The organism is Chenggangzhangella methanolivorans, assembly GCF_042648545.1.
GTDB lineage: Bacteria > Pseudomonadota > Alphaproteobacteria > Rhizobiales > Methylopilaceae > Methylopila > Methylopila methanolivorans.
This window is the reverse complement of record NZ_JBHRXS010000006.1, coordinates 712,566-823,345: the sequence shown is the minus strand read 5'-3', so window position 1 is coordinate 823,345 and position 110,780 is coordinate 712,566. Positions and strand designations below refer to the sequence as shown.

106 protein-coding genes and 1 tRNA gene (2 of these 107 cut by a window edge) are annotated in these 110,780 nt (G+C 68.9%); 49 read left to right on the top strand and 58 right to left on the bottom strand.

Features of this window, described 5'->3' with window-relative positions:
- The 4 genes in view from fhcD to ACFOWB_RS15375 are tightly spaced (each overlapping or abutting the next) and all read right to left on the bottom strand, a layout consistent with a single transcriptional unit that may run on beyond the window.
- Window positions 1-395, bottom strand: partial view of a formylmethanofuran--tetrahydromethanopterin N-formyltransferase gene (gene fhcD / locus ACFOWB_RS15390; protein WP_261403073.1) — the 5' end (the start) only. Its footprint begins 502 nt before the window's first position; the window shows 395 of its 897 coding nt (coding positions 1-395); its start codon is at window positions 393-395; its stop codon lies beyond the left edge, outside the window.
- Window positions 392-2,050 carry a formylmethanofuran dehydrogenase subunit A gene (locus ACFOWB_RS15385; RefSeq protein WP_261403072.1) on the bottom strand — a complete coding sequence of 553 codons (1,659 nt, stop codon included), beginning with the start codon at window positions 2,048-2,050 and terminating at the stop codon, window positions 392-394. The genes fhcD and ACFOWB_RS15385 overlap by 4 nt, the downstream gene beginning before the upstream one ends.
- Entirely contained in the window at window positions 2,047-3,291 is a 1,245-nt protein-coding gene (locus tag ACFOWB_RS15380; RefSeq protein WP_261403071.1) for a hypothetical protein, read from the bottom strand. The genes ACFOWB_RS15385 and ACFOWB_RS15380 overlap by 4 nt, the downstream gene beginning before the upstream one ends.
- The gene (locus ACFOWB_RS15375) at window positions 3,284-3,664 is read right to left on the bottom strand and encodes a 4a-hydroxytetrahydrobiopterin dehydratase (protein WP_261403070.1); all 381 of its coding nucleotides are present in this window, start codon (window positions 3,662-3,664) and stop codon (window positions 3,284-3,286) included. Before ACFOWB_RS15375 ends, ACFOWB_RS15380 begins: the two co-directional genes overlap by 8 nt.
- A gap of 144 nt (window positions 3,665-3,808) precedes the next feature.
- Between ACFOWB_RS15375 and ACFOWB_RS15370 the strand changes: the two genes are divergently transcribed.
- From ACFOWB_RS15370 to ACFOWB_RS15345, 6 genes are all read left to right on the top strand, one after another.
- Window positions 3,809-4,867, top strand: a complete 1,059-nt coding sequence (locus ACFOWB_RS15370) for a beta-ribofuranosylaminobenzene 5'-phosphate synthase family protein (RefSeq protein ID WP_261403069.1) — start codon at window positions 3,809-3,811, stop codon at window positions 4,865-4,867.
- On the top strand, window positions 4,868-5,761 hold the full coding sequence (locus tag ACFOWB_RS15365) for an NAD(P)-dependent methylenetetrahydromethanopterin dehydrogenase (RefSeq protein ID WP_378148109.1): 894 nt from the start codon (window positions 4,868-4,870) through the stop codon (window positions 5,759-5,761).
- An 11-nt stretch (window positions 5,762-5,772) separates the two neighbouring features.
- Window positions 5,773-6,921 (top strand): ATP-grasp domain-containing protein, encoded by a 1,149-nt coding sequence (locus ACFOWB_RS15360; RefSeq protein WP_378148107.1) that lies wholly within the window; start codon window positions 5,773-5,775, stop codon window positions 6,919-6,921.
- Window positions 6,918-7,886 (top strand): methenyltetrahydromethanopterin cyclohydrolase, encoded by a 969-nt coding sequence (gene mch, locus ACFOWB_RS15355; RefSeq protein ID WP_261405838.1) that lies wholly within the window; start codon window positions 6,918-6,920, stop codon window positions 7,884-7,886. Before ACFOWB_RS15360 ends, mch begins: the two co-directional genes overlap by 4 nt.
- Window positions 7,887-8,133: 247 nt before the next feature.
- Entirely contained in the window at window positions 8,134-9,045 is a 912-nt protein-coding gene (locus ACFOWB_RS15350; protein WP_378148105.1) for an ATP-grasp domain-containing protein, read from the top strand.
- The gene (locus ACFOWB_RS15345; RefSeq protein WP_261403066.1) at window positions 9,035-9,877 is read left to right on the top strand and encodes a triphosphoribosyl-dephospho-CoA synthase; all 843 of its coding nucleotides are present in this window, start codon (window positions 9,035-9,037) and stop codon (window positions 9,875-9,877) included. Before ACFOWB_RS15350 ends, ACFOWB_RS15345 begins: the two co-directional genes overlap by 11 nt.
- Here ACFOWB_RS15345 and ACFOWB_RS15340 read toward each other — a convergent pair.
- Complete coding sequence (locus ACFOWB_RS15340; RefSeq protein ID WP_378148103.1) at window positions 9,834-10,541, bottom strand: HisA/HisF-related TIM barrel protein; 708 nt, start codon at window positions 10,539-10,541, stop codon at window positions 9,834-9,836. The two genes, ACFOWB_RS15345 and ACFOWB_RS15340, sit on opposite strands and share 44 nt — an antisense overlap.
- Window positions 10,542-10,766: 225 nt before the next feature.
- Here ACFOWB_RS15340 and ACFOWB_RS15335 point away from each other — a divergent pair, with 225 nt between their 5' ends.
- The 4 genes from ACFOWB_RS15335 to folK are packed head-to-tail and all read left to right on the top strand — an operon-like array spanning window position 10,767 to window position 13,678.
- On the top strand, window positions 10,767-11,714 hold the full coding sequence (locus ACFOWB_RS15335; protein ID WP_261403063.1) for an ATP-grasp domain-containing protein: 948 nt from the start codon (window positions 10,767-10,769) through the stop codon (window positions 11,712-11,714).
- Window positions 11,711-12,751 carry a hydantoinase/oxoprolinase family protein gene (locus ACFOWB_RS15330; protein WP_261403062.1) on the top strand — a complete coding sequence of 347 codons (1,041 nt, stop codon included), beginning with the start codon at window positions 11,711-11,713 and terminating at the stop codon, window positions 12,749-12,751. Before ACFOWB_RS15335 ends, ACFOWB_RS15330 begins: the two co-directional genes overlap by 4 nt.
- 46 nt (window positions 12,752-12,797) lie before the next feature.
- Complete coding sequence (gene folB / locus ACFOWB_RS15325; RefSeq protein WP_261403061.1) at window positions 12,798-13,169, top strand: dihydroneopterin aldolase; 372 nt, start codon at window positions 12,798-12,800, stop codon at window positions 13,167-13,169.
- A 5-nt stretch (window positions 13,170-13,174) separates the two neighbouring features.
- The gene (gene folK / locus ACFOWB_RS15320; protein ID WP_261403060.1) at window positions 13,175-13,678 is read left to right on the top strand and encodes a 2-amino-4-hydroxy-6-hydroxymethyldihydropteridine diphosphokinase; all 504 of its coding nucleotides are present in this window, start codon (window positions 13,175-13,177) and stop codon (window positions 13,676-13,678) included.
- A 3-nt stretch (window positions 13,679-13,681) separates the two neighbouring features.
- Here folK and ACFOWB_RS15315 read toward each other — a convergent pair whose 3' ends face one another.
- Together ACFOWB_RS15315 and ACFOWB_RS15310 are read right to left on the bottom strand one after the other, a co-directional pair.
- Window positions 13,682-14,038 (bottom strand): response regulator, encoded by a 357-nt coding sequence (locus tag ACFOWB_RS15315; RefSeq protein ID WP_261403059.1) that lies wholly within the window; start codon window positions 14,036-14,038, stop codon window positions 13,682-13,684.
- Window positions 14,039-14,118: 80 nt separating this feature from the next.
- A complete protein-coding gene (locus tag ACFOWB_RS15310) occupies window positions 14,119-15,060 on the bottom strand; it encodes a LysR family transcriptional regulator (protein ID WP_261403058.1) in 942 nt (313 codons plus the stop codon).
- Window positions 15,061-15,308: 248 nt separating this feature from the next.
- Between ACFOWB_RS15310 and ACFOWB_RS15305 the strand changes: the two genes are divergently transcribed.
- The 8 genes from ACFOWB_RS15305 (at window position 15,309) to ACFOWB_RS15270 (ending at window position 28,137) form a co-directional block, all read left to right on the top strand.
- Window positions 15,309-16,325 (top strand): class 1 fructose-bisphosphatase, encoded by a 1,017-nt coding sequence (locus ACFOWB_RS15305; protein ID WP_378148815.1) that lies wholly within the window; start codon window positions 15,309-15,311, stop codon window positions 16,323-16,325.
- A 17-nt stretch (window positions 16,326-16,342) separates the two neighbouring features.
- Window positions 16,343-17,224, top strand: a complete 882-nt coding sequence (locus tag ACFOWB_RS15300) for a phosphoribulokinase (RefSeq protein ID WP_378148098.1) — start codon at window positions 16,343-16,345, stop codon at window positions 17,222-17,224.
- A gap of 80 nt (window positions 17,225-17,304) precedes the next feature.
- A complete protein-coding gene (gene rpe / locus ACFOWB_RS15295) occupies window positions 17,305-17,988 on the top strand; it encodes a ribulose-phosphate 3-epimerase (RefSeq protein WP_261403056.1) in 684 nt (227 codons plus the stop codon).
- A complete protein-coding gene (locus tag ACFOWB_RS15290; protein ID WP_261403055.1) occupies window positions 17,988-18,734 on the top strand; it encodes an HAD-IA family hydrolase in 747 nt (248 codons plus the stop codon). The genes rpe and ACFOWB_RS15290 overlap by 1 nt, the downstream gene beginning before the upstream one ends.
- Window positions 18,735-18,887: 153 nt before the next feature.
- On the top strand, window positions 18,888-20,354 hold the full coding sequence (locus tag ACFOWB_RS15285) for an efflux transporter outer membrane subunit (RefSeq protein ID WP_378148095.1): 1,467 nt from the start codon (window positions 18,888-18,890) through the stop codon (window positions 20,352-20,354).
- On the top strand, window positions 20,354-21,619 hold the full coding sequence (locus ACFOWB_RS15280) for an efflux RND transporter periplasmic adaptor subunit (RefSeq protein WP_378148093.1): 1,266 nt from the start codon (window positions 20,354-20,356) through the stop codon (window positions 21,617-21,619). Before ACFOWB_RS15285 ends, ACFOWB_RS15280 begins: the two co-directional genes overlap by 1 nt.
- A gap of 148 nt (window positions 21,620-21,767) precedes the next feature.
- Window positions 21,768-24,917: an efflux RND transporter permease subunit gene (locus tag ACFOWB_RS15275; RefSeq protein WP_378148091.1), complete on the top strand. Its 3,150-nt coding sequence runs from the start codon at window positions 21,768-21,770 to the stop codon at window positions 24,915-24,917.
- Between the two features lie 151 nt (window positions 24,918-25,068).
- Complete coding sequence (locus tag ACFOWB_RS15270) at window positions 25,069-28,137, top strand: efflux RND transporter permease subunit (RefSeq protein WP_378148089.1); 3,069 nt, start codon at window positions 25,069-25,071, stop codon at window positions 28,135-28,137.
- 312 nt (window positions 28,138-28,449) lie between these two features.
- On the opposite strand, the gene gnd is transcribed toward ACFOWB_RS15270, so the two are convergent.
- Window positions 28,450-29,451 (bottom strand): phosphogluconate dehydrogenase (NAD(+)-dependent, decarboxylating), encoded by a 1,002-nt coding sequence (gnd, locus tag ACFOWB_RS15265; protein WP_261403050.1) that lies wholly within the window; start codon window positions 29,449-29,451, stop codon window positions 28,450-28,452.
- Window positions 29,452-29,748: 297 nt separating this feature from the next.
- Here gnd and ACFOWB_RS15260 point away from each other — a divergent pair, with 297 nt between their 5' ends.
- The 7 genes from ACFOWB_RS15260 to ACFOWB_RS15230 are packed head-to-tail and all read left to right on the top strand — an operon-like array spanning window position 29,749 to window position 36,139.
- Complete coding sequence (locus ACFOWB_RS15260; protein ID WP_261403049.1) at window positions 29,749-30,741, top strand: AAA family ATPase; 993 nt, start codon at window positions 29,749-29,751, stop codon at window positions 30,739-30,741.
- Window positions 30,742-30,778: 37 nt separating this feature from the next.
- The gene (locus tag ACFOWB_RS15255) at window positions 30,779-31,681 is read left to right on the top strand and encodes a DUF58 domain-containing protein (RefSeq protein WP_261403048.1); all 903 of its coding nucleotides are present in this window, start codon (window positions 30,779-30,781) and stop codon (window positions 31,679-31,681) included.
- Window positions 31,668-32,129 carry a DUF4381 domain-containing protein gene (locus ACFOWB_RS15250; protein WP_261403047.1) on the top strand — a complete coding sequence of 154 codons (462 nt, stop codon included), beginning with the start codon at window positions 31,668-31,670 and terminating at the stop codon, window positions 32,127-32,129. Before ACFOWB_RS15255 ends, ACFOWB_RS15250 begins: the two co-directional genes overlap by 14 nt.
- Window positions 32,130-32,134: 5 nt before the next feature.
- On the top strand, window positions 32,135-33,106 hold the full coding sequence (locus ACFOWB_RS15245; protein ID WP_261403046.1) for a VWA domain-containing protein: 972 nt from the start codon (window positions 32,135-32,137) through the stop codon (window positions 33,104-33,106).
- Entirely contained in the window at window positions 33,103-34,038 is a 936-nt protein-coding gene (locus tag ACFOWB_RS15240; protein WP_261403045.1) for a vWA domain-containing protein, read from the top strand. Before ACFOWB_RS15245 ends, ACFOWB_RS15240 begins: the two co-directional genes overlap by 4 nt.
- A 2-nt stretch (window positions 34,039-34,040) precedes the next feature.
- Entirely contained in the window at window positions 34,041-34,871 is an 831-nt protein-coding gene (locus ACFOWB_RS15235) for a tetratricopeptide repeat protein (RefSeq protein ID WP_261403044.1), read from the top strand.
- Window positions 34,865-36,139: a hypothetical protein gene (locus ACFOWB_RS15230; protein WP_261403043.1), complete on the top strand. Its 1,275-nt coding sequence runs from the start codon at window positions 34,865-34,867 to the stop codon at window positions 36,137-36,139. Before ACFOWB_RS15235 ends, ACFOWB_RS15230 begins: the two co-directional genes overlap by 7 nt.
- 7 nt (window positions 36,140-36,146) lie before the next feature.
- On the opposite strand, the gene ACFOWB_RS15225 is transcribed toward ACFOWB_RS15230, so the two are convergent.
- From ACFOWB_RS15225 to ACFOWB_RS15185, 9 genes are all read right to left on the bottom strand, one after another.
- On the bottom strand, window positions 36,147-36,542 hold the full coding sequence (locus tag ACFOWB_RS15225) for a DoxX family protein (protein ID WP_261403042.1): 396 nt from the start codon (window positions 36,540-36,542) through the stop codon (window positions 36,147-36,149).
- Window positions 36,543-36,688: 146 nt separating this feature from the next.
- Complete coding sequence (locus ACFOWB_RS15220) at window positions 36,689-37,705, bottom strand: 2-dehydropantoate 2-reductase (RefSeq protein ID WP_261403041.1); 1,017 nt, start codon at window positions 37,703-37,705, stop codon at window positions 36,689-36,691.
- A 78-nt stretch (window positions 37,706-37,783) separates the two neighbouring features.
- Complete coding sequence (gene sucD, locus ACFOWB_RS15215; RefSeq protein WP_261403040.1) at window positions 37,784-38,665, bottom strand: succinate--CoA ligase subunit alpha; 882 nt, start codon at window positions 38,663-38,665, stop codon at window positions 37,784-37,786.
- Entirely contained in the window at window positions 38,665-39,837 is a 1,173-nt protein-coding gene (locus ACFOWB_RS15210) for a succinate--CoA ligase subunit beta (protein ID WP_261403039.1), read from the bottom strand. Before ACFOWB_RS15210 ends, sucD begins: the two co-directional genes overlap by 1 nt.
- A 132-nt stretch (window positions 39,838-39,969) precedes the next feature.
- Window positions 39,970-40,683, bottom strand: a complete 714-nt coding sequence (locus ACFOWB_RS15205) for a GntR family transcriptional regulator (protein WP_261403038.1) — start codon at window positions 40,681-40,683, stop codon at window positions 39,970-39,972.
- Window positions 40,684-41,087: 404 nt separating this feature from the next.
- Window positions 41,088-42,863: an acetate--CoA ligase family protein gene (locus tag ACFOWB_RS15200; RefSeq protein WP_261403037.1), complete on the bottom strand. Its 1,776-nt coding sequence runs from the start codon at window positions 42,861-42,863 to the stop codon at window positions 41,088-41,090.
- Between the two features lie 358 nt (window positions 42,864-43,221).
- Window positions 43,222-43,746 carry a tripartite tricarboxylate transporter TctB family protein gene (locus tag ACFOWB_RS15195; protein ID WP_261403036.1) on the bottom strand — a complete coding sequence of 175 codons (525 nt, stop codon included), beginning with the start codon at window positions 43,744-43,746 and terminating at the stop codon, window positions 43,222-43,224.
- A gap of 59 nt (window positions 43,747-43,805) precedes the next feature.
- The gene (locus ACFOWB_RS15190) at window positions 43,806-44,825 is read right to left on the bottom strand and encodes a tripartite tricarboxylate transporter substrate binding protein (protein ID WP_261403035.1); all 1,020 of its coding nucleotides are present in this window, start codon (window positions 44,823-44,825) and stop codon (window positions 43,806-43,808) included.
- A gap of 95 nt (window positions 44,826-44,920) precedes the next feature.
- Window positions 44,921-46,432, bottom strand: coding sequence for a tripartite tricarboxylate transporter permease (locus ACFOWB_RS15185; RefSeq protein WP_378148081.1), 1,512 nt, complete (start codon window positions 46,430-46,432; stop codon window positions 44,921-44,923).
- Window positions 46,433-46,676: 244 nt separating this feature from the next.
- Between ACFOWB_RS15185 and ACFOWB_RS15180 the strand changes: the two genes are divergently transcribed.
- The 4 genes from ACFOWB_RS15180 to ACFOWB_RS15165 all read left to right on the top strand — a co-directional run bounded on the left by ACFOWB_RS15180 (window position 46,677) and on the right by ACFOWB_RS15165 (window position 51,772).
- The gene (locus tag ACFOWB_RS15180) at window positions 46,677-47,363 is read left to right on the top strand and encodes a GntR family transcriptional regulator (RefSeq protein WP_378148079.1); all 687 of its coding nucleotides are present in this window, start codon (window positions 46,677-46,679) and stop codon (window positions 47,361-47,363) included.
- Window positions 47,364-47,411: 48 nt separating this feature from the next.
- Complete coding sequence (gene oxc, locus ACFOWB_RS15175; protein ID WP_378148077.1) at window positions 47,412-49,157, top strand: oxalyl-CoA decarboxylase; 1,746 nt, start codon at window positions 47,412-47,414, stop codon at window positions 49,155-49,157.
- Window positions 49,158-49,328: 171 nt separating this feature from the next.
- Window positions 49,329-50,606 carry a formyl-CoA transferase gene (frc, locus tag ACFOWB_RS15170; RefSeq protein WP_378148075.1) on the top strand — a complete coding sequence of 426 codons (1,278 nt, stop codon included), beginning with the start codon at window positions 49,329-49,331 and terminating at the stop codon, window positions 50,604-50,606.
- Window positions 50,607-50,839: 233 nt separating this feature from the next.
- Window positions 50,840-51,772 carry a methionyl-tRNA formyltransferase gene (locus tag ACFOWB_RS15165; RefSeq protein WP_378148073.1) on the top strand — a complete coding sequence of 311 codons (933 nt, stop codon included), beginning with the start codon at window positions 50,840-50,842 and terminating at the stop codon, window positions 51,770-51,772.
- A gap of 164 nt (window positions 51,773-51,936) precedes the next feature.
- Here the strand turns inward: ACFOWB_RS15165 and ACFOWB_RS15160 are convergent, their stop codons facing one another.
- Genes ACFOWB_RS15160 through ACFOWB_RS15135 form a run of 6 tightly spaced genes read right to left on the bottom strand, consistent with a single transcriptional unit; the run spans window position 51,937 to window position 55,206 of the window.
- Window positions 51,937-52,206: a hypothetical protein gene (locus tag ACFOWB_RS15160; protein ID WP_378148071.1), complete on the bottom strand. Its 270-nt coding sequence runs from the start codon at window positions 52,204-52,206 to the stop codon at window positions 51,937-51,939.
- Window positions 52,187-52,867, bottom strand: coding sequence for a hypothetical protein (locus ACFOWB_RS15155; protein WP_378148069.1), 681 nt, complete (start codon window positions 52,865-52,867; stop codon window positions 52,187-52,189). Before ACFOWB_RS15155 ends, ACFOWB_RS15160 begins: the two co-directional genes overlap by 20 nt.
- 5 nt (window positions 52,868-52,872) lie before the next feature.
- On the bottom strand, window positions 52,873-54,297 hold the full coding sequence (locus tag ACFOWB_RS15150) for an APC family permease (protein WP_378148067.1): 1,425 nt from the start codon (window positions 54,295-54,297) through the stop codon (window positions 52,873-52,875).
- Window positions 54,297-54,467: a hypothetical protein gene (locus ACFOWB_RS15145; protein WP_261403030.1), complete on the bottom strand. Its 171-nt coding sequence runs from the start codon at window positions 54,465-54,467 to the stop codon at window positions 54,297-54,299. The genes ACFOWB_RS15150 and ACFOWB_RS15145 overlap by 1 nt, the downstream gene beginning before the upstream one ends.
- Before the next feature lie 20 nt (window positions 54,468-54,487).
- On the bottom strand, window positions 54,488-54,913 hold the full coding sequence (locus ACFOWB_RS15140) for a hypothetical protein (RefSeq protein ID WP_261403029.1): 426 nt from the start codon (window positions 54,911-54,913) through the stop codon (window positions 54,488-54,490).
- Window positions 54,910-55,206 carry a hypothetical protein gene (locus ACFOWB_RS15135; protein ID WP_261403028.1) on the bottom strand — a complete coding sequence of 99 codons (297 nt, stop codon included), beginning with the start codon at window positions 55,204-55,206 and terminating at the stop codon, window positions 54,910-54,912. The genes ACFOWB_RS15140 and ACFOWB_RS15135 overlap by 4 nt, the downstream gene beginning before the upstream one ends.
- A gap of 392 nt (window positions 55,207-55,598) precedes the next feature.
- Here ACFOWB_RS15135 and ACFOWB_RS15130 point away from each other — a divergent pair, with 392 nt between their 5' ends.
- Both ACFOWB_RS15130 and ACFOWB_RS15125 read left to right on the top strand, forming a co-directional pair.
- A complete protein-coding gene (locus tag ACFOWB_RS15130) occupies window positions 55,599-56,534 on the top strand; it encodes a DUF1236 domain-containing protein (RefSeq protein WP_261403027.1) in 936 nt (311 codons plus the stop codon).
- Window positions 56,535-56,653: 119 nt separating this feature from the next.
- Window positions 56,654-57,070: a DoxX family protein gene (locus ACFOWB_RS15125; RefSeq protein ID WP_261403026.1), complete on the top strand. Its 417-nt coding sequence runs from the start codon at window positions 56,654-56,656 to the stop codon at window positions 57,068-57,070.
- Window positions 57,071-57,080: 10 nt separating this feature from the next.
- On the opposite strand, the gene ACFOWB_RS15120 is transcribed toward ACFOWB_RS15125, so the two are convergent.
- Both ACFOWB_RS15120 and ACFOWB_RS15115 read right to left on the bottom strand, forming a co-directional pair.
- Window positions 57,081-57,863, bottom strand: a complete 783-nt coding sequence (locus ACFOWB_RS15120; RefSeq protein WP_378148064.1) for a hypothetical protein — start codon at window positions 57,861-57,863, stop codon at window positions 57,081-57,083.
- A gap of 43 nt (window positions 57,864-57,906) precedes the next feature.
- Window positions 57,907-58,998, bottom strand: a complete 1,092-nt coding sequence (locus tag ACFOWB_RS15115; protein ID WP_261403024.1) for a GSCFA domain-containing protein — start codon at window positions 58,996-58,998, stop codon at window positions 57,907-57,909.
- 209 nt (window positions 58,999-59,207) lie between these two features.
- Here ACFOWB_RS15115 and ACFOWB_RS15110 point away from each other — a divergent pair, with 209 nt between their 5' ends.
- Window positions 59,208-59,708 (top strand): invasion associated locus B family protein, encoded by a 501-nt coding sequence (locus ACFOWB_RS15110; RefSeq protein WP_261403023.1) that lies wholly within the window; start codon window positions 59,208-59,210, stop codon window positions 59,706-59,708.
- A gap of 113 nt (window positions 59,709-59,821) precedes the next feature.
- On the opposite strand, the gene oxlT is transcribed toward ACFOWB_RS15110, so the two are convergent.
- The 12 genes from oxlT to ACFOWB_RS15050 all read right to left on the bottom strand — a co-directional run bounded on the left by oxlT (window position 59,822) and on the right by ACFOWB_RS15050 (window position 72,750).
- The gene (gene oxlT / locus ACFOWB_RS15105) at window positions 59,822-61,138 is read right to left on the bottom strand and encodes an oxalate/formate MFS antiporter (RefSeq protein ID WP_261403022.1); all 1,317 of its coding nucleotides are present in this window, start codon (window positions 61,136-61,138) and stop codon (window positions 59,822-59,824) included.
- 322 nt (window positions 61,139-61,460) lie between these two features.
- Window positions 61,461-62,138, bottom strand: a complete 678-nt coding sequence (locus tag ACFOWB_RS15100; protein WP_261403021.1) for an alpha/beta hydrolase — start codon at window positions 62,136-62,138, stop codon at window positions 61,461-61,463.
- On the bottom strand, window positions 62,135-63,295 hold the full coding sequence (locus ACFOWB_RS15095) for an HPP family protein (RefSeq protein ID WP_261405837.1): 1,161 nt from the start codon (window positions 63,293-63,295) through the stop codon (window positions 62,135-62,137). The genes ACFOWB_RS15100 and ACFOWB_RS15095 overlap by 4 nt, the downstream gene beginning before the upstream one ends.
- A 118-nt stretch (window positions 63,296-63,413) precedes the next feature.
- Complete coding sequence (gene frc / locus ACFOWB_RS15090; RefSeq protein WP_261403020.1) at window positions 63,414-64,664, bottom strand: formyl-CoA transferase; 1,251 nt, start codon at window positions 64,662-64,664, stop codon at window positions 63,414-63,416.
- A gap of 85 nt (window positions 64,665-64,749) precedes the next feature.
- Window positions 64,750-65,211 carry a PAS domain-containing protein gene (locus tag ACFOWB_RS15085; protein ID WP_261403019.1) on the bottom strand — a complete coding sequence of 154 codons (462 nt, stop codon included), beginning with the start codon at window positions 65,209-65,211 and terminating at the stop codon, window positions 64,750-64,752.
- Window positions 65,212-65,529: 318 nt separating this feature from the next.
- Window positions 65,530-65,799, bottom strand: a complete 270-nt coding sequence (locus ACFOWB_RS15080) for a hypothetical protein (RefSeq protein ID WP_261403018.1) — start codon at window positions 65,797-65,799, stop codon at window positions 65,530-65,532.
- A gap of 125 nt (window positions 65,800-65,924) precedes the next feature.
- A tRNA-Glu gene (locus ACFOWB_RS15075) sits at window positions 65,925-65,999 on the bottom strand.
- A 62-nt stretch (window positions 66,000-66,061) separates the two neighbouring features.
- A complete protein-coding gene (locus ACFOWB_RS15070; RefSeq protein ID WP_378148059.1) occupies window positions 66,062-66,838 on the bottom strand; it encodes an exopolysaccharide biosynthesis protein in 777 nt (258 codons plus the stop codon).
- 152 nt (window positions 66,839-66,990) lie between these two features.
- Entirely contained in the window at window positions 66,991-68,820 is a 1,830-nt protein-coding gene (gene recJ, locus ACFOWB_RS15065) for a single-stranded-DNA-specific exonuclease RecJ (protein WP_378148814.1), read from the bottom strand.
- 198 nt (window positions 68,821-69,018) lie between these two features.
- Entirely contained in the window at window positions 69,019-70,023 is a 1,005-nt protein-coding gene (glpX, locus tag ACFOWB_RS15060) for a class II fructose-bisphosphatase (RefSeq protein WP_261405836.1), read from the bottom strand.
- Between the two features lie 110 nt (window positions 70,024-70,133).
- A complete protein-coding gene (locus ACFOWB_RS15055; RefSeq protein WP_378148057.1) occupies window positions 70,134-71,444 on the bottom strand; it encodes a homoserine dehydrogenase in 1,311 nt (436 codons plus the stop codon).
- A gap of 88 nt (window positions 71,445-71,532) precedes the next feature.
- On the bottom strand, window positions 71,533-72,750 hold the full coding sequence (locus ACFOWB_RS15050; RefSeq protein ID WP_261403016.1) for an LL-diaminopimelate aminotransferase: 1,218 nt from the start codon (window positions 72,748-72,750) through the stop codon (window positions 71,533-71,535).
- A gap of 259 nt (window positions 72,751-73,009) precedes the next feature.
- Between ACFOWB_RS15050 and ACFOWB_RS15045 the strand changes: the two genes are divergently transcribed.
- On the top strand, window positions 73,010-74,230 hold the full coding sequence (locus tag ACFOWB_RS15045) for a calcium-binding protein (RefSeq protein WP_261403015.1): 1,221 nt from the start codon (window positions 73,010-73,012) through the stop codon (window positions 74,228-74,230).
- 18 nt (window positions 74,231-74,248) lie between these two features.
- On the opposite strand, the gene ACFOWB_RS15040 is transcribed toward ACFOWB_RS15045, so the two are convergent.
- Window positions 74,249-74,485, bottom strand: a complete 237-nt coding sequence (locus ACFOWB_RS15040) for a hypothetical protein (RefSeq protein ID WP_261403014.1) — start codon at window positions 74,483-74,485, stop codon at window positions 74,249-74,251.
- Window positions 74,486-75,201: 716 nt separating this feature from the next.
- On the opposite strand from ACFOWB_RS15040, the gene phaC reads away from it, so the two are divergent.
- Window positions 75,202-76,941 carry a class I poly(R)-hydroxyalkanoic acid synthase gene (gene phaC, locus ACFOWB_RS15035; RefSeq protein WP_378148813.1) on the top strand — a complete coding sequence of 580 codons (1,740 nt, stop codon included), beginning with the start codon at window positions 75,202-75,204 and terminating at the stop codon, window positions 76,939-76,941.
- A 22-nt stretch (window positions 76,942-76,963) separates the two neighbouring features.
- Here phaC and ACFOWB_RS15030 read toward each other — a convergent pair whose 3' ends face one another.
- From ACFOWB_RS15030 to ACFOWB_RS15005, 6 genes are all read right to left on the bottom strand, one after another.
- The gene (locus ACFOWB_RS15030) at window positions 76,964-77,389 is read right to left on the bottom strand and encodes a type II toxin-antitoxin system HicB family antitoxin (protein WP_261403013.1); all 426 of its coding nucleotides are present in this window, start codon (window positions 77,387-77,389) and stop codon (window positions 76,964-76,966) included.
- Window positions 77,390-77,405: 16 nt separating this feature from the next.
- Window positions 77,406-77,597 (bottom strand): type II toxin-antitoxin system HicA family toxin, encoded by a 192-nt coding sequence (locus ACFOWB_RS15025; RefSeq protein WP_261403012.1) that lies wholly within the window; start codon window positions 77,595-77,597, stop codon window positions 77,406-77,408.
- A 61-nt stretch (window positions 77,598-77,658) separates the two neighbouring features.
- Window positions 77,659-78,711: an N-acetyl-gamma-glutamyl-phosphate reductase gene (argC, locus tag ACFOWB_RS15020; RefSeq protein WP_261403011.1), complete on the bottom strand. Its 1,053-nt coding sequence runs from the start codon at window positions 78,709-78,711 to the stop codon at window positions 77,659-77,661.
- A 144-nt stretch (window positions 78,712-78,855) separates the two neighbouring features.
- A complete protein-coding gene (gene acuI, locus ACFOWB_RS15015; protein ID WP_261403010.1) occupies window positions 78,856-79,839 on the bottom strand; it encodes an acrylyl-CoA reductase (NADPH) in 984 nt (327 codons plus the stop codon).
- A gap of 235 nt (window positions 79,840-80,074) precedes the next feature.
- Window positions 80,075-81,301 (bottom strand): MFS transporter, encoded by a 1,227-nt coding sequence (locus ACFOWB_RS15010; RefSeq protein ID WP_261403009.1) that lies wholly within the window; start codon window positions 81,299-81,301, stop codon window positions 80,075-80,077.
- A gap of 146 nt (window positions 81,302-81,447) precedes the next feature.
- Entirely contained in the window at window positions 81,448-81,954 is a 507-nt protein-coding gene (locus ACFOWB_RS15005; protein WP_261403008.1) for a hypothetical protein, read from the bottom strand.
- A 255-nt stretch (window positions 81,955-82,209) separates the two neighbouring features.
- Here ACFOWB_RS15005 and nadA point away from each other — a divergent pair, with 255 nt between their 5' ends.
- From nadA to nadC, 3 genes are all read left to right on the top strand, one after another.
- Window positions 82,210-83,286: a quinolinate synthase NadA gene (gene nadA, locus ACFOWB_RS15000; RefSeq protein WP_261403007.1), complete on the top strand. Its 1,077-nt coding sequence runs from the start codon at window positions 82,210-82,212 to the stop codon at window positions 83,284-83,286.
- Window positions 83,287-83,487: 201 nt separating this feature from the next.
- Window positions 83,488-85,104 carry an L-aspartate oxidase gene (locus ACFOWB_RS14995; protein WP_378148052.1) on the top strand — a complete coding sequence of 539 codons (1,617 nt, stop codon included), beginning with the start codon at window positions 83,488-83,490 and terminating at the stop codon, window positions 85,102-85,104.
- Window positions 85,101-85,958, top strand: coding sequence for a carboxylating nicotinate-nucleotide diphosphorylase (gene nadC, locus ACFOWB_RS14990; protein WP_261403006.1), 858 nt, complete (start codon window positions 85,101-85,103; stop codon window positions 85,956-85,958). Before ACFOWB_RS14995 ends, nadC begins: the two co-directional genes overlap by 4 nt.
- Here the strand turns inward: nadC and ACFOWB_RS14985 are convergent.
- The 6 genes from ACFOWB_RS14985 to ACFOWB_RS14960 all read right to left on the bottom strand — a co-directional run bounded on the left by ACFOWB_RS14985 (window position 85,938) and on the right by ACFOWB_RS14960 (window position 90,019).
- Window positions 85,938-86,243, bottom strand: coding sequence for a hypothetical protein (locus ACFOWB_RS14985; protein WP_261403005.1), 306 nt, complete (start codon window positions 86,241-86,243; stop codon window positions 85,938-85,940). The genes nadC and ACFOWB_RS14985 overlap by 21 nt on opposite strands.
- A 195-nt stretch (window positions 86,244-86,438) precedes the next feature.
- Complete coding sequence (locus ACFOWB_RS14980; RefSeq protein WP_261403004.1) at window positions 86,439-86,858, bottom strand: hypothetical protein; 420 nt, start codon at window positions 86,856-86,858, stop codon at window positions 86,439-86,441.
- Window positions 86,855-87,847: an agmatinase gene (gene speB, locus ACFOWB_RS14975; protein ID WP_261403003.1), complete on the bottom strand. Its 993-nt coding sequence runs from the start codon at window positions 87,845-87,847 to the stop codon at window positions 86,855-86,857. The genes ACFOWB_RS14980 and speB overlap by 4 nt, the downstream gene beginning before the upstream one ends.
- A 517-nt stretch (window positions 87,848-88,364) precedes the next feature.
- Window positions 88,365-88,841, bottom strand: coding sequence for a 30S ribosomal protein S9 (rpsI, locus tag ACFOWB_RS14970; protein ID WP_261403002.1), 477 nt, complete (start codon window positions 88,839-88,841; stop codon window positions 88,365-88,367).
- Between the two features lie 2 nt (window positions 88,842-88,843).
- Complete coding sequence (gene rplM / locus ACFOWB_RS14965; protein WP_261403001.1) at window positions 88,844-89,323, bottom strand: 50S ribosomal protein L13; 480 nt, start codon at window positions 89,321-89,323, stop codon at window positions 88,844-88,846.
- A 237-nt stretch (window positions 89,324-89,560) separates the two neighbouring features.
- Window positions 89,561-90,019 carry a PaaI family thioesterase gene (locus ACFOWB_RS14960; RefSeq protein ID WP_261403000.1) on the bottom strand — a complete coding sequence of 153 codons (459 nt, stop codon included), beginning with the start codon at window positions 90,017-90,019 and terminating at the stop codon, window positions 89,561-89,563.
- Between the two features lie 138 nt (window positions 90,020-90,157).
- Between ACFOWB_RS14960 and ACFOWB_RS14955 the strand changes: the two genes are divergently transcribed.
- Window positions 90,158-90,862: a hypothetical protein gene (locus ACFOWB_RS14955; protein WP_261402999.1), complete on the top strand. Its 705-nt coding sequence runs from the start codon at window positions 90,158-90,160 to the stop codon at window positions 90,860-90,862.
- A 10-nt stretch (window positions 90,863-90,872) separates the two neighbouring features.
- Entirely contained in the window at window positions 90,873-91,289 is a 417-nt protein-coding gene (locus ACFOWB_RS14950) for a CoA-binding protein (protein ID WP_261402998.1), read from the top strand.
- A 59-nt stretch (window positions 91,290-91,348) separates the two neighbouring features.
- Here ACFOWB_RS14950 and ACFOWB_RS14945 read toward each other — a convergent pair whose 3' ends face one another.
- Entirely contained in the window at window positions 91,349-91,651 is a 303-nt protein-coding gene (locus ACFOWB_RS14945; RefSeq protein WP_261402997.1) for a hypothetical protein, read from the bottom strand.
- A 146-nt stretch (window positions 91,652-91,797) separates the two neighbouring features.
- Window positions 91,798-92,904 carry a COX15/CtaA family protein gene (locus ACFOWB_RS14940; RefSeq protein ID WP_261402996.1) on the bottom strand — a complete coding sequence of 369 codons (1,107 nt, stop codon included), beginning with the start codon at window positions 92,902-92,904 and terminating at the stop codon, window positions 91,798-91,800.
- 107 nt (window positions 92,905-93,011) lie between these two features.
- Between ACFOWB_RS14940 and ACFOWB_RS14935 the strand changes: the two genes are divergently transcribed.
- Window positions 93,012-93,224 carry a DUF2842 domain-containing protein gene (locus ACFOWB_RS14935; RefSeq protein ID WP_261402995.1) on the top strand — a complete coding sequence of 71 codons (213 nt, stop codon included), beginning with the start codon at window positions 93,012-93,014 and terminating at the stop codon, window positions 93,222-93,224.
- Between the two features lie 4 nt (window positions 93,225-93,228).
- Here the strand turns inward: ACFOWB_RS14935 and ACFOWB_RS14930 are convergent, their stop codons facing one another.
- Entirely contained in the window at window positions 93,229-94,284 is a 1,056-nt protein-coding gene (locus ACFOWB_RS14930; RefSeq protein WP_261402994.1) for a polysaccharide deacetylase family protein, read from the bottom strand.
- A gap of 205 nt (window positions 94,285-94,489) precedes the next feature.
- Between ACFOWB_RS14930 and ACFOWB_RS14925 the strand changes: the two genes are divergently transcribed.
- The 4 genes from ACFOWB_RS14925 to ACFOWB_RS14910 are packed head-to-tail and all read left to right on the top strand — an operon-like array spanning window position 94,490 to window position 98,422.
- Complete coding sequence (locus tag ACFOWB_RS14925; protein WP_261402993.1) at window positions 94,490-95,062, top strand: TadE/TadG family type IV pilus assembly protein; 573 nt, start codon at window positions 94,490-94,492, stop codon at window positions 95,060-95,062.
- Window positions 95,062-95,631 carry a TadE/TadG family type IV pilus assembly protein gene (locus ACFOWB_RS14920; protein ID WP_261402992.1) on the top strand — a complete coding sequence of 190 codons (570 nt, stop codon included), beginning with the start codon at window positions 95,062-95,064 and terminating at the stop codon, window positions 95,629-95,631. Before ACFOWB_RS14925 ends, ACFOWB_RS14920 begins: the two co-directional genes overlap by 1 nt.
- Window positions 95,625-97,106, top strand: a complete 1,482-nt coding sequence (locus ACFOWB_RS14915; RefSeq protein ID WP_261402991.1) for a pilus assembly protein — start codon at window positions 95,625-95,627, stop codon at window positions 97,104-97,106. The genes ACFOWB_RS14920 and ACFOWB_RS14915 overlap by 7 nt, the downstream gene beginning before the upstream one ends.
- Window positions 97,103-98,422, top strand: a complete 1,320-nt coding sequence (locus tag ACFOWB_RS14910) for a GNAT family N-acetyltransferase (RefSeq protein WP_261402990.1) — start codon at window positions 97,103-97,105, stop codon at window positions 98,420-98,422. The genes ACFOWB_RS14915 and ACFOWB_RS14910 overlap by 4 nt, the downstream gene beginning before the upstream one ends.
- A gap of 33 nt (window positions 98,423-98,455) precedes the next feature.
- On the opposite strand, the gene ACFOWB_RS14905 is transcribed toward ACFOWB_RS14910, so the two are convergent.
- Window positions 98,456-100,858 (bottom strand): exopolysaccharide transport family protein, encoded by a 2,403-nt coding sequence (locus ACFOWB_RS14905; RefSeq protein WP_261402989.1) that lies wholly within the window; start codon window positions 100,856-100,858, stop codon window positions 98,456-98,458.
- A 123-nt stretch (window positions 100,859-100,981) separates the two neighbouring features.
- Here ACFOWB_RS14905 and ACFOWB_RS14900 point away from each other — a divergent pair, with 123 nt between their 5' ends.
- The 5 genes from ACFOWB_RS14900 to ACFOWB_RS14880 all read left to right on the top strand — a co-directional run bounded on the left by ACFOWB_RS14900 (window position 100,982) and on the right by ACFOWB_RS14880 (window position 106,923).
- A complete protein-coding gene (locus ACFOWB_RS14900; protein ID WP_261402988.1) occupies window positions 100,982-101,542 on the top strand; it encodes a polysaccharide biosynthesis/export family protein in 561 nt (186 codons plus the stop codon).
- 150 nt (window positions 101,543-101,692) lie between these two features.
- Window positions 101,693-102,874 (top strand): glycosyltransferase family 4 protein, encoded by a 1,182-nt coding sequence (locus ACFOWB_RS14895; RefSeq protein WP_378148042.1) that lies wholly within the window; start codon window positions 101,693-101,695, stop codon window positions 102,872-102,874.
- Window positions 102,875-102,960: 86 nt separating this feature from the next.
- The gene (locus ACFOWB_RS14890; RefSeq protein ID WP_378148812.1) at window positions 102,961-104,469 is read left to right on the top strand and encodes an undecaprenyl-phosphate glucose phosphotransferase; all 1,509 of its coding nucleotides are present in this window, start codon (window positions 102,961-102,963) and stop codon (window positions 104,467-104,469) included.
- A 1-nt stretch (window position 104,470) separates the two neighbouring features.
- Window positions 104,471-105,718 carry an O-antigen ligase family protein gene (locus ACFOWB_RS14885; protein ID WP_378148040.1) on the top strand — a complete coding sequence of 416 codons (1,248 nt, stop codon included), beginning with the start codon at window positions 104,471-104,473 and terminating at the stop codon, window positions 105,716-105,718.
- Between the two features lie 149 nt (window positions 105,719-105,867).
- The gene (locus ACFOWB_RS14880; protein WP_261402983.1) at window positions 105,868-106,923 is read left to right on the top strand and encodes a hypothetical protein; all 1,056 of its coding nucleotides are present in this window, start codon (window positions 105,868-105,870) and stop codon (window positions 106,921-106,923) included.
- Window positions 106,924-106,950: 27 nt separating this feature from the next.
- Here the strand turns inward: ACFOWB_RS14880 and murJ are convergent, their stop codons facing one another.
- The 4 genes from murJ to ACFOWB_RS14860 all read right to left on the bottom strand — a co-directional run.
- Entirely contained in the window at window positions 106,951-108,483 is a 1,533-nt protein-coding gene (gene murJ, locus ACFOWB_RS14875; protein ID WP_261402982.1) for a murein biosynthesis integral membrane protein MurJ, read from the bottom strand.
- 102 nt (window positions 108,484-108,585) lie between these two features.
- Complete coding sequence (locus ACFOWB_RS14870) at window positions 108,586-109,518, bottom strand: sugar kinase (RefSeq protein ID WP_261402981.1); 933 nt, start codon at window positions 109,516-109,518, stop codon at window positions 108,586-108,588.
- Entirely contained in the window at window positions 109,515-110,495 is a 981-nt protein-coding gene (locus tag ACFOWB_RS14865; RefSeq protein WP_261402980.1) for an SPFH domain-containing protein, read from the bottom strand. Before ACFOWB_RS14865 ends, ACFOWB_RS14870 begins: the two co-directional genes overlap by 4 nt.
- A 119-nt stretch (window positions 110,496-110,614) precedes the next feature.
- A protein-coding gene (locus ACFOWB_RS14860; RefSeq protein ID WP_261402979.1) for a sulfate/molybdate ABC transporter ATP-binding protein crosses the window boundary here: on the bottom strand, window positions 110,615-110,780 show its 3' end. Its footprint extends 917 nt past the window's final position; 166 of the gene's 1,083 nt are visible here — the last part of the coding sequence; its start codon lies off the right edge, out of view; it ends in the stop codon at window positions 110,615-110,617.

Below are 110,780 nucleotides of genomic sequence, written 5' to 3'. Positions count from 1 at the left end.
TTCTTGGCGATCTGCCAGCCGTCGCCGAAATATTTGAGCGCCTTGCCGATCGAGATCGAGTCGCCGCCCTCGACGCCTGCGTAGCAGGCCGAGGTCGGCGAGGTCAGCACGCACTGGCCGATGCGGTTCGGCACGATCGACTTCAGGCCCTTGATGTCCATCGCGAAGATGAGCACCGCAACGCCTGGGCGACCGTCCGGCGTCTCTTCAGCCGGCACCTCGCGCTCGACGCCGGCCTCGCAGCCGCAGCCGATCACGGAAGTGGCGAAGCCCGTCATGGTCTTGGCCGCGATCATGGCCCATTTGGCCGTGTCGGCGGTGATGATCAGCCGCGTGCCGACCATCGGGAAGGCTTCCGCGAAACTGTCGCGGATCTCGACGCCGTTCAGGATCATGACGCCCTCACGGTCTGGTGGCGCACGGTCCCTCGCCCGCCGCGGATCTCGTCGTCGGAGAGCCTGAAGGTCTTCGCCTTGTAGCCCATCGCCTCGTCGAACCAGCGGTCCATCTTGGAGTCCATCGACTTGTCGTAGTCCGGCGCGACCTGATGCGTGCGGCCATAGACGAGATCGACGATCTCTCCGTCCTTCACGATGACGCGGCCGTCCTTCAGCACGTAGTCAGCCTTCTGGAACATGGCCTCGCGGTCCTTGTCCTCGCGGTAGACCACTACGTCGCCGACCGCGCCCGCGCCGAGGTGGCCGCGGTCGGTGAGGCCGAGGATCTTCGCCGGCGCCGCGCGGGTGACGATCGCGATCTCTTCGAGCGTGTATTCGCGCTTGATCTCGAGCAGGTTCGAGGCCTTGCGCGCCGCCTTGTTGAGCCGCGCGAACTGCTCCTCGCGAAAACTGCGGTCCATCAGCAGCTTGATGAGGTGCGGATAGGTGGTGAACGGGCCGCCGTTCGGATGGTCGGTCGTCAGGAACACGCGCCAAGGGTCTTCGATGAGCAGGAACAGCTCCAGCCCGATCGCCCATTGCAGCGCGTTGACGAAGTTCTTGTCTTTGTATTCGAAAGGCACGATCCCGCAGGCCGCGTCCATCTCCATGTCCATGCCGAGCCAGCGCTTCGGCGTGGCGATGCCGCGGTTGCGGTACTGGGACATAAGGTCGGCCGAGGCGGTCACCGTCTGGCCGAACATCACCTGCCCGACATCAACTGTGATGTTGGGGTTCTTGTTGACCGCTTCCGCGATCTTGGCCGCGCCGGAGGAGAACTTGCGGTCGCCCTCGGTCCCGTAGCTGTGGAACTGCACATGCGTCAGGTGCAGCGGCAGGCCCTCGGCGGCCGCGATCGTGTCGAGCGTCGTCTGCTCGTTGCCGGGAACGCCGAGATTGCAGCCGTGGAGGTGGATCGGATGGGCGAGCCCCAGCTCCTTCACCGCCTTCACCAGCGTCTGCAGAACCTTGCGGGGCGTGACGCCGTAGCGCTCGTTCTGCTCGTCGAGATCAAGCTTTCGCTGGTTGAACTTGAACGCGTTGATGCCGCCCGGATTGACGATCTTGATCGCCATGGTCTTGGTCGCGGCCAGCATCCAGGCCACGTAGTCGTTGACCTCCTGCTGGCTCGCGCCGGTGGCGATGAAGTCCAGCAGCTTGTCGTCGTTGCCGAGCACCAGATAGCCGCCGGTGTCGAGGAACGGGATGTCGGCCATCTCGGCGTGCATGTGGCGCGCGTTGGACGCGACCATCGCGGGCTCGAACACCGCCGTATAGCCCATCTCGGCGTAGCGGCAGCCGGTGGCGTGGGCGGTCATGGTCGAGAGCCCGCCGCCGCAGCCGCAGAACTCGCCCTTGGGTTCGCGGATCGCCCGCTGCTCCTCGGACATCAGCAGACGCGAGATGTTCGACTTGCCGCCGGCGATGTGGCTGTGGATGTCGATGGCGCCCGCCATGACGATCCCGCCCTTGGCGTCGATGGTCTCGGCGTTCGCGGGCGCGGCGTCGGCGGCGGCCACGCGGCCGTCCACCACGACGACGTCGCGCAGCGTCGCGGCCTCGCCGTTCGCCGGGTCCAGAACCTTGCCGTTGGTGATGCGCACCGCGCTCATGGCTGGGCCTCCGCGATGCCGGTCACGACCTCGGCGACGCTCTTCAGCCCCGCGTCGCGATACTTTTTGAGCGGCAGACCCACGACCGAATCCGCACGAAACACGAGGCCCGCATGGTCGAGGCCGGGCTGACCGACGGGAATGAAGACGTCCGGCTCGCGCTCGAACTCGGTTCCTGGATGCGCGATCGCGATGATCTGCGCGTCGGACGACGGCGGCTTTTCGGGGCGGAACGCAGACGTCCAGACAAGGATGTCGGCATCCTCGAGCGCGGCCTCAGTCGAATAGGCCGACTGGTCGTGCTCGGAAACGCCGTCGCGGAAGCCGAGGCGGAGCGGAAAGCCCGTCGTCCAGAGCGAGACGTGATAGGCGCCAGTGAGATTGTCCTTGCCCGACAGCGGCAGGCAGGCGGCGCGGGTCGAGACGTTGAGCGCGTCGACGACCGACACCGCGCGCTCGACCACGAGGTCGCCGTCGTCCCCGAGCGACGAGGCGCTCCAGGCGAGCACGGCGTACTTGGCCGACTTGAGCGCCTCCGCGAGCGGCGCGAGGTCCGGCGCGCCGGCGACCGGCGCCTGTCCGGCGACCAGCGCCTGCAGGCGCGACATGGCGTCGACGAGGCCGCTGTCGGGTACAGGGATCGTCTCGACTGTCGAACCGTCGAGCTGGGCCTTGGCCTCCGCAGTCGGCTCGCCGCCGACAAACACCACCTTGCGCGGCCCGGTGAGGAACCGACCGGTCTTCGGCGTCACGCGCGAATAGAGCTGGTGGAACGCCTTGGACGGGTCCGGCCCGACCACCACGAACAGGTCGCAGCGGTTGCGGACCTCCGCGAAGGTCGTGGCGATCCAGCCCTTGCGCTGCGAGGAGGCGAGATTTTTGTAGAGCCCCGGCGAGGCGTAATGATCGACGCTGCCGCCGGTCTTGGCCGCAAGCTTCAGGATCGCGCGCACGCCGTCGACATCCGCGCCAAGGCCTGCATAGGCCGGCGACCGCGCGCCGGCCAGCAGCTCGGCCGCGGCCGACACGGCGACGTCGAGCGGCACGTCGCGGCCGTTCACCCGCGCTGAGGGCGCTGGCTCCGGTCCGCGGCGGAACAGCGCCGCGGCGCGTCCGCACACGCCCTCGCCCGCCTCCACGGCCTCGCCCGAGACCTTCAACGTCGCGTCGTCGCAGCCGAGGCCGCAGAACGGGCAGACGACGTCCTCATGCGTCACGCCGCCGCTCGCCTGGTCAGTCATATTTCACGTAGGCGAAGCGCTGGTCGCCCTGCGGCGTGCCCTCGAGGCCCTGCCCTTCCGAGCCCGGCTGCCACTGCACCACATCCTCGATTTTCTTCGCGAGCGAGAAGTCCCGGTCCGTGATCCCCTTGGCGTCGTGGCTCATCAGGCGAACCTCGACCCAGGCGTAGGACGCGGTGATGTCGGGATGGTGCCAGGCGGCCTCGGCGAGGTGGCCGACGGTGTTGATCACCATCAGCGTGCCCTTCCAGCTGTTGGTCTTGTAGGTGCGGCGAATCCAGCCGTCCTCGAGCTTCCACTTGGGCAGCTCGCTCGCGAGGCGCTTTTCGACCTCATCGGCCGGAATGACCGTCGTGGCCTTGGCTTCAGCCATATCGGCGTCCCCCTTTTGGTGAATTGCGGCGAGGCTTACACAGGCGCCCGCGGCCGTGCAACGCGGCCCCGGTTAAGGACTTAGGCTTATAGGCGCGGTTGGCGTCACACCCCCTCCACGCCTAATGTGCGATCGAAGAAACCCATGAACAGCCAAGCCGAACACGAGCGGGGAAGCCGCCAGTCGCGCAGCCCCCGGGCGCTCAGCGTCACCGCGCCCGGACGGCTGCACATTGGCTTTCTCGACCTGAACGGCAGCCTCGGCCGCCGTTTCGGCAGCATCGGCGTGGCGGTGGAGCGGCCGGTGACGCGGCTCAGGATAGAGACCGCGGACGCGCTTTCGGCCGAGGGACCGGACGCCGCCCGCGTCGTTGCGACGATCGAAACGCTCGCCCGCGCCGTCCCGGAATTCGATCCGCGGCTGAAAGTCACGGTGGAGGAGGCGCTGCCCGCCCATGCCGGCCTCGGATCCGGCACGCAGCTCGCGCTGGCGGTCGGCGTCGGGGCGAGTCGCGTCGGCGGCGCGCCCATGACGCCCCACGAGGTCTCCCGCGCCATCGGCCGCGGCATGCGCTCGGCGATCGGGCTCGGGGCGTTCGAAGGCGGCGGCGTGCTGCTCGACGGCGGACAGCCGGTCGCGCCCGAGCCTGGCGACCACCGCCCGCCGCCGCTCATCTCGCGCGTCGCCGTCCCGGAAAACTGGCGCTTCATCCTGATCTTCGACGAAGGGATGAGCGGGCTCTCGGGCGGCGAGGAGACCCGCGCGATGGGTCGTTTGCCGGTGTTCCCGGAGGCGCTCGCAGATCGGCTCTGTCGCCTGACTCTCATGACGTTGATGCCCGCCGTCTCGCTCGGCGACGCGGTCGCCTTTGGACGCGCCGCGAGCGAGATTCAGCGCCGCCTCGGCGACCATTTTTCGCAGTTTCAGGGCGGACGTTTCACGTCTCCTGACGTCTCAGACGCGCTAAGCGTAAGCGAAGCTGAAGGGGCGACCGGCGTCGGACAGAGCTCGTGGGGGCCGACCGGCTTCGCCATCTTCGGCGATCCGGCGTCGGCCGAGGCCGCCGTCGCCCGCCTTCGCGCGCGTTTCGCCGACCGGACGAACCTCCGGTTCGACGTGGTGCGCGGCAACAATCACGGCGCCGTCCTGACCGAGCTTTCCGACGCGGAGGCCGGACAGGGCCGCAGCCTGCAGGAGACGTAAATGTCCGACGCCGTCCCGATCCTCCACATGATCACGCCGCTCCGGAACACGAGCCCGTTCGACGTGAACATGGCCGTCGACGCAGGCTTCTCCTCGATCGTCACCTATTCCGAGGTCGCGCTCGGCGACGTCGCTGGGCTGACGCAGGACGCGATGTTCTCGCGCTCGCCGGACGCCGCCAAGCGCACCGTGATGTTCATCGGCGGCAAGGACGCGAGCCTCGCGCTCGATCAGATGGCGGCGGCCGCCAAGGCGCTGTTTCCGCCCTTCGAGATCTCGCTCTTCGCCGACCCCTCCGGCGCCTTCACCACAGCGGCCGCCATGATCGCGCTCGTCGAGAAAAACCTCCGCGGCAAGCGCGAGGGCGGCCTGACGGGCGCCAAGGTGCAGGTCTACGGCGCGACCGGGATCATCGGCGGCATCGCGGCGGTGATCGCGGCGCAGGCCGGCGCCGACGTCACCATCGTGAGCCATCTCGTGATCGAGGACGTCGAGGCCAAGGCTGTCGACTTCAAGAAGCGCTTCGGCGTGAAGCTCAACTGCGCGGTCGCTAAGACCGACGAGGACAAAAAGGCGTTGGTCGCCGACACCGAGGTGATCCTCACCTGCGCTTCGGCCGGCATCGAGGTGATCTCGACGCCCGTTCTGGAGGCGGCCAAGAAGCTGATCGTCGCCGCCGACATCAACGCTGTGCCGCCGAACGGGATTTCCGGCGTCGGCTCGAACGAAGACGGGGTGAAGCTCGCAAACGGCGTCGGGATCGGCGCGCTCGTCATCGGGCAGGTGAAGTACCAGGTGCAGCACCAGATTCTGAAGCGCATCCGCGAGTCGGATGTGGCGTTGCAGGTGAGCTTCCCGGAGGCCTTCCAGCTCGCCCGCGAGCTTTCAGCCTGACGACGCCTACGTTGACCGACCAGCCGCCCTTCGACCTTGCGGTCATCGCGCTCTCGGCCCGGGCGCTCGCGCGCTCGGCCAGGCGCGCGGGCCTCAACGTGCTGGCGCTCGACCTGTTCGCCGACGACGACACGCGCGAGCACGCGGCGGAAGCGGTCCGCGTACCTATGCGCCGGAGCGTGGTGGCTTTTGATCGGCGGGCGTTGCTCGACGCGCTGGCGAGCCACGCTCCCGAAGGGTTGCCGGTCGTATTCGGCGCCGGCTTCGAGCACGCTCCGAACTTGATGCGGGCGATCGCGCGGCGAAATCCGGTGCTGGGCGCCTCGTCCGAGACGGTCGCGCTGCTCAAAAATCCGGAAGCTTTTGCGGGTCTGCTCGACGATCTCGGCGTCCGCCGCCCCGCCATGGCGCCCCATGGCGCCGCCGACCTGGATGCGGCCCGTTGGCTCTCGAAGCGCGCCGGAGCCTCGGGCGGATCGCATATCCGCACCGGAACCGCGGTCAGAGCCCGACGATACCTGCAGGAGCGCGTCGAGGGCCGCGCGGTCTCGGCGCTGTTTCTCGCCGACGGCGCGAAAGCGCATGTGCTCGGCTTCTCGGAACAATGGCCAGATCCCGCGCCCGCCGCGCCCTTCCGCTATGGCGGAGCGGTCGGGCCGGTCACCATCTCCGACGGGGTCGCCGCCAGCATCGACGCCGCGCTCGACCGCCTCGTCTCCGCGACGCGCCTCAAAGGCCTTGCCAGCGCCGACATGATCCTGCCGGACGACCAAAGCTTCGTCCTGCTCGAGATCAATCCCCGCCCCGGCGCGACGCTCGACGTGTTCGACCGCGGCGACATGCCGGCGCTCATAAACCTCCACATCGAGGCCTGCGCGGGCCGCCTGCCCGGCCCCCTGCCCCGGCTTGAGACCGCATTCGCCGCCGCCGTCGTCCACGCCCCAGCGACAACCCGCGCGGGCGCTGTCGCGCGTCCGCACTGGACGGCCGATTGGCCTTCATGCGACGAGACCGTCCCCGCAGGCGCGCCGTTCTGCACGGTGTTCGCCGCCGGCCAGGACCCTCTGGCCGCCCGCCGACTTCTCGAGGAGCGACGCGACGCGCTTCTCGCCCGCCTTCCATCCGCGCGTGTCCCCGCGCCCACGAACCAAAAATGGTGACGCACATGACAAAAAGACCAAGCGTGGGAACGCTCTCGGCCCCGCTCGTCGAGGCGCTCGTGCGCGACGCCGAGAGCCTTCGCCTCGGGATCGAGAAGACCTCGACCGGCGCGACGATCGTCGACGGCGGCATTTCGGTGCGGGGCGGCCTCGAGGCCGGCCGCCGCATCACCGAGATCTGCCTCGGCGGCCTCGGCCAGGCGAAGTTCGTCGCCGACAGCCGGTTCCCCGGCTGGACCACCGCGATCCAGATCACGACGCTCGACCCCGTCACCGCCTGCCTCGGCAGCCAGTACGCCGGCTGGAGCCTCTCGGAGGGCGACTTCTTCGCGCTCGGTTCCGGCCCCGCCCGCGCTCTCTGGGCCAAGGAAGAGCTTTTTGGCGAGCTCTGCTACAAGGACGAGGCGGCGACCGCCGCGCTCGTGCTCGAGACCGACAAGCGCCCGCCGGACTCGCTGATCTCCTTCATCGCCAAGGAGTGCGGCGTGTCCGAGGAGAAGCTGACGCTCATCCTCACGCCCACCACCAGCCTTGCGGGCTCGGTGCAGGTCGTCGGCCGCGTGCTCGAGGTCGCGCTGCACAAGGCGCACGCCATCCACTTCCCGCTCGAGCGCATCGTCGACGGCACGGGCGTCGCCCCGGTGCCCCCGCCGGCCGCCGATTTCCTCGGCGGCATGGGCCGCACCAACGACGCGGTGCTCTACGGCGGCGAGATCGCGCTCTATGTCGAGGGTCCCGAGGACGAGGCCGAGCAGCTCGCCAATGGCCTGCCCTCCTCCACCTCGAAGGACCACGGCCGCCCCTTCGGCGAGATCTTCGCGGGCTACAATTTCGACTTCTACGCCTGCGACGCCGGCCTGTTCTCGCCTGCGGTCGTGACGGTGACCGCGCTTTCGACCGGTAAGAGCTTCTCCGCCGGCGCGTTCGAGCCGGCGCTGGTCGAGAAGTCGTTTCGCGGCGCGTAAAGCCAGTAAGGGCGTCATCCCGGACGGCCCTCCCGGCCGATCCGGGATCGTCTTCCCACGAAGCCTCAAGAACCGCAGCGTAATCCCCCGGTTTATCCGGGGGATCCACGCCAGATCACAAAGCGCCGCGTATCGGAACAGTGGATGCCCCGGATGAACCGGGGCATGACGAGCGCTGTGGCTTCGAGCCTTTCCTGATTCCGCCTCTCCTCTTCGCTCCGGCCGGGATGACGTGCGACAAGACCCCATGATCCTCCCCGACACGGTCGTCATCTTCACCGAAAAGGCCGACTGGCACTCGAACGGTCTCGCCAAAGCCTGCGCGAACGCAGGCCTTTGCCCGATCATCCTCTCGATCGCCGACTGCGGCTTCGACGTCGCATCCGGGCGTCCCGGCCTCGTGCTGCCGGGCCTCGACGGCCGCCTGCCCGGGGCGATCTTCGTGCGGCTCGTGCCGGCCGGCACCACCGAGCAGATCACCGCGCGACTCGGCCTGCTGCACGCCGCGCGATCGGCGGGCGTGCGCGTGGTCAATGACGCCCGCGCCATCGAGGCCTGCGTCGACAAGTCGATGACCACATTCCTGCTCGCGCAGGCCGGCCTGCCGACGCCCAGAACCATCGTGACCGAGAAGCCGGAAGCCGCCGAAGCGGCGCGTAAAACGCTCGGCGGCGACGTCGTGCTGAAGCCGCTGTTCGGCGCGCAGGGCAAAGGGCTGGTCCGCCTTCGCGACGGCGACCCGCTGCCCCCGTCGGAAGACGTCGGCGGCCTCTATTACCTGCAGGAATTCGTCGCGAGCCGCGGCTCGCGCGCGGCCGGCGGCGCCCATGACTGGCGGGTGTTCGTGCTCGGCGGGAAACCGCTCGCGGCCATGATCCGGCGCTCGGACGGCTGGGTCACCAACATCTTTCAGGGCGCTGACGGCGAACCTGCAGATCCCACCGGCGCGCCCGCCGACTATGCGGTGCGGGCGGCGGCGGCGGTCGGCGCGGATTACGCCGGCGTCGACCTGATCGAAGACGAGGACGGTCGCTTCCTGGTGCTGGAAGTCAACTCCATGCCGGCCTGGAAGGGCCTTCAGACCGCGACCGGCGTCGACGTCGCGGCGGCGCTCGCCGGCGACCTCGCCCAGAAACTCGCTCGCCCCGATGCCGCCTAAGACCTTCGACCTTTCGGGCGTCGCCGAGGCGTTCGTGGCCGCGTGCCGGGCGGAGCTTTCAGCGCTCAAGCCCGGCAACGTCCACAAGTTTCGCGACGGACACGGCATGACGGTCGCGACCTTCGAACGCGCCGCGGAAGTCGCCGCCGTGCGGCTCGTGGCGGGGACCACGGTCGGCGAGCGCATCGAGGGCGCGACCCGCGCATCGCTTGGCGCTGTCGGCCTCAACGCCAATCTCGGCATCGTGCTCCTCTGCGCGCCGCTCGCCCATGCGGCGCTCAACGCCCACGGACGACCGCTCAAGTCCTCGCTCGACCATGTTCTGAAGCGCCTCACCGTCGAGGACGCCGAGGCCGCCTACCGGGCGATCGCGGCGGCCAATCCCGGCGGGCTCGGGCGCACGGACGAGCACGACGTCGCCGAGCCGCCAAGAATCACGCTGCTTGAGGCGATGGCGGCGGCGGCCGGCCGCGACCGGATCGCGCAGCAATATGTCTCCGGCTTCGAGGACGTCTTCGCGGCCGCGCGCGCCTATCGCGCGAAGGCGCCCGGCCGCGAGGCGGTGGAGGACCTTTATCTCGGCCTGCTGGCGCTGTTCCCGGACAGCCACGTGGCCCGGAAGTTCGGGGCCGAGACGGCCGAAGCGCTGCGGCGCGAGGCGGCGGCGTTCTCGGAGGGGCTGGACTTTCGCGCGGACCGCGAGCGCGCGCTCGACGCCTTCGACCTGCACCTGAAGGCGCGCGGCCTCAATCCGGGAACGACCGCCGACCTCACGGTCGCGGCGCTCTTCACCGCGGCGCTGCTTGAAGGGCCGAAAGCTCACGACCGCTGAGCCGTCCGTCATGCAGCGCGCTCGCCACCAGCGCGCCCGCGACGCCGATCCCTTGCAGCGCCCTCAGATCCTCGATCCCGCGCACCCCGCCCGCCGCATAGACGGCGCGGCCGTCAGCGCGCGACACGACGCTTTGCAGCCGCTCGAAGTCCGGCCCTGAATCGGCGCCGACCCGGCCGAGCGTCATGACGATGATTTTTTCCGGCCACAGGGACGGATCGTCATGGACGGCCGCCGGGCCGATCGGTCCCGAGGCGTCATGGTCGAGCGACAGCACGCCCTGTGAGGCCTTCAGCGCGTGGCCGAGCGTGCGGGCGTCCTCGAAGCTTTCGGACCCGATCACGGCCACGCCTTCCCCGGCTTCGCGGCGCTCGAAAAGATCCTCGACGTCGGCTGCGCCGCGATCGATCCAGAGTTCGAGGTCGGGATACGCCGCGGCGAGCGCCGCCACCGCGTGATCATGCCCCCGCCCGCCGCGGATGGCGTCGATGTCGGCGACGTAAAGCCGGCGGAACGGCGCGAGCTTCATCAGCGCGCCGGCGATCGCAAGCGGTCCCGAGCCATCGACAAGCCCTGAGCGGATCGGCTGATACGAGCCGCGCTCGCCGCGGCGGGCGTGCACGACCTCGCCGCCCATCAGGTCGATCACGGGAATGACGTCCATGGCGGCCTCCAGAAGCAGGCGAGCGCTTTAGCCTGAACTCCCGCTTGCGCGAAACCGCCGGGAGACGCAGGAAACGGATTGCGTGCTTCGAGACGCCCGCCAAGGCGGGCTCCTCAGCATGAGGAATGTTTGTGGCTTGCAGCGCTCAAACGATCCTCATGCTGAGGAGCCGTCCGGAGGACGGCGTCTCGAAGCACGCAGTTCATTTCGGCAGGGACCTTCCGTTTGCGCGTTCTCGTCTGCGAATTCGTCACCGGCGGCGGCATGCGGAGCGAGCATCTGCCGCCCTCGCTCGCCCGCGAGGGCGCGATGATGCGCGACGCGCTGCTGCGGGACCTGTCCGAGCTTGCCGGCGTCGAAGCCGTCGCCACCTCCGACGACCGGCTGGCGCCGCCGCCCTGCGGCGAGATCCACGACGTGCGCGAGCGCGACGACGTCTGGAAGGCCTGGGCTTCGCTCGCGCGCGGCTGCGACGTCGCCTGGCCGATCGCGCCGGAGACCGGCGGCGTGCTGTCCCGTCTCGCGAGACTGCTCGGCGAAACGGGCGTGGACGTCATCGGGCCGAGCGAAGAGGCGATCGCGATCGCGTCCTCGAAATTCCTGACCGCCCAGCGCCTTCGCGAACGCGGCGTCCCGACGCCGCCGGTCTGGCGCGTGAGCGCGGCGCCTGATCACACTAGCCCCGTGGTGGTGAAGCCCGACGACGGCGCAGGCTGCGACGCCACCCTGTTCCTCGAAGAACCGCCCGCGAGCATCCCCGCCGGCTCTATCGTACAGCCCTTCGTCGCCGGCGAGGCCGCGAGCCTCACCGTGCTGCGCGCCCATGGCGCGACGCGGCTGCTCTCGGCGAACCGGCAGCATGTGGCGATCGAGGACGGCGCCTTCCGGTTCCAGGGCCTCACCGTCGGCGCGATCGAAGATGCGGACGGCAGGCTCGCCGCGCTCGCGAGAGCCGTCGGCGACGCCCTCCCGGGCCTCGACGGGATTTTCGGAATCGACCTCGTGCTCGGCGCTGACGGACCGGTGGTGATCGAGATCAATCCGCGCCTCACCACCGCGTATTGCGGCCTGCGCGAGTCGCTTGGCCTGAACCCGGTTTCGCTGGTTCCGCCGTTCGACGTCGCGCCACTCGCGGCGTGGGCAGGCGCGCGTCCCGTCGAGGTGAGGCTGTGAGCGGCGAGGTCCTCGGCTGGGACGTCGGCGGCGCGCATCTGAAGCTGGCGCGCCTCGGCGGCGACGGCGCGCTTGAGGCGGTGCGCATCGTTCCCTGCCCCCTCTGGAAGGGCCTCGACGAGCTCGACCGCGCGCTGGACGCGCTCGGGGCCGACGCCCCGGCGGACGCTGTTTCGGCCGTGACCATGACGGGCGAGCTGGTCGATCTCTGGCCGGATCGCGCGACAGGGGTCGCGGCGCTTTCCGATCGGCTCTCTCAGCGACTGGGCCCGCAAACCCGCTTTTACGGCGGAGCGGACGGTTTCCTGACCGCCGGGGAAGCCGCCAAACGCTGGGCCTGCGTCGCTTCAGCCAATTGGCGCGCGACCGCCGAGGCGCTCGCGCTCGGAGGCGGCGACGGGCTGCTCATCGACATCGGCTCGACGACCGCGGACCTCATCCTGTTCAGCGGCGGCGACGTCACTGCGCTGGGCTCGACCGACGCCTCGCGGATGGCCGCTGAGGAGCTGGTCTATCTCGGCGTCGCCCGCACGCCCGTGATGGCCGTCGCGCCCCGTCTGCCCTTCGGCGGCGCCTGGATCACGCCGATGGCCGAGCACTTCGCCACCACCGCCGACGTCTTCCGCCTCACCGGCGACCTTCCCGACGACGCCGACCTCCATCCGGCGGCCGATGGCGGCGAGAAAACCCGCGAGGCCAGCGCCCGCCGTCTGCTGCGGATGGTCGGCGCGGACCTCGACGCCGAGACAGGCAGGCTGGTCGAGCCGCTGGCCCGCTGGATCGCCGAGGCCGTGCTGCGGCGGCTCTGCGACGCTGCGTCCTGCGTCCAGTCGCGGCGGGGAAGCCCTGTAACGCCGACGATCTACGGCGCGGGCGTCGGACAGTTTCTCACCGCGAGGCTGGCGCGACGGCTTGGGCTCCTGTATCGCGACGTCGGCGAACTGTGGACGGACGACGCGCGCCTCGCCGGAGCCGCCGCCGACTGCGCGCCGGCCGTCGCCGTCGCCCGCCTCTACGCCGCCGCCCTCAGCGCCTGACAGCGCGGCGGACACGCCCTCAAACGCCTGTCGAGACTTGGCTTAAATGAGCGACCGGATCTTCATACGCGGCATTCAGGTCCACGCGTATCATGGCGTTTTCGAAGAAGAACATCGGCTTGGCCAAAAGTTCTTTTTCGACGTCGACTACTGGGTGCAGGCGCAGCCTTACGCGCAGGCCGACGACTTCTCGGGCGCGGTCTCCTACACCGACGTTCATGACGCGGTGGTCGAGATCGCCAAGGGTCCGCGCATCAATCTGATCGAGGCGTTGGCCGAACAGATCGCCCAAAAGCTGCTGTCGTCCTTCCCGACGATCGAGCAGGTGCGCGTCGAGGTCCACAAGCCCGGCGCGCCGATCGCCGGCGTGTTTTCCGACGTCGGCGTCGAGATCCTCCGACGACGCGCCGGGACCTGAGCGAAATGACCGAGATCGGGCTCGGCCTCGGCAGCAATGTCGGGGACAAGATCGAGAACGTCCGGCGCGCGCTCGAACGTCTGTTCGCCGGGCCGGAATTTTCGTTCGTGGCCGCGTCCTCGATCTGGCGCACCGCCCCGTGGGGCTATCTTGACCAGGACTGGTTCGCCAACGCCTGCGCGGTCGGCCGCACGGAGCTTTCGGCCGACGAAGCGCTCGCCTTCACCCAGAGCGTCGAGGCGGAGCTCGGGCGCGAGACCACGTTCCGCTGGGGTCCGCGGCTGATCGACATCGACATCCTCTATCTCGGCGAGACGCAGGTGCGCTCCGAGCGGCTGATCATCCCCCACAAGGAAATGTTCAACCGCGCCTTCGTGCTGACGCCGCTGGCCGAGGTCCGGCCCGACCTCATCCTCGACGGCCGATCGATCCGCGACGCGGCGGCGGTCGGCGGCGACCAGGGGTTCTCGCGGCTCGCGCAGCCCTGGCGGCCGGACGGGACGGGCTGAGGCTCAGCTCTCGTCCTTGCGCGCCAGCGCGTCGAGCTCGCGGGCGATCGATTCCGGCCTGAACGGTTTTGGGACCCTGCGCTCGAGTTTGAGCTCGTCAGGGGCTTCGCCGCGGTCGGCCCCGGAGACGAACACGAACGGCACATGCTTGAGCCTGAGCTCGAGCGCGAGCGAATAGGTCTTCCCGTCCGTCACGTCGATGTCGAGAAATGCGAGGTCGAGAGGCGCGCCGTCTACGATCTTCAGCGCATCGCGGACGGAACAGGCGACCACGGTCTCGACGCTCGGCAGTCGGTCGAGCACGATCGCCTCGATTTCGAGGGCGATGACCGGCTCGTCCTCGACGATCAGGACGCGCATGCGCGGAGAACTCCACCCACAGTCGCGACGCCAGGACCGGCCGATCGCAAGACTGTCTGTCAAAGACGCGCGCGGGGCTTCTAAGGTTCCGCTTCGACGCGGACGATGCTGGGGAGAAACTCGGCGCCGCGCTCGGAAAGGAACGCGCTCATGGCGGCCGCCGGCGGAGTGAGGCGCTTGCCGGCGCGGCGCACCACATGCCATTGGCGCATGATCGGCAGGCCCTCGACGTCGAGCTGGGCGAGGCGCCCGTCGGCGATTTCGGCCGCGACGGTGTGCGCCGAAATGAAGGCGAGGCCGAGCCCCGCGATCACCGCCTGCTTGATCGTCTCGTTGGAGCCGATCTCCATGCCGCTCTTGGCCTCGACCTTGCGCTCGGCGAACAGCCGCTCCATCAGCGCGCGGGTGCCGGAGCCAGCCTCGCGCATCAGGAACACCTGGCCGGTGAGCTCATGCGGCTGCACCCGGCGACCGACCAGCGGATGGTCGATGGGCGCGACGACGATGTGCGGATGGTCGCCGATGACGGTGCGAATGGTCTCCATGTCCTCCGGCGGCCGCCCCATGATCGCGACGTCGACCTTGTCGCCGCGCAGCAGGTTCAGCACGTCGGCGCGGTTGCCGACCGCAAGGCTCAGCTCGACCTTCGGATGAGCGCGCGCGAAGGCGCCGAGCGCCATGGGCGCGAAATACTTCGCGGTCGAGACGATCGCGACCGAGACCCGGCCGCCCTCGAGACCCTTCATCGCCTCGAGCGCCGCGACGCAGTCGCGGATCGCGGACTCGATCCGGCCGACCGCCTCGACGACCTCGCGGCCGGCGTCCGTCGGGCGGAACTTGTCGCCGGAACGGTCGAGCAGCGGCAGCTCGGTCGCAGCCTCCAGTAGCTGGACCTGCATGGTCACGGCCGGCGGCGTGACGCCCAGTCGGCGCGCGGCCGCGCTCACCGCGCCCGTCTCCGCCACGGCGGCGAGCGCGCGTAGTTGTTTCACTGTCAGCGAGCGGATCAGGTCTTCAGACATACTGAAACAGCGCTTTAGGGGATTTGGCTTAGCTGAGCAATCCGTATATGAGGCTTGCAGGGCGCGGGGCGGCTTTTCGCATGCCCGTCCCTGAACCTTTATCGTGATCGACGCTTTTTCAGGCTCGCCTCCAAGGCCTTTACGACAAACTGCTGCGTTGTCGCGCAGCGGATCCGCAGGGCTAGGTGGCGCCGAGACTGGAAGGGTGCGGCGCAGGCGCGCTCAGGAGACCTTACGTGGCTGACACCATGACGCTTGAGGCCTATCTCGCCGGCTGGGCGGGCGACGACGCGGGACGCGGCGACGTCGCAAAGACGGTGCTCGCGATGTGCGAGGCCGGCCGCAGGATCGCTCTGGTCGTCGGCCGCGGCGCGCTCGAGGGCGACATGGCCGCGGCGATCGGCGGCAACGCCGGCGGCGACACCCAGAAGGCGCTCGACGTCCGAACCCACGAGATGACCCTCGAAGTCCTCAAGGACACGCCCGTCGCGCGCGTCGGCTCCGAGGAGGCCGAAGACGTCGTCGTGTTCGACGAGGGCCGCCCGCTCGCCGTCGCCATGGACCCGCTCGACGGCTCCTCCAACATCGAGACCAACGTGTCGATCGGCACCCTGTTCGGCGTGCTGCCGAACATCGGCGAGGACACCTTCCTCCAGCCGGGCTCGCGCCAGCTCGCCGCAGGCTTCATCGTCTACGGGCCCGCGACCGCGCTGGTGCTGACCGTGGGGGCCGGCACGCAGGTCTTCATGCTGGACCATGGCTCGAACGCGTTCCTGCAGACCCACAAGGACGTGAAGATCCCCGAGAAGACCAAGGAGTTCGCGATCAACGCCTCGAACCAGCGCCACTGGAACGAGCCGATGTCGGCCTATATCGCCGACTGCCTCGCCGGCGACACGGGCCCGCGCGAGAAGAACTTCAACATGCGCTGGGTCGGCTCGCTGGTCGCCGACGTCTTCCGCATCCTGGTGCGCGGCGGCGTCTATCTCTATCCGGGCGACGCGCGCGAGGGCTACGGCCAGGGCCGCCTGCGCCTCGTCTACGAGTGCAACCCGATCGCCTTCGTGTGCGAGCAGGCCGGGGGCGCGGCCACCGACGGGACGACGCGCGTTCTCGACCTCATCCCCGAGAAGCTGCACCAGCGCGCCGCGCTGATCGCGGGCTCGGCCGAGGAGGTCGAGCGGATCGCCCGTTATTACGAGCAGCCCGCGCGCTCCTCGTCGTCGTCGCCGCTCTTCGCCAAGCGCGGCCTCTTCCTGGCCTGACGGCCGGCGTCGCGCTCATGTCGGTCCGTTTTCCGATCATCTCCGTCACCGGCTCGTCGGGCTCCGGCACGACCTCGGTGCGGCAGACCTTCGAGCAGATCTTCCGGCGCGAGCACATCGCGGCGGCGTTCGTCGAGGGCGACGCCTTCCATCGCTACGACCGCGAGAGCATGCGCCGGCACGCGCTGGAGCAGGAGGCGGCGGGCAACCACCACTTCTCGCATTTCGGCCACGAGGCCAACCTGATGGCCGAGCTCGAGGAGCTGTTCCGCAGCTATTCCGAGACCGGGACAGGCCGCTCGCGCCATTATGTCCACGACCTAATCGCGGCCCAGCAGTTCGGCCAGCCGATGGGAACCTTCACCGACTGGACCGACCTGCCCGCGCCCACGGACGTGATGTTCTACGAGGGGCTCCACGGCGCGGCGATGGGCGACGGCATCGACATCGCGCAATACGCCGACCTCAAGGTCGGCGTCGTGCCGGTCATCAATCTCGAGTGGATCCAGAAGATCCACCGCGACAAGAACGACCGCGGCTACAGCGCCGAGGACGTGACCCACACGATTCTCAGGCGCATGCCCGACTACGTGAACTTCATCTGCCCGCAGTTCACCGCCACCGACGTCAACTTCCAGCGCATTCCGACCGTCGATACGTCGAACCCGTTCATCTCCCGCACGATCCCTTCAGCGGAAGAATCGATGGTGGTGATCCGCTTCCGCGATCCGCACGGCATCGATTTTCCGTATCTGCTCTCGATGATCTCCTGGAGCTTCATGTCCCGGGCGAATTCGATCGTGATCCCGGGCGGGAAGCTCGACCTCGCGATGCAGCTGATCCTGACGCCGATGATCCTGAACCTCGTCGAGAAGAAGCGGCGGGCGGAGATCGGCTGAGCGGGACTGCGCGCTTCACCTCGGCCGTCATTCGGTCTAACAGCATGTTGCGCCGCAATAGCCTGACCTGAGCGACCCGAATGTCCGATATCGTCATCGCCCCCTCGATCCTCTCGGCCGATTTCTCGAAGCTCGGCGAGGAGACCGCCGCCGTGGTCGCCGCCGGCGCCGACTGGGTGCATCTCGACGTGATGGACGGGCATTTCGTGCCGAACATCACCTTCGGGCCGGAGGTCGTGAAGAAGCTGCGCCGCTGGACCGACGCCTTCTTCGACTGCCATCTGATGATCTCGCCCGCCGACCCCTATCTCGAGGCCTTCGCCAAGGCCGGCTGCGACCAGATCACGGTCCACGCCGAGGCCGGCCCCCATCTCGATCGGTCCCTCCAGTTCATCCGCTCGCTCGGCAAGAAGGCAGGCGTCGCCATCAACCCCTCGACGCCCGAGAGCGCGATCGAATATGTGCTCGACAGGATCGACATGGTCATCGTCATGACGGTCAATCCGGGCTTCGGCGGGCAGGCGTTCATCCCCGCGATGCTGCCCAAGATCGCGAGCATCCGAGAGATGATCGGCGACCGCCCGATCCGCGTCCAGGTGGACGGCGGCGTCAGCCCTGAAACCGCGCCGCTCTGCGCGGCGGCCGGCGCCGACACCTTCGTGGCCGGCAACGCCGTGTTCAAGGACGGGCCGGATCACTACGCCCGCCACATCGCCGCGATCAGGGCGGCGGCGGACGCGGCCTCCGAGACGCAAGCCGCCTGATGGCCCTCGAGGCGCTGATCTTCGACGTCGACGGCACGCTGGCCGAGACCGAGGAGACGCACCGCCGGGCGCTCAACGACACCTTCGCGTCCTTCGGCCTGCCCTGGGACTGGGACCGCGCGACCTATCGCCGGCTGCTCCGCATCATGGGCGGCAAGGAGCGGCTGCTGCACTTCATCGAGTTCGACGGCCCCGAGGGCGCCGACCGCGCCTTCGACCGCCTCGACGAGATCCACGCGGCGAAGAACGTCCGCTACGCCGAACTGGTGCGCGACGGCGCGGTGACGCTGCGCCCGGGCGTCGAGCGGCTGTTGCGGGAGGCGCGCGGCGAGGCTCTCAGGATCGGGATCGCCACCACCACCAGCCGCCGCAACGTCGAGGCGCTGCTTACCGCGACCATCGGCGACGACTGGCGAGACCTCTTCGACGCGATCGCGGCGGGCGACGAGGCTCCGGCCAAGAAGCCGGCGCCCGACGTCTATCTGCTTGCGCTCGAGCGCCTGCGCGTCCCGCCGTCCGCCGCCATCGCGTTCGAGGACACGAGCCACGGCCTGCGCTCGGCGCGCGCCGCCGGCGTTCGCTGTCTCGTCACGCCGAGCGAGTACAGCGACGACCAGAATTTCGCCGGCGCCGCCGCGGTGTTCGACCAGCTTGGCGAGCCGACCGCTCCCGCCCGCCACCTCGCGGGCGCAGGCGCCGGAAAGGCCATGGTCACGGTCCCGCTCCTGCGCGGTCTCGCGGATTGATGGCTCACGATCGGGAGAGCGGTCGCAGGACTGGTTCAAAACCCGCGTGACAGTCGGACATTCAGGAAACCTTCGGCCACGTTCCGCCTCGCCTGTGTCGCCTTCGCGCCATGGCGGCGCCGTCCGGGTCGTGCGATGAAACGCGCAGCGTGCATGCGTAACTGCGAGGCGACCAGTTTGCTGGGATTGAGGGGGCTCAGGCTCGCGACAGCCATCGCCGGCGCGCTCGGGCTCGCCGGCTGCGCCGATCAATGGAACCGACCGCCGCTCGGCGTCGACGCGCCGACCGGGTGGAAGGACGTGCGCGACCCCAAACCCGTCTGGCCGGCGGCCGCATGGTGGCGGGGCTTCGGATCGGCGGAGCTGACGAGCCTCGTCGAGGAGGCCGAGCGCTCCAACCAGGACATCGGCGCGGCGAAGGGTCGGATCGAGCAGGCCGACGCGCAGGTGCGCATTAACGGAGCGAGCCTCATTCCGCTCGTGAGCGGTTCGGGACAGGCCAGCATGCAGCCGGCCGCGACCGGCAACCGCGTCGTCCGCCAGTATCAGCTCGGCCTCGACGCCAGCTACGAACTCGATTTCTGGGGCCGGAACCGCGCGAGCGTACGGTCCGCGCAGGCGACCGCCGTCGCGGCGCGCTTCGACGCCGAGGTGGTGGCGCTCGGCGTCACGACGAGCGTCGCCAACACCTATTTCGCGCTGATGTCCGCGCAGGAGCGGCTCGCGATCGCGCGCGGCAACGTGAAATCCGCCCAGACCGTGCTCGACGCGATCCAGGGACGGCTCGACGTCGGAACGGCGACCGCGCTCGACCGCGCGCAGCAGCGCGCCATTCTCGACCAGCAGCGCGCCACCATCCCGCCGATCGAGGAGGAGGTGCGCACCAACGAGACCGCGATCGCGCTGCTGCTCGGCCGGCCTCCGGTGCGGGTCTCGATCAAGGGCGGCAGGCTCGCGGGACTGAAGGCGCCGGCGGTGCGGCCCGGCATGCCGTCCGACCTTCTCCTCCGCCGCCCGGACGTCCGCCAGGCCGAGGCGACGCTCGCGGCGAGCGACGCCGACATCACCGCCGCGCGCGCCGCCTTTCTGCCGTCGTTCACCCTGACGGGCCAGGGCGGGTTCGAAAGCACGGCGCTAAAGACGCTGATCTCGGGCTCCAACGTCGCCTACCAGCTCGCCGCCGGCGTGACCCAGCCGATCCTCGACCAGACGCTGCCCGGCAATCTTGATCTCGCCAAGGGCCAGTTCCGCGAGAACCTCTTCGCCTATCGCAAGGCGACGACGCAGTCGCTGGTCGACGTCGAGAACGCGCTGATCGCGGTGCGCAAGAGCGCCGAGCAGGTGCGACTGCAGGAGGCGGCGGTCAAAAGCGCGCGCGAAGCCTACGACATCGCTTCCGCGCAGTTGAAGGAAGGAGCCGTCGACATCGTGACGGTCGTGAACACCCAGCAGACGCTGTTCGACGCGCAGGACAATCTCGTCACCGCGCGGCTCGCCCGCTACCAGGCGCTCGTGTCGATGTTCGAGGCGCTCGGCGGCGGCTGGGCGGGCTCGGGTCAGCCCGCCGGCTCCGTCGGCGGTCCGCTGCCGGCCTTCACGGTCTCGGCGGTGTCACGCTGATGCGGAAGCTCGTCGTCCTCCTGTTGATCGTCGCGGCCGGCGTGGCGGCGTGGAAGCTCCTGCCGGAAAAATACTGGCCGACGGCGCTTCTCGCCTCGCGGGACAGCGGCGCGGGCGCCGAGCAGCCGCGCCGCGGCGGACGGCGCGGCGGGCTTGGCGACGAACCGACGCCGGTGATCGCGACGAAGGCCGCGCGTCGGGACGTGCCGGTCTTCCTCGAAGGCGTCGGCTCGTTCCAGGCGCCCAACACGGCGACTGTCCGAGCGCAGGTCGAGGGCGTGCTGGTCGAGGTCGCGTTTCGCGAGGGACAGGACGTGAAGGCCGGCGACGTGCTGGCCCGCATCGATCCGGCGACCTATCAGGCGCAGTACGACCAGGCGGTCGCCCAAAAGGCGCAATACGAGGCGCAGCTCGAAAACGCCCGGCGCGACTTCGAGCGTTATTCGCGGCTCGCCAAGAACGACTACGGCACCCAGCAGCAGGCCGACACGGCGAAATCCACCATCGCCCAGCTCGAGGCGCAGGTCCGCTACTACGGCGCCCTGATCGACCAGGCCAAGACGACGCTCGACCGCACGCAAGTCCGCGCGCCGATTTCCGGCCGCACCGGCGTGCGCGGCGTCGACCAGGGCAACTACGTCACGGCCGGCGACGCCACCGGCATCGTCACCATCACGCAGGTGCAGCCGATCGCGGCGCTGTTCACCCTGCCGCAGCAGAACATTCCGGCGATCACCCGTGCGCTGGCGCGCGGAAGCGTCGCGGTCGAGGCGCTGACCGGCGACGGACGCACGACGCTCGACCGCGGCCGGCTCGAGGTGATCGACAACCAGGTGGACCAGACCACCGGCACGGTGCGGCTGAAGGCGATCTTCGACAACAAGGAGCTCGCGCTCTGGCCCGGCCAGTTCACCACCATCCGGACCGCGGTCGACGTGCTGAAGGACGTCGTCACGACGCCCGGCCAGGCGGTGCAGCAGGGGCCGGACGGACCGTTCGTCTTCGTGGTGAAGCCCGACCAGACGGTCGAGCAGCGGCCCGTCGAGATCACGCGGCAGGACGCCGAGCTCGCGGTGATCGCCAAGGGGCTGGAGGCCGGCGAGACGATCGTCACCACCGGCTTCGCGCGGCTCAGGACCGGCGCGAAGGTCGCGGTCGGCGCCCCGGGCGCGACGCAGGAGCCGGAGACGGATGCGCCCGGAGCTTCGGGTAGCGCGCCGTCGAGCGAGAGCCCGCAGCGCCGCGCGGAAGGCGCCGGGCGGTGAGGCTGAGAAGCGCCGCACTTCTTGTCCCGGACTTGATCCGGGACCTAGAACCGATGCCGCCCGAGGAAAAGGCGGGCCAGTCCAGGCGTCGATTTGAACCGCTGTCGGTTCTGGGTCCCGAATCAAGTCCGGGACAAGGGCGCTGTCCATGAGCGTCTCCTCGCCCTTCATCGCACGCCCCGTCGCCACCACGCTGCTTGCGATCGCGGTGCTGCTGGTCGGCGTGCTCGGCTATCTGAAGCTGCCCGTCTCCTCGCTTCCGCAGGTCGACTTCCCGACCATCCAGGTGACGACGCGCCTGCCCGGCGCGAACCCCCAGACGATGGCCAAGCTCGTCACCGCGCCGCTCGAACGTCAGCTCGGCCAGATCCCCTCGCTCGCCACAATGACCTCGGCGAGCTCCTTCGGGTTCAGCCGCATCACGCTGCGCTTCGATCTCGACCGCGACATCGACGGCGCGGCGCAAGACGTGCAGGCGGCGATCAACGCCGCGAACTCCACGCTGCCGAGCGACCTGCCCTACCCGCCCGTCTTCGCCAAGGTGAACCCGGCCAACACCCCGGTGCTGACCGTCGCGCTCACCTCCGACACGATGCCGATCCGGGACGTCTCCGACCTCGCCGACACGCTGGTGGCGCAGCGGCTGGCGGAGGTCGTGGGCGTCGGCCGGGTTTCGGTCGGCGGCGGCGTGAAACCGGCCGTGCGCGTTCAGGCGGACGTGCGGCGGCTCGCGGCCTACGGGCTGACGCTCTCGCAGCTCCGCACTGCGGTCGCGGGCGCGAGCGTCGCGGGGCCGAAGGGTTCGATCGACGGCGACCGGCAGTCCTTCACCATTTCGGCCAACGACCAGATCGAGACCGCGAAGGCTTATCGCGAAGTCATCGTCACGACCAACAACGGCGTGCCGGTGCGCCTGCGCGACGTCGCCGACGTGATCGACGGCGTCGAGGACGAGAACGTCGCGGCGACCCATCAGGGCAAGCCCGCCATCGTCATCGACGTCCAGCGCCAGCCCGGCGCCAACACGGTCGAGACCGTGGAGACGCTGCGAAAGGCGCTGCCCGAGATCCAGCGCGCCATGCCGGCGGGCGTGAAGGTCGACGTGGTCGACGACCGCACCGACACGATCAAGGCCTCGATCCACGAGGTCGAGATCACGCTCGCGCTCTCGGTCGGCCTCGTGATCCTCGTGGTGCTGGTCTTCCTGAGGACGTTGCGCGCGACGCTCATCGCCGGCGTCGCGTTGCCGCTGTCGCTGATCGCGACCTTCGCGGTGATGTGGGGGTTCGGCTACAGCCTCGACAACCTGTCTCTGATGGCGCTCGTGGTCGGCGCGGGCTTCGTGGTCGACGACGCCATCGTCATGATCGAGAACATCCAGCGCCATATCGAGGACGGCGAGCATCCTCTCAAGGCGGCCTATGAGGGCGCGCGCGAGATCGGCTTCACGATCGTCTCGCTCACCGCGTCGCTCGTCGCGGTTTTCATCCCGCTGCTGTTCATGAGCGGGCTGATCGGCCGCGTGTTCCGGGAGTTCGCGGCGACGCTGACGATCGCCGTCGTGGTCTCGATGGTGATCTCGCTCACTCTCACGCCGATGATGTGCTCGCGACTCCTGAAGGCGCCGAAGCACGGCGAGACCTCGCGCCTCGGGAAGGCGGCGGAGGCCGCCACCACGCGATTCATCGAGCGCTACCGCCGGTCGCTGCTGATGGTGCTGCGCCATCAGGGACTCACCCTGCTGGTGACGCTCGCGACGCTTCTCGCGACCGGCTGGCTCTACGTCGTAGCCCCCAAGGGCTTTCTCCCCGCGCAGGATTCAGGGCTGATCTCGGCGACGCTGGAGGCGAGCCAGGACGTCTCCTTCTCGGAACTCAAGACCCGCTCGACGACGGCGGTCGCGGAGATCCGCGAGGACCCGGCGGTGCGCAGCGTCGTCTCGGTGCTTGGCGTCGGCGAGCAGACGCCGACCTCGAACGCCGGCCGCCTGACCATCGTCCTAAAGCCCCACGCCGAGCGCGACGCGAGCGCCGAAGAGGTCATCGCGCGGCTGAGCCGCAGGCTCTCCGCCTTGCCCGATCTCTCCATCGTGTTCCAGGCGACGCAGGACCTTCAGATCTCGACCCGCGTCAGCCGCGCCCGCTACCAGTACACGCTGACCGACAGCGATCCGCGCGAACTCGCCGAGAACGCCAACAAGCTGGTGGAGCGCCTGCGCGCCTCGCCGGCGCTGCGCAACGTCGGGTCGGACGCGCGCGCGGGCGGCCTTCAGGCCAAGGTCACGGTCGACCGGATCGCGGCGGGCCGTCTCGGCGTCACCGTGCAGTCGATCGCCGACGCGCTCTACGACGCCTTCGGCCAGCGGCAGATCTCGACCATCTACGGCCAGGCCAACCAGTACCGGGTGGTGCTGGAGGCCTCGAAGGACGACGCCCGCGACGTCTCGGCGATCGGTCGGCTCTACGTCACCCCGACGGCCGCGACCTCCGAGACGACGACCTCCGCCGCGACCTCGACCAACGACACGATCCGCGCGCCCGTGCCGCTCTCGGCGGTGGCGCGGGTCGATCTGGAGCCCGCCGACCTCGTCGTGACCAACGAGGAGCAGTTCCCGGCCAACACCATCTCGTTCGACCTCGCCGAGAACGCCTCGCTCTCCGACGCCGTGGCGGCGATCGAGGAGGCCGAGGCCGAAATCGACCTGCCCTCGACCGTGGTCGGACGCTTCGCGGGCGACGCGGCGGAGTTCGCCGAGTCGCTCGCCGGCCAGCCCGCGCTCGTGCTCGCCGCCGTCATCGCGATCTACATCGTGCTGGGGGTGCTCTACGAGAGCTTCATCCACCCGTTCACGATCCTCTCCACCCTGCCCTCCGCGGGGCTCGGGGCGCTGATCGCGCTCGAGCTCTTCGGGCTCGACCTCTCGATCATCGCGCTCATCGGCATCATCCTGCTGATGGGCATCGTGAAGAAGAACGCGATCATGATGATCGACTTCGCGCTCGACGCCGAACGCGAACGCGGGATGGCGCCGCAGGACTCGATCGTCGAAGCCGCTGTGCTGCGCTTCCGCCCGATCATGATGACGACGCTCGCGGCGCTGCTCGGCGCGCTGCCGCTCGCGATCGCCACCGGCCCCGGCGCGGAGCTGCGCGTGCCGCTCGGCGTCACGATCATCGGCGGGCTGCTGCTCAGCCAGTTGCTGACGCTCTACACGACCCCGGTGGTCTATCTCGCGATGGAGCGGCTGCGCGAACGTTGGTTCGGCGGCGCGAAGCCGGTCGCGGAGCCGGCGGAGTGAGGGGCGGCGGACAAGCGCGTCATCCCGGACGGCCGCAGGCCGATCCGGGATCGTCATCCGGAAAGGGCTCCCGTCGCGCGCCTCACACGGATGACGATCCGGGCTCTCCGCTGCGCTTCGGCCGGGATGACGTCCGGGGGGGCCTCGCCTGATGTCGCTCTCCTCGCCCTTCATCAACCGGCCGATCGGCACCACGCTGCTGGCGATCGCGCTCGTGCTGGTGGGGCTCACCGCCTATATGCGCCTGCCCGTCGCCTCGATGCCGAACGTCGAGTTCCCTGCGATCTTCGTGCAGGCGAGCCGCCCCGGCGCCTCGCCCGAGATCATGGCCTCGACGGTGGCGGCGCCGCTCGAGCGCGCGCTCGGGGCGATCTCGGGCGTCACCGAAATGAGCTCGGCCTCCTCGCTCGGCTCGACCCGGATCGCGATCCAGTTCGACCTTGGCCGCAACATCGACGACGCAGCCCGCGACGTGCAGGCGGCGCTCAACCAGGCGCAGGTGAACCTGCCCTCCGACATTCCCAACCTGCCGACCTTCCGCAAGATCAACCCGGCCGCGATCCCGGTGCTGACGCTCGCGCTCACCTCCGACACCACGCCGAAGACCGAGATCTACGACGCCGCCGACAGCATTCTGGTGCAGCGCCTCAGCCAGGTGGCGGGCGTCGGCGAGGTGCGGGTGCAGGGCGCCGAACAGCCCGCGGTGCGCGTCAATCTCGACGCCGACAAGATCGCCGCCATGGGGCTCGGCCTCGACGAGGTGCGCTTGGCGATCTCGACCGCCAACGTGCTCGCCCCCGTCGGCGCGATCGAGACCGACAACGCGCAGCTTACGATCGCGCTCGACGGCGAACTCGGCTCGCGGCCTGAAAAGTACAGGGACGTCGTCGTGCGCGTGGCGAGCGGCGCGACGGTGCGGCTCGGCGACGTCGCGGAGATTTCCGCAGGCGCCCGCGACACGCGCAACGCCGGCTGGTTCAACGGCAAGCCCGCGGTGCTGCTGTCGGTGACCAAGCAGCCAGCCGCCAATGTGCTCGAGACGGTCGACGGCGTGAAGGCGCTGCTGCCGGAGATCTCCCGCTGGATTCCCGCAGGCATCGACGTCACCGTGCTCGCGGACCGCACAACGACGATCCGCGCCAGCGTCCACGACATGCAGCTGACGCTCGGCGTCTCGATCGCGCTGGTGATGCTGGTGGTGTTCGCCTTCCTGCGCCGTCTCGCGCCGACCTTCGCGGCGGGCGTCACGGTGCCGCTCGCGCTCGCCGGCTCGTTCGCGGGCATGTGGGTCGCGGGCTTCTCGGTCAACAACCTCTCGCTGATGGCGCTCGCGATCGCGGTCGGCTTCGTGGTCGACGACGCGATCGTCATGATCGAGAACGCCTACCGCAATCTCGAGAAGGGCATGGAGCCGAAGGAAGCGGCGCTGAAGGGCGCGGAGGAGATCGCCTTCACGGTGGTGGCGATCTCGCTGTCTCTGGTCGCGGCCTTCATCCCGCTGCTCTTTTTGGGGGGGCTGGCCGGCCGCCTGTTCTTCGAGTTCTCGATGACGCTGGTGTTCGCGATCGCGGTGTCGACGATCGTCTCTTTGACAGTCACGCCAATGATCTGCGGCCAACTTCTCAAACGGGAGACGAGGGAAGAACGCGCCGGCGTCATGGCGCGGATTTCCGACGCCTACGCCCGATCGCTCGAAGTCGCGATGCGCGCCCCATGGCTGATGGCGGGGCTGATGGTCGCCGCCGCCGTCTGGGCCGTGCAGCTCTACATCGCGACGCCCAAGGGCTTCTTTCCGAGCGACGACGTCGGCCTCGTCAACGCCTTCGTCGAGGCGTCGCCGGACGTCTCCTTCGACGAGATCTCAGGGCTGGTGTCGCGCGCCGCCGACATCATCGCCGCCGATCCCGCGATCGCGTCGGTCGCGCCGGCGCTCGGGGGCGGACGCAACACCTCGAACGAGGGCCGCATCCAGATGACGCTGAAGCCGCTCGGAGAGCGGCCGCCCATCCGGCAGGTGATCGAACGGCTGAGAAAGCCGTTGTCCGAGATCCCCGGGCTCAGAGTGTTCATGTCGGCCCAGCAGGAGATCCGCGCCGGCGCCCGCGAGGGGCGCTCGCAATATCAGTTCACGCTCTGGTCGCGCGATCTGAAACCCTTGCAGGAGGCGGCGCCGCGCGTCGTCGAGCGGCTGCGCAAGATAGAGGGCGTGCGCGACGTCTCGACCGACCGCGAGGCCAACGGCATCGAGCTCGCGATCGACATCGACCGCGAGACCGCCTCACGACTCGGCGTCGAGATCGAGGCGATCGACGCAGCCCTCAACACGGCTTTCGCGCAGCGCCAGATCTCGGTGATCTACGGTCGGCGCAACCAGTACCGCGTGGTGATCGAGGTCGTGCCTGAAAGGGCGCGCGACTCGGCCGACGTGCTGAACGTCTACGTGCCGACCTCGAACGGCGGGCAGGCGCCTCTCTCGGCGGTGGCGACAATGACGCGCACCGTCGCGCCGCTGGTGGTGAACCATCAGGGCCAGTACCCGTCGATCACCATCACCTATGACGCCGCGCCCGGCGCCGCTCCGGGCGCGATCCAAGAGCAGATCACCCGCGCCGTCGCCGAACTGCGGCTCCCGGACGGGATCAACGCCGAATTCGCGGGAGACGCCGCCGAGCTAGCGCGGGCGGCCGGCAGCCAGTCGATGACCATCCTGGCCGCGCTTCTGGTGATCTATCTGGTGCTCGGCGTGCTCTACGAGAGCTACATTCACCCGCTCACGATTCTCTCGACGCTGCCGCCCGCGGGGCTTGGCGCGCTGCTGGCGCTGAACGCCGTCGGCGACGACCTGACGGTCATCGCGCTCATCGGCATCATCCTGCTGATCGGGCTCGTGAAAAAGAACGGCATCATTCTGGTCGACTTCGCGCTCGAGGCCGAGCGGAGTCGCGGCCTCTCCCCGCGCGAGGCGATCGTGGAGGCCGCGCGGGTGCGCTTCCGCCCGATCATGATGACGACATTCGCGGCGCTGCTCGGCGCGGTCCCGCTCGCCTTCGGCGAGGGTCCGGGCTCGGAGCTGAGGCGTCCGCTCGGCATCACGATCGTGGGCGGGCTCATCGTAAGCCAGGCTCTGACGCTCTACACGACCCCCGCGATCTACCTGCTGCTCGACCGGCTGCGGCGCAGACGGCGGACGGACGAGGAAGCGCTGCAACCGGCCGAGTGAAGCGCTCCCTTGTCCCGGACGTGATCCGGGACCCAGAACCGATTGCGCTGTCCGAATATCACTCTGACCGAGCCGTTTCTTCTGGCGACGACGTCGGTTCTGGGTCCCGGATCAAGTCCGGGACAAGGGACGCGCCGGAACCACCATCGTCATCCCCGGGCTCGTCCGGGGGATCCACGTCTCTGCGCGCCGCGGCCTATGACGATCGGTGGATGCCCCGGATTAATCGGGGCAAGACGACTGAGGTTCCGAGCGCCGTCTTCTTAAAGCGGTCCTGGCACGCCGCTCGTGCTCCGGCCAGGATGACGCCCCTTACGTCTTCACCTTCTGCTTCTCGCCGCCGGGCGCCTCGGCGTGGCCGCCGAACTGGAAGCGCATCGCCGACAGCAGCCGGTCCGCGAAGGTGTGGTCCTGCCGCGAGCGGAAGCGGGCGAACAGCGCGGTGGCGAGCACGTCGACCGGCACCGCCTCCTCGATCGCCGCCTCGATGGTCCAGCGGCCCTCGCCCGAATCGGCGACCCGGCCCTCGAACTCCGACAGCTCCTCGTCGCCGGCGAGCGCGGACGCCGTCAGGTCGAGCAGCCACGACGACACGACGCTTCCCCGCCGCCAGACTTCCGCGATGTCGGCCACGTCGAGATCGAAGCGCCGGTCCTCGGGCAGATTCGGCGACGCCTTAGTCTTCAGCACGTCGAAGCCTTCGGCGTAGGCCTGCATCAGCCCGTATTCGATGCCGTTGTGCACCATCTTCACGAAGTGCCCCGAGCCCGTCGGCCCGCAATGCATGTAGCCCTCGAGCACGCGCGGATCGCGGCTCTCGCGGTTCTTCGTCAGCGGGATGTCGCCGCGTCCCGGGGCCAGCGTCTTGAAAACGGGATCGAGCCGGTCGACCGCGTCCTTGTCGCCGCCGATCATCAGGCAATAGCCGCGCTCGCGGCCCCAGACGCCGCCGGACGTGCCGACGTCGACATAGTGGATCCCCTTCTCCTTCAGCGCCGCGCCGCGCGAAATGTCGTCTTTGTAGAAGGAGTTGCCGCCGTCGATGATGACGTCGTCGGCCGACATCGCCGCGCCCAGCGCCTCGACGGCGTCGGCGGTGATCTTGCCCTCGGGCAGCATCACCCAGACGGCGCGCGGGGCGGCGAGCCCCTCCACCATCTCCTCGATCGAGCCGGCCGGCGTCGCGCCTTCGCCCGCGAGCGTCGCCACCGCTTTCTCGCTGACGTCGTAGACGGTGCACTGATGGCCGTTGTCCATCAGGCGGCGAACGATGTTGCCGCCCATGCGGCCAAGTCCGATGACGCCGATATGCATGATCCCGTCCCGTGTTCGGGCGATGCCCGCCCTGTTCCGCTCGGCAGGGGGACATATGCCGCGCGATCGCCACGTCGACCCATGGCCGAGCCGGGCAGACCCGCGTCAATGCGCCGACGGCTTCGCCCCTGCGCAACGTGTTTCGGGATTGACGCGGGCGGCCATAAGGGTCTGATCTCCTCAAAAGGCCCTTAAAGAGGCCTCGGCTAAGAAACCCGGAGGAGACATGGCGTTCATCGCCGCCGCATCGGCCAGTCGCGCCGAGACCCGTGTTCCGGTCCGAGCGGCCGCCTCCCGATGAACGTCCAGGAGAGATCCGTGGCGGCCTCGAGCGAGGGGCTGCGCAAGAAGTTCGGCGCGTTGCGCGAAGGGTTGGAGGCCGGCCTCATCGGCGCCTCCGGGCTCGTCGAGCGGCTGCTGATCGGCCTGCTCACGGGCGGCCATGTGCTGGTCGAAGGCGCGCCCGGCCTCGCCAAGACGCGCGCGGTGAAGCGCCTGTCGGCTGGCCTCGACGCCTCCTTCGCGCGCATCCAGTGCACGCCGGACCTCATGCCCGCCGACCTCACCGGCACCACCGTGTGGCGACCCGACCAGGGACGGTTCGAGTTCCTGTCGGGCCCGATCTTCCACTCGCTGGTGCTGGTGGACGAGATCAACCGCGCGCCCCCGAAGGTGCAGTCGGCGCTGCTCGAAGCCATGGCCGAGCGGCAGGTGACGGCCGGCTCCAACACCTATCCGTTGCCCGACCCGTTCATGGTGGTGGCCACCCAGAACCCGATCGAGCACGAGGGCACGTTCCCGCTGCCCGAGGCGCAGCTCGACCGCTTCCTGCTGCATGTCGTGGTGGGGCTGCCGGACATGGAGTCCGAGCGCAAGATCCTCGACCTCGTCGAGCGCGAGACGTCGGGCGACAGCGAGGCGATGCCGCTTCGGCTCTCCGGAGAAGAAGTGCGGGCCGCGCGGCGCGAGGTCGCCGGCGTCCATCTCGCGCCGGCGCTCAAGGACTACATCGTGCGCATCGTCGCCGCGACGCGGGACGCCAACACGGTTCCGGACGTCAGGCGCGCGATCGAGTATCCGGTGAGCCCCCGCGGAACGCTCTCGCTCGCCGCCGCAGCCAAGGCGCGCGCCTATCTCCACGGCCGCGACCACGCCATCCCGGACGACGTCGCCGATCTCGCCGCCGACACGCTGGCCCATCGCCTCGTGCTCACCTGGCGCGCCGCAGCGGACGGCCGCACCGCGCGCGACCTCGTCGGCCCGCTGCTCGACGCGGTTCGGCCGGTGTGAGAGCGGGCGCGATGGCCGTGCAAAGCGTCGGCGTCTGATGGAGGCGGTCGCCGTTCCCGGCGTCGATCTCGACGCGCAGGCCCTGATCGGGCTGCGGCGCCTTACGGGCCGCGCGCCGAACCTCGCCACGCGCAAGCTCGCCGCGCGGCCGGGCGGCGTGGTCACGCGCCGCCGCGGACGCGGCAGCGAGACCGACGACGTCCGGCTCTGGATCGACGGCGACGACATCCGCCACATCGACAAGAACACGACCGCGCGCACCGGCGAGCTCCATGTCCGCACCTTTCGCGACGAGCGCGAACGCGCGGTGCTGCTCGTCGCCGACTTCCGGCCCGCGATGCTGTTCGGCACCCGCCGCGCCTTCCGCTCGGTCGCGGGCGCCGAGGCGCTCGCGATGGTCGGCTGGCGCGCGGCGGCCGAGGGCGGGCGCATCGGCCTGCTCGCGATCGGCGCCGGCGACCAGCCCGCCTTCCAGCGCCCCAAGGGCGGCGAGCGCGCGATGAGCGCGGTGATCGGCGTCATGGCCCGGGCGCATGCGGACGCGCTCGCCGACGTCGACCGCCCCGACCCGCCGCTCGACGCCGCGCTCGAGACCGCGGCCGGCGCTCTGCCGCGCGGCGGCCACCTGATCCTCGCCACCGGCCTCGACGAGCCCGGGGACCGCTTCGACGACGTGCTGAGGGCGGCCCGCTCGCGCATCTCCATCACGGTCCTGCTCGTGGCCGACGCCTTCGAGCGCGAGGCGCCGCGCGGCGCCTATGCGTTCGAGACCCGCGGCGGCCGCAGCGGCTGGTTGTCGGGCCGACGGCGCCCGAGCGACGGCGAAGATCCCCGGCGCGCGCGGCTCGTCGGCCTTGGCGTGCCGGCGATCACGATCGAGGCCTCGGCCGGCCCGGAACGCGTGGCGCCGTTGCTGGAGCGTCTCGATGGCCTCCGTTGATCCGCTGGACGGCCTGCGCGCCCTGCATCTGCCGGCAGAGACCACTTCGTGGCAGGCGGACCTCGGCTTCGCGGTCGCGGCGGGCCTCGCGCTCGCCCTCGTCGTTTCGCTCGCGCTGCGCCTGCTGGTTCGCCCGCGACGATCGCTGCGCGCCTCCGCCATGGAGGAGTTCGCCGCCGCCGAAGCCCTTCCGGGGCCGGACCGCCGCGCGGCGCAGGCCGCCGTGCTGAGGCGCGTCGTCCGCACGATCGAGGGCGACGAAGCCGCGCGAGCGACGGGACCGGCATGGGGCGAGACGCTCGACCGCGTGTTTCGCACGGAGCTGTTCGGCAAGGGCGCGGGCCGCGTCTTCGTCGACGGGCTCTACGCACGGCCCCCGGCCGCCAATGACGACGACCGAGCGCTCGACCGCGAGCTCGGCGCGCTGATCGCGACGCTGAGGCGCTAGCGGCGATGTGGCAGCTCTCCGCCTGGCAGCTTGCGGCGCCTTTCGTCCTGCTGCTGCTTCCCCTGCCCTTCCTCGCGGCGCGGCTGCTGCCGGCCGACGGGCGCGTCGGCGGCGCGCTGCGCGTGCCGGGCGCCATCGCAGCGAGCCACGGCGCGTCCGACGCCTCCTCGGTCGCGACCGGCGGCCGGCGCGTGGCCGCCTGGATCGCCTGGATCGCGCTGGTGATCGCGCTCGCCGGCCCCCGCGTCGTGCTCCCGGCGCAGGCGCTTCCGACCACCGGACGCGACCTGATGGTCACGCTCGACCTTTCGGGCTCGATGGAACGGACCGACTTCTTCCTCAATGGGGAGACCGCGCGCCGTCTCGACGCGATGAAGTCCGTCGCCGCCACCTTCATCCGCGCGCGCGCCGGCGACCGCGTCGGCCTCATCGCCTACGCCGACCAGACCTATGTGGTCTCGCCCCCGAGCTACGACGTCGAAGCCGTCGCCAAGGCGCTCGACGGCTTCGCGGTCGGCCTCGTCGGACGCTCGACCGCGATCGGCGACGGACTCGGCCTCGCGCTCCGCAGGCTCTCGGCCACCGACGCCAAGTCCCGCGTCGTCCTGCTGCTGTCCGACGGCGTCAACAACGCCGGCGTCTCGGCGCCGAAGGACGTGGCGAACCTCGCCAAAGAGATGGGGGTGCGCGTTCACACCATCGCGATGGGACCGCGCGACATTCCCGAGGGCGACGGCAATCCCGACGTCGTCGACGTCAAGACGCTGAGAGAGATGGCCGAGATCACCGGCGGCCAGACCTACCGGGTGAAGACCACGGAGGATCTTCAGGCGGCGATGGCGGCCGTGAACCAGATCGAGCCGACGCGAAGCCTCGCGCCGCCCGCGCCGATCTGGCGGGAGCTGTGGCCATGGCCCGCCGCGCTCGCCTTCTTCGCCGCCGCGGCGACCGCGCTCGTGAGGACGCGAGGCGGATGATCGACATCTTCGGCCTCGCGCTTCTGCGGCCATGGTGGCTGCTCGGCCTCGCGGTCGCGGCGCTCGTAGTGACGGCGGCGGTCCGGCGCTCGGGCGGCGTCGGCGACTGGCGGCTCGCGGTCGATCCGCATCTGCTCGACGCCATCGCCCGGCGCGGCGGCGTGGTGGCGGGCAAGGGGCGCGGCGCGCTCGCCGCCGCCGCGACCGTCGCGCTGATCGCGATCGCCCTTGTCGGGCCGGCGGCCGAGCGCGGAGACGCCGCGACCTTCCGCAATCTCGACACGGTCATCGTCGTCCTGGACCTGTCGCGTTCGGTCGCCGAGAGCCCCCAGTTCCGCGACGCCAAGGTGGCGGCGCTCGCGGCGGCGGAGGCGGCGGGCGCGCGCCAGGTCGCGGTGATCGCCTTTGCGGGCGACGCCTATCTGGTCGCGCCGCCGACCACCGACCGAAAGGGGCTCGAGACCACCCTGTTCGCGCTCGACGGCCAGACGGTGCCGGACTTCGGCAGCGCCCCGGCGCGCGCGCTCGGCCTTGCGCGGCGCACGCTGAAGGACGCCGGCGCGGTCGGCGGCGACGTGGTGCTGATCACCGACGGCGGCGGAATCGACGACGGCGCGCGCGGCGAGGCGCGGGGGCTGGCGGCCGACGGCAACGCGCTCCACACGCTGTTCGTCGAGCCGAAGACCGCGACCGACGGGCCGCCCGGCCCGAAGGCGACCGGGCGTCCGGAACTCGAGTCCCTGGCGAGTCTCGGCGGCGGCGCGTCCGGGACGGTCGAGGACCACCTGCCTGTCGACGAGAAACTCGCGAGCCGCCCCGCCGACCGGCTCGGCGCGGGCGCTTACGCCTCTCTCGTCTGGTACGACTACGGCCGCTGGCTGCTCGCGCTCGCGGCGGTTCCGGCGCTCCTGCTGTTCCGGCGGGGCGGCTGAGAATGGTCCGCGGCGCCCTGGTCCTTGGCCTCGCGGCGGCGTCGGTCGCGGCGGCGGCGCCGGCCGATCAGGTCGGGCGCGCGCTTTATCATTCGGGGGCGCCGTGGCTCGCGAGCCTGCTGCTCGACGGTCCTGCCTGGCAAGGCGCGACGCTTTATGCGCGCGGCCGGTTCGCCGAGGCGGCCGAGGCATTCGCGACGGCGCCCGCCGCCGACTACGACCGCGGCACCGCGCTTGCCAAAGCCGGAAGGCTGCGCGAGGCCGTCTTCGCGCTCGAAGCCGCGCTTGAGCAAGACCCCAACGACGAGGACGCCCGATACAATCTCGCGCTCGTCGAAGCCTTGCGGGCGAAGACCGAGCGCGCCGCCCCGGACGCCGCCGGCGCCGCCAACGCCAACGCCGCGCGCCAGAAGCGCGGCGGCGAAGCTCCGACCGACGCGGAGAACGACGTGAACTCGACCGGCGAAGGCGCGGCCGGCGACCGCGACTCCGGACGCGAGGCGCAAAGCCCCGGCCGCGCCCAGGTGTCCCGCGTCGGCGCCGCCCGGCAGACCCGCATCGACGAACGCGGCGGCGAGGCGCGCGGCTCGATCAGCGCGTCAGAAGGCGGCGGGCGCACGGGCGGCGAAGGCGCGAAGGTGGCCAAACCGTTCGAGGAGTTACAGAAACTGCCGAAGCTGAGCATGAGCCAGCAGGTCGTCCAGCCTTCGCCGCAATGGCTGGAGACGATCGCCGACGATCCGGGCCGCTTCATCAGCCTCAAGCTCGCGGCGGAGCGCGCCGGACGCGCGGAGCGGGGCCTGGCGGCGCCCGCGGAGACAGACCCATGGTGAGGACGACGGCTCGCCTTCTCCTGGTTTGCGCGACGGTCCTGCCCCTCGGGGCCGCGGCGCAGGAGCGCTCGATTTTCGACGACGTGAGGATCGAGGTGACGCCCGAGAGCCACGGCGTCGACCCCTATCCGAACGAGCTCGTCATGCTGCGGATCCGCGGCACGTATCGGCCGCTGATCAACATCGCGCACATGATCCAGCCGCCGCTCACCAATTTCGGCTGGACCAACCTGACGCGCGACGTCGCCTATGACGCCGAGTTCGATGGCTTTCCGGCCAAGACGTTCGAACGCGTCATCGCGATCTTCCCGGAAAAATCCGGCGAGCTCGAAATCGGCAGCTTCACCCACAAGCTCAGCGTCGTGGACGGGGCTGGCCAACGGACGCTCGAGGTGAAATCGGCGCCCATCAAACTGAAAGTCGCGGAATGGACGGGCCCCGGCGGCCCCCGCGACCCGAAACAGTGGTGGCTGCCCTCCGCCGGGGTGCGCGTCACCGACCAATGGTCGGGCGATCCCAACCGCGTTCCGCGCGGCGAGACGCTTCGGCGCACCGTCACCATCGAGGCAGACGGCGTCATGGCCGAGCAGCTCCCGCCCTCGCCCGTCATGCGCTCGCCCGGCGTCATCTCGTTCCGCGGCCCGATCGACCGCGAGACGCGCGTCACCGAGAACGGACCGGTGGCGCGCGCGGTCTATCGCTGGGACATGCGGCCGACCACCGCCTATCCGGCGATCGTGGAGCCGATCGACATCCCGTGGTTCGACACGCGATCGCGGACGATGCGCAAGGCCGTCATCCCGGCTCAGCGGATGGCGTGGGCGGTCTCGGGAGCGCCAGCTGACGCAAGCGCAGCGCCGGCCGAGGCCGCCCCGGGGCCATGGGCGACGGCGGGCGCCGGCGCGCTCGCCTTTCTTACAGGGCTTGCGCTCCTGACGATCGGCAGGCGCGGAGCCGGCGCGCCCCGGCTTCCGCCGCGCGCGCTCTACGCCATGCGGATCGCCGCATGGCGACGCGACCCGGTCGCCTTCCGGGCGGCGGTCACGCGGCTGGCGCGCGCCGAGCCGGAAGCGTCGCGCCTCTGGGCGCGAGATCCGGAGGCCCGCGCAGGCCTCGCAGAACTCGACCGGCACCTGTTCGACGCCGCGGCCGCGCCGCCGCCCGCGCTCGGGCGCCTGGGCCGCCGGATCGCGAGCGCCCGCGCGGCCGCCGTCGCGGCTGGCCGCACGGCGCGCTCAGGCCTTAAGCCGCTCGACGGTCCGGCGTGACGCCGCTTCAGACGCGCGACTTCGCCCGCATGGCGTCGACGCTCCAGGGGCCGGGGCCTGCGAAGAACAGGTAGAGGAACGTGAAGCTGTAGAGCGCCGCGAGCTCGCCCTTGTTGACGATGGGGAAGAAGCCGTTGTGCGCGTGGCCGACGAAATAGGCGGCGGCCGCCATTCCCGACAGCAGGAAAGCGGTCCAGCGGCTGAACAGCCCGATGGCGAGCACGGCGCTGCCGAACAGCTCGATGATCCCCGCGACGAGAATGAGGGGCGGCAGCGGGTCCGGTCCCGGGATCGGGAAGTCCAGGAGCTTCTGCGTGCCGTGCTGCATGAACAGCAGCGCCGCCATGATGCGCAGGATGCTCAACACGCGGGGCGTCCAGGCGGAAAGCGCAGCGTCATTCATGGGGAAGGCCTCTCGGAATCGATACGCGTCTTCCGAGAGGTTCTAGCGACCTGCGCGGCGGAAGCGAGCGCGGATCGCCGAAACGTGTGATGAGTAGCGCCGTTCGAAAATGCGCGAGCGCAAGCAGACGGCGCTGACAGCGTCGCCTATTCCGCCGCCACCGCCTGAGGCGCCGCTTCGGGAAACGTCGGATAGACGTCGAACGACCGGCCCATCTGCTTGGCGAGCGCGAGAACGGCGTCGATATAGGGGGTCGGCCGCCCGATCAGCCGGCCCATCTCCTGCACGGCCGAAAGAAGGGCGTCGAGCTCGAGCGGCTTGCCGGCCTCGAGATCCTGCAGCATCGAGGTCCGGTGCGCGCCGACCTTGGCAGCGCCGTCGATGCGCCGCTCGACATTCACCCTGAACCGGGCGCCGAGCGCCTCGCCGATCCCTTGCGCCTCCAGCATCATGTTCTTGGCGAGCGCCCGCGTGCCGGGATCAGTGGCGACGACGTCGAGCGTGGCGCGCGTCAGCGCCGAGATCGGGTTGAAGCAGAGGTTGCCCCAGAGCTTCAGCCAGATGTCGTCGCGAATGTCGTCGTAGTAGCGCGCCTTGAGGCCGCTCGCGTCGAGCGCGTCGCCGAAGGCCTTGAGGCGGTCGGACTTGGTGCGGTCGGGCTCGCCGAGGCCGAAGGCGTCGCCGTAGATGTGCTTGACGACGCCCGGCTCGACGATCTCGGTCGCCGGGTAGACGGTCGCGCCGATGACACGCTGCGGTCCGATCGCGTTCCACTGGCGATCGCCTGGGTCCACGCTCGACAGGCGAAGATCTTTGTAGGGACCCTCGAGCCCGTAGAAGTACCACCACGGAACGCCGTTCTGCGCAGTGACGACCGCGGTCTCGTCATGGAACAGCGGGGCCATGTCCTCGGCGGATTCCCAGGCCTGATGGGACTTCAGCCCGACGATCACGAAATCCTGCGGCCCGAGCTCCGCCGCAACTTTCGTCGCCGGCATCTTGGCCACCCTCTCCTCGCCGTCGATGAGGAGCTTCAGCCCGTTCTCGCGGATCGCCGCGAGATGGGGGCCACGCGCGACGAGCGAGACGTCGATCCCGGCGCGCTTCATCTGGACGGCCATGTAGCCGCCGATCGCGCCGGCGCCGTAGATGCAGATCTTCATCGCAAGCGTCCCCGTTGGCGCCCGGACCCGGTCCGCCGGCGCGTGAAGAAGGTGATGAATGCTGAAGGCGGTGCGGCGTTATCGAGCCTGGGCGAGCGCCTCGGCGATCGTGCGGCCGACGAGATGCGCGCTCGGCGCCACCCTGACCCCGGCGCGCTCGAGCGCCTTGATCTTGGCGGTGGCGTCGTCCTGCGCCCCGAAGGCGAGCGCGCCGGCGTGCCCCATGCGGCGCTCGCGCGGGGCGTGGGAACCGACCACGAGCGCGACGACCGGCTTGTTGGGCTTCACCTCGGTCAGGTAGTCGGCGACCTCCTGCTCCTCGTGGCCGCCGATCTCGCCGATGAGCACGAGCCCGTCGGTGTCGGGGTCGGCAAGGAACAGCTCGACGCAGTCGCGCATCGACATGCCATGGACCGCGTCGCCGCCGACGCCGACCGTCGTGGACTGGCCGAGCCCCGCGGCGGTGACCTGCGCCACCACCTCGCTCGTGAGCGAGGCCGAACGCGACACGACGCCGACGCCGCCCGGCCGCTCGGACCCCGTCGCCATGACGCCGAGCTTGCAGACGCCGGGCGCGAGCACGCCCTGGCTGTTGGCGCCGACGAGGCGGGTGCGCGAGCCCTTCAGCGCGTCCTTCACCCGGATCATGTCGAGCACGGGCACGCGTTCGGTGACGGCCACGACCAGCGGCGTCTCGGCCTCGATGGCCTCGATCATCGCAGCCGCCGCGGTCGCGGGCGGCACGAACACGATCGAGGCGTTGGCCTTGGTGGCCTCGCGCGCCTGAGCGACCGTGTCGAAGATCGGCAAGTTGAGGTGGGAGCGCCCGCCCTTGCCCGGCCGCACGCCGCCGACGACCCGCGAGCCGTACTCCATCATCGACGCGACGTGATGGGTGCCGGCCCAGCCGGTCACGCCCTGCGCCACGATCGTGGTGTCCTTGTCGAGCAGGATCGCCATCAAGCCCTCCCAGCCGCGACCGCGACCGCCCGGGTCGCAGCCTCGCCCATGTCGTTCGCCTCGATCACCGCGCAGCCGAAATTCGCGAGCCGCGAGCGCGCGAACTCCGCGTTCTGGCCCGCGAGCCGGATCACGATCGGAAGCTTCCGGCCCGAGCGGCGGAGCGCCACCCCGAGGCCTTCGGCGATCGTGTCGCAGGACTGCATGCCGCCGCCATGAACGTTGATCAGCAGCGTGCGGATCTTCGGATTGTCGAGCAGCAGCGCGAAGCCGTGAGCGATGTCGAGGCTGCGCGCGGTGGTGCGCACGTCCATGAAGTTGGCGGGCTTGCCGCCCGCCGCCATCACCATGTCGAGGGTGGCGAGGCCAAGCCCCGCGCCGTTCGACACGAGGCCGATGTCGCCTTCGAGCTGGACGAAGTTCAGCTGGTCGCGATGCGCCGACAGCTTGGTGCGCGCCGCCTCGTCGTCGTCCCGCAGGGAGGCGAGGTCGGGATGACGGAACAGCGCGTTGTCGTCGAGCGTCATCTTGACGTCGAGCGCCTTGAGCTCTCCCGCGGAGGTGACCGCGAGCGGGTTGATCTCGATGAGCGCGGCGTCGAGCTCCACGAAGGCGCGGCGCAGTCCCTCGACGAGGTCGCAGCCGGGTTCGATCTCGGCGCCCTTGAGGCCGATCCTGCCGAGGAAAGCCCCGACCGCCTCGCGATCGATCCCGCCCGTCAGCGGCAGCGCGACGCTTTCCTGCTTGAGCACGCCGCGGCGCGCGCGTTCCTCGACGCCCTCGCCGCCGTCCTCCGCGCCGATCGCCACAAGGCCGCCGACCGAAGGATCGACGAGCAGCGCCAGATGAATGGCGCGGTCGCTCGTCACCGCCTCCTCGACATAGACGCGGCGCACGGTCTCGCCGCCTTCATCGGTCTGGGCCGTGACGAGGCGCTGGCCGATCATGTCGGCGGCCGCCTTGCCCGCCATCGCGGGGCCGTGGACGATCTTGACGCCGCCGGCCGCAAGCCGCTCGCCGGCGCGGATCTGCGCCTTGACCGCGATCTTGGCCGCGCCGAGGTCGCGCGCGACGGCCTCCGCCTCGTCGGGCGTCAGCGCCACGAAGCCGCGCGGCGCCGGCAGGCCGTAGTCGGCCAGCAGGCGCTTGGCCTGAAACTCATGAAGCCGCATCGTACGCGCCTCCTTCCCTTGGACGGACGCGCTGACCGCGCCTCGTTGTCTGGCATATTAAATACCAGTTCGCGTTCAGCGCAACTGAACCGAAAGTCGCGGGGACGCGATTTTGACTGACGTTACCGCCATTCAGTCGAAGATGTCGCCGTGCTCCTCGACATAGGCGGCCAGGCCGAGCGTGTGCTCGCGCGACAGCCGCTCCGCCGCGTCGACGTCGCGGCGCTCCAGCGCCTCGATGATGGCGAGGTGGTCGGACATCGACTTGGTGGCGCGGTCGTCGCGGCCGATGGTGATCTGCCGGATGCCGCGGACATGCATGAAGATGTTCGAGGTGATGTCGATCAGCGCCGACGAGCCCGACAGCTGCACCAGCGTCTGGTGAAACTCGATGTTGGCCGCCGAATACTCGTTCAGGTAGTCGGCCGGCTTGTGGCCCTCGTCGAAGCTCTCGAACAGGCGACGGAGCTTGGCGATGCCGGCGTCGCTGGCGTTGGCGACGGCGAGCCGCGCCGCCATGCTCTCGAGCGCCGCCCAGGCCTGGACCATCTCGATGACTTCGACGCGGGTCTTCCGCAGCACCATGATGCCGCGGCGGGGCACCGACTTCACGAAGCCCTCTTGTTCGAGCATCGCCACCGCCTCGCGCACCGGCGTGCGGCTCACGCCGAGCTTCTCCGACAGCTGCCGCTCGTCGAGCCAGGTGGCTTCCGACGAGGAGTAGATGTCCATGTTGACGATGGCCTGCTTCAGCGCGGCGTAGACCTTGGTCTTGTAGGTCTGTTCGGGCGCGAACTTCTCGAGGACGAAGGCCCCGCTCGTGTCTTCGGCCATCGGCGTCGTCATCGTCGATCTCACGGAACACGCGCTCCCAAAGTCTCAGCGTCGGCCGCCCGCTCGGCTTGACGCATCGGGACCGCGCGCGACGGGCCCGACCACAAGTCTAAGTGGCGAATCTTGCGCTTCGCCATAGCAAAAAGGGCGACCCTTGGAGCCGCCCTTTTCAGGTTTTATGAGTTATATGACGGGCGCTCTTCAGGTGTCCATTGCCAGAAGGACGCGCCCCCGCCCCGCCCGAACAGCTCGGCGGAGCAAAACAAAAAGCCCTCATCCGCGCGACGGAGCCGCTTTGGGCTCGCCGCCGGCCGTCCAGGGAGATGGAACGGCCGCCTGTGAGGCGTCCGTCCGCGCCCCATGCGCGCGGACGGACCAGGACGGATGAGGGAAGTCCGCCGACGACGCGGAAAGGCTCAGGCCATGACGAGACCCGCTCCCCGCGCCCACTGATACTTCGCGCCCAGCACCTCGACCGGGGTCTCGGCCGTGCAGGGGCGGGCCACGACGCCGTGGCCGTAGAGTTTCTCGCAGGCCGCCTCGACCTCCGCCTCGCCCGCCAGCCAGGCGACGATCGGCTTGTCGACGCCCTTCGCCCGCATTCCGGCGACGAGCTCGATCAACTGGTCGGCGAAGGCGAGCGGCGACGCCGCCGTCTGACCCCAGCCAAGGACCAGCGCATGCACGGCCTCGTCCGCGAGCGCGGACTGGACGGCCTCGCGATAGCTCTCCGACGGCGAGGGTTCCGCGACCTCGACCGGGCTCTCTCCGGCGTCTTCCCGCAAAGCCAGGCCTTCGAGCTCCGCGCCGAGACCTTTGGGCGCCTCCATCAACGTCAGCCCGCTGTCGAGGCAGGCGTCCGACAGCAGCGCTCCCAGGCCGCTTGATGCGCTGATGACGAGAACGTTCTCGCCCTTCGGCGTCGGCAGAGCCGGCAGGCCGCGCGCGCAGTCGAGCATCGAGCGGAGCGAGCGAGAGCGGATGACGCCCGCCGCTCTCAAGAGGTCGTCGTAGATCTTGTCCCGCGCGTCGGTTTCGGCCCGGTCCGCGACAGCGTCCGAGGCCCTGCGTCCCGCCTTCAACACGAGAACGGGCTTTGTCTTGGAGACCCGGCTCGCGACCTCGACGAAAGCCCTTCCGTTCAAGAGCTCCTCGCACTGGATCGCGATGACCGAGGCGGCCGGCTCTTGTCCAAAGAAAGCGAGGAGATCGGCCTCGTCGATCTCGGACGCATCGTCCAGACCGACGACCGCCGAGACGGCCATGCCGGTCGAGCGGGCGAAGCCGATGATCGACGTCGCCACAGCGCCGGACCGGGAGGAGAACGCCGCTCCGCGTCCGCCGGAAGCGCCCGCCGGGAGCTTCGCCGCGCCGGCGCTGACGCGCAGATCGACGGAAGAGTTCGTCGCTGCGACGTCGCGCCGGCCCCGCTCCCCGCGAGGCCGGAAATCGCAGACGATGCGCGCGTCGACCGCGGTCGCGAAATGCTCGGCTGCGAACACCGGGTCGAGATCGATCCTCAGGATGTCCGGACAGTCGCCGATGAGGGCCGACACGTTGACGAGCAGGTCGGCGAGTTCCTCCCGGTTCACGGGCGGAGAGCCGCGGAGGCCGTCGAGCAGCTCCTGCGCCCGGATCGACGAGACCATGCCGAGCGCCTGCTCGTGGCTCACCGGCGCAAGGTGAAAGGTCCGGTCGCCCAGAACGTCGCCCAACGCGCCGCCGAGACCGAAGGCGACCAGCTTGCCGAAAGACGGGTCGGACTCAGCGCTGATCCGCGCGTCGACCGCGCCCGAGGGCAGCATCTGCTGGATCTGGACGCCGGCTATGATCGCCTCGCCGGCATGGCGATAAGCGTTGCCGACGATCCGCTCGAAAGCCGCGCGCGCCTCGCTGTCCGACTTCACGCCCAGGACCACGCAGCCCGCATCCGACTTGCGCAGGATTTCGGCCGAGACGATCTTCATCGCGACCGGATAGCCGATCGAGTTGGCGAGCCGCGCGGCCTGGTCGGCCGACGTCGCAAGCCCCTCCTTCGGCAAGGGGATGCCGTAGGCGTCGCAGAGAACCTTGGCTTCCGGCGCCGTCAGAGCCGTGCGGCCCGCGGCGCGCACGCCGTCGAGAACCGCGCGCACGCTTTCGGCGACGTCCAGTGAGGCGGCCCGGGCGCTTTTCGATGCGATCGGCGTCACGGCGTCCCCGGGTCTCCTGAAAAGGCCTCGATCGGACCGTTGTGCCGGCTGCTGCGGCCAGATCCTCAGGCCGCATGAACGGCGGCTGACGACTGGCATTTGGCATGCCAGACCCTCGCCTTGTCAAGCGCCGCCGTGACGAAACGGTTCGAAAACTTTCGATCAACTCTCGGTTACGCCGCAACGCAGCAAAACGCTGGCGCGTGATCGAGCGCCGCCATGCCGTCTACTTGGGGAGATCTTCGAGCAAGGCGCGATCGTTCCACGGGGCGCTCGCGTCGACGCGCCTCCAGGCGGCGTCAGACAAGAAAACAGCGCCTCGCCAACCCTGGCGAAGCGCTGCTTTTAAGCGCAGGGCTCAGAAGCCGAAGGCGGCCTCGATCGGGCCCTTGGGCAGCGGCACGAGGAACCAGATCTCGAACATCACGAAGCTGACGCCCGAAATTCCGAGCGCGACCGCAAGCGACTTCCAAATCGGGAACTTGCCGAAGAAGTACATGAAGGCGGCGATATAGATGGCCGAGGCCACATAGATGCCGATGTAGCTCGTGGCGAAGACGTAGATCAGCGCCGGCACAAAGATCGCCGACATGCGCAGCACGCCGGTCTTCGTGGTGAGCGTCTCGTCGGCTTCAGCCTTCGAGATGACGGCCCGGGCGAGGTTGATGGCGCTCGAGATCGCCATCACGACGGCGATGTAGAACGGGAAGTAGCCAGGGGCCGGCCCCTCGTTCGGCCGCCAACTGAAGCCGAGCCGGGTCGCGTCCTTGATGACGATGGCGGAGGCGACAAGGAACAGGCAGGCGACGACGATGTCGGCCGTCCTGTGACTGACGAGAGCAGGCTCGTCGTCGTCCTTGCGGGGTTCGGTGATGTCGCTCATCGGTGAAACCTCGTCGCCTCCGGTCGTTCTTCGTCAGGCCTCTGCGGGCCCGTTGCTGGTTACTGCGAGGCCGCGAGGAAACCCGCGCCCTGCATCAGTTCCTTGTGCTTGGCCTCGGTCGCGGCGAGCCACTTGTCGAACTCGGGCCCGGTCATGAAGGTCTGGTTGAACGCGCCCTTCTTCATGAACTCCTTCCAGTCCTCGGTCGCCATGACCTTCTTGAAGAGATCCACGTAGAAGGCGACCTGCTCGTCGGTCGCGCCGGAGGTGGTGAAGATGCCGCGCAGCATCTGGTACTCGACGTCGAGACCAGCCTCGTGGCAGGTCGGGATGTCGCTCCAGGCCATGTCGTCCGTCACCTTGTCGGTGTAGGTCGAGCGCTTGGCGTCGAAGATGCAGAGCGGCTTCAGCTGCTTGCCGCGCCACTGGGCCACCGCCTCGATCGGGTTGTTGACCGAGCTGTCCACATGGCCGCCGACGAGCTGCACCGCGACTTTGCCGCCGCCGTCGAAGGGCAGATAGGTGAAGTGCTTGTCGCCGAGCTGCTTCTCGATCGCCGCGGTGATGATCTGGTCTTCCTGCTTGGATCCGGTGCCGCCCATCTTGAACTGGCGGTCGGGCGCGGCCTTCACCGCGTCGATGTAGGCCTTGGCGTCGGCGTAGTTCTTCTCGACGTTGGTCCACAGGATGAACTGGTCGAGCGCGAGCATCGCGACCGGCCTCATGTCCTTGTAGGAGAACGGCGTGCCGGTCCCGAGCGGGGTCGTGAACAGGTTCGACAGCGTGATGATGATCTTGTGCGGATCGCGCGCCGAGGACTTCATTTCCAGGAAGCCTTCGGCCCCCGCGCCGCCGCCTTTGTTGAGCACGACGACGGGCTTCTCCATCAGATTGTTCTTCTGGATCACGCCCTGGATGAAGCGGGCCATCTGGTCCGCGCCGCCGCCCGTGCCGGCCGGGATGATGAAGGTGACGGGCTTCGTCGGTTCCCACGCGGCCATGGCGGCGACCGGCGCGGCGAGGACCGCGACGCCGGCCGCAAGCGCGAGCGCGGTCTTCTTGAGTGTGTTGGTGAGCATGCGCAGTCCTCCCAGGTCGCCGCTTGTTTCGCGGCTTTCGCCTTTGAACTCGTGTCTCGGGGGTTTGGCGCGCCAAATCCCAAGGTCATGCATCCTCACGCGGCGGCGCGCGCCGCGTCATCACCTTTCTTGTTGAACAGCATTGATACCAATGGCCAAAGCGCGAGGATCACGCCGAGCGTCATGATCGAGCCGCTCAGCCAGTTGTGCCAGAAGATGGTGACGTCGCCCTGGCTCGACAGCATGGCCTGGCGGAACGAACTCTCGGCCTGGTCGCCGAGCACGAGCGCAAGGACCAGCGGCGGCAGCGGGTAGCCGAGCTTGGTGAAGAAGTAGCCCATGACGCCGAAGACCAGCATCATCCACACGTCGAACATGGAGTTGTTCACCGTGTAGGCGCCGATGGCGCAGACCACCACGATGGCGGGCGCCACGATCGAGAACGGCACCCGCAGGATCGCGGCGAAGAGCGGCACGCAGGTCAGCACGATCACGAGGCCGACGAGGTTGCCCATATACATCGAGGCGATGAGGCCCCAGACGAACTCCTTCTGCTCGACGAAGAGCAGCGGGCCGGGCTGAAGGCCCCAGATCAGCAGGCCGCCGAGCAGCACGGCCGCGGTCGGCGAACCGGGGATGCCCAGCGTCAACATCGGCAGCATCGCGGCCGTGCCGGCGGCGTGGGCCGCGGTCTCAGGCGCCACGACGCCCTCGAGCTCGCCCTTGCCGAAGTTGCGGCCGTTCTTGGAGAAACGCTTGGCGAGGCCGTAGCCCATGAAGGAGGCGGGCGTCGCGCCGCCGGGCGTGATGCCCATCCAGGCGCCGACGATGCAGCTGCGCAGGAAGGTGAACCCCATCTTGGGCAGCTGGCGCCAGGTGCGGATGACCGCGTCCATCTTCAGCTTGGCGGCGGCGCCGCGGAAGCTCAGGCCCTCCTCCATCGACGACAGGATCTCGCCGATGCCGAAGAGACCGATGACCGCGACCAGGAACTTGAAGCCGTTCAGCAGCTCGTCATAGCCGAAGGTGAGGCGCAGCGTGCCCGTCACCCCGTCGAGGCCGACGGAGGCGAGCGCGAAGCCGAGGCACATCGAGGCGAGCGTCTTGAACGCGGAGCCGCGGCCCATGCCGAGGAAGCTCGCGAAGGTCAGGAACTGGACCGCGAAGAACTCAGCCGGGCCGAAGCGCAGCGCGAACTTGGCGATGACAGGCGCGAGGAAAGTGATGAGGATGACGGCGAAGATCGCGCCGACGAAGGACGAGGTGAAGGCCCCCACCAGCGCCTCGTCGGCCTTGCCCCTCTGGGCCATCGGATGGCCGTCGAAGGTGGTGGCGACCGACCATGGCTCGCCTGGAATGTTGAAGAGGATCGAGGTGATCGCCCCGCCGAACAACGCCCCCCAGTAGATGGAGGTGAGCATGATGATGGCCGAGGTCGGATCCATCGAGAAGGTGAGCGGAAGAAGAATGGCGACGCCGTTGGCTCCCCCGAGCCCCGGCAGCACCCCGATCACCACGCCCAGAACGATGCCGAGCACCATGAGCATGATGTTGTAAGGCGAAATCGCGACCGCGAATCCGCCCAGCAGGGAGCCAAGCTCCTCCATGCGCGTTCCTCCACCCCGATGGCCGTCTTTACTGGCCGGGCGTTTCTCGCCCGATCCCGACGTGCTCTGACAAAGACGCTATCTGTGGCTGAACTGGTATGCAATATGCCTTTTTACGTTGCATTGCAGCAGCCGAGCCACGTGTAAAACGATAGTTGCAAGCCGAAATCGGCTCGGTATATGGTATGCCAAGAACCACGGGCCCGCAGAGACCGGCCCGACGCGGGACGAGGCGCCTCTTTCCATGGCCAACGCCGACCTGGACATCCAGCCGATCGACGATTCGCCGAGCCTCAAGTGGCGCGCCTACGACGCCTTAAAGAGCGCGATCGCGGGGATGGATATCTATCAAGAAGACGCACAGCTGCGGCTCGACGAGCGTGCTCTGTCGCTCCGCTTCGGCGTGAGCCGCACGCCGCTCCGAGAAGCTCTTGCGCAGCTTGAGCTGGAGGGCCTCGTGCGCATCGTCCCTCGCCGCGGGATCTACATCGCGCGCAAGACCAAAGTTGAAATGCTCGAGATGATCACGGTCTGGGCCGCGCTCGAGAGCATGGCGGCGCGACTGGCCGCCGAAGTCGCGACCGACGAGGAGATCGTGAGCCTCCATGCGCTGGTCGACGGCTTCAACGGCGCGGACGTCGGCAGCCACATGTTCGAGTATTCGGACGTCAACATCCGGTTCCATCAGGCCATCATTTCGCTATCGCGCTGCAAGATGATCGAGGAGATGGCCAACGGCCTCTTCGTGCACGTTCGCGCGATCAGGCGCCGGACGATCTACGAGCGCGACCGGGCCAAGCGGTCCGTCGTCGACCACAAGGACATCGTCGAGGCGATCGAGGCGAGAAACGGCGAACGCGCCGAACGTCTCGTTCGCGAGCACACGCTCAAGCTTCGCGAGCATGTCGACCGTTTCGTGACGCTGGACTGAACCGGCGCGCGGCGAACCCAAAGAAACGAAGGGCTGGAGGAAACACCAATGAGCAGCGTGGCCGTACTGAAGACCGTTGAAGAGCCGCAGACCGAGCAGGAGCTCACCGACGGCTTCCATCTCGTCATCGACGCCCTGAAGCTGAACGGCATCGAGACGATCTATGGCGTCCCGGGCATTCCGATCACCGACCTCGGCCGCATGTGCCAGGAAGAGGGCCTGCGCGTCATCTCGTTCCGCCACGAGCAGAACGCCGGCAACGCCGCCGCGATCGCGGGCTTCCTCACCAAGAAGCCGGGCATCTGCCTCACGGTTTCGGCCCCGGGCTTCCTGAACGGCCTGACCGCCCTCGCCAACGCCACCACCAACTGCTTTCCCATGATCCTGATCTCGGGCTCCTCGGAGCGCGAGATCGTCGACCTCCAGCAGGGCGACTACGAGGAGATGGACCAGCTCGCGATCGCCAAGCCGCTCTGCAAGGCGGCGTTCCGCGTGCTCCACGCCGAGGACATCGGGATCGCCGTCGCGCGCGCCATCCGCGCCGCGGTCTCGGGCCGTCCGGGCGGCGTCTATCTCGACCTGCCCGCCAAGCTCTTCGGTCAGGTGGTCGACGCCGCGAAGGGCGAGGCCTCGCTCGTCAAGGTGATCGACGCCGCGCCCGAGCAGATCCCGGCCCCTCACGCGGTCAAGCGCGCGCTCGACCTGCTGAAGGGCGCCAAGAAGCCGCTGATCATCCTCGGCAAGGGCGCGGCCTACGCGCAGGCCGACGACGAGATCCGCGAGCTCGTCGAGAAGTCCGGCATCCCCTACATCCCGATGAGCATGGCCAAGGGCCTGCTGCCCGACAACCATGAGCTTTCGGCCGGCGCCGCGCGCTCGACCGTGCTGAAGGACAGCGACGTCGTGCTGCTCGTCGGCGCGCGCCTCAACTGGCTGCTCAGCCACGGCAAGGGCAAGCAGTGGGGCGAGCCGGGCTCGAAGAAGTTCATCCAGGTCGACATCGAGCCGCGCGAGATGGATTCGAACGTCGAGATCGCGGCTCCGCTCGTCGGCGACATCGGCTCGGTGGTGAAGGCGCTGCTGGCCGGCATCGACAAGAGCTGGCCGGGCGTGCCGTCCGAGTGGACCTCGACGATCAACGCCAAGAAGGAAGCCAACATCTCCAAGATGGCGGCCAAGCTCGGCAAGAACGCCGCCCCGATGGACTTCCACGGCGCGCTCGGCGCGCTGAAGCAGGTCATCAAGGAGCGTCCGGACGCGATCCTCGTGAATGAGGGCGCCAACACGCTCGACCTCGCCCGCGGCGTGATCGACATGTACAAGCCGCGCAAGCGCCTCGACGTCGGCACCTGGGGCGTCATGGGCATCGGCATGGGCTTCGCGGTCGCGGCCGCGATCGAAACCGGCAAGCCGGTGCTCGCGGTCGAGGGCGACTCGGCCTTCGGCTTCTCCGGCATGGAGGTCGAGACGATCTGCCGGTACAATCTCCCGGTCTGCATCGTCATCTTCAACAACAACGGCATCTATCGCGGCACCGACACGGACCCGACGGGCCGTGACCCGGGCACCACCGTGTTCGTGCCGGGCGCGCGCTACGACAAGATGATGGAGGCTTTCGGCGGCGTGGGCGTCAACGTCACGACCCCGGACGAGCTGAAGCGCGCGGTCGACGCCGCGATGGACAGCGGCAAGCCGACGCTCATCAACGCCGAGATCGATCCGGCGGCGGGCAGCGAGAGCGGCAACATCGGCAGCCTCAACCCGCAGAGCGTCGTCAAGAAGAAGAAAGCCTGACCTCTAGCTTATCCTAAAGTCTGCACTGCGGCCGCCGGCGCAAAACGCCGGCGGCCGTAAGATCAGGTATAGGGTATGCCAGAGACGAATTGACGGCGCGCGTTCCGCGCGGTCATCTAAGCGTCAAGGCGCGCCGGCGGACGACGCGCGACGCATTACAGGGAACACATCATGGAAAAGGCTCTCCAGGGCGTCCGCATTCTGGACTTCACGCATGTCCAGTCGGGCCCGACCTGCACGCAGCTCCTCGCCTGGTTCGGCGCCGACGTCATCAAGGTCGAGCGCCCCGGAGCCGGCGACGCGACGCGCCAGCAGCTTCAGGACATTCCTGACGTGGACAGCCTCTATTTCACGATGCTGAACCACAACAAGCGCTCGATCACGATCGACACCAAGAATCCCAAGGGCAAGGAAGTGCTCTGGCGGCTGGTGAAGGAGTGCGACGTGCTCGTCGAGAATTTCGCGCCCGGCGCGCTCGACCGCATGGGCTTCTCCTGGGAGAAGCTGCAGGAAGCCAACCCCAAGCTCATCGTCGCGTCCGTGAAGGGCTTCGGCCCCGGCCGCTACCAGGACTGCAAGGTCTATGAGAACGTCGCGCAGTGCGCCGGCGGCTCGGCCTCGACCACCGGCTTCCGCGACGACATCCCGATGGTGACCGGCGCCCAGATCGGCGACTCGGGCACGGGCCTCCATCTCGCGCTCGGCATCGTCACGGCGCTCTACCACCGCACCCATTCGGGCAAGGGCCAGCGCGTCGACTGCGCCATGCAGGACGCCGTGCTCAACCTCTGCCGCGTCAAGCTGCGCGACCAGCAGCGTCTCGAGCATGGCCCGCTCAAGGAATACAGCCAGTTCGGCGAAGGCGTGGAGTTCGGCGAGGCGACCCCGCGCGCCGGCAACGACTCGGGCGGCGGCCAGCCGGGCCGGATCCTCAAGTGCAAGGGCTGGGAGCACGATCCCAACGCCTACATCTACTTCATCACCCAGGCCGCGGTGTGGGATCCGATCTGCGACATCATCGGCGAGCCGGGCTGGAAGACCGATCCGGGCTACGCCACCCCGAAGGCGCGCCTGCCGCACCTCAACGAGATCTTCACGCGCATCGAGGCGTGGACCATGAAGCACGACAAGTTCGAGGCCATGGACATCCTCAACGAGTACGACATCCCGTGCGGTCCGATCCTGTCCATGAAGGAGATCGCCGAGGACGAGGCCCTGCGCGCGACCGGAACCGTGGTCGAGGTCGATCATCCGACCCGCGGCAAGTATCTGTCGGTCGGCAGCCCCATCAAGCTGTCGGGCAGCCCTGTCGAGGTCACGCGTTCGCCGCTGCTCGGCGAGCACACCGGCGAGATCCTGAAGGACGTTCTGCGCTACAACGACAACGAGATCGCCGAGATCGAGAACTCCGGCGCGGTCGGCCAGGTGGCCAAGCTCGCGGCCGAATAGGTTCAGCCTGATCCCTGCTTTTTAAGCCCGTCGCGCCTCGGCGCGGCGGGCTTTTGCGTTAAAACGCGTGCGGAAGCGAACTGCGTGCTTCGAGACGCGCCTTTGGCGCTCCTCTGCATGAGGTCGGTTTGGAGATTTTCAAACGGTCCTCATGCTGAGGAGCCGGCCCGCGAGGGTCGGCGTCTCGAAGCACGCAATCCGCGTCGATCGAGAAAAGACAGGGATCAGCCACCATGCGCATCGTCGTCCACGGACAGCAGGCTTTCGGCAAGGCCGTGCTCGAGGCGCTGCTTGCGCGCGGAGACGAGGTCGTGGCGGTCTATGTGGCGCCTGAAAAGGAAGGCCAGAAGGCCGACCCGCTGAAGGAGGCCGCCCTCGCCGCCGGCCTCGAGGTGCGCCAGCCCTCGTCCTACAAGGACGAGCAGGTGGCGGAAGAGTTTCGGGCGCTGAAGCCGGACCTGCAGGTGATGGCCTTCGTGACCCTGTTCGTGCCGTCGGGGTTCCTCAACATCCCGACCCACGGCTCGATCCAGTATCATCCGTCCCTGCTGCCGGCCTATCGCGGCGCCTCGGCGATCAACTGGCCGATCATCAAGGGCGAGACGCAGACGGGCCTTTCGATCTTCTGGCCCGACGACGGCCTCGACACCGGCGACGTGCTTCTCCAGAAAACCACGCCGATCGGCCCCAAGGACACGCTCGGCTCGGTCTATTTCGACCGCCTGTTTCCCATGGGCGTCGAGGCGATGCTCGAGGCGGTCGATCTCGTGAAGGCCGGCAAGGCGCCCAAGATCAAACAGGACGAGGCGCTCGCGACCTATGAGGGCCTCTGCCGCGCGGCGAACGCCAAGATCGACTGGGGCAAGCCTTGGGAGCAGATCGACCGTCTGATCCGCGGCTGCAATCCGGCGCCCGGCGCCTGGACGACGCTCAACGGCAAGACGGTCAAGATCCTCGACGCGACGCCGATGCCCGCCAAGACCCCGAAGGAGATCGGCGGCAAGCTCGGCGAGATCGTCGCCGTGGAGGAAGACGGGTTTCAGGTCGTCTGCGCCGACGGCCGCATGAAGGTCACGCGCGTTCAGCCCGAGGGCGAGGCCAAGGCGCCGGCGGGCGACTTCGCCAAGGCCGAGGGGATGACGCCGAAAAGCGCGCGGTTCGAGTGAGGCTCAGTTAGCGCTGGAAACGCCGCGTTCTTGTCCCGGACGTGATCCGGGACCCAGAACCGTCGAGCCACCCGGAAAGATCAGCGACCTCGCCGCGTCTGTCTGCATCCGGTTCGGTTCTGGGTCCCGGATCAAGTCCGGGACAAGGGCAGCGGCTCCCTCGCCTATCGACCAACGCGGGCGCGCTCAAAATCCATACGGGCGGCGCGATAGGCGTCGGGGATCGACAGGGCCCAGACGAAGAAGCCCGCCGCGTGTCGCCCGACGAAGGAGACGTCGGGCGCTGCGAACTTCGCCGTCAGCCAAAACCCGATCACGGTGAAGAACGCGAAGCCGAGCCCGCGCATCGCCCGGCCGATGACGACATGGCCCATCCCCGGAAAAACCGCGGCGAGGACGAGCACGAGGCGAGGATCAGGCGGCGTCGCGGACATCGATCTCGTCTCCCGACAGCAGCCGCGCGATGGCGGCCGCGAGCGACAGCGCCGCGAGCGCCTGTTCGCGCGGAACTCCGCCGCGCGGAAACTTCGCGTCGCGGAACAAAAGATAGGCCCCGCGCTCGCCCTGCGCCGCCTGCCGGACGACGCGCACGCCGCGCGGCGTAACTGCGACGACTTTTACGCGCGGATCGGCCAGCGGAACGGCGAGCGCGGCTTCGCACATGCGCAAAAGCGCCCGCCCCGCCTCGTCGCACCGGACGCTCGTGTCCTGCGGCCAGAGCCGGGGCGGCGCGGCTGAGGCGGGAAGGCCCGCGCCGCCGGCGAAGAACTCCGCCCCCGTGGGGCGGCGGATGATCTCGAACGCCCCTGCCCCGCCGTCCCGCTTCATCGCGGCCGAGATCCAGAGCTGCGGCAGGCGTCGGAACGCCAAAGCCTCGGCGATCGGCGTCAGCGCCGCCGGATAGCCGGCGAAATGTCCGCGCAGCGTTCCATAGCCGGCGGGCGTCAGCGCGGCCACGGAGCCTGAGAGGAGGCCGCCGCAGTCGGCGAGGACGCTGGCCCTCGCCGCTCGTTCGCGCCGGCCCGCGCGCATGACGGCCACAGCCGCCGCGGTGAAAACCGCGACGGCCGCAACGAGGAGCAGGGCTCCGGCCATCGGCCTCAGTACCCCTTGGGCTTGGGCCAGGGCATCGTGAACTGGTCGCCGCGCCGCACATATTTGTAGCGGTGGAGGACGAACCAGAGCGAGGCGCCGATGTAGAACACCATCATGGCGAGGAGCTGCGTGCCGTAGCCGAGGAACACCGCCACATAGGTGATGCCGCACAGGCCCAGCAGCAGGATCGCGGGCAGCGGGTGCAGCGGGTGCACATAGCCGCGGGTGATCGAGCCGAGCGGCCACTTCTTGCGGAACATCATCACGCCGATGGCCATGATGGTGTAGCCGAGCAGGCCCGACAGGATCGACAGCGTGATGGTCTGGTCGAGCGGGGTCGAGATCGCGAACAGGATCGCGATCGGCACGAAGAACACCACAGAGCGGTAGGGCGTGTGGTACTTCGGGTGCACCGCGCCGAACCAGACCGGCATGTAGCGGTCGCGGCCCATGGCGAACCAGGCCCGCGAGGCGTCGTTGATGCAGCCGTTCGCCGAAGCCAAAGTCGCGAACAGCGTGCCGACGAAGAGGAAGATCTCGAGCGGCAGCGAGCCGGTGAGGCGCGCGGCGTCATAGAGCGGGGTCACCGCCTGGCCGAGATATTCCCAGGGCATCAGGCCGGAGCCGATGTACCAGGTGAGCGTCGCGGCGATCAGCAGCGTCATGATGCCGGTGAGCGTGCCGAGCGGAAGCGAGCGCGCCGGCGAGCGCACCTCTTCGGCCGCCTGCGTGGTGCCCTCGATGCCGAGATAGAACCACAGGCCGAAATGCATCGCGGCGAGAATGCCGAGCCCGCCATAGGGCAGCCCCGTCAGCAGCTGGTCGTGCATCACCACCGTGCCGGGGGTGAGCGGGTTCACGGCGACGAACAGCGTCAGGATCGCCGCGAAGGCGATGGCGGTGATGATGTAGTTGATGGTGAGCGTCGCGAGCACGCCGCGATAGTTCAGCCAGGCGAGGAACACGATGACGAGCACCATGAAGGCGCGTTTGTCGACCTCGCCCGCAAGACCCATGTTGGCCGCGAAGGCCTGGATGAGGTCGCCGGTGACGATCGCGTTTGAGACCTCGAGCATGGTGTAGGCCATGACGAGGTAGAGCCCGACATTGAACGCCGCGAGCGGCCCGATGATGTGCTTGGCCTGCGCATATTGCCCGCCCGCGGCCGCGACCGTCGAGGTCACCTCCGAGTCGATCATCGCGACACAGGTGTAGAGGATGCCCGCGAGCCAGCAGGCGGTGAGCGCCGCGAGCGCCCCGCCCTTCCCCACCGCGAAGTTCCAGCCCATGAACTCGCCGACGAGCACGATGCCGACGCCCAATCCCCAGACATGCGCGGGGCCGAGCACGCGCTTCAGGGCGACGCGCTTGGGCGTCGCGGCGGCGGTCGTTCCGGCGATCGCGCCGGGCGTGTTGGAGATGTCGACCATCAGCGCCTCGCCGCCGTCTCGCCGATCTCGGCGTCGATGATTTCGCCCTCGGCCGAGGAGGTGAGGTAGGCTTCGCTGTAGCTGCGGTTGGTGGACAGCATGTCCCAGAGCATCCAGAGCGCGAGGCAGGCGGAGATCGCCCAGGCCCCGTAGTTGAGCACCATGATCATGGCTTCGGGTCCTTGTGGGGTCAGTCGTTCGGCACTTGGCGGCGGATGGGCTCCGCGGGCCCGTCGCCGTCGGCGAAGCGCTCGGCGATGACGTCGCGGTATTCCTTGTCGGACCAGCGCAGCATGAAGGCGAAGTAGCCGACGATGACCACGATGGTGGCGATCAGCGCGCCCCAGGAGAACGCGTAGTCGAAGCGCTTGCCGATGATCTCGGCGGCCTTGGCCGGATCGAAGCCGAGCTTGGTCCATTGCTCGGCCATCGCGGCGTTCTGGCCGAGCGCCTCCCAGGTCGGCGCGTCGAAGGTCTTCACGTCGACGCCGCCGCCAGCGAGGCCAAGCAGCAGCGGCAGATAGAGCGTGACCAGCACCAGCGCGAGCACCAGAAAGGCGTCGACCACCTGGCCGAAGACCGATTGGGCGGGCGGCTCGTAGGGAGGCTTGCTCATCGCGCAGCCCTCTTCTCGGCGGCGATACGGTCCAGATAGTAGATGTCGGTGCCGTAGATCGCGGCCTTGTCCTCGCGGTAGTGGCGGATGAGCGCCATGACCGCGGCGGTGTTGAGCAGCAGCACCATCGCGCCGAGCCCAAGCATCAGCCAGGTGAGGCCGCTGGCGGCGATGTGGTCCGCCATCCTCCAGAATACGAAAAGATAGACCGCCCAAACGGTTATGACGGAAATATAGGCCGCGAGCTTGTCGCGGCCGTACATCGCGTCGACGCGCGACTCGTGGTTCGACATAGGCGTTCGTCCCCTTCCTCACATTTCTTGCGAGGATATTTTTGATCTTATTGGGAAACCCTATCGCCTAATTTTGATGCGTCAAGCGCACAATTATTATGCAGTGCAGCATGGCGATCGAGCTTCGGGCCGTCGCAAGCGCGCGGTCCGAGAGGCGGGCGTCATCAGCCGCGCGAACGGCGATGGTTTCGGTCCGAACGGACTTCCAGGGCCATAACAAGACATCACGCTGGCGGAGAATAGATCCGAACGACGCTCGAAGCGCCGCACGCGCGACCAGACTTGCGCCCTTACGCGACGATCACGCTGTCGGGAACCATCGACAGACATCGACGTTCTCAGCCCGAGGGCGCGCCACTGACCGTATCGCACGGTCTGAGAGGGCCAATTCCATGAGACATCTTCTTATGACGACCGCCGCCGCGGTCGCGTTGCTTGTCGCGCCGGCGACCGCTTTCGCTCAGGATCAGGATCGCGGCGATCGCGAGATGTCGGGCGGAAGCGCCTCCCGGAACGCGAACGCGCAGCTCGATCAGGCGTCGAAGTCGGGCGACCGCGACCCGTCTCAGTCCGCCGACAGGCAGGACGCCAGAACGTCGGAGCCTACCTCCGATACCGCTGCTGCAGCGCAAGATGTCCGTGGGGCGCGCGGCGCGGAGGAGGACGATCGTCGCGCCGATCGCGACGAGCGGGCGGCGATGGACGTTCGCGGGGACCGGGACGGAAAGGACCGGCGCGACGACGGCGAAAAGTCCCGCGTCTCCGCTGAGCGCGGCGGCAAGGATCGCGACGGCCGCAAGGATCGCGCGGACCGCGACGACGCCTCGGTTTCGGCCAAGGTGAAGATCTCGGACAGGGACGGCAAGGATCGCCGCGACAGCGACCGAGACGGCAAGCGCGCCGACCGTGAGCGCGACAGCCTCGACGTCAAGGTGAAGGTCGGCGATCGCGACCGCCGCGGCTATGACGAAGACAATGGCCGCTCGCGGACCAGGACGACTGTGTCCTCGCGCGACGACGTCGACGTGGCGCGGCGCAGCGCGCGGCGGGCCTCGTCGGACGTGGACGTCGAGCAGCGTCGCTCGATCCGTCAGCGATTTGCGAGCGACGACGGCGGCGGCCGCCGCGTATCGCGCTCCACCTTCGAAGGCTCGGACGTTTCGGTCGGAACGGCCGTGCCGCGCACCATCGCTGTCCGGCGCGTGCCCGCGACCGTGGTCGAGACGGAGCCGACCTACACGACCTACAGCTATTTCGAGACCGACGACGAACGCATCTTCATCGTCGATCCCGGCAGCCATCGGGTGGTCCGCGTCATCGAAGACTGAGCCGCGACGCCTTTGCGGCGCGCCCGCCCCGCGAGGAGGCGGGCGCTCGCACGTCAGGACCGGAATCGCGCTAGCGTGCGACTTCGTGCTCGCGCCTTCCGGCCCAGAGGATCCGACCCATGACCGCCTCGCCTCCTCCGCCCGCAGGTCGAAGCTCGCGCGAGGCCTGGGCCGGGCGGGCGCTCAGCGGGCTCGCGATCCTGTTCCTGCTCGCCGACGGAGCGATGAAGCTCGTTCCGCTGCAGCCCGTCACCGACACGATGCAGGCCCTCGGCTGGCCGACGGACCCCGCATTGCTGCGCACGCTCGGCGTCATCCAGATCGCCGCCACGCTGCTCTACGCCTATCCGCCCTCCTCCGTGTTCGGCGCGGTTCTGCTGACGGGCTATCTCGGCGGGGCGATCGCGACCCATGTGCGCGTCGGAAGCCCGCTGTTCACGCATGTGCTGTTCGGCGTTTATGTGGGCGCGGTGATGTGGGGCGGCCTCTGGATCCGCAGCCCGGCCCTGCGCGACGTGCTCTACGGAAAGCGCTGACGCCCGGCCGTCACTTCGAAGCGCTCAATCCGGCGAGCGCGAGGAAGGCCCGCATCATGAGCTCGCCGTACTCGTCGTTCTTGTGCACGAAGTCGTCGTCGCGGGCGTCGAGATCCATGTCCATCATGCGCCGCATGCTCACCGGCGCGAGCGCGTATTTCGACGCGGTGAAGATGTGGTCCTCCCGCGTCTCCCGGGGCTGCGCGACGAAGCCGCCGAAGCGCGAGAACGTCCGTTCGCAGGCCGCGTCGAACGCCGCCGCCGCCTGCTCGCCGATCCCCAGCTCGTGGATCTGCTTCATGAAGGGCTTGTGGGTGGCCTTCATGACGTCCTTGTCGAAGAACGGTTCGGGCAGGACATAGATGGGCGCGTCGGTGACGCTCGAGATCATGACGGAGAGATCCCAGGCCGCCAACGCCTCGACCCGGCGACGGAACGCTTCGGTGAGCGCGGGTTGCGACACCAGGCGACGGCCGGGCGTCGCGTCGGGGTAAAGCGTCGCGTTGCGCAGCATCCTGCCGAGCGCCTTGAAATGCACCCCGCCCCCGACGAGCACGAACATGTCGTAGCGGCGCAGATCGATCTCCGGCGCGCCGCCGGTGCGCAGGAGGCTGCGCTGGATCTGCTCGTCATCGGACTTGAGGACGCCGTCCTCGACGAAGGTCCGCTGCAGCGACTGCGATTTGCTGCCGAAGAACTCCAGCGCCACAGGACGCGACGCTTCGTCGATCCGGTCCCACCCGGACTTGATCGCCCCGATGTGGGAGTTGCCGATCACGCATGCTGTCTTCATCGATACGCCACGCCGACTTTCAAACGCCTTGCGGTCGCCGCCTCTAGCGAGCGAACGCCTCGAGAAGGATCTCCTCGCAGACGAGGTCGTCCTTTTTCTTCTTGCCGCCGCCCCGCTTGGCCTTTCGCGGAGCGTCGTCCTTTTCAGGCGCCGGCCGCTCCTTGGGCGCGGCCTCGGCAGGCTTGTCGCCGGCATGCTGCGACAGCAGGGTCTTCATCACCGTCTCGACCCCGATCTCGGTCACGGAGCGCAGGTTCGGCTCGTAGAACATTCCCCGCGACGACGGCGAGGTGATGATCTCGTAGGACGGGAAGTAATCGATGTTGTCGCAGCGGTTCCGCAGCGACCCCGCGACGGCCCGCAACGTCGATTTGGAGAACGTCGTGGCGGCGAGCACATGGTCGCCGGACGCGGTCGCGGTGAGCGGGACCGGCGAGACCGTCACCATCATCCGGAAGTTCCCGTTGCGCGCCTTCAGGATCTCGTTGACCTCGAGCATGTCGGCGAGGATCTCGTCGAACTCGAAGTTCTTGAAGGCGTGCTCGGCCGGGTCATACGCGCCGGCGATCACGCCGGGACAGATCGGATAGACCGCGCCGCTCGCGCGGTGAACCCAGGCCTCGGTGAGGCCCAGCGTGAAGATCAGCACGTCGACATTGGAGAACAGCTCGTCGACGAAGCCGAGATGCTCGCGCCGATGCGCCATCACCTCTTCCGGCGAGGCGAGGCCATCGGGTTCGACCGACGGGCGCAGCCCGTCGTAGAAACGGCCGTTCTTCTCCCAGACGTCTTCCGGCCGGACCGTCCCCGACGCCGCGTCCTTCAGCAGCTGAAGCAGTTGGCGTGCGGTGTAGAGGTTGCCATAGCGGCCGGAATAGATGCGGTAGCCGAAGCGGCGCGCGACCTCGTCCGGCAGATCGAGGGGCGACGTCTCGGCGTCGAGCACATTGAAGTCGTGCTTCGTCAAGTGGCGGGCGACATGCTGCGCGAAACAGCTTCCGGCGGTCGCGATCCTGTCTTTTCGAGCGATGTCGAACTTTTTTTGGTAGAGGCCGGAAAGTCCCGTCGCATGGACGTCCGCGACGCCGGAGCGCCAATACCGCTCCGGGGGCAGGTCGGCGTATGGCGTCGTCATTGGCGAACGGCTTTCATCGACTCGAGACCCGGCGCCTGACGACGTCGCTCTGATTGTCTGTCTCGCACCCTACTACCCCATAGCGCTCGTCGAAAGTCGGCGCCCGCACAGATGTGATCGCGCGTTTAACGACTCTGCGAAATCTGGGCGGCAGCATTGCGGCGCGCCCTTCCCCCAGGCGCATCGTTCGTAGCGTAAAGGCGTTGAAAATGAAGCGCACCGGCCTGTCAGCCGCAGTCCTCATCCTTATGCTCGGCTCCGCAGCCGAGGCCGCGACGCAGAAGAACCTCGGCAGGTTCGAGAGCTGGAGCGTCTGGACCTATGACGACGGCGAGCGGAAGGGCTGCTTCATCTACGCCAACCCCTCGGCGGCGTTCCCCCGCGCGGCCGACCACGGGCTGGTGTCCTTCTTCGTGCGCAGCACGACCCGGGAGGACGTCCGGTCGGAGGCGAGCCTTCAGTTCGGCTACGACCAGTCGGCGAAAGCGGAAGGGCGCGCCGTGATCGGCGGCGAAAATTTCCAGCTGCTGACCGAGGGAAAGGCCGCCTGGCTGTCCCGCCCTCGCGAGGACGAGCTTCTGGCCGCGATGAGGTCGGGCGCCAAGATGACGGTCTCGACGGTGTCGAAGCGTGGCTCGCAGACGCGCTACGAGTTCTCGCTTAAGGGCGTCAGCGACGCGATGCGCGTGCTGCGCAGGCATTGCCCCTGAACAGAAAACGATTTCAGGCGGATCTCAAAAAGAACGCCCGACGCGTCGCGTCGGGCGTTCTTCGTTCGAGGCGTGCGCGCGAGACCCTGGAGATCCCGCGCGCCCGGAAGGCGTCACTCCGCCGGGACGGCGTGCGCGCCGGACACCTCGCGCTCGGCGCGGGCGACGACGCTCCGCCGCCACGGCTTGAGCACCGTGATGGCGAGCAACGAGGCGAGGATGTTGGCGCCCGCCGCGATCAGAAACACCGAGTCCCAGCTGCCGGTCGCGGTCTGCAGGGTGCTGGCGAACGGCACCAGCAGCGCGGCCGTGCCCTTCGCGGTGTAGAGCAGGCCGGCGTTGGTGGCGGCGAACTTCGACCCGAAGGTGTCGGTGCAGGTCGAGGGGAACAGCGAGTAGATCTCGCCCCAGGCGAAGAACACGAGGCCGGTCAGGATCACGAACAGCACCGGGTCGTGGCCGTAAAGGTAAAGCAGATAGATGCCGACGCCTTCAAAGCCGAAGGCGATGAACATCGTCGGCTCGCGGCCGATCTTGTCGGAAACCCAGCCGAAGAACGGACGGGTCAGGCCGTTGAGGATGCGGTCGATGGTGGCGGCGAACGTCACCGTCGTCATGGTGAGGCCGGCGAGCGTCACCGGGATCTTGTCGATGTGGAAGTCGGCCGCGATGGGCTTCAGGTTGGCGGTGATCATCAGGCCGCCGGCCCCGACGATCACGAACATGAAGTACATCAGCCAGAAGATCGGATGCCTCAGCACCTCGCGCGGCCGGTAGTCGCGGCGGGTCTGCACGAGGTTGGCCTTGACCACCGGGGCCGGGACCTGGCCGGCCTTCGGCGCGAGCAGGAAGACCGACATTGCGACGATGACGACGGCCTGACCGATGCCGAACCAGATGAACGCGGCCTGATAGCCGGAGTTCGCGATCATCGACTGGATCGGGGCGACGGTGAGCGCCGCGCCCGCGCCGAAGCCCGCCGCGGTGATGCCGGCCGCAAGGCCGCGCTTGTCCGGGAACCACTTCAGCGCGTTGCCGACGCAGGTGCCATAGACGGCGCCGGCGCCGATGCCGGCGATGATCTGCCCGAGATAGAGCATCGGCAGCGAATCCGCGAAGCCGTTGATCACCCAGCCGACGCCGCACATCACGCCGCCGAAGACCACGACGATGCGCGGACCGAACTGGTCGACGAACCAGCCCTCGACCGGCACCAGCCAGGTCTCGAACAGCACGAACAGCGTGAAGGCCCACTGGATCGACGCGCGATCCCAGCCGAACTGCTTTTCGATGTCGGTGACGAAGAACGTCCAGCCGTACTGGAGGTTCGCGATCATCACCATGCAGATCACGCCGACCGCCAATTGCAGCCAACGATAGCCGTCGCTCACCCGTTCGGCGGGCGCTCCGGCTCGGAGCTCAGTGCTCATAAGCCACCCTCTAAATTGCGTTTCCAAACTGCCGACGCGTATCGCGTTCTTTTGGCATGCCAGAATGCTGGTACCTGCCATGCCAAAAGGCAAGAACAATCTTCACCGGCGCGTGATCTGTTCGTGATCGTTTCGTGAGCGCGAAAATGGCGCCGACGATCTGCTTGTTCCAGCTAGTCTTTCGGCGATCGAGCGCCTGAATTGCGGGCGCAGCGCGGCGGCCGCGCGGCGGCGGAATGACCGCCGCGCCCCCTAGAGGTCCGAGGATTCGTCAAAAAAGATGGCGGATCGAGGCCGGGATCGTCAGACGATCCGGCAAGCGTCATCCCAGGAAAAAGTCGACCGATCGCTGCGCGATCTCCGGCCGCCAGGCGTGCGGCCCGTCATATTCGACATAGGTGACGTCGTAGCCGGCCTCGCTGAGCTTGGCGGAATGCACCCGCCCGCTCCGCTCGATCGGGATCTGCTCGTCCTTGGTCCCGTGCGAGATGAAGACCTTCGGCGCGCCTGTCTGGAGGAACACGGACATGAACCCCGCCGACGACACGATCATGTGGGTGACCAGATGCCCGTTGGTCGGCCCGAGCGACAGGGTGTAGCTGCCGCCGTCGGAGTGGCCGGCGAAGGCGAAGCGCCGCGGATCGACGAAGAAGCGCGACGAGACTTCCGCGAGCGCCCTGTCGAGCCGCTCGCGGTCGGGTCCGTTGCCGCCGATGACGAGATCCCAGGTCGGGAACAGCGACTGGGGAACGAGCAGGAGGAAGCCGCGCGACTGCGCGTGATCGCGCATCATCGGCAGGATCTTTTGGGCCGACCCGCCGCCGCCATGGAACAGCGTCATGAGCGGGGCCGGCCTGCGGGGATCGACGCTCTCCGGCACGAGGAGAACGGCGTCGCGCTCGTCGAACAGGCCGAGCTCGTGCAGGCCCGGCCCGAGCGCCTCCCTGCTTGGCGGCCGATGCACGAAGTCGAGCCGTCCTGCGAGGTGCGGATCGATCACGCGGCGATCTCCGAGGCCTTGGCGCCGTCGGCGAGCAGCGCGGAGACGATGTCGGTTTGCGAGACGACGCCGAGCAGTTTTCCGTCGCCGTCGACGACCGGCAGGTGATGCAGCCCCGAGCGCGCCATCGCCGCCACGACGTCCGAGACCGGCGTCTCGGGCGTCGCGGTGATGGCCGGCGCGGTCATGATGTCCTCCACCGCGCCGTGCGGCGCGCGCACGCGGGTCAGCGCCAGCCGCACCCGCCGCCGGAAGCCGAGGCGCGGGCCGGCGGCGCTCCATTCGGACTTGTCGAGCAGGTCGGTCTGGGTGACGACGCCCAGAACCCTGCCGCCCTCGTCGGTGACGGGCAGCGCCTTGACGCGGTGGCGGCGGAGAAGCTCCAGCGCCTCCTTCAGCGGCGCGTGCGGTCCGACCGCGACCACGCCGCGCGTCATGATCTCGCCGCAGGTGGTGAGCCCGGAGCGGCGGGCGTAGGCGCGCAGCTGCGCGTCGCGCAGGATCGCCTCGAGGTCGCTGCGCTCGACGTCGATCAGCTGGCCGAAATTCTCGAGCGCGGCGTCGATGTCGGCGCTGGCGAGCGCCTCCTGCGCCGAGCGCGCCGGCTCGACCGGCCGCGGCGACGTCCCTTGCGCGCGCGGATGCGGATAGGGACGGCCGGCGAGATTGTTGAAGGCGAGCGCGGACGCCAGCAGCAGCGCGGAATTGGCGAGCACCGGCCAGACCACGAAGCCGTAGCCGAGCGTGGTGACGGCGGGACCGCCCAGCACCGCGGTCAGCGCCACCGCGCCGCTCGGCGGGTGCAGGCATTTGAGCGCCGTCATGATCGCGATCGCGACGCCGATCGCGAGCGCGCAGGCGAGATAAGGATCGGGCACCAGCTTCGTCGCCGTGACGCCGACGAGCGCGGCGACGAGATTGCCGCCGAGGATCGACCATGGCTGCGCGAGCGGGCTCGCGGGCGCGGCGAACAGCAGCACGGCGGACGCGCCCATCGGCGCGATCATGATCGGCAGCGCGCTCCCGTCCCCGAGAGCGGCGTGGCTCAGGAGGCCGGTGACGAGGATGCCGAACAGCGCCCCGAACGCCCCGCGGATGCGCTCGCGCGGGCCGATCGGCGGGAGATCGGGAACGAAGCGGCGGAAAAATGCGTGCATCATCGGCTTTCGCCTTACGGCGCCGGCGCGGCCGACGCCATCGAACGAAAGAGGCGGCGGCGCGCGAGGGATGCGCGCCGCCGCAAGGACGGAACCTTAGCGGGTCGGATCCGGCGGATCAGACCGCGCGGTTCTGGTGCAGCATCTCGATCTGCTGGTCGGTGTAGCCGAGGCCCTTGAGAACCTCGTCGGTGTGCTCGCCGAGCAGCGGCGAAGCCTTCACCTCGACCTTCATGTTCGAGAACTTGATCGGGCTGCCGACCGTCAGATACTTGCCGAGCTTCGGATGGTCGACCTCGACGACGGTGCCGCTCTCACGCAGCGACTTGTCCTCGGCGATCTCCTTCATCGACAGCACCGGCGAGCACGGGATGTCGAACTTGCGCAGGATGTCGACCGCCTCGAACTTGGTCTTGTCCTTCAGCCACTCCTCGATCGTGGCGAAGATGTCCATGATCTTGTCCTGGCGGGCGCGGGCGGTGTTGTAAGCCGGATCGTCGATCCACTCCTCGCGGCCGAGCGCCTTGCAGATCGGGGCCCAGGCGTGGCCCTGAATGGTGAAGTAGATGTAGGCGTTGGGATCGGTCTCCCAGCCCTTGCACTTCAGAACCCAGCCCGGCTGACCGCCGCCGCCGGCGTTGCCGCCGCGCGGAACCACGTCCGTGAACTCGCCGTGCGGATACTGCGGGTATTCCTCGAGATAGCCGAGCGCGTCGAGGCGCTGCTGGTCGCGCAGCTTCACGCGGCAGAGGTTGAGCACCGAATCCTGCATCGACACGGCGACCTTCTGGCCCTGGCCGGTCTTGTTCTTGTGATGCAGCGCCGTGAGGATGCCGATCGCGAGATGCATGCCGGTGTTCGAGTCGCCGAGAGCGGCCGCCGACACGGTGGGGGGCCCGTCCCAGAAGCCGGTGGTGGAGGCTGCGCCGCCGGCGCACTGCGCGACGTTCTCGTAGACCTTCAGGTCTTCGTAGTGATGGCCGTCCGAGAAGCCCTTCACCGAGGCGAGGATCATGCCCGGGTTGAGCTCCTGGATGTGCTTCCAGGAAAAGCCCATGCGGTCGAGCGCGCCGGGGCCGAAGTTCTCGACCATGACGTCGCTCTCCTTGATGAGCTTCGTCAGGACTTCCTTGCCCTCGGGAGTCTTGGTGTCGAGGGTGAGCGAGCGCTTGTTGGAGTTCAGCATCGTGAAGTAGAGCGCGTCGGCGTCCTCGACGTGACGCAGCTGGGTGCGGGTGACGTCGCCGGCGCCAGGGCGCTCGACCTTGATGACGTCGGCGCCGAACCAGGCGAGGAGCTGCGTGCAAGCGGGTCCCGCCTGAACGTGCGTGAAATCGATGATCTTGATGCCTTCAAGCGGCTGGCTCATTGGGTCCTCTCCATTGCCCGCGATCGTTTCGTCGGCGGGTCTCGTCTTCGTTGCGTATCGAGCGCCCTTTCGGACGCTTTCAGGTTCAGGCTCCGGTCTGAACCGGCCCCTGGAGGTCTGTGACGCGGGCCTCGAGCTCCGAGATCCGCTTGCGCATGTCTGTTTCCTTGGCCCACCGGTCGGTCTCGTCCCGAACGATCGCGGCGACCCCTGAAGGCTTTCCGTCGGACCCGAACAGCATTCCGACGGTAAATGCGATCGACAGCTTGCGGCCGTCCTTGTGCAGCGCCGGCACCTTCAGCAATTCGCCGTCGCCATACCGGGTCTCCCCGGTCTCCATCGACTTCGCGTAACCGTCCCAATGGCGTTTGCGGTGACGCTCGGGCGTGATGATGTCGAGCGTCTCGCCCATCGCCTCGTCGGCGCTGAAACCGAAGACGCGGCTCGCCGCGTCGTTCCAGACGACGATGACGCCGTCGGCGTCCGACACGATCACCGCGTCGCCGGCGTTCGCCACAAGGTCGTCAATGCTTATCGCTTCCGACATCGGACACCGATCCGCTGACCCGAGGACGCTTCGCGAAGGGCGGCGCGCCGCTGATCTCGACCACCGTCCCTAGAACGGCGCTAAGATTGGTATTTGGTATGCCACCGACCGAGGCACTGTCAAGCGCGGCGCAGCCCAAGGCTGCGATGGGGAGTCGCGATGTGAACAGGCCTAAGATCGACCCGAACGCCGGTCGATCAAGCGCCGGACGGTCATGATCCGCAGCCGCCTTGCTCATCTGACGACGCTTCCGGCGAGCTTATGACGGGCAGGCCTGCCCGCATTCGTCTACGGCCGGGCGAACGTCGCTCGGGCGAGTCAAAGCCCAAGCGGCGCGCACTTCACGCGGACGACGTGTTCGTCATCTTCGCGCTCTTGCTTCGCGCCATCGTCCTCCGCCTTGAGACGGCTGAGGCGATCACGCGCGAGCCGGCAGATCTCGGCGTTCTGGGCGCGCTGCTCGGCGCGTTCGGCTTCGGCGGCCTGCTCGAGCGTCGGACCCGACGGCTTGATGTCGAGGATCCCGAACGCCAGCAAGGCGCCGAAGGCGCAGGCGATGCCGATCGCGATCTGGGCCGATGTCTTCATGCGGCGCGGTCCGGCGTCGGCCGGTCGAGAACCGGCAGCTCGACACCCTCAACTACGCCTGCGCGCGCAGCCGTCAATCATGGGCCGCGCACGACGGTTAAGACAAACGGGAGGCTGAAGGCCGGTGGCGCGCTCTACGGGAGTCGAACCCGTCTTTTCAGCGTGAAAGGCTGACGTCCTAACCGATAGACGAAGAGCGCGTGCGCCGCGCTTCATACGGAGGTTCGGCGGGGGCCGCAAGCCGCGAGGCGAGGCCTGTGGATCAGAAGCCGAAAAGACGCAGCAGCGGTCCGCCGAAATACTGCAATCCCGCGGTGACCACGCCTGCGAACAGGCCGAGGATCACAAAACTTCCGATCGTGGCCGCCCAGCCGACGCCGATCGCGGCTCCGTCGCTTTCGATCATGCCGAGCGCGAAGGCCGTGATCGCGACCGCGGGCGGCATGTTGCCGAGGGGAATCGGCAGCGTGAGGATGATGGACAGGATGAAGCAGGCCGCCCCCGTCAGCCGGTCGGCGAACGGCGTGGTGAGCAGCGGGACGCGCGGCTTGAGCAGGCGCTCGCACTTCTTCACCCACGGATCGATCTTGGCCGCGAGCGTCCGGAAGTCCTCGCGCTTCAGGGACCGTTCGGTGATGAGCTTCGGCAGCCAGAGCACCGGGCGGCCGATCATCAGCTGGAACGCGATGAAGAGCAGCGGGCTGCCGAGAATCGCGGAGGTTCCGGGCGGCATCGGCAGGGCGTTGGGCAGCGCGAAGACGAGGAGAAGCGCGCCGAAGGCCCGATCGCCGAAGGCGTGGAGGATCTGGCCGACGCTGACGCGCGGGCTGTCGCCGGCGGCGAGATCGGCGAGCACCGCGGAAAATCCGCGCCTGTGCGGCGGACCGGGCTGCGCCTGCGGGTCGTGCGGGTCGCCGTCGTACGGGTCGCCATGCGTCGGCCGGTCGGGCTCGCCCTGGCTCGAGAGGGTCGGCCCGCCTTCCGGCGAGGAGGTCGGCTCGTCTGTCGCGGCGTGGGGGCGGCTGGCGAGATCGGTCAAGGCGGTCCTGAGGCTCCGGGGTCTGAGGCCCGATCACGGCCTCGGCGGGCCGCCTTCGAACAACACCAAAATCATGAACAACGCATGGCGCTGCAAGACCACGTGGCGCATCGCGGGCGTCAGACAAGCGCGGCGGGGCGGCGCGACGCGCCTCAGGCTTCGGCGGACGCGGCGTCGATGAGGCGCAGCGAGGCCTTTTCGGAGCCGCCCCAACGGTCGATCGTGAGCGCGCCGGCCGCATGCACGAGGGCGCCGCGGCGGGCGAGCAGCGCGCGTCCGAGATCGGTCTCGGCCGCCCGGAACGCGATCGCCCCGACTGCGGAGCCGTCGCCGCTTCGAAGCCGCAGCCGGACATGCCCCTGCCCCACGACGTCGGCCGACGCGACGGTGTGGGCCGCAAGCGCCAGCACGGGCTCGGGCGCCCCCGCGCCGAAGGGCCCCGCCCGGTCGAGTTCGCGGACAAGTGCGGGCGTCGCGGCCGCGGCGGTCAGCGCCGCGTCGATCTTGAGAGAACGGTCGCCGCGCGACGCCGACACGGCGGTCGCGAGCCTCCCCTCGAGGAACGCCCGGAAGGCTCCGAGCCGGTCGGCGCGGATGGTGACGCCCGCCGCCATCGCATGGCCGCCGCCCTTGACGAGCAGGCCCTCCTCCACCGCCGCGCGCACCGCCGCGCCGAGATCGACGCCCGGCACGGAACGCCCCGAGCCGGTGCCCACGCCGTCGGGTCCCACCGCCACCGCGAAGGCCGGGCGCCGGAACTTCTCCTTCAGCCGCGCCGCCACGAGGCCGACGACGCCCGGATGCCAGCCCTGCCCCGAAACGACCGCGACCGAGGCCCCCTCGCCGTCGAGGCCGAGCGCCGCGTTGGCCTCGGCCTCGGCCTCGGCCAGCGTCTCGCGCTCGATCGCCTGCCGCTCGCCGTTGAGGCGATCGAGCTCGGCCGCCACGCGCCGCGCCTCCTCGTCGTCCGTGCAGAGCAGCAGTCGAGCCCCGAGCCCGGCGTCGCCGACCCGGCCGCCGGCGTTGATCCGCGGCCCGATGAGATAGCCGAGATGGTAGGGGCTCGGCGGCCCGTCGAGGCGGCTCGCGTCCATCAGCGCCGCAAGCCCGAGGCGGGCGCGCGCGCGCATCGCGATCAGGCCCTTGGCCACGAAGGCGCGGTTCAGCCCCGTGAGCGGCACGACGTCGGCCACGGTGCCGAGCGCCACGAGGTCGAGGCTCGCGAGCAGGTCCGGCTCGCCTCCGCGTTTAGACCAGAAGCCGCGGCGGCGAAGCTCGCGGGCGGTCGCGACGATGGTCATGAAGACCACCCCGCAGGCCGCGAGATGGCCGAGGCCCGAGAGATCGTCCTGCCGGTTCGGATTGACGAGGGCGACGGCCGGCGGCGCCTCCGCGCCCATCTGGTGATGGTCGAGCACGACGACGTCGAGCCCGCGGGCGCGGGCGTGGCCGAGCGCCTCGTGGCTCGTCGAGCCGCAGTCGACGGTGACGAGCAGGCTCGCGCCGTTCTCGGCCAGCCGGTCGATCGCGGCGGCGTTCGGCCCGTAGCCTTCGAAGATCCGGTCGGGGATATAGATCTCGACGGCGAGCCCCGCCTGCCCGAGGAAGCCGGCGATGAGCGCCGAGGACGTCGCCCCGTCGACGTCGTAGTCCCCGAACACCGCGACGCGCTCGCCGCGCTCGGCGGCGTCGGCGAGCCGCGCGGCCGCCGCGCCCATGTCGGTCAGCTTATCGGGGTCAGGCATGAGGTCACGGATCGCCGGAGCGAGGTAGGCCTCGGTTCCCGCGCTCGAGACGCCCCGTCCGGCAAGCACGCGGGCGAGCAGATCCGACAGGCCGTGGTCCCGAGTGATCTCGGCGGCCGAGGCGCGTCCGCGCGCGTCGAGCCGGTCGCGCCAGATCCGGTCGCCGAAGGATCGCTCGACGCCGAGAAAAGCGTCGCTGCGCGGAGCCTGCGACAGCAGCACGGCGGCCGCGGTCATGGCCGCGAGGCCCCGGACCGGCAGTGGCACGCGCGAGTCTTCATGACGCGAATCATAGCTGCGCATCGGCGCGAAGAGAATCGAGGAGCCGAGGGAAGCTGTGGATGTAGACGGCCGGTTTCGCAGAAGCGGCTCTCAGAAAGCGCTGGCTACGCCCCGGACAAGCCGGGTGGATGGCGGCGGCGGTTCTGGCGCGGCTCAGCCGAGATGGAATTTGTCGGTCGAGCGATGCTCGCCCTGGATCCGACGGATCGTTCCCGAGGACGAGCGCGTCACGATCGTGTCGGTGAAGATCGCGCCCGCGCCGAAGCGCACGCCCGCGAGCAAGCCGCCGTCGGTGACGCCGGTCGCGGCGAAGAAGACGTCGCCGCGGGCCATGTCGTCGACGCCGTAAAGACGGTCGAAGTCTTTGATCCCGAGGTCCTGCGCGCGGCGGCGCGCGTCCGGCTGGTCGAGGATGAGCCGGCCCTGCATGAAGCCGCCGATGCACTTCAGCGCGGCCGCCGCGAGCACGCCCTCGGGGGCGCCGCCGGAGCCGAGATAGATGTCGACGCCGGTCTCGTCGGGGCGCGCGACGTCGATGACGCCGGAGATGTCGCCGTCGCTGATGAGGCGGATCGCGCAGCCGGTCTCCCGCACCGCCTCGATCAGCCGCGCGTGGCGCGGGCGGTCGAGGATGCAGGCGGTGATCTCGGAGACCGAGACGCCCTTGGCCTTGGCGAGGCGACGCAGATTGAGCGCGGGTTCGGCGTCGAGATGGACCGTGTCGGGCGCATAGCCCGGCCCGATCGCGATCTTGCTCATGTAGACGTCGGGCGCCTTGAGCAGCGTGCCGGGCTCGGCGATCGCGACGACCGCGATGGCGTTCGACTGGTTCTTGGCGCAGAGCGTCACGCCCTCGAGGGGATCGAGCGCGATGTCGACGCGCGGCCCGGTGAGGTCGCCGAGCTCCTCGCCGACGAACAGCATCGGCGCATGATCGCGCTCGCCCTCGCCGACCACGACCTCGCCGTGGATGGCGAGCCGGTTGAGTTCGCGCCGCATGGCGTCGACGGCGGCCTGGTCGGCGGCCCGCTCGTCGCCCCGCCCGCGGAACCGGGCGGCGGCTACAGCGGCGCGCTCCGTCACCCGCACGATCTCGATCGCGAGCGACCTGTCGACGATCTCGCCCGTCGACACGGAGGGGGGTTCGGCGCCCTTCATCGGGGCAGCCGGGCGCTTGACCGAAGCGTTCTTGGCCATCGGCCCGTTCCTCCCGCGCGGTTTTTTATCCGCGCATGACGCCTCCGCTCTGTCGGCGAGGCCCGCGCCCCTCAGCGCTTCTCGATTCTTATCACCTGAGGGACACCATCGATATGACCGTCCGCCTCGATGGCGTCCAGCGCCCGGCGCAGCGCGGCCTCGTTGGTGGCGTAAGTAATTAGGACGACGGCGACGGGATCGGCGCTCGGCCGATCAAAGTCCGGCTCGCGGCCGCGCTGGACGATGGAGCGCAGCGAGATGCCCTGCTCGGCCATCCGGGTCGCGATCGCGGCCGCGGCGCCGGGACGGTCCAGAACCGACAGGCGGATGTAGTAGCCGCCCTCATGCGTGCCCATCGGCGCGCGGGTCGGGCTCGTGAGTTGGACGGCCGGAATTCCGAAGACCGGCGTGCGGATCCCGCGGGCGATGTCGACGATGTCGGCGATGATCGCCGAGGCGGTCGCGTCGCCGCCGGCGCCGGGGCCCGCAAGCACCAGCGCGCCGACCGCGTCGCCGTCAATCTCGACCGCGTTGGTCACGCCGTCGACGCGCGCGATCGCGCTGTCGCGCGGAAGCATCGAGGGGTGGACGCGCTGCTCGACGCCCTCCGGCCCCCGGGTCGCGATGCCGAGCAGCTTGACGCGATAGCCGAGCTCCTCGGCCATTTCGAGATCGAGCGGCGTGATCGAGGTGATGCCCTCGACATAGACCCCGTCTGCGTCGGTCTCCACTCCGAAGGCGAGCGAGGACAGGATCGCGAGCTTGTGCGCGGCGTCGTGGCCGCCGACGTCGAAGGTCGGGTCCGCCTCGGCGTAGCCGAGCCGCTGGGCCTCGGCGAGGCACTCGGCGAAGCTCAGGCGGTCCTTCTCCATCCGGGTCAGGATGTAGTTGCACGTCCCGTTGAGGATGCCGAAGACGCGACTGACGCCGTTGGCCGAGAGGCCTTCGCGCAAAACCTTGACCACCGGCACGCCGCCGGCGACCGCCGCCTCGAAGCCGATGGCGACGCCCGCCTCCTCGGCCGCGCGGGCGAGCTCGACGCCATGCTTGGCGAGCAGCGCCTTGTTGGCGGTCACCACCGGGCGGCCGGCCTCGATCGCGGTCTCGACGCAGGACTTGGCCGCCCCGTTCGCGCCGCCGATCACCTCGACGACGAGATCGACGTCGCGAGAACGCGCGAGCTGGCTCGGATCCATGTGCCAGGCGACGCCGTCGAGCTTGAGCCCACGGTCGCGGCCCTTGTCGCGCGCCGAAACGGCGGTCACGACGACGGGCCGCCCGGCGCGGGCGGCGATCAGCTCCGCCTTCTCGTTCAGAATGCGGACCACCGACGATCCGACCGTGCCGAGACCGGCCACGCCGACCTTGAGGGGTTCGGTCATCAGCTTATTCCGTCCAAAGCGAGAAAAGCCTCGCCCGGCACGGCGTCGCGTCCGGGAGAGGTCGAAACCGCCCCCGGAAAGCTTGGGATTACCGGGCGGCGGCGAGCGGGACGACGTTGTGCAACGTCTCGTCCGCGGTTTCAAGGAAGCGCCGGATCGAACGGGCGGCCTGCCTGATGCGGTGTTCGTTCTCGACCAGAGCGATGCGCACATATTCGTCGCCGTGCTCGCCGAAACCGATGCCGGGGGCGACCGCGACCGAGGCCTTCTCGACGAGGAGCTTCGAGAATTCGAGGCTCCCGAGCGGGCGGAACTTCTCCGGGATCGGGGCCCAGGCGAACATCGAGGCCCTGGGGCTCGGCACCGGGAATCCCGCGCGGCCGAACGAATCGACCATCACGTCGCGCCGCTTCTTGTAGATGTCGCGCATCTCCGCGATGCAGTCGTCCGGCCCGTTGAGCGCGGCGGACGCCGCAACCTGGATCGGGGTGTAGGCGCCGTAGTCGAGATAGGACTTCACCCGCGCGAGCGCCGCGATGAGCCTCTCGTTGCCGACCGCGAAGCCCACGCGCCAGCCCGGCATCGAATAGGTCTTCGAGAGCGAGGTGAACTCCACCGCGACGTCGATCGCGCCCGGCACCTGCAGGATCGAGGGCGGCGGCACGTCGTCGAAATAGATCTCGGAATAGGCGAGATCCGACAGCACGAAGAGATCGTGCTGCTTCGCGAAGCGGATGACGTCCTTGTAGAAGTCGAGGTCGGCGACCTCGGCCGTCGGGTTCGACGGATAGCAGGTGATGATCGCGATCGGCTTCGGGATCGAGTGGATCACCGCGCGCTCGAGCGCATAGAAGTATTCCGGCCCCGGCGTCGCCGGCACGTTCCGGATGACGCCGCCCGCCATCAGGAAGCCGAAGGCGTGGATCGGGTAGCTCGGGTTCGGCGCGAGCACGACGTCGCCCGGCGCCGTGATGGCCTGCGCCATATTGGCGAAGCCTTCCTTCGAGCCGAGCGTCGCGACCACCTGCGTGTCCGGATTGAGCTTCACGCCGAAGCGGCGCTCGTAATAGGCGGCCTGCGCGCGGCGAAGGCCCGGAATGCCCTTGGAGGCCGAATAGCGGTTCGTGCGCGGCTTGGTCACCGCCTCGACCAGCTTGGCGTTGATGTGGTCCGGGGTCGGAAGGTCCGGATTGCCCATGCCGAGATCGATGATGTCGGCGCCGGCCTTGCGGGCGGCGGCCTTCACGCGGTTGACCTGCTCGAAGACGTAAGGCGGAAGCCGGCGGACTGAGTGAAATTCGGTCATGGCGCTGTTCGATGGTTCAAGGCGGCGGCTCTCGGGGAGAACGTCCGGCCGCGCCCGAATCTTGAGGGCTTTAGCTTACCGCGAAGTTGCGGGCAAACATGAGGCGGACGGCGAAACGCGTCGCCGATCGCCATAGCGAAGCGTTTACGCTGATGCCAAAAAACAACGCCAAGCTTTGCAGCCGTTCGTCAAATCGAAAGGGCTGAAAATTAGACGAAGAGATGACGCGTCAGAACCGTAGAAACGGAAGGATCCCGTGATGGCCCATGTCGTTCTGAAGGGTGGCTTCAGCGCTTATCTCGATTTTGGCGCGCCGAAGGGCTCCGTTTCGGAAACCGGCAAGGGACTGTCGTGGAAAGCCGCCTACGGCGACGAGGCGATCAAGATCAAGACGGTAGGCGGCGAAATCGACCCGAAGACGGGCGAGGTCTCCGGTTCGATCAGCGCCTACACGATCTATGACGCCGACGGGAAGGCGCTCTTCACGATCAAGGGCCTCGACGTTCCCGCCGCGCTTCTCCTGAAGGGCGGAACGGAGGCCTTCTACGACCTGATCTCGGCCGGCGACGACCTCTTCGAGGGCGGCAAGGGCGACGACGACCTGCGCACCGGCGCGGGCGACGACACGCTGCGCGGCGGCGCCGGCGACGACACGCTCTTCGGCGGCGCGGGCTCCGACCTTATCGACGGCGGCGAAGGCCGCGACCTTGCGAACTTCTCGGACCAGACCCAGGGCGGCGACGTCAACCTCTCGACCGGACTGGCCACCTTCGGCGAAGACGTCGACACGCTGGTCTCGATCGAGGACGTGGTCGGCTCCTCGTTCAGCGACCTCATCGTCGGCAGCACCGGCGACAACATGCTTTCGGGCGGGGCCGGCGACGACTCGCTCTTTGGCGGCGGCGGCCGCGACGAGCTGTTCGGCGGGTCGGGCGACGACGTGATGTTCGGCGGCAAGCACGCCGATCTCGTCAGCGGCGGCGAAGGCGACGACTATCTCGCGGGCGAAAGCGGGAACGACGTGCTCCTCGGCGGGACCGGCTCGGACACGCTCGACGGCGGCTCCGGGAACGACGCGCTCAAGGGCGGCAAGGGCGACGACGTCCTGATCGGCGGCAAGGGGAACGACACGCTCGAAGGCGGTTCCGGCCAGAACGGACTCGACGGCGGCGCCGGAAACGACGTCTTCATCTTCACGAACGGCCGCGACTACGTCACGACCGGCTCGGGGTCCGACGTCCTCCTCGTGTCGCGCGGCGGCGCGCAGGTTCAGGTGTCGGATTTCGAGCTCGGCGTCGACCACGTCGCGATCGACGTGAAGAACCCTGGCGCGACCTCGATCGACGCCGTGATCGCGTCCGGCGACCTCAAGATCTCGGGCGAAGACGGTTTCACCGTCATCACCTTCGGCAAGACCGAGATCGTGCTGAACGGCGTCGACGTCGACGATTTCTCCAAGGACGACCTCTCGCTCGTCTGAGCGAGGCCGCCCGCGAAATCAGCGCCGCTGGGCCTTGCGCGCCTCGAGCTCGGCCCGCAGCCGCCGCTGCTCCTCGGGCGACTTCAGCGTCCGCCCGCCGTCGCCCGGCGTGCTGTTGAGATCTGGATAGGCGACATGCTCGGGCGGCGGCGGCAGGCCGCGGTCGCCCTTCGGTCCGTAAGCGCTGCAGGCGCCGAGCGACGCTGCGGCGGCGAGGACCGCCGCGGCGAGGACGGCTTTCCGGAACTCGATCATCGGGCGCTCTCGGCAGGGCGGACGGGCGGGACGTTCTTTTTGCCGAGACGGACGAACCGCCTCGACCGTGGCGCGACGCGCCGCTTGCGCCTATTGTCACGGAGCGACGTCACGAAGCAACCCGCGGACCGGCCGATCACGATCTCCGTCTGTCGCAACCGCGGGATTCCTGTTGGGGAGGACCGCGTCCTATGGGCCGAAGCGCGCTGAAACGGCGCCCGGAACCTGTCGAAGGCGAAGCGCCGAAGCCGGAGACGGCCAAGCCTTCGACCAAGACGCGCGCCCGCGCCGCCGCCAAGCCGGCTCCCGCCGCGCCGGACAAGCCGGCCGCCCGCAAGCGCTCCGCAAAGCCCAAAGCGGCGGCGACGAAGCCCGAGCCCCAGGCGGCCAAGCCCAAGGCTTCCGCCTCCGAGCCCAAGACCGCAGCGGCTGCGAAGCCTGCAGCTCCCGCCAAGACCCGTTCCGCCGCGCCGAAGGCGAAGCCGGCCGCCAAGGCCGAAAAGCCCTCCGGGGCGGCCAAGCCCTCGCCGAAGCGTGGCGCCGGCAAACCTGCGGAAGCGAAAGCCGAATCGACGCGCCCCGCGCCGGCCGCCGCCCCGCAGCCGGAAAAACCTTCGGCCGCGTCCGCGCGCCCTTCTGGCGCGGGCCAGGACGCCGGCGACGGCGCGCCCGCAAACCCCTTCCTCACGCCCGAGGTCGAGGCCTTTGCGGCCAACATGGCGCGGCTCTGGGAGGAAGGCGGCAAGGCGATGTCCGCCTATATGCGCCCGCGCGAAAGCGGGCGACGTCCCCCGACGCCGAACAACGCCGAGGTCGTCGACATCGCCCGCACGCTCGGACAGGTGGTCGAGCGGTGGATGAAGGATCCGACCCGCGTCGCCGAAGCGCAGCGGGCGTTCACGAGCGGCTTCATGGAGCTGTGGGCGGGAACGCTCAAGCGTCTTTCGGGCGAGGAGGCCGAGCCGGTCGTCCGGCCCGATCCCAAGGACAACCGCTTCAAGGACCCGCAGTGGAGCGAGCATCCGGTCTTCGACTTCCTGAAGCAGGCCTATCTGCACGCCTCGAACTGGGCCGACCGCATGGTCGAGGAAGCCGACGACCTCGACCCAATCACGCGCCACAAGGCGACGTTCTACGTGAAGCTGCTCTCGGGCGCGGCTTCGCCGTCGAACTTCCTGCCCACCAATCCGGAGCTCATCCGCGAGACCATCACATCGAAGGGCGAGAATCTCGTGCGCGGCATGCGGATGCTCGCCGAGGACATCGACGCCGGCGCGGGCGACCTTCGAATCCGCCAGACCGACCCCTCCAACTTCGAAGTCGGCCGCAACCTCGCGGTGACGCCCGGCAAGGTCGTGTTCCGCAACCACCTGTTCGAGCTGATCCAATACGCCCCGACCACCGAGATGGCCCGCACGCGCCCGCTCGTGATCGTGCCGCCCTGGATCAACAAGTTCTATGTGCTCGATCTGACCCCCGAGAAGAGCATGATCGCCTGGGCGGTGTCGCAAGGCCTCACGGTGTTCTGCATCTCGTGGGTCAATCCCGACTCTAGCCACGCAAGGCTCGGCTTCGACGACTACATGCGCGACGGCGTCATGACCGCGGTCGACGTCGCGCGCGAGATCTGCGGAACCGAACAGGCCGACACCATCGGCTATTGCGTCGGCGGCACGCTCCTTTCGGTGACGCTCGCCTATATGGCGGCGGCCGGGGACGACCGCATCGCGTCGGCCACGCTCATGACCACGCAGGTCGACTTCACCCATGCGGGCGACCTGAAGGTGTTCGTCGATGAGGACCAGATCTCGGCCGTCGAGGCCAAGATGGCCGAGTCAGGCTATCTCGAAGGCTCGAGCATGGCCAACGCCTTCAACATGATCCGCTCGAACGACATGGTCTGGCCCTATGTCGTGAACAACTACCTGCGCGGGCGCGCGCCGTTCCCGTTCGACCTGCTCTACTGGAACTCGGACGCGACCCGGATGCCGGCCGCCAACCACTCGTTCTACCTGCGCGGCTGCTACCTCAACAACGATCTCGCCCATCGCCGCATGAAGGTCGGCGGCGAGCTGCTCGATCTCAGCAAGGTCAAGATCCCGGTCTATCACCTCGCGACGCGCGAGGATCACATCGCGCCGGCGAAGTCGGTGTTTTTGGGCGCGCAGCTGTTCGGCGGGCCGACCCGCTTCGTGCTCGCGGGCTCGGGCCACATCGCGGGCGTGGTCAATCCGCCGGCCAAGATGAAGTACCAGCACTGGGTCGGCGGCGACGTGAAGGGCGAGCTGTCGCACTGGCTCGACGGCGCCGAGGAGCGGCCGGGCTCGTGGTGGCCCGACTGGCGCGCCTGGCTCGCCGCGATGGACGCGACGATGGTTCCCGCGCGCACGCCGGGCGACGGCCCCTACCCCGCGCTGGAAGACGCGCCGGGGAGCTATGTGAAGGTGAAGAGCTGACCGGCGGCGTGTCCGTCCGCCGTCAGACCACGCCCGCCAGGATCTTGTCGCGGGCGGCCTGCGCCAGAAATGCGGAGCGCGTGAGGCCGCGCGCCTCGGCCGCGGCGTCGATCTGCTCGACAAGGTCACGTTCGATCGAGACGTTCACCCGCACCGTCCGGCCCCCATCGGCGAGAAGCGGCACGACGATCGCCGCGGCTCCGGCCGCGATCGCGGCTCGCACGTCCGCCGAGTTGATCACCTCGTCATAGGCGCGCGGTTCCGGCGTCGGCATCCCGGCCGTCTGAAGCGCCTCGACGTGATGGCGAAGCGCCCGTCCGGCCGCGCTGATGACGTCCTCGAACTCGTCGGCCGCCCCATAGGCTCCGGGCGCGTCCGGGAACCACACCCCAAAGGCGCTGTCCTCGTCCTTCTCGATGACGCCGACGAAGTATCGCTTAGCGTTCATGCATCCTCCGCGGCGCTCATGTCCGCCATCCGGCGTCCCGATAGATCCGGCGGACGAGGCCGACGGGCAGGTCCTTGCGCGGATGCGGCACCGTGATCAGCAGCGGGTTGGACGTATGCTTGAACGTCTGATGGCTGCCGTCCTGCGAAACAGGCGTCCAGCCGTCCGCTTTCAGCAGCGCAATGAGCTTTCGACTGTTTCGCTCCACATCGCCGCCCGATCATTCGTGTGTAACAATATACACACTCAGAACCGCGACGCCAAGCGGCTCACGGGAAGATCGCGAGCTGCCCGAGGCCTTCGGTCGCCTCGAACCCCGCCACGAGGTTCATGTTCTGAACCGCCTGACCCGACGCGCCCTTGACGAGGTTGTCGAGCGTCGAGACCACGATGGCGCGGTCCGGGCCGCGATCCGCCACCACGCCGAGCTGGACGTTGTTCGACCCGCGCACATGCCGCGACTGCGGCGCCTTGCCGAAGGGCAGCACCTTCACGAACGGCTCGCCGTAATAGGCGGCCTCGAGCGCCGCATGCAGCGCTTCCGCCGTCGCGCCGGCCGCGAGCGTCGCGGTGATGGTGGCGTAGATGCCGCGGTTCATCGGGATCAGCAGCGGCGTGAAGGTCGCGCGCGCGGTGCGGCCCGCGGCCTTGTCGAATTCCTGGTCGAGCTCGGCGGTGTGCCGGTGCTTGCCGACGCCATAGGCGTGCACGCCCTCGGAGACTTCCGAGAACAGCATCTCCTCCTTGGCCGCCCTGCCCGCCCCCGACATGCCCGTCGCCGAGACGATCGAAATCAGGTCCGGCTCGATCAGCCGCTCGCGCAGCAGCGGGACCAGCGGCAGGATCGAGGTCGTGGAGTGGCAGCCGGGATTGGCCACCAGCTTCGCGCCCTTGATCTGGTCGCGATAGAGCTCGCTGACGCCGAACACCGCGTCTTTCTGGAGCTCCAGCGCCTGATGCGGGTGGCCGTACCAGGTCGCGTAGGCCTCAGGATCGGCGAGGCGGAAATCGGCCGAAAGGTCCACCACCTTGATCGAGGGCTTCTTGGCGAAGAGATCCGCGATCACCTGTTGGGTGGTGCCGTGCGGCAGCGCGCAGAAGACGAGATCGATCGCTGCGAGATCGACCTCGGCGATGGTTGTGAGCCGCGGCAGATCGAGCGCGGCGAATTGCGGGAAGACGTCCGCCATCGCCTGGCCGGCCTTGCGGTCGGCGGTGAGCGCCTTGAGCGCGACCTTCGGATGGCGCGCGAGCAGACGCACGAGCTCCGAGCCGGTGTAGCCCGAGGCGCCGAGGATCGCGACGTTCAGAAGGTCGGTCATGATCGTTCCTGCTTCGCCGTCATCCCGGCCGCTGCGAAGCGGAGAGCCGGGATCGTTCTCAATGGTGGGCGCATCTCATAGACGCGCTTCATCCGGATGACGATCCCGGATCGGCCTGCCGGCCGTCCGGGCTGACGCTTCGGATCAGATCTCCACGACCACGCGGCCCCGGACCTTGCCGTCGATGATGGCGTTGGCGGTCGGCACGATCTCGTCGAACGAGATCGTCTTGGTGATCGAGGCGAGCTTCTCGCGATCAAGATCCCTGGCGAGCCGTCCCCAGGCCTCGATGCGGATGGGTTTGGGCACCGTCACGCTGTTGACGCCGAGCAGCGAGACGCCGCGCAGGATAAAGGGCGCGACCGAGGTCGGCAGGTCCATGCCGGCCGCAAGCCCGCAGGCCGCGACCGCGCCGCCGGACTTGGTCTGCGCGATGGCGTTGGCGAGCGGCACGGAGCCCACCGAATCCACCACGCCGGCGTACTTCTCCTTCTGCAGCGGCTTTCCAGGCGCTGCGAGTTCGTCGCGATGGATGATCTCGCTCGCGCCGAGCGCCTTCAGCCAGTCGCCCTCTTCCGGTCGGCCCGTCGAGGCGACGGTGTGGTAGCCGAGCTTGGCGAGCAGCGCGATCGCCACCGACCCGACGCCGCCGGCCGCGCCCGTCACGAGCACCGGCCCGCGCTCGGGCGTCACGCCGTGGCGCTCAAGCGCCATCACGCAGAGCATCGAGGTGTAGCCGGCGGTTCCCACCGCCATGGCGTCGGCGGCCGACAGCCCGTCGACGAGCGGCACCAGCCAGTCGCCCTTCACCCGCGCGCATTCGGCGTAGCCGCCGAGATGGGTCTCGCCGACGCCCCAGCCGTTCAGCACCACCTCGTCGCCGGCCTTGTACTCGGGGCTTTCGGAGGCCGTCACCACGCCCGCGAAGTCGATGCCCGGGATCATGGGGAAGCGGCGCACCACCGGCGACTTTCCGGTGATGGCGAGGCCGTCCTTGTAGTTCACCGTCGAGTGAGTGACGCGCACCACGACGTCGCCTTCCATCAGTTCGCTTTCGGGGAAGTCGACGACGGACACGGTCTGGCCGTCGTCGGTCTTGTCGATGCGAAGCGCGCGGAAGGCGGACATTTGGGCTCCGGAGGAAAGGTTTCGGATGGGCCGCTAGATAGGCGCCGCGGCGGGAAATTCAGCCCGCGGCCAGTGAATGGCCGTCATCCCGGCCGAGCGGAGCGAAAGCCGGGATCGTTTTCCGGAGAATAGCCCGAACCTCAGTCGTCATCCTCCGGCGAGCCGCCATCGGGACGCGATCCCGGCTTGGGCTTCGGGCCGTCCGGGATGACGCCCCAGCGCCCCCTCCCCGCCTTCACGCCGTCGCCGGGCGCTCCACTGCGCGCTCGCGGATCGGCAGGTTGACCAGCGCCGACATGATCGAGAGCGCGATCGCGATCTTCCAGATCAGGTCGTAGTTCCCATAGGCCTCGTAGAGCTCGCCGCCGAGCCAGACGCCCATGAACGAGCCGATCTGGTGGCTGAGGAACACCACGCCGTAGAGCATCGTCATGTAGCGCGTGCCGAACATCGTCGCGACGAGGCCCGAGGTCGGCGGGATGGTGGAGAGCCAGAGCAGGCCGATGCCGGCGCCGAAGATGAGCGCCGTCGTGGGCGTCACCGGCAGGGCGATGAAGCCCGCGATCAGGATCGCGCGGGCGAAATAGATCGCCGCCAGGATGTGGCGCTTCGGCATGCGGCCGGAGAGAACGCCGGACGACAGCGAACCCGCGATGTTGAACAGCCCTATCAGCGCCAGCGCCCAACCGCCGACCTGGGGGCTGATGCCCTGGTCGATCAGGAACGGCGGCAGATGCGCGGTGATGAAGGCGAGATGGAAGCCGCAGGTGAAGAAGCCGATCACCAGGAGCCAGTAGCTCGGCGTCGCGAAGGCCTCGCGCAGCGCCTCGCCGATCGTCTGGTCGCGGACCGTCACAGACGCGTCCGCCACCGGCCGGGTCGCAAGCGGGATCGAGAGCGGCAGGACGAGCAGCATCAGGCCGGCGAAGATCAGCACCGTGGTCTGCCAGCCATAGGCGCCGACGAGCGTCGAGGCGAGCGGCGTGAACAGGAACTGGCCGAAGGAGCCGGCCGCCGTCCCGAAGCCGAAGCCGAGCGTGCGCCATTCGGCCGGCAGCAGCTTCCCGAAGGCCCCGATGACGATCGAGAACGAAGCGCCGGAGAGCGCGAAGCCGATCAGGACGCCGGCCGACAGATGCATCGCGCCCGGCGCGCTCGACAGCGGCATGAGCGCGAGGCCCGCGGCGTAGAGCAGCCCGCCGACGATCAGCACGGGCCGCGCGCCGTAACGGTCGGCGAAGCCGCCGGCGAAGGGCTGGCCCACGCCCCAGAGCAGGTTCTGGATCGCGAAGGAGAGCGCGAAGACGTCGCGGCCCCAGCCGTTGGTCTCCGAGATCGGCGTCAGCAGCAGGCCCGCGGTCGCGCGCGGGCCGAAGGTCAGGCACGCGATGGCGCAGCCGCAGAAAATGATCAGCGGCAGGCTCGTGGCGGCTGCGGGCCGCGCGGCGGGCGTCTGGGACATGGGGCCTCCCGAAAATCGGAAGGCAATCTAGCGGCCGCCGCGCGCTTTCGCCCATGAAAAGGCGTCATGCGTCGGATCGCTGCGGCGAATGCCGGCGCGAGCGAGATCGAAGGCGTCGGACCCCGGAGGGCGCCGGTCCGCCTCGATCAGTTCTCCAGCTCTTCGCCCGACACGCTGCAGCTCGCGGCGACCGGCGGCGCGTTGAGCCGCGAGATCTGGATCGCGGGGCGCCAGTTGTTCGGGATGACCCAGAGCGTGTCGACCAGGAAGTTGAGGACGATCTGGCCGGGGCCGGCGAATTCGGACTGCATCGGGGCGAGGTACTGGCCGGCGATGAAGTTCTTCTGGTTGTCCGACAGCCGGCCGAGCACCGCGCCGGTGACCTCCTTCGAGGGCGAGCCGCCTTCCGAGGTCAGGATCGTGCAGGAGGCCTTCATCACTTTCAGCGGCCCGCGCGTCATCGTGCTGAAGGCGACCGTGCAGGGCGTCGAGTCGGAGGTGTCGCAGCTGTTGGTCGCGAACTGCTGATAATGCGAGCCGAAGCGTTGCGGCTGGCCGATCGTCTGGGCGTCCGCCCGCCCGCCGAACGCTCCGAAAGCCGCGACGGCGGCGGCCGCCAAGGCGAGCGCCGAAACCTGTCGATTTTCTGTCATGACGCCGGCTTCCTCATGAGCTTCCACGACGACGTCGGAGCTCTTGAGGCCGATACTCTCCGGAATTCTTAGTCCGGCGTATCCGCATGACTACGTAGGCCGTTGGTCGTCGCGCCGGGCGGACGGTCGTGGCCGCGTCACGATTTCGACCTCATGACATTTCTTTGTCGTCCGCCCTTCAAATCCGCTTCGATCCCAACTATCATAGTTATGCTCAGAACGAGCATATGGTTCGGTTGATCATTGGAGGACGCCATGTCCCCGCTCGCCGCCTCTCAGCTTTCCGCCCTCTCGCCGGCCGCGCCAGCGCCGCGAAGGTTTCAGCCTGTGGCGATGCCGTCGCTTGAATGGACGCCGGAGGTGGAGGCCGCCACCGCGCATCTCTACGAGCGCGTCAAAACCGTCGTGCCGCCCGTCGAGTGGCCGTTCTTCGCCCCGTACGTGAAGGCGATCAACGAGCTGAAGAAGGTCCGCAACGCCGTCATTCTGGCCCACAACTACCAGACGCCGGAAATCTACAACTGCGTCGCGGACGTGGTCGGCGACAGTTTCGCGCTCGCCCGCGAGGCGACCAAGACCGACGCCGACGTGATCGTGCAGTGCGGCGTGCACTTCATGGCCGAGACGTCGAAGATCCTGAACCCGAACAAGACGGTTCTCATCCCCGACAGCCGCGCCGGCTGCTCGCTCGCGACCTCGATCACCGCCGAGGACGTCCGCGAACTGCGTCGCCGCCACCCCGGCGTTCCGGTCGCCGTGTATGTCAACACCACGGCGGAAGTGAAGGCCGAGGCCGACATCTGCCTCACCTCCGGCAACGCCGTTGAGGTGGTGGAGTCGCTTGGGAGCCCCGAGGTGATGGTGCTTCCGGATCAGTATCTCGCGATGTGGATCGCCACCCAGACCAAGGTGAAGATCATCACCTGGCACGGCGCCTGCGAGGTGCACGAGCGCTTTACCGGCGCGGAGCTGCGCTCCTATCGCGAGGCCGATCCGGACGTCACGATCCTGGCCCATCCGGAATGCCCGCCGGACGTGATCGCCGAGGCCGACTTCACCGGCTCGACCGCCAAGCTCGCCGACTTCGTGAAGCTTCAGAAGCCGAAGAAGGTCGTGCTCGTGACCGAGTGCTCGATGGCCGACAACATCATGTCGGAATCGCCCGAGACCGAGTTCGTGAAGCCCTGCAACCTCTGCCCGCACATGAAACGGATCACGTTGCCAAAGATCCTCGAGTCTCTCGTGCATATGCGCGAAGAGATCATCGTCGATCCCGCGGTCGCCGACCGCGCCCGGCTCAGCGTCGAGCGGATGGTCAATCTGAAGATCTGAGGCGGGAGGCGTTTCGGAGCAGCGAACCGCCTGCTTCGAGACGCCTGCTCCGCAGGCTCCCCGGCTTGAGGAGCGATCGGCGCTCCATGACCGGCCCGCGATTCGAAGCCTCAGCGACCCCCATGCTCAGGAGCCGGCCGCAAGGCCGCCGTCTCGAAGCACGCAGTTCGCTCCCGCAGCTTGAAGCGGAGTAGGACACCAATGACCGACGCCCCTTCCCTCGTCTCTCCCGACGACTTCGCGCCCCAGTCCTGGGCGGGCGCGGACGACGTCGTCATCATCGGCGGCGGGCTCGCGGGCCTGTTCTGCGCGCTGAAGCTCGCCCCCCGTCCCGTCACCATCCTGACCGCCGCTCGGCTCGGCGACGGCGCCTCGTCCGCCTGGGCGCAAGGCGGGATCGCGGCCGCCGTCGGCCTCGGCGACAGCGCCGAAGCGCACGCCGCCGACACGATCGCGGCCGGCGCCGGCATCGTCGACGAGGCGATCGCCCGGCTCATGACCTCCGAGGCGCCTGCGCGGATCGCGGACCTGCTCTCCTACGGCGTCCCCTTCGACCGCGACCTCGAGGGCAAGCTGCTGCTCTCCCGCGAGGCCGCCCATTCCGAGCGCCGGATCGTGCGCGTCAACGGCGACCTCGCGGGCCGCGCCATCATGGCGGCGCTCGTCGCAGCGGTGCGCCGCACGCCGTCGATCCGCGTGCTCGAAGGCCTTGCGGCCGAGGAGCTTCTGGCGGAAGGCCGCTTCGTCACCGGCGTCGTCGCGCGGCCGGTCGGCCAGCCGCTCGCCAAGCCCGTGGCGGTCGCGGGCCGGTCCGTCGTGCTCGCCTCGGGCGGCGTCGGCCATCTCTACGCGGTCACCACCAACCCGCCGGAAGCGCGCGGCGCGGGTCTCGCCATGGCGGCGCGCGCGGGCGCGGCGCTCGCCGACCTCGAATTCGTGCAGTTTCACCCGACCGCGATCGCGATCGGGCGCGACCCTGCGCCGCTCGCGACCGAAGCGCTGCGCGGCGAAGGCGCGATCCTCGTCGACCCGGACGGGCGGCGCATCATGGACGGGTTGCACCCCGATCTCGACCTCGGCCCCCGCGACGTGGTGGCCCGCGGCGTCTACCAGGCCGCGCGCAACGGCGGCGCCTTCCTCGACGCCCGAGCGGCCGTCGGCGAACGCTTCGCGACGCGGTTCCCGACGGTCTACGCCGCCTGCATGTCGGCCGGCGTCGACCCGGCGCGCGAGCCGATCCCGGTCGCGCCCGCAGCGCACTACCACATGGGCGGCGTGTTGACCGACGCGAACGGCCGCACCTCGCTCGACGGGCTGTGGGCCTGCGGCGAGACCGCCTCGACCGGCGCGCATGGCGCGAACCGCCTCGCCTCCAATTCGCTGCTCGAGGCCGTGGTGTTCGGCGCGCGCATCGCGGAGGACATTTCGGGCATCGCGCCGCTCGCCCCGGCGCCGGCACGCGTGACGGGCGAGCGCGCGACGCTCGCCTCCGCCCCGGCCGACGACGGAGCCGCGGCGACGCTGCGCCGGACGATGACCGAGAATGTCGGCGTGGTGCGCGACGGCCCCCGGCTCGCCCGGGCGATCGAGACGATCGATCGCCTGCGCCGCGGAGCGCGCTCGGCCGACCTCGCCAACATGGCGACCGCCGCCCTGTTGATCGCGATCTCGGCGGAGCGGCGGCATGAGAGCCGCGGCGCGCATATGCGCTCGGACTTCGACGTTCCGCGCGAGGAGTGGCGGCGCCGCTCCACCATCACGCTCGGCGAGGCGCTCGACGCCCTCGGCGCGCCGGCCGCGGAGCTCGCCGCCTCGTGACCCGCCCCGCCCCGCTCGACCGGCTGTCGGTCGCCCGCGCGGTCGAAGCCGCGCTCGCCGAGGACCTCGGCCGCGCCGGCGACGTCACCAGCGCCGCCACCATTCCGGCCGACGCGCAGGCGCGCGTCGCGATCGTCGCGCGCACGCCTGGGCGGCTCGCCGGGCTGCAGCTCGCCGAAGCCGCCTTCGCATCTATCGAGCCGGCTATTCGCTTCGTCGCCGAGCGCTCTGACGGCGACCGCCTCGAGCCGGGTTCGGTCGTCGCGCGCATCGAGGGACCGGCCCGCGCGGTGCTGACCGGCGAGCGGACGGCGCTGAACTTCCTCGGACATCTGTCGGGCGTCGCGACCCTCACGGCCGTCTTCGCCGACAAGATCGCGCATACGGGCGCGAAGATCTGCGACACGCGCAAGACGACGCCCGGGCTCAGGGTGTTCGAGAAATACGCGGTGCGCTGCGGCGGCGGCCAGAACCACCGCTTCGGCCTCGACGACGCGATCCTCATCAAGGACAACCACATCGCGGTCGCGGGCGGCGTCGAGGCGGCGCTTCGGGCCGCCAAGGCCCAGATCGGGCACCTCGTGAAAATCGAGATCGAGGTCGACACGCTCGATCAGCTCGACCGCGTGATCTCGGAGGGCGCGGACGCCGTGCTGCTCGACAACATGGATCCCGCGACGCTGCGCGAGGCCGTCCGTCGGGTCGCCGGCCGCATGACGACGGAAGCGTCCGGCACCGTCTCGCTCGAGACCGTGGCGGCCATCGCTGAAGCCGGCGTCGACCTGATCTCGGTCGGGCGCATCACCCATTCGGCCCCGACCCTCGACCTCGGGCTAGACGTCGCGCTCGTCTGAGAGTTCGTCGATGTGCTCGTCCACGGCCGCGATGGCGCAGTCGAGGCGGCTGATCCCGAGATCGTCGGCGAGTTCGTCACGCGCGTAACGCATCATCGACCGGCAGAGCTTCAACCCGCGCAGGCGCGAACCGCGCCAGGGCGTCGCCGCAAACGCGCCATCCGGATCGAGAATGTCCGCGACGTCGGGCGCGACCGTCCGCGCCACGCCGACGATCTGCGAGACGAAGGCGTAAAACTGCTCGCTGGGCGCCGCGCGGCCCGCGCGCGTCCGTCCTCCCGACATGACATTTCCCTGCACCGCATTCGCAACCGGAGATAATCGTCATGGTCGCGACGGATGCAATCTGGAATCGGAGGAAATCCACCAGAGGCGACCTCTGGCCGCGCATCGCCGCATCCCTCGAGATTTGCGGTCGAGCCGTCGGTCACATGGGCTTTCCCGCATTCGGCGTCGCCACTCTTCAGCCGCGCAACCGCGTCATAGCGCGGGCGCCGGACCGTTCGGGCGCGGCAAGGGCGCGGGGTGGACGATGGGGGCGGCGGCGCGAGGGGGCGCGGCGGCGAAGCCGCGCTTGGTCAGCAGCTCGCGCCAGTAGTCCTCCTTGGCCGCGCCGCCGAGCGACTTCAGCTTCGTGGCCTCCTCCGCCTCGAGCGGCACCAGCTTGTAGCCGCGCGCGCGCAGGCAGGCGTAACGCTGGCTGAAGCGGTCCATCGGCGGAGAGGCCTCGCCGCCGATGCTGACCGATACGCCGCTGCGCTCGGCCTCCTCGGCGCAGGACATCTCGTCGATCTCGGCGTCGCTCGGGCCGGCGCCCGACCGCATCCAGACTTTTTCGCCGGCGCAGGCGGAGAGCGCCAGCGCAGCCGCCGCGACAGCCGCGATCCGACGCGCCCTCACGGCGCGATCCTCTTCCCTGCCCGCTTCCGCTCGGCGAGCAGGCCGAGATAGAGCTGCCCGAGATGGGCGGCGGCGAGCGAGGTCACGCCCGCATGGTCGTAGGGCGGCGACACCTCGACGACGTCGAAGCCCTTGAGGTCGAGCGCGCCGAGCCGCCTCAGGCACTGCAGCGCGAAGGCCGACGACACCCCGCCCGAGACCGGCGTGCCGGTGCCCGGCGCATAGGCCGGATCGAGGCAGTCGATGTCGAAGCTCACATAGACGGGCTGGTCCTCGACATGTCCCAGGATGCGGCTCGCGGTCGCCATCGGCCCGAGCTCGTCGGCGAGAAAGCCGTCGACGATCGAGATCCCGCAATCGGTCGGCGCATGGGTGCGGATGCCGATCTGGATCGAGCGCTCGGGGATGATCAGCCCGTCGCGCACCGCGCGGGTGATCATGGTGCCGTGGTCGATGCGGCTGCCGTCGTCGTCCCAGGTGTCCTGATGGGCGTCGAACTGGACGAGCGCGACCGGCCGGCCGAGCTTTTTCACCAGCGCCTTCAGCACAGGGTAGGTGAGGAAGTGGTCGCCGCCGAGCGTGACGAGATGGGCGCCGGCCGCATAGCGCTCGGCCGCCTGCGCCTCGATCGCGGCCGGCATCTGCTCGATGCGGCCGTAGTCGAGCGAGCAGTCGCCGGTGTCGACCACCGCGAGATCGCCAAAAATGTCGAAGCCGAACGGATAGGCCGGATCGCCGCACATGATGGTCGAGGCGTCGCGGATCGCGCGCGGTCCAAAACGCGTGCCCGGCCGGTTCGACACCGAAGTGTCGAGCGGCACGCCCCAGACCGCGACTTCGGCCCCCTCGGCGGACAGGGCGTAGGGGCGGCGCAGGAACGAAACGGCGCCGGCGTAGTTCGCCTCGCTCGACTCGCCGAAGCGGCGCTTGGGGTCCAGGGCGTCGTCGATCGGGCGGGGATGAAGCGGATCGGCGTTGAGGGCGGCCATCGAGGTCTCCGTCATCCCGGCCGAAGCGCAAGCGGAGAGCCGGGATCGTTCTGAAGGACGGGGCTCTGATAGCAGCGCCGCCGCCCCTTGTCCCGACCTCGAGCCGGGACAGTGAACCGAGACGGATCAAGGTCGGAACGCGAAGCGATCGAGCTCTCGCTTTCGGCCGCGTCGGTTCTGGGTTCCGGCTCAAGGCCGGAACAAGGATCTCGCGCCCCGTCCGGAAGAGGATCCGAGAACCGCGCCGCCGTCGTCCCGGCCTTGAGCCGGGACCCAGAACCGAGACGGATCAAGATCAGAACGGGGAACGATCGATCTCTCGCTTTCGGCCGCGTCGGTTCTGGGTTCCGGCTCAAGGCCGGAACAAGGATCGCGCGCCCGTCCGGAAGAGGATCCGAGAACCGCGCCGCCATCGGCAGGCACGACGCGTCCGGCCGTCCCCGGAAACGCAAAAGGCGGGCCCCTTGGGGGCCCGCCTCTCCGGCACGCAAAACCTGATCCGGCGTTTGCGTGAGTTTTAGCGCTTCGAGAACTGGAAGCTGCGGCGAGCCTTGGCGCGGCCGTACTTCTTGCGCTCGACGACGCGGCTGTCGCGGGTGAGGAACCCGCCCTTCTTGAGGACGCCGCGCAGTTCCGGCTCGAAATAGGTCAGGGCCTTCGACAGGCCGTGGCGCACCGCGCCCGCCTGACCCGAGAGGCCGCCGCCCGCGACGGTGACGATGATGTCGTACTGGCCCGCGCGGTTGGCGACGCCGAGCGGCTGCTCGAGGATCATGCGCAGCACGGGCCGCGCGAAGTAGACCTCGAGGTCACGCTTGTTGATCGTGACCTTGCCCGAACCCGGACGGATCCAGACGCGCGCGACGGCGTTCTTGCGCTTGCCGGTCGCGTAGGCGCGGCCCTGGGCGTCGACCTTCTTGACGTGTTTCGGGGCTTCCTGGGTGGTCCCGAGGGCGCCGCCGAGCTCGCCGAGCGAGGAGATGTTCTCGGCCATGTTCAGGCGCTCCGCTTGTTCTTGCGGTTGAGGGCGCCGACGTCGAGAGAGGTCGGCTGCTGGGCCTCGTGCGGATGGCTCTCGCCCGCATAGACCTTGAGGTTTCCGAGCTGCTTGCGGCCAAGGGGCCCGCGCGGGAGCATGCGCTCCACGGCCTTCTCGATCACGCGCTCCGGGAAACGGCCGTCGAGGATCTGGTGCGCCTTGCGCTCCTTGATGCCGCCCGGATAGCCGGTGTGCCAGAAGTAGGACTTGTTATCGCGCTTGCGGCCCGTGAAGTGGACCTTGGACGCGTTGACCACGATCACGTTGTCGCCGTCGTCGACATGGGGCGTGAAGGAGGCGAGATGCTTGCCGCGAAGCCGCATGGCGATGAGCGAGGCGAGACGGCCGACCACGAGGCCCGACGCGTCGATCACGACCCACTTCTTCTCCACGTCGGCGGGCTTGGTCACGAAGGACCGGGCCGGCTCAGGTCGCATAGGAGGAACCCTTGGGATGAGACAAAAGAAATGCGCGGGAACCAGTCCCGCGCGACGGAGCGGTTGATACGCCAAGCCATTTGAATTGGCAAGGCACGCCGATCGCCAATTTCACAACGAAAACAATGGCTTATAATTTTGGTATTTTATTACCCCTCTCTAGGGGCCTGAAAAGCATGCGCGACGCCGGCCGTTTCACGCCCCCGCCTGCGAGAGACGGGTCCCACATGTCGCGCCCTACCCCTTGGGCGGAATCGAATAGGTGGCGGTCACATGCGCGATGACGTCGTCGCTTCCCGCCGACGTCAGCTCCGCCTCCCCCACGGCAAGCGTCCGGCCGATCTTGAGGTAGCGGCACTCCGCGACGACATCGGCGAGCGCCGGGCGGCGCAGGAAATTGATGTTGAGGCTGGTGGTGACGGCGAGCTTCACCGGGCCGATCGCGCCGAGCAGCGCGACGTAGAGCGCGACGTCGGCGAGCGCCATCATGGCCGGGCCAGAGACCGTGCCGCCCGGCCTCAGGTGCCGCTCGCTCACCAGCAGCCGCATGCGCGCCTCGCCATAGCCGATCGTCTCGATCTCGTAGGTCGGCCCGCCCTCCTGCATCTGGGGGAATTCGCGCGCGAGAAAGGCGTTGACCTCATCGAGGGAAAGGCGCGGCGCGCGATCCTCGGCAAGGCGTGGCTTTTGCGTCATGGTCGCGTCCATATTCCCCCGTCATAGTCCCGATTCGAGAATGCCCCGTCCGGGGCGCTACAATGTCCAAGCGGCCGATGAAGCCGCATCGAGGCTTGCGCGCAACCCCGCGCGGGAATCGCCCTTCCGGAGGTCTTCATGCTCATCGCCGCGGGCCGCACGTCGCGCGTCATGCTTCTAGCAGCCTTCGCCGCAAGCGCGGCGATCTGGGCTCCCCCGGCGTTCGCCCAGCAATCCGGCGCGCCCTCCCAGACCGAGTCCTCGGCGGGCGATCTCGAACCCAAGCAGGTGCCGCTCCAGGGCAAGCAGGTCGAGGCCTTCATCGCGGCCTGGCCGGAGTTCGAGGCGCTGCGCGAGAAGCTCGCGGCGGCCAACCCGCAGGCCAAGGAGCAGGACAAGAACCCGCAGAACCAGCCCGAGAGCGACGAGGCCGAGGTCGGCGAGGCCGAGGATCCGATCGGCGCGCTCGCGGCCTATCTCGACGACGCCAAGGCCAAGCCCCAGATCGAGGAGATCCTCAAGAAGCACGGCTTCGCGACCTATTCCGACTGGGCCGACGTCGCGCAGTCCGTTCTGCTCGCCTTCGGCGCGAGCGACCCGGACGGCGGCGGCGCCGACCTCGCGGCCGAGAAGAAGAAGGTGCAGGACGAGATCAATGGCGACGCCGCGCTCTCGGAGGACGAGAAGAAGTCGGCGCTCAAGGATCTCGACGAGCAGTTCGCGGCACTCGAGAGCTTCCAGCCGCTTCCGGGCAACGTCGACGCCGTGAAGCCCTATCTCGACAAGATCAAGGATCTGTTCGGCGACGACGAGACCGACCCCGGCAGCGGCCAGAAGCCGTAAGGCGGCCGACATGCCGGTCGCCGACGCCGACATCCGCGATCTCCTCGAAGGCGTCCGCACCATCGCGGTCGTCGGGGCGAGTCCCAAGGCCGATCGCCCGAGCTACGACGTCGCGCAGTTCCTCGCGCGGAGCGGCTATCACGTGTTCCCGGTCAATCCGGCGCATGGCGGCGGCGAGATCGCGGGCCTGCCCGCTTATGCGAGCCTCGCGGACATTCCGGAGCCGATCGACATGGTGGACGTGTTCCGCGCGTCCGAACATGTCGCCGCCGTGCTCGACGAGGCGCTCGCTCTGCCGACGCCGCCAAAGGTGTTCTGGACGCAGCTCGGCGTCGTCGACGCCGAGGCGGCTGTCCGCGCCGAGGCTGCGGGGCTCGCGGTCGTCATGGACCGCTGCCCGAAGATCGAGCTCCTCGGCGACCACTGACACAAAAAACGCCGCGCCCCCAAGGGAGCGCGGCGCCGCAGGCGTCCGGCCGAAGCCGATCACCTCATTTCCGAGGCCTTCTCGGCGCGCTCGGCCATCGCCATGTCGGTTTTGGTCGTGGCGCGGTTGGCGTAGCCGGACGTCATCGCGGCCTGGGTCGACTGCGGGCTCGTGTCGGCGGGCGCCGGACGCCCCTCCTCCTCGGCCTTGGCGGCGTCGATGTCCTTCTGGGTCGTGGCGGCGTTCGAATAGCCCGCCGGACAGGGCGTGCCCGGCTTGACTGTCATGTCTTCGGCGAGCGCCGGCGAAGCGACGGCGGCGGCGAGCGCAGCCGCGGCGAGCAAGGGCGTCTTGCGAACCATGGTGGGATCCTTCCGCATGAGGTGAGCGAGAGGCCGTTGCGCCTCCCGTCTGCCCGACCAATGTAGATCGCCGGCGATCGTTCCGCGCCTATCGCCTAAATTGCAGACATGCTCACAATACATGCATTCGCCTAAATCGCCGTCGCTCATTCGGCCGGCTGAGGGGCGCCGAGCGGCGCATGGACACGGTCGCGGCGGGCGGATTGGCTCAGAAGCGCGACGTTCGCGACCGCCACCGCCAGAACCACCACCGCGCCGAACTGGTGCGCAAGGCCGAGCGACACCGGCACCACCGCCACCAGCGTCGCGATTCCGAGCGCCGCCTGGGCGACGATTAGCCCCGCGAGCCAGACGGCGCGCGTCCGCGCGCGCCCGTCGATGTCGGGCCGCATGGCCGAGATCGCATAGGCGAGCGCCGCGGCGAGGAGGAGATAGGCGCCCAGCCGGTGGTTGAGCTGCACCAGCGCGACGTTGTCGACGAAGTTCTCCCACCACGGCGTCACGGCGAAGAGCGCCTCGCGCGAGGGCGCGAGGCCGCCGTCCATCAGCGGCCAGGTGTTGAAGCTGAAGCCCGCCTTCGAACCCGCCACGAGGCCGCCGAGCAGGATCTGGCCGAACGACAGGGCGAGCACGCCCCAGGCGCCGGCGCGAAGGCCCGGACCCGCGGCCGAGGCGTCGCGGCCGAGCCGCCCGAGATAGGCGAGGAACAGCACGAGCGTCGAGAAGAACAGCAGCGCGAAGCCGAGATGCAGCGTCAGCTTCACCGGCGCGACAGCGGTCATGCCGGGCTGGAGGCCCGACGCCACCATGATCCAGCCGATCGCGCCCTGCGTGCCGAGCAGCAGCCCCATGGCGAAGAGCACGAGACCCTCCTTCAGGCTGACGCGCCGGGTGACTGCGGCGAAGAACAGGCCGAAGGCGAACACGAAGCCGATCGCGCGGCCGAGCTGCCGGTGGCCCCACTCCCACCAGTAGATGAACTGGAACTCCCCAAGCGACATGCCGGCGTTGAGCAGCCGGTACTGCGGGCTCTCGCGATACTTGGCGAATTCCTCCGCCCAGGCCGCCTCGCCGAGCGGCGGGATCGCGCCCGTGATCGGCTTCCATTCGGTGATCGAGAGACCGGAGCCGGTCAGGCGGGTCGCGCCGCCGATCACGACCATCAGCGCGACGAGCGCGAGGGTCAGGAAGAGCCAGGCGGCCACGAAACGGCGCGGACTCTCTGTACGCTGTGCCAAAGGGCGCTCCTTCAAGCGGCGAAGGGTCGGGGCCTGCGCCTTGCAGGCGCGCCGCCGGCTGCTTTAAGTCGCTGTGTTGGCGCGCACAAGGCGGCGTCTCGACACGATGCCCGGAGCCGGCGATGCCCCCGCGTGCGAAGAAGTTGATCGGCGGGGTCGTCCTGGTGGTCGGCGTTTCGGTCTATGCGCTCATCGTCATGATGATCGGGCAGATCAAGCTCGCGCAGTCGGGCGCGGGCGCGCAGCTCGCCTTCTTCGCCTTTTTCGGCCTGATCTGGATCGTGCCCGCCGCGTTTTTGATCCGCTGGATGGAGCGGGTCGACCCGAAACGATGACGGGCTAGCGGCCCAGAACGCGCTTGGCCGCCGCCATCAGCGCGAAGGGCGCGCCCGACAGATAGGCGTCGACCGCGGCGCGGGTCTGGAAATGGCCGTTGAGCGAGACGCGCGGCAGCGCCGTCGGCGTCTGCGCATGCGCTTGCGTCAGGTGGCCCGGCCGCGTCGTGACGGCGCTGGCGAAGCCGAGCTCGGCCGCGAGCGCATATTCACGGTCGCCGGCGGCCGCGAGGTCTCCGACCGGATAGGCGAAATGCGCCGGCGCGGCGCCGAGCCGCTCGGCGATCGCCTGCCAGCTTCCCGCCATCTCGGCGCGGGCGGTCTCGGGCGGATGCGTCGCGAGCATCGGGTGCGAGACCGTGTGCGCGCCGATCTCGACGAGCGGGTCGGCGCCGACCTCGGCGAGCTCGTCCCAGCGCATGCAGAGATCGCGCGCGAAAGCCGAGGCGTCGACGCCCCCGGCCTCGGCGATCTTGAGCGTCTCGGCCCGCAGCCGCTCCTCCGGCCCCTGCCGAAGCGCTCGCAGGATGGTCTTGAACGCGTTCGCCTTTTCATCGACGGTCCGGCACGACACAGATTTCCGCCCGTCCCCGAGGTCGACCTCGACGCGATCGGCCCGCGCGAGGCCCGCCTCGAGCTCGAGCCACCACAGCCGCGCGTGGCCGTCGGCGAAGTCCGAGGCGATGTAGAGCGTGGCCGGCGCGCCGTGCCGGCGCAGGATCGGCAAGGCGTGATCCCGAACGTCCCGATAGCCGTCGTCGAAGGTCAGATGCAGGAAGGGGCGCGGCGAGACGCCCGCCCTCACCCGGCTCAGCGCCTCGTCGAGGGTCACGAAGTCGAAGCCTGCGTTTCGGGCGCGGGTCAGCGCCAGGTCGAGAAACGTCGGCTCGATCTCGAGATGTCGGTTGGGCGCGAAGGCCCCGCCCGAGAACGGGCGCACATGGTGCAGCGTCAGGATCACGCCCAGCCCACGGGCATGCTTGGCGAGCGCTTTGTTCGCGCCGAAGTGATCGAGCGCAGAAAACGCGATCCGGAACAAACTCGTGCGCGCGTCTGGCATTACCTCAGCACCTCGGCAGGCGTCTTCGCACGAGAACTTCGCTCGACAAGGTAAACGAAACTTCTCCAAACCGGCCTGAAACTGACGGTTGTCGTCGCTTCATTAAAACTTTGCTCGACTTTTACTCGTATGGCTTCATCGATTGTAGAACTTTGAGGGCTAAGACCGTCGTTCGAGACAACTGCCTCGAGCGCGAAAGCCACAGATGACGCCCGCCCGCTTCGGCAAGATCGCACGCTTCAACCGCGACGCCCGCGGCGTCACGATGGTGGAGTTCGGGCTGATCGCGCCGGTGCTCACCCTGATGATCATGGGCATCGTCGAGCTCGGGCTGATGATGGCGGGCCAGGCGGTGCTCGACAACGCCACGTTCGTCGCCTCGCGCATCGGCAAGACCGGCTACGAGACCAAGGACAAGAAGCAGGACAAGCAGATCGCCGAGGCGATCCAGAAGGCTGCGTCCTCCTACCTCGATCCCAACAAGATCATCGTCACGAGCACGGCCTATTCGGACTACGACTCGATGAAGCCCGAGCCGTTCACCGACACCAACAAGAACGGCGTCCGCGACGCCGGCGAGCCGTTCGTCGACGTCAACGGCAACGGCTCCTACGACACCAATGTCGGCTCGAGCGGCTACGGCGCCTCGGGCCAGGTCGTCCTCTACACCGCGACCTACAACTGGACGCTCTTCACCCCGATGATCGGTCGGCTGATCGGCAAGAACAACGTGGTGCCGCTTCAGGCCCGCGTCGTCGTCAAGAACGAGCCCTTCTGATGGCGCCCCTCGCCCTCCTCCGCGCCAAGCTCGCGCGTTTCCGCCGGTCCGAGACGGGCCTCGCCGCGCTCGAGACGGCGCTGTTCGCGCCCGTGCTCGGCCTGCTCCTGCTCGGCGGCTACGACGTCGCCCGCTTCGTGAGCATCCGCTCGAACGTCGACAAGGTCGGCTTTTCGGTCGCGGACGTGACCTCCCAGTATCGCGAGCTCACCAGCGCCGCCATGCGGCAGGTCTTCATGGTCACCGGCTCGAGCATGCCGAACTACACCTCCGGCACGAACGGCGTCACGATCCTCACCTCGGTCTATCTCGACAACAAGACGCCCAAGGTGAAGTGGCAGTGCTACTCGACCACCGGCACCGCCTGGACCAGCAAGATCGGCGTCGAGGGCAACACCGCCGCCGTGAACACGGCGCTGCTCGCCGACGCCAACGACAACCTGATGGTGTCGGAAGTCTACTACCGCTTCACGCCGGTTCTTTCGACGTTCTTCAAGAACGGCTTCATGATCTACACCTCTTCGATCTATCGCCCGCGTCTGGGCACGTTGACGACGAAGCCATGCTGACGATCACGCGCACCATCAGGCGGATCGTCCGCCTCGCTCGCCCGGCCGCCCGTTCCGAAGAGGGCGCGGTCGCCCCGCTCATGGGCCTCATGCTTCTCATGCTGATCGGATGCACCGGCATCGCGATCGACACCGGCCGCTCCATGGTGGTGAAAGCCCGCCTCGTCAGCGCGCTCGACGCCGCAGGGCTTGCGGTCGGCGCGCGCACGACGACGGTCGACTACACCGCCGACGCGCGGAAGTTCGTCGACGCGAACTTCAAGGCCAACTACGCGGCCGCGACCGTCAACACCGTGACCGCGACTCTAAGCGCTGACAAGTCGACGATCACGCTCGCAGCCAGCGCGACAATGCCGACGATCTTCATGAAGCTTTTCGGTTCCAACGAAGTGACCGTGAAAGCTTCAACCGAGATCACCCGCGCCTCGACAGGCCTCGAACTCGTGCTGGTGCTCGACAACACCGGCTCGATGGGCCAGAGCGGCAGCATGCCGTCGCTGAAGTCCGGCGCGAGTTCGCTGGTCGAGGGCCTGTTCACCAACAGCCCGACCGACGTCTTCATCGGCCTCGTGCCGTTCTCCCAGGCGGTCAGCATCGGGCCGAGCCTGACGACGGGCGCGGCCCTCAGCCTCCCGGCGACCTACGTCCAGGCCACCTCGCTCGTGAAGACGGGCTACACGACCTATTACACCGGCTGCCTCGAGGAGCGCACCGGCGGCCTCGACGTCACCGATGATCCGCCTGTGCTCCTTAACGCCAACAGCCTGTTCAAGGCCTATTACAGCCCGGACACCGCGACCAAGAAGGAAGTGAAGGCGAAGGATTCCGAGGCCCAGGTCAACGACTGGATCACGCCCACCTGGCTCGGCAACAACTACAACGTCTTCTACACGGGCTACGGCGTCGACGAGCAGCAGGGCCCGGCGGCCTACTGCCCGCAGGCGATGACGCCGATGACGAACAACAAGACCAAGCTTCTCACCGCCATCAACGCCATGACGGCCCAGGGCTCGACCTTCATCAACATCGGCGCGGTGTGGGGCTGGCGCATGCTGTCGCCGAACTGGCGCGGCTTCTGGGGCGGCGACATGCTGGCCAACAAGCAGCCGCTCGCCTACGGCACGAAGAACATGAGCAAGGTCGCGGTCATCATGACCGACGGCGAGAACAGCTTCACGCCGAAATACTACAGCGCCTACGGTTATCTGAGCGAGGGAAGGCTGGGCGAAACCAAGCGCTCGTTGGCCGAGAGCGAGCTCGACGACCGGCTCAAGAAGGTCTGCAACAGCATGAAGGCGAACGACATCACCGTGATGACCATCGCCTACGACAATCCGGACGCCTCGACCAAGTCGATGCTGCAGGCCTGCGCGACCAACACCAGCTACTATTTCGACGCCGGCAGCTCGAGCGAGCTGATCAAGTCCTTCGACCTGATCCGCGGCGCGCTGTCGAAGCTCCGGGTCAGCAAATGACGGGCGCGATGCTGTCGCAGGCGCAGGACCGCTCGATGCGGACGGCGACGTCCGCATCCGCGGCGCGCCAGAGCCTCGGCGGCGCTCAGCGAACCGAAGCTCCGGCCGGCAAAGCCGCCTCGGCGTCGGTCGCGACCGGCGGCGACGGCGCGCGCGCTTTCACCAGCGTCGAGATCCACCGCGACGTCGCCTCGGCTGCGGCCGACTGGTCGCGCCTGCTCGGGGACGCCCTCGCGGGACCCTATCAGAACCCGGACTTCATGGCCGCCTGGGCGCGCCACGCCGGCGCGGCGGAAGGCGCCTCGCCCCTGATCGCGATCGCCCGCGACGAGCGCGGCGAGCCCGTCGCTTTGCTGCCGCTGTGCGTCCGGCGCCGTTTCGGCGTGGCCACCGCGCGCTTCATCGGCGGCAGCCACGTCAACTACAATCTGGCGGTGATCCGCCGCGACCGGCTCGACGCCTTCGCGGGCGGCGAGGCCGAGCGGCTGCTCGTCGAGACGGCGCGCGAGGCCGGCGTCGACGCCTATCACCTCGTCAACCAGCCGCGGCTGTGGATGGGAACCCCCAATCCGCTCGCCTCGCTGCCGAGCCAGCCCTCCGCTGACGACGCCTATTGCGGGCCGCTGGCGCCCAGCCTCGAGGAGCATCTGCGCCTCTATGTTTCGGCGAAGTCCCGCTCCAACCAGCGCCGCAAGATGCGCCGGTTCGAAGAGCGCGGAGCGCCGAAGCTCTACCGCGCCGAGACCCCTGAGCAGCGCCGTCGCCTGCTCGACGCCTATTTCCGGCAGAAGGCGGAGCAGTTCGCCGCGCGCGGCGTCGACAACGTGTTCGAGCGCCCCGGCGTCTACGAGTTCCTGGCGCAGGCCGCCGGTCTCACGGGCGAAGCGGCGACCATCGACCTCTACGGCTTCGACATGGACGACGAGGTCGTGGCCGTGCATGGCGGCGTCGCCGACGGCTCGCGCTATTGCGGCATGTTCATCTCGATCACCAGCAGCGAGCACGCCAAATACAGCCCCGGCGAGATGCTGATGAACTTCGTCGTCGAGGAGCAGATCCGCCGCGGCCTGTCGAGCTTCGACCTCGGCGTCGGGGCCGCGACCTACAAGAAGATGTACTGCCCCGATCCGGAGCCGCTGTTCGATTCGATCTTCGGCGTGACCGCTAAGGGCCGGGCGGTCGCAGGCGCCGCCGCAGCCGCCGCGGCGCTCAAAGCCAGGATCAAGGCGACGCCCTGGGCTTACGGCCTCATCGGCAAGCTCCGAAAGGCCCGCGCGGGCCACAGGCCCGAAGTCGCCGGCCCGGCAGCCGACTAAGGATCCGTCTTACGACCGGTTTTCCAAGACCGGTCAGGCCGCGAGCCAGCGGCCCCGCGGGCGGTCGTCGTCGTTGGGCACCAGAAGCACCACGACGTCGTCGATGCCCGTCCGCTTGAGGCGCTCATGCGCCTCGACGGTCGTGGCGTCCGCCGCGCTCTTGTCCGACAGCAGCACGGCGGCGCCGCAGAACGGCGCGAAGGCGTCCGCGCCGCCGAGACCGCCGGGCGCCGCCACCATGACGAAGTCGTAGGTGAGGGCGAGCGCGTCGAGCACGATGTTGAGCCGCGCGGTCGCGTGGGCGTCGAGGCGCGTGAAGGCGTCCGAGCCCTGCGGCACGAGATGGACGCGCGATCCGTCGGTGCGGTGGATCGCCTGCGCGAAGGTCGCGTCGCCGAGCAGCAGGTCGGACAATCCCGGCGAACCGTCGGACTCCGAACCGCCCGAGGCGTCGATCAGCACCACGCGCCTGCCCTGCTCCGACACGGTCGAGGCGATCCGCGAGGCGACGCCGAAGACGTCGAGGCCCGGCCGCGCGCCTGCCGAAAGGATTCTGAGCGCGCCGTTGTCGGCAGGCGCCGAGGCGAGCTGGCGCGCAAGCGCCGCGACGAGGCTGGCGTCCGCGACCTCGATCGCCGCGGCCTCCGCCATCGCCGGCTGCGGCGCGACGGGCTGGGGCTTCGAAGGCTGAGATTTGACGGGCTGGGGCTTGACCGGCTGCGGTCTGGCGGCCTGGGGCTTCGCGGTCTCGGAGACGACAGGCGCGGGTTCGGCGGCAGGCGTCTGCGCGACCGCGGGCGATTCGTGCGCCGGCTCCCTTGCGGGGCGCGGCGCCGACATCGCGGTCAGGTCGGGCTGTCGCGCCGTGGTCGGCGCGGGCTTGGCCGCGGGCTTTTCGGCGGCGGGCTTGGAGATCGGCCCGCGCAACCGCCCGAACGCCGTCGTCGTCTCGCCGACGGCCGGCGGCGGCGTGGCGTCGCCGCTTTCGGGACGGCGAACCGGCGTCGAGAACAGCTCGGCGGCGGCGGCCGCGAACAGCGCCAGCACGAAGGCGCCGATCGTCGCGAGAAGGACGGTCGGGCCCTTCTTCGGGAAATAGGGCTCGGCCGCCGCAGCGCCGCGCGAGATCACGCGGGCGTCGGCGAGGAGGCCTTCGGGGTTCTCGCGCGCGCTCGTTTCGCGATAGCGGTTCAGCATCTGCTCGAGCAGCTCGCGCTGCGAGCGGGCGTCGCGCTCCATCGCGCGCAGCTGGACGTCCTGATTGTTGGCGCTCGCGGCGTCGCCCTTCATGCTTTCGAGCTGCTTCGTCAGCGCCGCGACCCGCGCGCCGGCGGTCTTGGCGTCGTTCTCGAAGGCGCGGGCGAGCTTCTCGGCTTCGGAACGGATCTGGCCGTCGAGGCCGTTCAGCTGCGCCGACAGCTCGCGCATGCGCGGATGCTGCGGCAGCAGCGTGCGGCCCTCGCTCGCGATCTGGGCGGCGAGTCGCGAGCGTTCCTGCGCAAGCGAGCGGATGAGCTCGGAATTGGCGATGTCGAGCGCCTCGGCCGGGCGGCCCTGCCGAAGCGTCGCGCGGATGTTGTCGGCCTTGGCCTGCGCGTCGTTCTGCTGGGAGCGGCTCGCCGAAAGCTGAACGGTCGTGTCGCCGAGCTGCTGAGCCGCGACGGTGGTGTTGTTGGTGCCGACCAGGAGGCCCGCCTTGGCGCGGAACTGCTCGACGCGCTCCTCGGCCTCGCCGACCTTGGCGCGCAGCGTCTCGATCTCGTCGGCGAGATACTGGCTCGTCTGCCGGTTCGTGGCGCGCTTGGCGTCGCGCTGGATGTCGAGATAGGCGTCCGCGAAACCGTTGACGACCCGCGCCGCGACGTCCGGGTTCTTGGCGGTGAACTCGACCCCGACCACGCGCGAGCCCGTGACCGGGTAGACGGTGAGATCCTGGACGACGTTGTCCACGACCTTCTCGTTGAAGGGCTGCGCGCTTTCGGCGCCGCCGAGGCCGAGCGCGCGCATCAGCCCGCCCACAAGGCCCGGACGGTCGGCGGCGAATTCGGGATTGGCCGCGAGGTCGAGCGACTTGACCACCTGGCGCGCGAGGTCGCGCGACTGCATCAGCTGGACCTGGCTCGCCACCGCCTGTTCGTCGGGAAGCGACTCGCGGTCGGTCGCCGAGCGCGGCGCGGCGATTTCGCGGTTCTCGATGAGAATCAGCGCGTTCGAACGGTAGTAGGGCGAGGAGAGCTGGACGAACGCCACCGCAGCGGCCGCGGCGAGCAGCGTCGGGAGGATGATCGCCATCCGCCGCCGCCAGATGCCGCGCCCAAGCGCGCGCAGGTCGACCTCGCCCCCGTCGGAGCGTTCGCCAATCCTGCCTTCAACGCTTGTTTCGGCCATGCCGAGCACCTCGAAGTCCGCGCGCTCGCGGGTTTCGTCAACGCTCACTTCACCATGTCATGGTTGCCGCACGGTTAATCGTCTTGAGGCTCGAAGTCGGCGCGGCAACCGATCGTTAACCCTGTTGGCGTAACGAACAATAAACCTTGTCGCCATTCGGGGGTCATCTTCATGCGGCCGCGCAGCGTCACCATCGGGCTGATCCTCGCCGCCGGTCTGGGCGGCTGCGCCGCGCCGAAGGCCGTGCCCCCGCCGCTCGCGGCGGAGTTCAACGAGCCCTACATGCTCGCCTCCGGCGATCGCCTGCGGGTCAACGTCTTCGGCCAGCAGAACCTCTCGAACACCTATGCGATCGAACCGGACGGCGCGATCGCGATGCCGCTGGTCGGGCGCATGAAGGTCGACGGCAAGACCTCCGACCAGGTCCGCGCAGGCATCGAGGCCAAGCTCAAGGCCGGCTTCCTGCGCGACCCCAACGTCTCGGTCGAGATCGAGTCCTACCGGCCGTTTTTCATTCTCGGCGAGGTCACGCAGGCCGGGCAGTATCCGTATGTCGCCGGCATGACCGCCCAGAGCGCCGTCGCGATCGCCAACGGCTTCAGCCCGCGCGCCGAGAAGGACCGGGTCGAGCTGACCCGCCGCAACGGCGACCGCGTGTTCAAGGCCGAGGTGCCCCTCACCTACCCGATCCGGCCGGGCGACACGATCACGGTTCAGGAGCGCTGGTTCTGAGCAGCGTCTCTTCCTGACACGGAAAACGTGTCGCATCCCGCCGACCGCCGCCTTTGAAGACGTGGGCTTAAGGCTTTGAGCGCTACCCTGAGGGCAGAACCTCGCTGGCCGCAGCCCTCAGGCATGCGTCCGGCCGCGCGCGAAGCCGACATGTCCCACCCGACCGCGACAGAGCAGACCAGCCCGACCGACGACGCCCTGCGTATCGTCCATGTCGTGCGGTCGCCCGTCGGCGGCATCTTCCGGCACATCGCCGACCTCGCCACCGCGCAGGCGGCCGCCGGCCACAGCGTCGGCCTCGTCTGCGACAGCCTGACGGGCGGAGCCTTCGAAGACGAACGCATCGCGCGGCTCGGCGCGTCACTCGCGCTCGGCGTCGTGCGGCTCCCGATCGCGCGCGACGTCGCGCCGTCGGATCTCGCCGCGCTCGCCAAGGTCCGCCGGGCGCTCGGGCCGCTCGGGCCCCATGTCGTCCACGCCCATGGCGCGAAGGGCGGCGTGTTCGGCCGCGTCGTCGGCGCCTGGCTCGGGCGCAGCCAGCCCTTGGCGCGCTTTTACGCCCCCCATGGCGGCAGCCTCCATTACGACCGCAAGTCGCGCGAGGGGCGGCTCTACTTCACCGTCGAGCGGGCGCTCGAACGGGTCACCGATTCGCTTATCCATGTGAGCGGCTACGAGGCGCGGGTCTACGAAGAGAAGGTCGGACGCCCCGCCTGCGGCGCGGTGGTGGTGCGCAACGGGCTGACCGCGGAAGAGTTCGAGCCGGTCCAGCCCCGCCCCGACGCCGCCGATTTTCTCTATCTCGGGATGCTGCGCGACCTCAAAGGCGTCGACGTCTTCCTCGAAGCCATGAAGCGGCTCCATGACGGCGGGACGCCGGCCACCGCGGTCGTCGTCGGCGACGGGCCGGACGAGGCGCGCTACCGCGCTTTCGCGGCCGAGGCGGAGATCGCCGATCACGTCCGCTTCGTGCCGCCGACGCCGGCCCGCGACGCCTTTCCGCTTGGCCGGGCCATCGTCGTGCCGTCGCGCGCGGAATCGATGCCCTACGTCGTTCTCGAGGCCGTCGCGGCGGGCGTCCCGATGGTCGCGACCAATGTCGGCGGCATCCCGGAGATCTTCGGACCCCATTCCGACGAGCTCGTTCCGGCCGCCGACCCTGCGGCGCTTGCGGCCGCAATGGCGCGGCTGCGCGCCGATCCGGACGCCGCCCGCAACGCCGCCGAGGCCCGCCGCGCCCATGTCGGCGGCGAGTTTTCGCTCGATGAGATGTCGTCGCGGATCGAGACTGTTTACCGCGTTGGCATCGAAAACCGACGCAAGGCGTTCTGAGTCCCGCTCGTAAGCATATTTTCGGCTTTCCGGCGCATGCTTTCCCGATCGTACGGGGAAAGCCCGGAGACGCGACCGACATGAGCATGGCCCAGTTCGACATGAGGGAACCTCCGGCGGAAGCCGCGACGCCCCGTCAGGCGAGCCTCAACGCCCAGGCCCGCGAGATCGCGGAGCAGTTCAGCGCGGCGTCGATCTCGCAGGTGCTGCTGGTCGGAGGCGTGCGCCTGCTCGACGCCGCGATCGTGATCGGCGCCGGCCTCGGCGCGCACGAATACGCCTTCCCCGGCTCGCCCGCGATCGCCTGGCCCTATCTCGCCGCGATGACGGCGAGCGTCGTGCTCCTCGCGATCTTCGCGCAGGCCGCCGACGCCTATCACGTCGTCGCCTTCCGCTCGCTCGGCGGCCAGGTCGGGCGTCTGCTCGGCGCCTGGACGCTGGTGTTCGCCGGTTTTGCGGTGATCGGCGCGTTCTTCGACTTCGGCGGCATGGTGGCGCGGAACTGGCTCGGCTTCTGGTTCGTGTTCGGCGCCGGCGGCTTCATCTTCTCGCGCGCCTGCCTCGTCGTGATGGTGCAGCGCTGGGCCCGCGACGGCAGGCTCGGCCGAAAGGCGGTCATCGTGGGCGGCGGCGAGCCGGCCGCCGACCTCATCCGCGCGCTCGAATCGACGCCCGGCAACGACGTCAACATCTGCGGCGTGTTCGACGACCGCTCCAACGACCGCTCGCCCGCGATCGTCGCCGGCTATCCGAAGCTCGGCAACATCGCCGAGCTCGTGGAGTTCGGGCGCCTGGCCAAGATCGACCTGCTGATCGTCACGATCCCCGTCTCGGCCAAGGGCCGCGTCGCCGAGATCCTGAAGACGCTCTGGGTGCTGCCGGTCGACATTCGCCTGTCCGCCCACACCGACAAGCTGCGCTTCCGTCCCCGCGCCTATTCCTATCTCGGCGCGATCCCGATGGTGGAGCTCGCCGAAAAGCCGATCCAGAACTGGGACTTCGTGGCCAAACGCGCGTTCGACCTGATCGTCGGGACGCTCGCGCTGATCTTCCTCGCGCCGCTGATGATCGGCGCCGCGATCGCGATCAAGCTCGACACCAAGGGCCCGGTGTTCTTCCGCCAGAAGCGCTACGGCTTCAACAACGAGGTCATCTCGATCTTCAAGTTCCGCTCGATGAAGCACGAGATGGCCGACCCCGACGCCAAGGTCGTGGTCACCAAGGGCGACCCGCGCGTGACCCGCGTCGGCCGCTTCATCCGCAAGACCTCGATCGACGAGCTGCCGCAGCTGTTCAACGTGCTGAAGGGCGAGCTGTCTCTGGTCGGCCCGCGTCCGCACGCGGTCAACGCCCACACCTCGCAGCGGCTCTGGAACGACGTCGTCGACGGCTATTTCGCCCGCCACAAGGTCAAGCCCGGCGTCACCGGCTGGGCGCAGATCAACGGCTGGCGCGGCGAGATCGACGACAACGAGAAGCTCAGGAAGCGCGTCGACCACGACCTCTACTACATCGAGAACTGGTCGATCCTGTTCGACGCGGTCATCCTCGCCAAGACGCCCTTCGCGCTGACGAAGAGCGAGAACGCCTACTGAGATGAGCGTCGTCGGGACCTACGAGCGGGGCGCGCCTCGCCCGCTGACGGTCTCGCGCGAGGCGCTCCGCGAGGGCGTCGTCTGGATCGCCGTCGTCTCGAGCTTCTTCGTGATGTTCGAGCCGGCGGCCTACGATCTCCTGATCGTCGGCGCCTTCGTGCTGTTCGCCTTCACGGGCCTTCGGCTGCCGCGCGTCCTGCTGCCCTTCCTGCTGCTCGTGATCCTCTACCAGCTCGGCGCCGTGGTCGCGCTGACCAAGATCTACGACCAGCCGAAGACCATCATGTGGACGATCGTCGGCGTGTTTCTCGCCGCGACCGGCGTGTTCTTCGCGCTGTTCGTCGTCGACCGCACCGAGGAACGCGCCAGGCTCATCTCCAACGCCTGGGTGGTCGCCGCCTCGATCAGCGGCGCGCTCGCCATCATCGGCTACTTCCGCCTCGCGCCGTTCTCCGAGAGCCTGCTGCTCTACGGCCGAGCCAAGGGCGCGTTCAAGGACCCGAACGTCTACGCGCCGCACCTCATCTTCCCCGCGCTGATCCTGATCCAACGCCTCTATTTCGCCGATCTGAAGCGCTCGCTCCTGACGCTTGTTCCCCTTGGCCTCGTGGTCGCGGGCGTGCTGCTGTCGTTCTCGCGCGGCTCCTGGGGCCATCTCGTCGCCTCGACCGCCATAATGACGGCGCTGACGCTGCTCGCCGCCCCCTCGCCCGGCCGGCGCGCGCGCATCCTCGTCACCTGCGTCGTCGCGGTCGCGGCGGCCGCGCTTTTCATCGTCGCGCTGCTACAGATCCCGTCGGTCGAGCAGCTGTTCCTCGAGCGCGCCGTGCTCGAGAAGAGCTACGACACCGGCTATGGCGGCCGCTTCACCAACCACACCATCGGCTGGCGCGTGGTGCTGGATCAGCCCTTCGGCATCGGCATCTTCCAGTTCTCGAAGCTCGTCGGCATCGACGTCCACAACACCTATCTGAACGGCTTCCTGTCCTATGGCTGGCTCGGCGGCGTCTCGTTGCTCGCCTTGACGGGCCTCACCGCCTTCTTCGGACTGCGCTACGTGCTGACGCCGACGCCGTGGCGGTCGGTCTTCATCTGCGCGTTTTCAACCTGGGCGGTACTGATGATGGAGGCCGCGGTCATCGACGTCGACCACTGGCGCCACCAGTGGGCCCTGCTCGGCATGACATGGGGCTTCGTCGCGGCCAACCTCGCCTGGGAACGCCGGCAAAGCATTCAGAGAAATCACTAAAGGTAACTAGAAACCATTATTTGATCGGAAGATCACAATCACAAGAACTCGCGTCGTCGAAACTTCGTTTGACCTTACGCCATACGAGAGTACGCTCCCGACCGTCTTAGATCGTCCGGCGGGACGCTGGGCGCACGGTGGGGGTGAGCATGGCTTTGCATCATCGGTTGGCGTGCGTCGCGGCGGCTGTCGTCGCGGCGCTTTCGGTCTCCGCGCCGCAGGCGCGCGCGGCGTTCAGCGAATTCTCAAGTCTCGGCAAGGACAAGGTGCTGAGCGACGTAGCCTGCATCGCGGCGCCCAAGGGCGCGGTCTGCACGGCGCAGAGCATCGACTCCAAGCTCGCGGTCAACAAGTACAACGGCTCGAAATGGAGCGGCTGGGATCTCATCGGCGCGGGCGTCGTCTCCAAGCCCAGCTGCGCCCAGGCGACGAGCAAGCTCGTGGTGTGCGCGGCGCGCCATGAAAGCGGCGGCGTGATGGTCGTCACGTACAACGGCAAGTGGAGCAAGCCCGAGATCGTGAAGGGCGACACGAGCTCGGCCCCGAGCTGCGCCGGCGTCGGCGAGGACAGCGCGGTCTGCGTCACGCGCGGCGTCGACGGCTCCCTCTACTGGCTGAAGTCCGACGGCGACAAGACCAGCGGCCTCACCAAGCTCAACGGCGCCACCACGGTCCCGCCGCGCTGCTCGCCCGACAATCGCTTCACCGCGACCCGCATGGCGATCTGCATGTACGGCAACACCGACGGGCACATCTACGCCCGCCGCTTCGACGGCAAGGGGGCGACCGGCGCGCTCGACCTCGCAGGCCTCACCTACACCGAGGTCAACTGCACCGAGCTCGGCAAGGGCACCGGCGGCCGCGTGACCTGCGTCACCAAGAACCAGTTCTCGAACCTCTACCTGACCTCGTTCGCGGGCGGCCCCTTCCAGACCACCGGCTGGTCGGCCTACGCCTATATCGGCGGCTCGGTGGCGGGAGCCTCGAGCTGCGGCGCGATCGCGTTCAACCAGATCGGCTGCGCGCTCGTCGGCACGGACTCGCAGCTGTTCGTCTACCAGGTCGTGAACGGCACCTTCTCGGGCTTCACGGCGATGGGCGGGACGTTCGTCGGCACGCCGAGCTGCTTCGCGCTGGAGATCGGCAAGGTGATGTGCGCGGCGGTCGGCACCGACGGCGTCGCGCGCAGCACCGTCGGTCCGTAATCCGACCAGGCTCCGGGCGGGCGGCTCTCAGCGGGCCGTCCGCCCGGCCGCCCTGCGCGCGAGCAGAAGGCTCGGCAGCGCGACCGCGCCATAGGCCCCGAGGCCGACGACGCCGATGAGCGCCGCAGGGGCGATGTCCGGAAACGCCGGGATCAGTCCCTTCAGCTCCGCGGCCGGCGCGAGCGACCAGCGGATCGCCGCGATCGAGGCGACGGTCGCAAGGCCATAGCCGAGAAGATTGATCACGAAGCGCCGGTCCGGCTCGAACCCGCCGCGCCCGCGCAGCAGCCAGCTCAGCAGCGCGACGTTCACGCAGGCGCCGATCGCGGTCGCGAAGGCGAGGCCGGCGCTGGCGTAGGTTCCGACGAGCGCGAGCTTCAGCGCGATGTTGACGAGCGTCGCGAGCGCCAGCGCCTTGACGGGGGTCGCCGTATCGCCGGCGGCGTAGAAGGCCGGCGTCACGCATCTCAGCGCCACGATCGCCGGAAGTCCCACCGCATAGGCCTGGAGCGCCGCGGCCGAGCCCGCGACCGCCGCCGCGTCAAAGGCGCCGCGCCCGAAGAGCGCCGCCACGATCGGCTCCGGGGCCGCGGCGAACAGCGCGACGAAGGGCAGCGTCATCAGCATCGCGCCCTCGAGCGCGCGATTGAGCCGGTCGCGGGCACCGGCCTTGTCGTCGGCCGCGAGCCGCCGCGACAGCTCCGGCAGCAGCACTGTGCCGACCGCGATGCCGACGACCGCAAGCGGCAGCTGGTAGAGCCGGTCGGCGTAATAGAGGTAGGAGACCGAGCCCGTCGGCAGCAGCGAGGCCAGGATCGTGTCGGCGAACATCGCGATCTGGACGCCGGCCGACCCCAGAACCGCAGGCCCGAACCCCTTGAGGAAACTGCGGACATTGGCGGTGATGCGGGGAAGTTTCAGGCTCAGGCGCTTGCCCGCTTTGAGCAGGTCGCTCCAGACGAGCGCGAGCTGGGCGAAGCCCGAGACCAGAACGCCCCAGGCGAGCGCATGCGCGACGGTCGGGAACCAGGAGGCGCAGAGCAGCGCGCCGATCATGCAGACGTTGAGCAGGATCGAGGCCGAGGCGGCGGCGGCGAAGCGGTCATGCGCGTTGAGCACGCCCGCCACCAGCGTCATGGCCGAGATCAGCAGCAGGTAGGGGAAGGTGATGCGGGTCAGCGTCGCGGTGAGAGAGAGCTGCGCCGGATCGTCCGAGAAGCCGGGCGCGAGCGCCGAGACCACGTAAGGCGTGAACGCCATCGCGAGGATGAGCAGCACGAACTGCGCGGTGAGCGTGATGGCGAGCACGTCCTCGGCGAACTCTTTCGCGGCCGCCTCGCCTTCCTTGGTCAGCGCGCGGGCGTAGCCCGGCACGAAGGCGGCGTTGAACGCGCCTTCGGCGAAGATCGCCCGGAAATGGTTCGGCAGGCGGAACGCCACCATGAAGGCGTCGGCGAGCGGCCCTGCGCCGAGCAGCGCCGCCATCATGACGTCGCGCACGAAGCCGAAGGCGCGGCTGACGAGCGTCAGTCCGCCGACCGAAGCCGCCTTACGCCACATGAGCGAAGGCCGTGAGACGTGAACCGGTTCGCATCGCGCCGCCCGTGAGGCGAATCCGTCGGATCCGCGCGGGCCGGAGCTTATCCGCGCGGGCGGCGGGGCTCAAAGCACCAGCGTCCCGGATCGGTCGGCGACGCCGATCACCGCCTCCATGCCGGAATTGAACTTCAGGAAATCGGCCTCGACGCCGTCGCTGAAGATCACGCCGTAGTCCGGCATCTGCGACACGATCTTCAGCGGCGCGCCGCGCTCGACGCGGCCGAACACGATCGAGGCCTCGCTGGCGCGGCTCGGGAACGGCTCGCGCACCGTGAAATAGAGGTGGTCGGCGTCCCACGGAAAGCCGTTCTCGCGCAGCGCCCCGACCGCCTTCTTGCGCCCGCCCGCGATTCCCGTCGCGCCGGCGATCAGGCTGCGGAACCAGCCGGTGGAGCCCAGGCCGGTCGAGACGATGACGCCGCTCGACGACTGGTTCTCGCTCTCCTCGCCGACCTCGATCCGGTAGCGCGCCGAGACGTGGCTCGCCGGGCCGATGAAGAGGTCGTTGACGGCGTGCAGCTCCTGCCCGTCGGTCAGCCGCGCGCGCGCCATGGTGACGGTGCGGAACGGCCGCCGATCGGCGAGCGCCTCGGCCGTTATGGCGTCGAGGTCCTCCGGGCCGAATGGCAGCAGCACGCCTTCCCAGCGGCCGGGATCGGGATTGACCCCGACGAGCGGCTGGCGGTCGAGATATTTGAGCGTGTTGGCCACCAGCCCGTCCTGTCCGAGCGCCACCACCAGCGCGTCCGGCGGAAACAGGAAATTGGGCAGGAACTCGCGGTCGATGCGCTGCACGCGGCCGAAGCGCGCAAGCGACTGCTCGGCGATCGTCACGGCTTCGCGATAGCGGTCGTGCTCGGCGAGATAGTCGGAGAAGTCGGCGCCGAGATGCTCGACGTAGAATTTGGCCTGCTCGACCGTGTTAAAGCGCGCGACGAGATCGTCGAGCCGCGTCGCGCGGGTGACGAGGACGATGCGCTCGCGCGCGCCGCTCATCGCGTCGGCTTCGCCTTCTCGGGCGTGCGCCGCGCCAGCTCCTGCAGGAGGTCGGGCGAGATGTTGAGCTCGCCGATCCGCTCGGCGTTCTCGGCGAGCCCTTGGAAGGCGGCGGCGATCAGCGCGTTCGGGTCGGCCTGGCCGACGGTCAGCGCCTGAAGCACGCGCGGGTCGACGCCCGCGACCGACTTCATCAGCTCCGCCATCGCGAAGGCCTTGGCCTGCGCTTCGGTGCGGGCGTTCTCGGCGCGCAGCGACGTCAGCGCCTTGTTTCGCTCTTCGAGCGCGATGCTGCCGCCCATCGCCTGGTCGTCGATCTGCTGGCGCTTTTCGAGCACCACGCGCTCGGTCGCGAGCTCGTTCTCGCGGACCGCCCGCTCCTGCTCGATCGCGGAGTTGCGGCGGGCGTAGGTGGCGTCGTCGGCCTCCTTCAGGAGCTCCTCGCGCACCTGCGCCTCGAGCGCGCGCGCGGTCTCGGGGTTGGGCTTGATGGCCAGGACCGCGAGACTGACGAGGTCGAGCCCGAGGCTCGGCAGCGCGTCCGGCTCGCGCAAGGCGGCGGCGACCCGCTCCACCACCACGTCGGAGCTGCGCAGAAGCTCGCGCAGCGTCATGGTCTGGAGCACGGCGCGCAGCCGAACCTGCACGGCGTTGACGACGCGCTGCGGCAGCTTGAACGGCGCGTCGGAGGCGTAGCGGCCCTTAGCGTCGAGCGCGAAGTTCATCAGGCTCGCGAGCTGCTTGGGATCGACGACCCGGACCGTCGCCTGGCCCTGGACCGTCACCTCCTGAAAATCCTTGCTCACCTCGGCGAACATGAAGGGCGCGTCGACGCTGTCGAGCGGCACCGCGACGATCGATGTCCAGGCGGTGGCGTAGAAGAACGAGAGGCCCGCGCCTTCTTTCGCGACCCGGCCGTTCTTGTAGGCGAGCACGTGGGTGTTGGGCGCCGCCTTGAAATACTTGATCCCGAACATCGCTCCCCGCCCTCATGAACGCGCGACCACCGGGAGGGTCATCCCCCGGCGCTCGCGCGCAAGTCAAGCATGGGAAGCCCAGAGCGGCTTCGGACGGCGGCCTTGTCGGGCCGCCGCCGTCAGGCCGCTTGCTTCTCGCGCGCGAGGCCGAGTTTCGGCGGCTCGCGGTCGTCGGCGAAGGCGGCGTAGCGCTTGAAGGCGAGGCCGAACTGGTCGCCGATCGAGACATCGAGCTCCGGCGGCAGCAAGGCTTCGATGCGATGGGCGTGCTGGCCGACCGCGATG

Coding starts and splice junctions, on each gene's coding strand:
- ACFOWB_RS15385 (WP_261403072.1), bottom strand. CDS start 2,050: ATGAGCGCGGTGCGCATCACCAACGGCAAGGTTCTGGACCCGGCGAAC.
- ACFOWB_RS15380 (WP_261403071.1), bottom strand. CDS start 3,291: ATGACTGACCAGGCGAGCGGCGGCGTGACGCATGAGGACGTCGTCTGC.
- ACFOWB_RS15375 (WP_261403070.1), bottom strand. CDS start 3,664: ATGGCTGAAGCCAAGGCCACGACGGTCATTCCGGCCGATGAGGTCGAA.
- ACFOWB_RS15370 (WP_261403069.1), top strand. CDS start 3,809: ATGAACAGCCAAGCCGAACACGAGCGGGGAAGCCGCCAGTCGCGCAGC.
- ACFOWB_RS15365 (WP_378148109.1), top strand. CDS start 4,868: ATGTCCGACGCCGTCCCGATCCTCCACATGATCACGCCGCTCCGGAAC.
- ACFOWB_RS15350 (WP_378148105.1), top strand. CDS start 8,134: ATGATCCTCCCCGACACGGTCGTCATCTTCACCGAAAAGGCCGACTGG.
- ACFOWB_RS15345 (WP_261403066.1), top strand. CDS start 9,035: ATGCCGCCTAAGACCTTCGACCTTTCGGGCGTCGCCGAGGCGTTCGTG.
- ACFOWB_RS15340 (WP_378148103.1), bottom strand. CDS start 10,541: ATGGACGTCATTCCCGTGATCGACCTGATGGGCGGCGAGGTCGTGCAC.
- folB (WP_261403061.1), top strand. CDS start 12,798: ATGAGCGACCGGATCTTCATACGCGGCATTCAGGTCCACGCGTATCAT.
- folK (WP_261403060.1), top strand. CDS start 13,175: ATGACCGAGATCGGGCTCGGCCTCGGCAGCAATGTCGGGGACAAGATC.
- ACFOWB_RS15315 (WP_261403059.1), bottom strand. CDS start 14,038: ATGCGCGTCCTGATCGTCGAGGACGAGCCGGTCATCGCCCTCGAAATC.
- ACFOWB_RS15310 (WP_261403058.1), bottom strand. CDS start 15,060: ATGTCTGAAGACCTGATCCGCTCGCTGACAGTGAAACAACTACGCGCG.
- ACFOWB_RS15305 (WP_378148815.1), top strand. CDS start 15,309: ATGACGCTTGAGGCCTATCTCGCCGGCTGGGCGGGCGACGACGCGGGA.
- ACFOWB_RS15300 (WP_378148098.1), top strand. CDS start 16,343: ATGTCGGTCCGTTTTCCGATCATCTCCGTCACCGGCTCGTCGGGCTCC.
- rpe (WP_261403056.1), top strand. CDS start 17,305: ATGTCCGATATCGTCATCGCCCCCTCGATCCTCTCGGCCGATTTCTCG.
- ACFOWB_RS15290 (WP_261403055.1), top strand. CDS start 17,988: ATGGCCCTCGAGGCGCTGATCTTCGACGTCGACGGCACGCTGGCCGAG.
- ACFOWB_RS15285 (WP_378148095.1), top strand. CDS start 18,888: ATGCGTAACTGCGAGGCGACCAGTTTGCTGGGATTGAGGGGGCTCAGG.
- ACFOWB_RS15280 (WP_378148093.1), top strand. CDS start 20,354: ATGCGGAAGCTCGTCGTCCTCCTGTTGATCGTCGCGGCCGGCGTGGCG.
- ACFOWB_RS15275 (WP_378148091.1), top strand. CDS start 21,768: ATGAGCGTCTCCTCGCCCTTCATCGCACGCCCCGTCGCCACCACGCTG.
- ACFOWB_RS15270 (WP_378148089.1), top strand. CDS start 25,069: ATGTCGCTCTCCTCGCCCTTCATCAACCGGCCGATCGGCACCACGCTG.
- gnd (WP_261403050.1), bottom strand. CDS start 29,451: ATGCATATCGGCGTCATCGGACTTGGCCGCATGGGCGGCAACATCGTT.
- ACFOWB_RS15260 (WP_261403049.1), top strand. CDS start 29,749: ATGAACGTCCAGGAGAGATCCGTGGCGGCCTCGAGCGAGGGGCTGCGC.
- ACFOWB_RS15255 (WP_261403048.1), top strand. CDS start 30,779: ATGGAGGCGGTCGCCGTTCCCGGCGTCGATCTCGACGCGCAGGCCCTG.
- ACFOWB_RS15250 (WP_261403047.1), top strand. CDS start 31,668: ATGGCCTCCGTTGATCCGCTGGACGGCCTGCGCGCCCTGCATCTGCCG.
- ACFOWB_RS15245 (WP_261403046.1), top strand. CDS start 32,135: ATGTGGCAGCTCTCCGCCTGGCAGCTTGCGGCGCCTTTCGTCCTGCTG.
- ACFOWB_RS15240 (WP_261403045.1), top strand. CDS start 33,103: ATGATCGACATCTTCGGCCTCGCGCTTCTGCGGCCATGGTGGCTGCTC.
- ACFOWB_RS15235 (WP_261403044.1), top strand. CDS start 34,041: ATGGTCCGCGGCGCCCTGGTCCTTGGCCTCGCGGCGGCGTCGGTCGCG.
- ACFOWB_RS15230 (WP_261403043.1), top strand. CDS start 34,865: ATGGTGAGGACGACGGCTCGCCTTCTCCTGGTTTGCGCGACGGTCCTG.
- ACFOWB_RS15225 (WP_261403042.1), bottom strand. CDS start 36,542: ATGAATGACGCTGCGCTTTCCGCCTGGACGCCCCGCGTGTTGAGCATC.
- ACFOWB_RS15220 (WP_261403041.1), bottom strand. CDS start 37,705: ATGAAGATCTGCATCTACGGCGCCGGCGCGATCGGCGGCTACATGGCC.
- sucD (WP_261403040.1), bottom strand. CDS start 38,665: ATGGCGATCCTGCTCGACAAGGACACCACGATCGTGGCGCAGGGCGTG.
- ACFOWB_RS15210 (WP_261403039.1), bottom strand. CDS start 39,837: ATGCGGCTTCATGAGTTTCAGGCCAAGCGCCTGCTGGCCGACTACGGC.
- ACFOWB_RS15205 (WP_261403038.1), bottom strand. CDS start 40,683: ATGACGACGCCGATGGCCGAAGACACGAGCGGGGCCTTCGTCCTCGAG.
- ACFOWB_RS15195 (WP_261403036.1), bottom strand. CDS start 43,746: ATGAGCGACATCACCGAACCCCGCAAGGACGACGACGAGCCTGCTCTC.
- ACFOWB_RS15190 (WP_261403035.1), bottom strand. CDS start 44,825: ATGCTCACCAACACACTCAAGAAGACCGCGCTCGCGCTTGCGGCCGGC.
- ACFOWB_RS15185 (WP_378148081.1), bottom strand. CDS start 46,432: ATGGAGGAGCTTGGCTCCCTGCTGGGCGGATTCGCGGTCGCGATTTCG.
- ACFOWB_RS15180 (WP_378148079.1), top strand. CDS start 46,677: ATGGCCAACGCCGACCTGGACATCCAGCCGATCGACGATTCGCCGAGC.
- oxc (WP_378148077.1), top strand. CDS start 47,412: ATGAGCAGCGTGGCCGTACTGAAGACCGTTGAAGAGCCGCAGACCGAG.
- frc (WP_378148075.1), top strand. CDS start 49,329: ATGGAAAAGGCTCTCCAGGGCGTCCGCATTCTGGACTTCACGCATGTC.
- ACFOWB_RS15165 (WP_378148073.1), top strand. CDS start 50,840: ATGCGCATCGTCGTCCACGGACAGCAGGCTTTCGGCAAGGCCGTGCTC.
- ACFOWB_RS15160 (WP_378148071.1), bottom strand. CDS start 52,206: ATGTCCGCGACGCCGCCTGATCCTCGCCTCGTGCTCGTCCTCGCCGCG.
- ACFOWB_RS15155 (WP_378148069.1), bottom strand. CDS start 52,867: ATGGCCGGAGCCCTGCTCCTCGTTGCGGCCGTCGCGGTTTTCACCGCG.
- ACFOWB_RS15150 (WP_378148067.1), bottom strand. CDS start 54,297: ATGGTCGACATCTCCAACACGCCCGGCGCGATCGCCGGAACGACCGCC.
- ACFOWB_RS15145 (WP_261403030.1), bottom strand. CDS start 54,467: ATGATCATGGTGCTCAACTACGGGGCCTGGGCGATCTCCGCCTGCCTC.
- ACFOWB_RS15140 (WP_261403029.1), bottom strand. CDS start 54,913: ATGAGCAAGCCTCCCTACGAGCCGCCCGCCCAATCGGTCTTCGGCCAG.
- ACFOWB_RS15135 (WP_261403028.1), bottom strand. CDS start 55,206: ATGTCGAACCACGAGTCGCGCGTCGACGCGATGTACGGCCGCGACAAG.
- ACFOWB_RS15130 (WP_261403027.1), top strand. CDS start 55,599: ATGAGACATCTTCTTATGACGACCGCCGCCGCGGTCGCGTTGCTTGTC.
- ACFOWB_RS15125 (WP_261403026.1), top strand. CDS start 56,654: ATGACCGCCTCGCCTCCTCCGCCCGCAGGTCGAAGCTCGCGCGAGGCC.
- ACFOWB_RS15120 (WP_378148064.1), bottom strand. CDS start 57,863: ATGAAGACAGCATGCGTGATCGGCAACTCCCACATCGGGGCGATCAAG.
- ACFOWB_RS15115 (WP_261403024.1), bottom strand. CDS start 58,998: ATGACGACGCCATACGCCGACCTGCCCCCGGAGCGGTATTGGCGCTCC.
- ACFOWB_RS15110 (WP_261403023.1), top strand. CDS start 59,208: ATGAAGCGCACCGGCCTGTCAGCCGCAGTCCTCATCCTTATGCTCGGC.
- oxlT (WP_261403022.1), bottom strand. CDS start 61,138: ATGAGCACTGAGCTCCGAGCCGGAGCGCCCGCCGAACGGGTGAGCGAC.
- ACFOWB_RS15095 (WP_261405837.1), bottom strand. CDS start 63,295: ATGCACGCATTTTTCCGCCGCTTCGTTCCCGATCTCCCGCCGATCGGC.
- frc (WP_261403020.1), bottom strand. CDS start 64,664: ATGAGCCAGCCGCTTGAAGGCATCAAGATCATCGATTTCACGCACGTT.
- ACFOWB_RS15085 (WP_261403019.1), bottom strand. CDS start 65,211: ATGTCGGAAGCGATAAGCATTGACGACCTTGTGGCGAACGCCGGCGAC.
- ACFOWB_RS15080 (WP_261403018.1), bottom strand. CDS start 65,799: ATGAAGACATCGGCCCAGATCGCGATCGGCATCGCCTGCGCCTTCGGC.
- recJ (WP_378148814.1), bottom strand. CDS start 68,820: ATGACCGCGGCCGCCGTGCTGCTGTCGCAGGCTCCGCGCAGCGACGCT.
- glpX (WP_261405836.1), bottom strand. CDS start 70,023: ATGAAGGGCGCCGAACCCCCCTCCGTGTCGACGGGCGAGATCGTCGAC.
- ACFOWB_RS15055 (WP_378148057.1), bottom strand. CDS start 71,444: ATGACCGAACCCCTCAAGGTCGGCGTGGCCGGTCTCGGCACGGTCGGA.
- ACFOWB_RS15050 (WP_261403016.1), bottom strand. CDS start 72,750: ATGACCGAATTTCACTCAGTCCGCCGGCTTCCGCCTTACGTCTTCGAG.
- ACFOWB_RS15045 (WP_261403015.1), top strand. CDS start 73,010: ATGGCCCATGTCGTTCTGAAGGGTGGCTTCAGCGCTTATCTCGATTTT.
- ACFOWB_RS15040 (WP_261403014.1), bottom strand. CDS start 74,485: ATGATCGAGTTCCGGAAAGCCGTCCTCGCCGCGGCGGTCCTCGCCGCC.
- phaC (WP_378148813.1), top strand. CDS start 75,202: ATGGCGCGGCTCTGGGAGGAAGGCGGCAAGGCGATGTCCGCCTATATG.
- ACFOWB_RS15030 (WP_261403013.1), bottom strand. CDS start 77,389: ATGAACGCTAAGCGATACTTCGTCGGCGTCATCGAGAAGGACGAGGAC.
- argC (WP_261403011.1), bottom strand. CDS start 78,711: ATGACCGACCTTCTGAACGTCGCGATCCTCGGCGCCTCGGGCTACACC.
- acuI (WP_261403010.1), bottom strand. CDS start 79,839: ATGTCCGCCTTCCGCGCGCTTCGCATCGACAAGACCGACGACGGCCAG.
- ACFOWB_RS15010 (WP_261403009.1), bottom strand. CDS start 81,301: ATGTCCCAGACGCCCGCCGCGCGGCCCGCAGCCGCCACGAGCCTGCCG.
- ACFOWB_RS15005 (WP_261403008.1), bottom strand. CDS start 81,954: ATGACAGAAAATCGACAGGTTTCGGCGCTCGCCTTGGCGGCCGCCGCC.
- nadA (WP_261403007.1), top strand. CDS start 82,210: ATGTCCCCGCTCGCCGCCTCTCAGCTTTCCGCCCTCTCGCCGGCCGCG.
- ACFOWB_RS14995 (WP_378148052.1), top strand. CDS start 83,488: ATGACCGACGCCCCTTCCCTCGTCTCTCCCGACGACTTCGCGCCCCAG.
- ACFOWB_RS14985 (WP_261403005.1), bottom strand. CDS start 86,243: ATGTCGGGAGGACGGACGCGCGCGGGCCGCGCGGCGCCCAGCGAGCAG.
- speB (WP_261403003.1), bottom strand. CDS start 87,847: ATGGCCGCCCTCAACGCCGATCCGCTTCATCCCCGCCCGATCGACGAC.
- rpsI (WP_261403002.1), bottom strand. CDS start 88,841: ATGGCCGAGAACATCTCCTCGCTCGGCGAGCTCGGCGGCGCCCTCGGG.
- rplM (WP_261403001.1), bottom strand. CDS start 89,323: ATGCGACCTGAGCCGGCCCGGTCCTTCGTGACCAAGCCCGCCGACGTG.
- ACFOWB_RS14960 (WP_261403000.1), bottom strand. CDS start 90,019: ATGACGCAAAAGCCACGCCTTGCCGAGGATCGCGCGCCGCGCCTTTCC.
- ACFOWB_RS14955 (WP_261402999.1), top strand. CDS start 90,158: ATGCTCATCGCCGCGGGCCGCACGTCGCGCGTCATGCTTCTAGCAGCC.
- ACFOWB_RS14950 (WP_261402998.1), top strand. CDS start 90,873: ATGCCGGTCGCCGACGCCGACATCCGCGATCTCCTCGAAGGCGTCCGC.
- ACFOWB_RS14945 (WP_261402997.1), bottom strand. CDS start 91,651: ATGGTTCGCAAGACGCCCTTGCTCGCCGCGGCTGCGCTCGCCGCCGCC.
- ACFOWB_RS14935 (WP_261402995.1), top strand. CDS start 93,012: ATGCCCCCGCGTGCGAAGAAGTTGATCGGCGGGGTCGTCCTGGTGGTC.
- ACFOWB_RS14930 (WP_261402994.1), bottom strand. CDS start 94,284: ATGCCAGACGCGCGCACGAGTTTGTTCCGGATCGCGTTTTCTGCGCTC.
- ACFOWB_RS14925 (WP_261402993.1), top strand. CDS start 94,490: ATGACGCCCGCCCGCTTCGGCAAGATCGCACGCTTCAACCGCGACGCC.
- ACFOWB_RS14920 (WP_261402992.1), top strand. CDS start 95,062: ATGGCGCCCCTCGCCCTCCTCCGCGCCAAGCTCGCGCGTTTCCGCCGG.
- ACFOWB_RS14915 (WP_261402991.1), top strand. CDS start 95,625: ATGCTGACGATCACGCGCACCATCAGGCGGATCGTCCGCCTCGCTCGC.
- ACFOWB_RS14910 (WP_261402990.1), top strand. CDS start 97,103: ATGACGGGCGCGATGCTGTCGCAGGCGCAGGACCGCTCGATGCGGACG.
- ACFOWB_RS14900 (WP_261402988.1), top strand. CDS start 100,982: ATGCGGCCGCGCAGCGTCACCATCGGGCTGATCCTCGCCGCCGGTCTG.
- ACFOWB_RS14895 (WP_378148042.1), top strand. CDS start 101,693: ATGTCCCACCCGACCGCGACAGAGCAGACCAGCCCGACCGACGACGCC.
- ACFOWB_RS14890 (WP_378148812.1), top strand. CDS start 102,961: ATGGCCCAGTTCGACATGAGGGAACCTCCGGCGGAAGCCGCGACGCCC.
- ACFOWB_RS14885 (WP_378148040.1), top strand. CDS start 104,471: ATGAGCGTCGTCGGGACCTACGAGCGGGGCGCGCCTCGCCCGCTGACG.
- ACFOWB_RS14880 (WP_261402983.1), top strand. CDS start 105,868: ATGGCTTTGCATCATCGGTTGGCGTGCGTCGCGGCGGCTGTCGTCGCG.
- murJ (WP_261402982.1), bottom strand. CDS start 108,483: ATGTGGCGTAAGGCGGCTTCGGTCGGCGGACTGACGCTCGTCAGCCGC.
- ACFOWB_RS14870 (WP_261402981.1), bottom strand. CDS start 109,518: ATGAGCGGCGCGCGCGAGCGCATCGTCCTCGTCACCCGCGCGACGCGG.
- ACFOWB_RS14865 (WP_261402980.1), bottom strand. CDS start 110,495: ATGTTCGGGATCAAGTATTTCAAGGCGGCGCCCAACACCCACGTGCTC.